This window comes from Variovorax sp. SRS16, from assembly GCF_901827165.1.
Taxonomy (GTDB): domain Bacteria; phylum Pseudomonadota; class Gammaproteobacteria; order Burkholderiales; family Burkholderiaceae_C; genus Variovorax.
Genome location: NZ_LR594666.1, coordinates 4587407 through 4699829 on the forward strand (window position 1 = coordinate 4587407; position 112423 = coordinate 4699829).

Below are 112423 nucleotides of genomic sequence, written 5' to 3' on the forward strand. Positions count from 1 at the left end.
CCCATGCCGACATGGCCGAGCACGCTGCCGCACAGCCAGGCGCCGTAGAGCGCATCGCTGCGCGCATCCGCATCGGCCGCGTCGGCGCGGATCGCGGGCAGCGCGCGCCCCAGAGCTGCGATGCCTTGCTCGGCCATCAGCACCATGATCGGATTGGCGTCGGCCGCATACAGGCCTTCGGCCGCATGGGCGATCGCGTTGATGCCGCTGGTCACGCTCAACGCCGCGGGCAGGCCGAGCGTGAGTTCGGGGTCGTAGATCACGGTGCGCGGCAGCACGCGCGGGTCCTTGCCGGTCTTCTTCAGGCCGCCTTCGGTGATGCCGTAGATCGGCGTCATCTCGGAGCCGGCGTAGGTGGTCGGCACGGCGATGATCGGCAGCCCCGAATCGAGCGCGATGGCCTTGCCCAGGCCGGTTGTCGAGCCGCCGCCGATGGCCACCGCGCAGTCGGCGCCCAGCCGCTCGGCCACCGCGCGCGCCTCGCGCGCCGACTCGATCGGCACATGCATCACCGCCTGATCGAAGATGCCCGCCATCCGGTCGCCGAGCGGGCCGGCGATGCGCTCGGCCTCTGCGCGCTGGCGCGGCGTGCACAGCACCAGCGCACGGGCGGCGCCCAGCAGATCGAGTTCGGCGGCCAGGCGCGCGGACGATCCGGCGCCGAAGACCACGCGCTGCGGATAGGTGGCATGGACGAAGGCTGGCACGGGCATGGGCGTTCCTTGTGGGCGATCAGTATCGTGAACTTGCCGCCGGCGCTCAACGGGCCGCGCGGAAATCAGTTTTCCGCGCAGGCCATTGAAAGCGGGCGGCCATACTGCGGACCATCAAGATCTTCGATGCTGAAGCCACCTGCGCCCACCTGGCCTTCGAGCGGCTGGTACCGGCGCTGCGTGCCGCCTTCCCGAGCCCCGCCAGCGTGCCCGCGCGCCATGTGCATGCTCGGCACCGGCCGCGTCGCGCGGCTGCTGCCGGCCGCGCATGCGAGCGTGCGCGCGATCGACGAGGTGGTGGTCTGGAACCACCGTCCCGAAGGCGCCGAAGCGCTGGCCGCCGAATGGCGCGCAGGGGGATGGAATGCGCGCGCGAGCACCGATCTGGCCGCCGCCGCGCGCGGCGCCGACATCGTGAGCTGCGCCACGCTGGCCGAAGCACCGCTGGTGCGCGGCGAGTGGCTCGCAGCCGGATCGCACCTGGACCTGATCGGCAGTTTCACGCCCGCGATGCGCGAGGCCGACCCGGCCTGCTTCGCCGGCGCGCGCACCTTCGTCGATACCGGGGAGGCCTTGCAGAAGGCCGGCGATCTGCTCGGCGCGATCGCGGCCGGGACGCTGCAGGCGAACGGCGTACAGGCCACGCTCGCACAGCTGTGCAGCGGCGAGCGACCGGGGTGGCGCGACGCGGCCGAGCGCACGGTCTTCAAGACGGTCGGCAGCGCGCTGGAAGACCTTGCGGCGGCGACGCTGGTGTGGCGCGCCGGCGCCGCCTGATGCCTCAGTCGGCCGTGGCGCCGGAGATCTTGACGATCTCGGCCCACTGCGCGCTTTCCTTGCGGATCAGCGCAGCGTACTCGGCGCTGCCGCCCAGGAGCGGCACCGCGCCCTCCACCTCCAGCCGCGACTGGAACGCGGGCGTGGCCGCGACCTTCAGCATCTGCGCCGACAGTTCCTTCACCACCGCATCGGGCGTGCCGCGCGGCGCGAGGATGCCGTAGGTCAGTGTGCTCTCGAATCCCGCCAGGCTCGGCACGCCGGACTCGGCGATGGTCGGCACCTGCGGCAGCGAGGGCAGCCGCCGGCTGCCGGTGACGGCCAGCGCGCGCAACCGCCCGCCCTTCACCAGCGCGAGCGCCGGCGGGATGACGCTGAACATCATCTGCACCTGGCCGCCGACGAGGTCCGTCAGGCCGGGGCCGGTGCCCTTGTACGGAATGTGATTGATCTTGCTGCCGATCTTCTGCTGGAACAGCTCGCCGGTGAGATGGCCGCCGGTGCCGCTGCCGCTCGATGCGTAGTTGAGCGTGCCGGGCCGCGCCTTCGCGAGCGCGACCAGGTCGGCCACCGTCTTCACCGGCGAGTTCTCGGGCACCACCAGCACCAGGGCCGAAGAAGCGAACATGGCGATCGGCACCAGGTCCTTCTGCGTGTCGTACTTGAGGCCGTGGTAGAGCGCCGGATTGATCGACACCGTGCCCGAGTGCCCCAGCAGCAGCGTGCTGCCGTCGGCCGCGCTGCGCACCACGAACTCGGTGCCCAGGTTGCCGCCGGCGCCGGGCCGGTTCTCGACCACCACGCTCTGGTTGCGCAGCTCGCCGAGGCTCTTGGCCATCTGGCGCGCGAAGACGTCGTTGCCGCCGCCGGGCGTGAAGGGCACGACGATCCGGATCGGCTTCGACTCCGCCTCGGCCCAGGCGGACGCAGCCACCGAGGCCACCGCGCCCAGCAACAGGGCGCGGCGCATGCGGCTTCGCATCAGACGCGCTCGAGGATGACCGCGATGCCCTGGCCCACGCCGATGCACATCGTGCACAGCGCATAGCGGCCCTTGCTCTTGTGCAGCTGGTTGACGGCCGTGGTCGCGAGCCGCGCACCGCTGGCGCCCAGCGGATGGCCGAGCGCGATCGCGCCGCCGTTGATGTTGACGCGCGCGTCGTCGTCCTTCAGCCCGAGCAGGCGCAGCACCGCGAGGCCCTGGGCGGCGAAGGCTTCGTTGAGTTCGATCACGTCGAGCTGGTCGAGCGTGAGGCCGGTCAGTGCCAGCACCTTCTGCGTGGCCGGTGCCGGGCCGATGCCCATCACGCGCGGCGCCACGCCGGCCGTGGCCATGCCGACCACGCGGGCACGCGGCGTCAGGCCGTACCTGGCGGCGCTGGCTTCGTCGGCCAGCAGCAGCGCGGCGGCACCGTCGTTGACGCCGCTCGCGTTGCCGGCCGTCACGGTGCCGTCGGGACGCACCACCCCCTTGAGCTTGGCCAGCGATTCGAGGCTGGTGTCGCGCGGATGCTCGTCCTTGGCGACGACGATCGGGTCGCCCTTCTTCTGCGCCACGCTGACGGGCACGATCTCGGCATCGAAGAAGCCGGACTTCTGCGATGCGACCGCGCGCTGCTGCGAGGCCAGCGCCATCCTGTCCTGCGCCTCGCGCTCGATCTTGTAGTCGGTGGCCACGTTCTCGGCCGTCTCGGGCATCGAATCCACGCCGTACTGCGCCTTCATGAGCTTGTTGACGAAGCGCCAGCCGATGGTGGTGTCGTAGACCGCGTTGGCGCGGCTGAAGGCGCTCTCGGCCTTGGGCATGACGAAGGGGGCGCGGCTCATGCTCTCGACGCCGCCGGCGATCATCAGGCCGGCCTCGCCCGCCTTGATGGCGCGCGCGGCGCTGCCCACCGCATCGAGGCCGGAGCCGCACAGGCGGTTGATGGTCGCGCCGCCGAGTTCGAGCGGCAGGCCCGCGAGCAGCGCCGACATGCGCGCCACGTTGCGGTTGTCCTCGCCGGCTTGGTTGGCGCAGCCATAGAGCACATCGCTCACGGCCTGCCAGTCGACGTTCTTGTTGCGTTCCATCAGCGCGCGCAGCGGCACCGCGCCGAGGTCGTCGGTGCGCACGCTGGCAAGGGCGCCGCCGTAGCGGCCGAAGGGGGTGCGGATGGCGTCGCAGATGAAGGCTTGGTGGGTCATGGTGTCGGTCTCTTTCGGTGTCGGTTTCAGGCGGCGATGGGCAGGCCCACCAGCTTTTCGAGCTCGGCATGGTCGAGGCCGTCGACCTTGTCGATCAGCTTCAGGCCCGCGGGCGTGCATGCGAGGGTGGCAAGGTCGGAGTACACGCGCTTGACGCAGCCGATGCCGGTCAGCGGATAGCTGCATTGCTGGACGATCTTGCTTTCGCCCTTCTTGGTCAGGAGGTCCATCATGACCCAGGTCTGCTTGGCGCCGATGGCCAGATCCATCGCGCCGCCGACCGCGGGAATGGCGCCCGGCTCGCCGGTGCTCCAGTTGGCGAGGTCGCCGGTGGCCGAGACCTGGAAGGCGCCGAGCACGCAGATGTCGAGATGGCCGCCGCGCATCATCGCGAAGCTGTCGGCATGGTGGAAGAAGGCGCCGCCGGGCAGCAGCGTGACGGGCTGCTTGCCGGCATTGATCAGGTCGTAGTCCTCGCTGCCCTGGGCGGGCGCGGGGCCCATGCCGAGGATGCCGTTCTCGCTGTGCAGGATCACTTCGCGGCCCGCGGGCAGATGGTTGGCGACCAGCGTCGGCTGGCCGATGCCGAGGTTGACGACGGCGCCGTCGAAGATGTCCTGTGCGACCCGCGCGGCGAGCTGGTCCTTGGTGCGGCGTTGGTAGTTGCTCATGGTCATGCTGCCTTCTTGAAACCACCCGCCTGGGTCGCGACGCGGTCGATCTTGACGATCCGGTGGACGAAGATGCCGGGGGTGACGATGGTCTCGGGGTCCATCTCGCCGAGTTCGACGATCTCGTGCACGGTCGCGATGGTGCGGTCGGAGGCCATGGCCATCACGGGGCCGAAGTTGCGCGCGGCCTTGCGGTAGATGAGGTTGCCCCAGCGGTCGCCGCGCTCGGCCTTGATGAGTGCCACGTCGCCATGGATCGGGTACTCGAGCACGTAGGGCTTGCCGTCGATCTCGCGCGTTTCGCGATCGCCCGCGAGCTGCGTGCCGTAGCCCGTGGGGCAGAAGAAGGCGCCGATGCCGGCACCGGCAGCGCGGATGCGCTCGGCCAGATTGCCCTGCGGCACCAGTTCGAGCTCGAGCTTGCCGGAGCGGTAGAGGCCGTCGAACACCTGGCTGTCGGCCTGGCGCGGAAAGCTGCAAATCACCTTGCGCACGCGGCCGGCCTTGAGCAGCGCGGCCAGGCCGACCTCTGCGTTGCCGGCGTTGTTGTTGACGACCGTGAGGTCTTTCGCGCCCTGCTCGATCAGGCCGTCGATGAGCTCGTTGGGAATGCCGGCGGTGCCGAAGCCGCCGATCAGCACGGTGGCACCGTCGGGGATGCCGGCCATGGCATCTGCGACGGAGCGTGCGATCTTGTTGATCATGGAAGTCGTCTCCGGGGTGAAGGAAGGCCGAACGATTTTGCGCCTGCAACCCGTTCGGAAGGATTTGCCGATTTGTTCGTATATCGAACACTTGTTCGTATAATGAATTCTAGGGAGAATCCTCGACCATGGCAACCCACCCGAAACAAGCCGTTGCACCGGCGCCCGGCGACAGCTACGTGCAGTCCTTCGCGCGCGGGCTGCAGGTGATCCGGTCGTTCAGTGCCGGCGCGCCGCGCCAGACCCTGAGCGAGGTGGCCGCTGCGACCGGACTGACACGTGCGGGCGCGCGCCGCATCCTCCTGACGCTGCAGACGCTGGGCTACGTCGCCAGCGACGGCAAGCTGTTCGCCCTCACGCCGCGCATCCTCGACCTCGGCTTCGCCTACCTGTCGTCGATGCCGATCTGGAACCGGGCCGAGCCGGTGATGGAGGCGCTGGTGCGCCAGGTGCAGGAATCGTGTTCGGCTGCCGTGCTCGACGCCACCGACGTCGTCTACGTGATGCGCGTGCCCACGCACAAGATCATGCGCATCAGCCTCGGCGTCGGCTCGCGCCTGCCGGCCTGGTGCACGTCGATGGGCCGGCTGCTGCTGGCCGACCTGGCCGACGAGGAGATCCGCGCGCGCATCGAGGCGACGGCGCGCGAGGCTTTCACGAAGTCGACCGTGACCGATGCCGACGCGCTGTTCGCCAAGGTGATGCAGGCGCGGCGCCAGGGCTGGTGCCTGATCAACCAGGAGCTGGAGGAAGGCCTGGTCTCGATCGCCGCGCCGATCGTCGACCGCGCGGGGCGCACGGTGGCCGCGCTCAACATCAGCGGCCAGGCCAACCGCACCGGCGCCAAGATGATGCAGGAGACGATGCTGCCCGCGCTGCTGGCATCGGCGCGGGAGATTTCCGGACTGCTCTGAGCCGGCAGCCCCGGTCGCCGGCTCAGGCCTCGGAGTGGATGCCGCGCATCAGGATCACGCCGCCCAGCTGGGTGGTGTCGCTGCGCATGCGGTAGTCCAGGTCGTGCGGCGTACCGGGCTGCGCCCGCCAGCCGGCGGTCAACAGCCGCTGCTGCACTTCGGGCGCGCGAAGCACCTCCACCAGCGCCGCATTGAGCTTGACGATCGCCGGCGATGGCAGGCTGGCCGGCGCCGCGATCGCGGTCCAGATCTCGAGGTCCGCGCCGCGCACGCTGGCCTCGCGCAAGGTCGGCAGCTCGGCGAACAGCGGGCTGCGCTCGGGCGAGGTGACGCCGATGGCCTTGAGCTTGCCCGACTTCACGTGCGGCTTGGCCAGGCCGGGCGGCAGCAGCGCCAGCTGGATCTTGCCGGCCAGCATCGCGGTGATGACCTGCGGATTGCCGGTGAACGGCACGTGCTGCACCGCAATGCTGGTGCGCGTCTTCAGCAGCTCCATGCCGAGGTGGCCCACCGTGCCGACGCCGGGCGAGCCGTATTTGCCGCGGTCGCCGAGGTTGCGTGCCCACAGCAGCAGTTCGGTGGCGTTCTTGCCGACCGCGTCGGCCGGTGCCGCCAGCACCAGCGGCGCCGTGCCGATCATGCCGACCGGCGCGAAGTCCTTCTCGGGATCGAAGGGCGTGTTGGGATTGAGCAGCCTGGCGATCGTGAGATTGCCGTTGATCAGCGCGCCGAGGGTGTGCTCGTCCTGCGACTTGGCCACCTGGTCGGCAGCGAGGTTGCCGCTGGCGCCGGGCTTGTTCTCGACCACCACCGGCTGACCCAGCAGCCTGGACAACGGTTCGGCGATGGCGCGCGCCGCGAGGTCGGGCGAGGCACCGGCCGGAAAGCCGACCAGCAGACGCACCGGCTTGCTCGGCCAGTTGCCCGGCGCGGAAGAACGCGGGGCGCGCGCACGCGCGGATGGCGAGAGCTCCTGGGCCCAGGCGGCCGGCGTGCAGAGCGAGGCGGCAAGGGTCTGGAGCAGGCGGCGTTTGGAGATCATGAGGAAGCAGTTTTGACAAAGTGGATGAACGTTACAGAACGTTACGCGACGGGCGCGCCCCACGCAAGTCAACCAAATGCTTCGTCAGCGCCCCTTCACAGCGCCGAAGCCGTCCTGCGGATCGACGAACACGGTCACGATCGGACTCGGCTCGCCGGCGCCGCGCGCATCGGCGCGGCGCTGCAGCGCCGCGATGCCGGCCATCATGGCCGCGCCATACGAGGGCATCGGACCCTCGGCCGTCTCGATGACGACGGCCTCGCCACAGCTTTCCTCGTGCTTTTGCAGGATCCAGTAGAAATGGCCGGCGGACGGTTCGTCGACCACCAGCTCGACGGTGTCGGTGCTCATGACGGTGGCGGCAGGCTACTGCGCGAACATCAGCGCCAGGCGCTGCGCATCCTGCTCGGCGTCGCCCAGTGCATCCTGCATCGAAGCCCGCAGCTCGCAGCAGACGTGGACGACGCGGTCCTGCGAGGCGTCGCGGATCTTCACCACGCCCGACCACCAGCCGAGGTGCCGCTGGCAATCGAGCAGCATGATCTGCCCATGGGCCTGCGCGAACACGGTCTGCCGCCGGCGGCGGCGCAGGCGGGTTTGCCGCACGATCCGGGCGCGACGCGCGGCCGACAGCCAGTGCAGGGCACGCGCGGACGAAGTCCTCAGGGCGGTGATCATGGCAGTCCTCGACTTGAATACCAAAGACTTCATTTAACGCGCTTCCCCTTCCGCACGGAAGCGCAGAAGTCACGTTTGGGACGGCAGCCTCAACCGATCCGCCGTTTCGTGCAAAAGGCCACGCGCCCGGCGGCCCGCCTCGCCCCCCGGCGTCGCTGAAAGCCCACATCAGCGGGTAAGGCAGTGCGTCGCTCAGGCGGCAGCGACGGCTGCGGCGGCGAAGGGCTCCATAGCGCCCACACATCGACGCCCGCGCCGGGATCCGGGCCCGCAGGGCCGCGCGCGCGCAAGGCCGGGCTACCATTTCCGCGTCAAGGGAGAGCGTCTGATCAGTCAATGCTTCGCGCAAGCGCAGCCGGTCCTGCCCAATCGGCTCACGACTGGACACACCGGGTCGCCCGCATGGAAGGCACCTCAGTGAAACGCGGCGAGGATCCAGCGGGCCGCAGGGCCATGATCATCACGTCGCTCGGCGCCTTCGCCGCGTGGCTTCCCGGCGCTGCGGCAGCGGCCTCCGCGGCCATGCCGGTCGTGCCTTTCCGCCTAGTCGCGGACCGGTGGACTCACCATTGGTTCATCTGGCTTCCAAGGCACCCGGTCTACGAAGCGGTGGAGGTGATGAGCCGGCGAGACGCGCAGGGGCGTGCCGTCCGATGGGTCTTCTTCACGGAACGCAAGCCGCCCAAGCGACAGTTCAGCTTCACCGACAGCCCCGCGCTGGCGAAGCAGAACCGATGGACCTACCAGCCAATCGAATACGCGGAAATCGGAGACCCGGCCGGCCCGCTGGGCCTTTCCTTGCATCTGCAGGCATTCGACGCTGACCTCTCGATCACCGTGGCAGCGCCGATATGCGATCCGCTTCTCCCGCGAAGGGCCCGATGCCCGGCCGGTCTACGTGGCGCCGCGGATGTCGGGAGAACGCCTCGTGCTGACCACCGACGCCCGAGGGCGCATCGACAGCTACGCGGCGACGACGGCCGAACGGAAACTGGACATCCGCTTCGATCCTGCGCTGCCCTTGACCGGCGAGGCACCCGACGGCAGTTCGCGCTTCGAGATCCGGCTGAGCGGGCTTGGCAAGATCATCGACGGCACCGTATCGGTTCGTCACGCGCCTGGCGCAACGATCCTTGATTGGCAACCCGAGACGCCCGCATGGACGCGATCGATCGGCTTTCGGTCGACGCTCACGGCAACCAGCGACGGCCAGCGGATCGCGAAGGTCCAGCCAAAATGATTCCTCTCGCAAAGGAAGCCGAATGCCCACGCCCGAAACGCTCGAACGATTCATCGCCCGCGTCGAAGAGAACGCGCATGCCGAAGCGGTCGAGGAGTTCTACACCGAGAACGCCTCGCTGCAGGAGAACCAGGAACCGCCGCGCCACGGCCGCGATACGGCCGTGGCACGCGAGCGCGCGATGCTGCCGCGCGCCGCGTCGATCAGTTCGACCTGCGTGCGCCCCGTGTTCGTGAATGGCGACAAGGTCGTGATCCGCTGGATCTTCCACTTCGAGTGGAAGGACGGCACCGTCACGCACATGGAAGAGCTTGCCTACCAGCGCTGGGAAGGCGAACGCATCGCCGAAGAGACCTTCTTCTACGACCCGGCGCAGCGCGTGCCGCGCAAGCCGCAGTCCTAGGCCGGCCCCGGGGCCCGCGCTTCCTCGGCTTGCGCCGAAGGGCGCGATCCCGTACGCTGGTTTGCCGTCAAGGCGGTGCACGCGATCCCAACCAGGCAGTCCGGTCCGCCTCCGGGCTGAAGGAGACCCGCCCATGCCAAGCCGATCGAACGGCCTCGCGGCCGAAATGGAAGCTGTGCGCACACTGGCGCTCGTCGGTGCCTCGGCCAGCGGCAAGACCACGCTGGCCGAAGCGCTGCTGCACCGCTCGGGCGCCATCGGCGCGCCGGGCAGCATCGAGCGCGGCAGCACCGTCAGCGACCACGATCCGCTCGAGCGCCGCATGCAGCATTCGCTCAATGCCTCGGTGCTGAACCTCGTGCATGCGGGCACGCGGATTCATTTCATCGACACCCCCGGCGGCCCCGATTTCCTCGGCCAGAGCCTGCCGGCGCTGGAGGCCGTGGAGACCGCGGCCATCGTCATCAATGCCGCGATCGGCATCGAACCGATGGCGCTGCGCATGATGACGTATGCGGCCTCGCGCCATCTGACCCGCATGGTCATCGTCAACAAGATCGACGCCCAGGGCGTCGATCTGGCGGGCCTGCTGGCGCAGATCCAGACCGCCTTCGGCCGCGAATGCCTGCCGCTCAACCTGCCGGACGCCGGCGGCACGCAGGTGGTGGACTGCTTCTACAACCGCGAGGGCCATTCCGACATCGGCGCCGTCGACGCGGCCCACCGCGCGCTGGTCGAGCAGGTGGTCGAGGTCGATGCCGCCTTCGTCGACCGCTACCTCGAGGACGGCGACGTCGATCCGGCCGAGCTGCACGCGCCGCTCGAACAGGCGCTGCGCGAAGGCCACCTGATCCCGGTGTGCTTCGTCTCGGCGCGCACGGGTGCCGGCGTGGCCGAGCTGCTGGACGTGATCGTCAAGCTGCTGCCCGATCCAACCGAGGCCAACCCGCCCGACTTCCTCGTCGGCGAGGGCGCCGAGGCGCAGCCGCTGCGCGCATTGCCCGATCCGTCGCTGCACGTGCTGGCGCACGTGTTCAAGGTCACGGTCGATCCGTATGTCGGCAAGCTGGGCATCTTCCGCGTCTATCAGGGCACGCTCACGCGCGACAGCCAGCTCTATGTCGGCGATGGCCGCAAGCCCTTCAAGGTCGGCCACCTGTTCATGCTGCAAGGCAAGGACCATGTCGAGGTGCAGCGCGCGCTGCCGGGCGACATCGTGGCAGTGGCCAAGGTCGACGAGATCCAGTTCGACGCGGTGCTGCACGACGCGGCCGAGGACGACCACGTGCACCTCGCGCCGCTGGACTTCCCGATCCCGGTACACGGCCTGGCGATCGAGCCCAAGCGGCACGGCGACGAGCAGCGCGCCTGGGAGATCCTCGGCAAGCTGGTCGCCGAGGACCCGTGCCTGCGGCTGGAGCACGCCAGCGTCACCAACGAGACCATCGTCTACGGCCTGGGCGAGCTGCACCTGCGCGTGCTGCTCGACCGGCTGCGCGAGGTCTACCGCTTCGAGGTCAACACGCGGCCGCCGCGCATCGCCTACCGCGAGACGGTGACGGCGCCGGCCGAAGGCCATCACCGCCACAAGAAGCAGACCGGCGGCGCCGGCCAGTTCGGCGAGGTCTACCTGCGCATCGAGCCGCTGGCACGCGGCGCCGGCTTCGAGTTCGTCGACGAGGTGCGCGGCGGCACCATCCCGGGCCAGTTTATTCCCGCGGTCGAGAAGGGTGTGCGCGAAGTGCTGGTGCATGGCGCGATCGCCGGCTATCCGGTGGTCGACGTGCGCGTGGTGGTCTACGACGGCAAGCACCACAGCGTCGACAGCAAGGACATCGCCTTCGCCACCGCCGGTCGCAAGGCCTTCATGGCGGCGATCCGCGGCGCGCGGCCGATCGTGCTGGAGCCGGTGGTCCGGATCGACATCGCCGCGCCCGACCATGCGATCGGCGACGTCACCGGCGACCTGTCGGTGCGGCGCGGCCTGGTCAGCGGCACCTCCAACGTGACGGCGGGCACGGTGCTGATCCACGGGCAGGCGCCGATGTCCGAACTGTCGGGCTACCAGTCGCGGCTCAACGCGATGACCAGCGGGCAGGGGCGCTACACCATCTCCCTGTCGCACTACGAGGCCGTGCCGCCGACCGTGCAACAGACGCTGGTCGGCCAGCATCAGGTGCACGAAGACGACTGAGCCGCGCGCGGCGGCCGCGCGTCAGACGTTGCTCGTCGCGCGCACTTCGTCGATGCTGGTCTGCCCCGCCAGCACCTTCTCGATGCCGTCCTGGCGCAGCGTGCGCATGCCTTCGCGCAGCGCGGTCTCCTGCAGCAGCTCGGCGCGCGAGCCGGTCTGTACCAGGTAGCGCAGCTCGCGCGTCATGACCATCAGCTCGTGCACGCCGACACGGCCCTTGTAGCCGGTCTTGTCGCAGGCCGGGCAACCGACGCTGGTGTAGCGCTGCAGCCGGCCCTCGCGGCCATGGCGCTCCACCCACTCGGCATGCAGCGCCTCGCGCGCGGCTGGCGTGTCGCCGGCGCCGAAGACGTGCATGTAGTCGGACATCAGCTCCTCGACTTCCTCGGGCGTCGCCGGCCGGCTCTCGATGCACTGCGAACACAGCCGCCGCACCAGGCGCTGCGCCAGCACGCCGAGCAGCGAGTCGGCGAAGTTGAACGGGTCCATGCCCATGTCGAGCAGGCGCGTCACGGTCTCGGGTGCGCTGTTGGTGTGCAGCGTCGACAGCACCAGGTGGCCCGTCAGCGATGCCTCGATCGCGGTCTTGGCAGTTTCCTCATCGCGGATCTCGCCGACCATGATCACGTCCGGGTCGGCGCGCAGGAAGGCGCGCAGCGCCTTGGCGAAGGTCCAATCGATGCGCGGGTTGACCTGCACCTGGCGCAGGCCGGCCTGGGTGATTTCGATCGGATCCTCGGCGGTCCAGATCTTGCGCTCCGGCACGTTGATCTGCATCAGCGCCGAGTGCAGCGTGGTGGTCTTGCCCGAGCCGGTCGGGCCGACGCACAGCACCATGCCGTAGGGTCGGTTGATGGCGCGCTTGAGGTGCTCCAGGTTGTAGGGCGAGAGCCCGAGCCGGTCGAGCGCGATCGGCTTGGCCGAGGCCAGGATCCGCATCACCACGTCCTCCAGGCCGTTGTTGGTCGGGATGGTCGCGACGCGCAGCTCGATGCGGTGCTGCGGCGAGAACTTGGCGAAGTTGATCTTGCCGTCCTGGGGCTTGCGCTTCTCGCTGATGTCGAGGTCGCACATGATCTTGACGCGCGCGATCATCGCGTTGCGGTAGTTCGGCGGCAGCTCGAGGTAGGTGCGCAGCCGGCCGTCCTTGCGAAAGCGGATGCGGATCTTCTCGCGGCCCGGGTAGCTCTCGATGTGGATGTCGGACACGCCTTCGCGGTGCGCCTCGAGGATCATGCGGTTGATCATGCGCACCAGCGAGTTGTCCGACTGCTCGATGGGCGCATCGTCGTCGGAAGGGTTCTGGCCTTCCTTCTCCAGCGTTTCGATCAGCTCGTTGGTGTCGGTGAGCTGGAAATCGATCGAGCCCTGTGTTTCCAACGAGCGCGAGCGGCCTTCGACCGAGCCGATCTTCTCGTAGGCCGCGCGTTGCACGCCGTCGAGGTCGGCGGTCTGGCCGAGCACCGCGACCACCTTCATCTGCGCGCTGAACTCGGCCTCGTCGATGGCCGCGTGGCGGTTGATCGGGTCGTCCATGGCCAGGATCAGCCGTCCGTCGTGGATCAGCAGCGGCATGACCTGCAGGCGCTCGGCGACTGCATGGCCGATCTTGCGCAGCGCGTCGGCCTCGGTCGGAAAGGCGTCCAGGTTCACCAGCGGATAGCCCATCTTGCGCGCCAGCGCGGTCTGCAGATCGGGCCGCGTGACGATGCCCATGCGCACCAGCACTTCGCCCAGCGGCACGCTGCGGTCGAGCTGCTGCTGCGCCAGCGCATCGCCGAGTTCGCGCTCGGTGATCATGCCGAGCGAGGTCAGTGCCTCGCCGATGCGAACGATCGGCATGCGGGCCTGCCGTTCGATGGCTTCGAGCAATTGCTCGCGCGAGCTCACCTGCGTCGACGACAGCAGTTCGCCGATGTTGTGCGCCTCGGCCTCGCCCGGGCCTTCGGCGGCCTCCGGCGCGGCCGCGCCCTTGCCGACCTCGAAGCGCTGCAGGCTGGCGCGCGGCACGAACAGGCGCCAGACCGAGCCATCGTCGCCGGCCGGCGGGAACAGGAACAGCCCGAAGCCGGTTTCGACATGGCCCAGGGTCTCGCCGGTCAGCTCGTCGCCATCGTTCAGCAGCACGCGGTAGCCGGAGACCTTGCGCGGGCCGGACACGGCAAAAGGCGCCAGCGGCGCGATCAGCGTCAGCGTGCGGAACTGGTCGAAGCGCACCGTGACCCGCGTGCGCGCCTGCGGCAGCTGCACGTGGACCACTTCGTTGACGGCCGAGAAATGCGTCATGCGGCCGGTCACGCGCTTGGCATTCAGGCCGACGACCTCGCAGGGCTGCGGCTCGAGCGGCGTCGCGGCCGCGACCTCCTTCGCATACGGAGGATTGGGCCAGGCGAATTCCGCACCCCGGCCCGCCGCGGGTGCGGCCGTCGCCTTCGGGGTTTCTGCACTGGAAGGCTGGATCGGGGTCATGTCGATTCCTGTAGGGGGTGCGCGGTTCGGACAGGGCACCATGGTAGGCCAGCCGCACCGGGCTGCCGGCAAGCCCGGGTGATCCCGCCGTGGAAAAAGGCACACGATGCGCGCGGCACCGCATCCTTTGGCGCTGCCCGTGCGTCCTTGCCATGCAAGCCCCGAAGATTCCTTCTCCCTACCGGCCATTGCCGGAGAAAGGCTGTCATCATCATGAAGCAAATGATTCGCTACCGACTCAAGGCCGACCGCGTGGCCGAGAACGAAGGCTTCGCGCGCGCGGTCTACGACGAGCTCCACCGGCTGCGGCCGCCGGGGCTGCACTATGCCACCTTCCGGCTCGACGACGGGGTGAGCTTCGTCCACATCGTCTCGCACGAGGCCGCGGACGGCAGCAATGCGCTGACCGCGCTGCCGGCCTTCAAGGCCTTCGTCGCCGGCATCCGCGACCGCTGCGAGGAGCCGCCGGTCAGCACGCAACTGCACGAGATCGGATCCTATGGATTCTTCGGCGACTGACGCCGCCGGCGTCATCTCCGCGCTGGAAGAGGGCCGGCGGCAATTCCTCGCGCTGGTGGCGCACGTGCGGCCGGACCTGCACCGCTACTGCACGCGCATGACCGGCTCGGTCGCCGACGGCGAGGACGTGGTGCAGGACACGCTGGCGCGCGCCTACTACGAGCTGTCGGAGTTCAAGGAACTGCCGCCGCTCAGGCCCTGGCTCTTTCGCATCGCGCACAACCGCGCCATCGATCACCTGCGGCGCGAGGCCTATCGCCGCAGCGAGCCGCTCGATGCCGCGCTCGAGATCGCCGACGACCGCGGCCGCGAACCCGACAGCGCACTGGCCCGCCGGCAGGCCGTGAACGCGGCGATCTCGTGCTTCCTCGAACTCGCGCCGGCGCAGCGCGGCTGCGTGATCCTCAAGGACCTGCTCGACCATTCGCTGGAAGAGATCGCGGCCGAACTCGATCTGAGCCTGCCCGCCGTGAAGGCCGCGCTGCACCGCGGACGGACCCTGCTGCGCACGCTGGCCGCGGCACCGGCCTCGACGGCCGGCCCGTCGCCGCGCGCGGTCTCGCCGGCGCTGGCGCAGTACGCGAGCCTCTTCAACGCCCACGACTGGGACGGCGTGCGCGCGATGCTCGCCGACGACGTACGGCTGGACCTGGTCTCGCGGCGCAAGGCGGCGGGGCGGCGCGAGGTCGGCGTCTATTTCGGCAACTACGACCGCACCGAGGGCTGGCGGCTGCAGCCTGCGTGGCTCGATGACCGCGAGGTGCTGGCGGTGATGAGCGATCCGCTCGCCGAAGGGCCCGCCTACTTCATCGAACTCACGTGGTCGGCCGATCGCGTGGCATCCATTCGCGACTTCCGCTACGTGGGCTACATCGTGCAGGACGCGGCGATCGAGCTCGCCCCCGCAGGCGCCTGAGCACGCGCGCTCAATGCGGCTGTGACGCGGACTCGGCCGGCCCCGCCGCCTGGTTCCGCCGCTTCCATTGCCCGGGGGTCGTGCCGAACTCGCGCTTGAAGGCGCGGTTGAATGCAGCCTCGGACTCATAGCCCACCGAGGCCGCGACACGCGCCAGATCGCCGCGTCGTTCACGCAGCTGGCCGGCCGCCACCACCATGCGCCAGCGGGTCAGGTATTGCATCGGCGGCACGCCGACGTATTTCGTGAAGCGCTCCGCGAGCGCGCTGCGCGACAGGTTGAGCACTTGCGCCAACGCATCGACCGTCCACTCGTGCCCGGGCGATTCATGCATCAAGCCGAGACAGCGGCCCACGACGGCATCCTTGAGGCCGGCAAGCCATCCCGACTGCCCGGGCGGAATCGTCTCGATGTAGGCGCGCAGGGCTTCCAGGAAGAGCACCTCGGCGGCCCTGCTGACCAGCGCATCGACGCCCGGTCCGGCAGACGCGGCTTCGGCCAACGCGAAGCGGATCGACTGCTCGATCCAGGGCCCCGCGGCGCGGTGGCGCAACCCGGTCCGGAAAATCCGCGGCAGCGCGTCGGTCAGGGGATTCGAGCCATCGCCGTCGTAGGCGAACCAACCGCAGACGACGACGCTCTTTTCGCCATCGCCGCCGTAGCGAATGCGGTTCAGCTCCGGAACCCTGGGCTGGACCACATGGTCCACCTGCACGGCCGAGTACTGGAGATCGCTGCCCACCACATGAGCGTCGGCGCGCGGGAACGTCACGACGTCGCCCGCCACCAGTTCGATCGGATCGCCATCCTCCAGCCGTATCCAGCACCGTCCCTCCAGCAGCAGATGGCAGACCGCGAGGCGATGCGCCTCGGGCCGCAACAGCCTGGCCAGCTCGGCGCCCGTGGGTATGTTCACGCACCACGGCGCATGCATGTCGGCGTTGAGGAACAGTGCGCCATTGAGTCGAATCGTGCTCAGAAGACTGGACAGCACATCCATGAAAGGCTCCGATCTCTGTAGGCCGCGGCGTTTCGGGCAACAAGTGCGGACGAAGGGGCAAGGCAGCGGCAAGGCGCCCGACCATCATAGAGCCTGCCTCTTTTTTCTTGATCGACTGGAGCAGCCATGACAGAGAACTCGCGCGAACTCGTCGTCCTCGTGACCCGCGGCACGGACCATGAGCTTTCATCGGTGGCCTTGACGATCGCCTGCGGTGCGATCACTTCGGGGCTCAAGCCCTATCTCTTCCTGACCAGCGCCGCCATCGATCTCGTGCGCAAGCGCGCGGTGGACCTGACACACGTCCCGCCGCTGGCACCGCTCAAGGCCCTGATCGATGATTTCATGGCGCGCGGCGGCACCGTCTGGGCCTGCCCGCCTTGCGTCGCATCGCGCGGCTATGTGCAGGAGGATCTGATCGAAGGTGTCGTCATCACCGGTGCCAGTGCCGTTCACGCACGGCTGATGGAAGGTGCTGCCACCCTCAGCTTCTGAGCCGGGCGATCATCACGGCCGAATGATCGGCGTGCGCGCCGCGGCATGCCGGCGCTGCGTCGGGAACAGCGACCAGCCCCAGCGCTGCTGCGCATAGCCCCACAGGCCCTGCTTGAAGAACAGCGTGACGAGGATCGCGAGCAGCCCGAGCCCGAGCAGATACCAGGTGCCATAGTCGCTCAGGAACTTGTTGAGCGCCCAGAAGATGAGCGCACCCACCAGCGGCCCTTCGATGCGACCGAGCCCGCCGATCACCACCATGAAAATCGCGAAGGCCGACCAGTTGACGCTGAAGGCCGCATCGGGGCTGATGCGCAGGTTGCCGACGAAGTAGAGCGCGCCCGCGAGGCCTGCGCCGAAGGCCGCGACCACGTACACCGCGAGCTTCATGCGCGCCACCGGCACGCCCTGCGACTCGGCCGCCACCTCGTTGTCGCGGATCGCAAGCAGCGCGAGGCCGCGCTTGCTGCGCAGGAACAGGTAGACCAGCGCGATCGCCGCGACCACGCAGGCCAGCGCCATCCAGTAGGTCACGCTCTCGCGCGTCGATTTGTCGATGCCGCGCAGCGCGGTGAGCGTGGTGCCCGAGCCGCCGCCCACGGCCGAGACATTCGCGAAGCTGAGCCGGAACACCTCGGCGATCACCCAGGTGCCGACCGCGAAGTAGCCGCCCGACAGGCGAAAGGCCGCGAAGGACACCGGCACCGCGATCAGTCCCGCAGCCAATGCGCCCAGCGGAATCGCAACGAAGGGATTGATTCCTGCGAAGTTGCCGAGCATCAGCATCACGTAGCCGCCGAAGCCGAAGAAGGCCTGCTGCCCGATGCTCACCATGCCGCCATAGCCCGCGAGCAGGTTCCACATCATCGCGAAGATGAAGTAGCACGCGATTTCGACGAACTCGCGCATCCAGCTCGACTCGCCCCAGAAGGGCAGGCTGGCGGCCAACGCGACCAGCAGCACGCCCACCACCAGCGCCGCGCGGCTTGCCGCCGTGCTGCGCACCACATCGAAAGTCGGGTTCGTGGTCGTCATGCCCGCGTCTTCGGAAAAAGCCCCTGCGGCCGCAGCACGAGCACCAGCAGGAACACGATATGGCCGAACCAGATGCCCCAGCCCGGGTCGAGCCGGAAGCCGATCTGCTGCGTGAGGCCGAGGATCATCGCACCGGCCAGCGTGCCCCAGAACGAGCCCATGCCGCCGATGATCACGGCCTCGAACGCGAACAGCAGCAACAGCGGACCGTCCGATGGCGACACCGTGGTGCGCATGCCCTGCAGCGCGCCGGCGATGGCGATCAGCACGAAGGCGATGGCGGTCGCGAGCGCATAGACCTTCTTCGCGTTCAGTCCCATCAGCTCGGCGATTTCGCGATCGTCCGAGACCGCGCGGAAGGAGCGGCCCAGCGCCGTGCCCGCGAACAGCCATTGCAGCGCCGCCGTGGCCGCGAGCGCGACCGCCAGCACGACCAGCGGCAGCACGCCGATCGACAGCGACTCGCCGATGCGCAGCCCCTGCGTGGCGAGGCCGCCGATCTCGATCGAGCGCGGGTCGGCCGAGAAGATTTCCAGCAGCAGGTTCTGGATCACGATCGAAAGGCCGAAGGTCACGACCAGCGAAGGCAGCGGGTCCTTGCCGAGCGTGCCGTTGAGCACCCAGCGCTGCAGCGCATAGCCGAAGCCGAAGGCCAGCGGCAGCACTGCGAGCGCGATCAGAAAGGGCGCATCGCCCAGCAGCCCGATGCCCGCGATGACGGCGAAGGCGGCCAGCACGATGAAGTCGCCCTGCGCGGTGTTGGTCAGGCGCATGACGCCGAACATCAGCGACTGGCCGAGCGCGAACAGCGTGTAGAGGCCGCCGAGCAGGAGGCCTTGAAGAAGTGTTTCGATCAACGCATGGCTCCCGCTCACATGCCGAAGTAGGCACGTGAGATCTGCTCGCGCGACAACGCATCCGAACGACCTTGCAGCGACACCCGCCCCTCCTGCAGGCAGTAGATGCGCCGCGAGACGCGCTGCGCCATCGTCACGTCCTGCTCGACGATCACCACCGTCATGCCCTCGCCCGTGATGGCCGGCATGGCCGCGTAGATCTCGCGGATCACGATCGGCGCCAGGCCCAGCGACAGCTCGTCGCACAGCAGCAGCTCGGGGTTGCTCATCAGCGCACGGCCCAGCGCCACCATCTGCTGCTGGCCGCCGGACAGCGAGGTCGCCGGATCCTTGCGCTTGTCGGCCAGGATCGGGAACAGCGTGTAGAGACGCCGCAGGTTCCACGGCCCGGGGCGCCGCGTGAGGCCGCCCATCAACAGGTTCTCTTCGACGCTGAGGCTCGGGAACAGCCGCCGTCCCTCGGGCACCATCGCGAGGCCGCGCCGCACGATCTCGCCGGGCGGCAGGCCGCCGATCGCTTCGCCCTTGAAGTGCACCGCCTCGCGCGGCGCGCGCACCAGGCCGGTCAGGCACTTGAGCAGCGTGGACTTGCCCGCGCCGTTGGCGCCGATGATGGCGACCAGCTCGCCGGGGTCGAGCGTGAAGTCGATGCCGAACAAGGCCTGCGCGTCGCCGTAGAACGCCCGCAAGTCCCTGGCCGCGAGCAGCCCGGTCATGCCGTCCTCTCCCCGCATGGCAAGGCGCCGCTCATGCTTCCATCCCCATGTACACGCGCCGCACCTCGGCATCGTTCATGACGGCACGCGGCTCGCCCTCGGCCAGCTTCTGGCCGAAGTTGATGACGAACAGCCGGTCGGCCAGCGACAGCAGCGCGTGCACCACGTGCTCGATCCAGATCATGGTCACGCCGCGCGACTTGATGCGCTGCAGCTCCGCCACCAATTGCCTGGCCTCGTGCTCGGTCAGGCCGCCCGCGATCTCGTCCAGCAGGAGCAGCTTCGGCCGCGTCGCCAGCGCGCGCGCAAGCTCGAGCCGCTTGCGGTCGAGCAGCGTGAGGCCGCCGGCCGGCTTGTTGGCATGCGGCATCAGGCCGGTCTGTTCCAGCACCTCGTGCGCGGTCTGCCAGGCTTCATGTTCCGGCTGGCCGGCGCCGAAGCAGGCAGCGGTCACGAGGTTCTCGAACACGCTCATGTGGCCGAAGGGCTGCGGCACCTGGTAGCTGCGGCCGATGCCCGCATGGCAGCGCTGGTGCGGCTTGAGCGCGGTCACGTCGCGTCCCTCGTATTCGACGCGGCCGGCATCGACGCGCACGTCGCCCGAGATCAGGTTGAACAGCGTGGTCTTGCCCGCGCCGTTCGGCCCGAGGATGCCCAGGGTCTCGCCCTCGGTCACCGCGAGCGTGATGTCGTCGGTGACCTTGAGCGCGCCGTAGGACTTGCTGACCGCGTGCAACGCCAGAAGGGTCATTGCTCAGGCCGGCATCGGCTTCAAGGTGCCGCCGGTCGGAATATTTTTCGCCGCTTCGTCATTGACGATCGTCAGCTCGACCTTGTACTTCTTGCCCTTGCCCCACTGCCCGAGCACCAGCGGCGTCTTGCTGACGTTCTTGAACGGCCCCTGCCCGCCCCACTTCACCGGACCGACCACGGTATCGATCGCGGTCGCGGCGACGGCATCGCGCACGTCGGCGGCCTTGGTCGACTTGGCGCGCGACAACGCGCTGGAAGCGACTTCGAACAGCGCATGCGCGAAGCCGATCGGCTGCGTCCACTGCTTCTTCGCGCCGGCCTCGTAGGCATCGGCCAGCGCCTTCGCGCTCTGCTTCGTGAGGCTGGATGTGAAGGGATGCGAAGGACTCCACCACACCTCGGTCGACAGGCCGTCGCCGAGATCGCCGAGCGCCTCGATCGCGCCGGGGAACAGCAGCGCCTTGCCGAGCGTGATGATCTTGGGCCGGAAACCCTGCTGCCGCGCCTGGGTGAGGAAGGTCTTGGCATCCGGCGGGATCACCACGCCGGTCACGATCTCCACGCCGTCGCGCTTGAAGGCCGCGATCTGCGCGCTGAAATCCTGCGTGCCGTCCTGGTAGCGGCCGGGGTCGGTGAGCGTGAAGCCCATCTGCGCGAGCGGCTTCGGAAAGCCAAGCTCCTTGTCGCCCCAGGCATTGCCGTCGCCGTCGTTGGGAAACAGGCCGCCGACCTTCTTGTAGGTGGCGAGCGTCTTCCAGCCGTTGGTGTAGTTGGCGATGACGTCCTCCAGGCCCCAGAACATGTGGTACGTCCAGTCGAAGCCCTTGGCCGGATCGCCCTTGCGGCCGAAGAACCAGGGCTGCCACGGCACCACGCTCGACACGCAGGGCACTTCGTTGAGCTCGCAGGCATCGCTGACCGGATTGGCGGTCTCGGGCGTGCCGGCGGTGAGCACGAGCGCGACCTTCTCCTTCAGGATCAGGTCGTTGGCGACCTCGCCCGCGCGATTCGGATTGGACTGGCTGTCCTTCAGCACGATCTGCACCGCGTACTTCCGGCCGCCGACGGCGATGCCGTCCTTGAAGGCGGTCTTCATCTGGTCGATGACCCATTTGTCGGCCTCGCCGAAGGGCGCGAGCGGACCGGTCTGCGGCGAGACGTAGCCGATCTTGAGCGTGTCGGCCGCAAAAACGAGCGGCATGGCGCCGCCGGCGGCGAGCGCGGCCGCGGCCTGGGTGAACTGCCTGCGATTGAATGCCATGGTGTCTCCTTCTCGTTAGTCTTCTTGCACAAACAGCTCAACGCACGAAGTGAGGCGGGACCTGCGCATCGACGTTGACCCAGACGCTCTTGACCTGCGTGTACTCGCGCATCGCATCGAAGCCCATCTCGCGGCCGTAGCCGCTCTGGCCGACGCCGCCGAAGGGCGAGCCGGGATTCACGCGCTTGTAGCTGTTGATCCAGACCATGCCCGCGTGCAGCTCGCGCGCGACCTTGTGCGCGCGCTGCAGGTCGCGCGTCCACAGGCCACTGCCCAGGCCGTAGTCGGTGCCGTTGGCGATCTGCATCGCCTCTTCGTCGTCCTTGAAGGTGAGCACGGTGACGAAGGGGCCGAACACTTCTTCCTGCGCCACGCGGTCGCGCCAGGACTTGGCGCGCACCACGGTCGGCTCGACATAGCAGCCGTGGGCCAACTCGCCGCTCGGCGACTTGCCGCCCGCGAGCAACTCGCCGCCCTCGCCCTTCGCGATCTCGACGTAGTTCAGCACGCGCTCGCGGTGCAGTGCGCTGGTGAGCGGCCCCATCTCGGTCGCATCGTCGAGCGGGTTGCCCAGGCGGATCGATTGCGCGAGCGGAATGAACTTTTCGAGGAAGGCATCGGCGATCTTCTCGTGCAGCATCAGCCGCGAGCCGGCGATGCAGGCCTGGCCCTGGTTATGGAAGATCGCGAAGGCGCTGCCGTGGACGGCGGCCGGCAGGAAGGCATCGTCGAACACGATGTTGGCGCCCTTGCCGCCGAGTTCGAGCTGCACCTTCTTCAGGTTGCCGGCGCTGGCCTGCACGATGCGCCGGCCGGTCGCGGTGCTGCCGGTGAACGCGACCTTGGCGATGCCCGGATGCTCGGCGATGTGCTGGCCCACGACATGGCCCAGGCCCGGCACCATGTTGACCACGCCGGGCGGCAGGCCGGCCTCGGCCATCAGCTCGGCGATGCGCAGCGAACTCAGCGGCGTGATCTCGGACGGCTTCATCACGATGCAGTTGCCGGCCGCGAGCGCGGGCGCCATCTTCCAGCTGGTGAACATCAGCGGGAAGTTCCACGGCACGATCTGGCCGACGACGCCGACCGGCTCGCGCAGCGTGTAGTTGAGGAAGCCGGCCTCGACCGGGATGGTCTCGCCCTGGAACTTGTCGGCCATGCCGCCGAAGTAGCGAAAGCATCCCGCGGTGCGCGGCACGTCGAGCCGGCGCGTGTCGCGGATCGGATGGCCGGTGTCGAGCGATTCGAGTTGGGCGAGCTCTTCGGTGTGGGCGTCGATCAGGTCGGCGAGCTTCAGCAGGATGCGCCCGCGGTCGGCGGCGGCCATGCGGCTCCAGGCCGGGAAGGCGCGCTGCGCGGCGGCCACCGCGCGGTCGACGTCGGCCTTGCCGGCCAATGCGACGTCGGCGAGGGTCGCGTTGTCGTGCGGGTTGAGCGTGGCGAGCGTCTCGCCGGATTCGGCGTCGACGAAACGGCCGTCGATGAAGAGCTGGTGGCGGATCGGCGTGCGCAGGCCCGCCGCGGTGGCGATGTCGTTGGGCGTCATGTCTTTGCATTCCTCCCTCTCCCCTGGGGAGAGGGTTGGGGTGAGGGGGCGGCGGTGGCATGGATACCACCCTCACCCCAGCCCTCTCCCGCGTGCGGGAGAGGGGGCCATTCAGAACTGGACGGGGATCTCGGGCGACTCGCCCTTCTGGATCTCGTACACCAGGCTCGGCGACCCGTTCTCCCACACCAGCAGCATCGAGCGCTTGGGGCTGAAGCCCTGGTGCCGGCAGTAGGCGGGCATGGCGGCCATGTCGCCGGCCTTCATGATCACGCGCGCCATCGGCTTGCCCGTGTTCTTGTCGCCGCAGTCCCAATGGATCTCGTCGGTCATCTGGAAGAACCACTCGACGCGGTCGTTGCCGTGGATGATCGGCAGGATGTGTTCCTCGGTCGTCGGGCACATGAAGCTGTGCTTCACCACCGAGGTGAAGCTCGGGTTCCACGTGACCTGCGAGCGCGACAGGAAGCCGAAGAGATTGAAGCCGTGCACCTCGTTCTCGAAGCCGGGCTCGGGATGCAGTTCGGGCTGGGCCTGCGGCACGTCGGCGAAGGCGCGGTTGATCGGCGCGCCGCTGGCGTCGCTGCGCAGGTTCAGGTCGCCCTTGAGGCCCACGCAGCGCGTGGCGAGTTCGCGCGCCCGCGTGATCTTCGCGGTGTTGTTGCCGTTCTTTCGGCCATAGGGCGAGCCGGTTTCCTGCGGCGCGCTGAAGGGGTCGAAGCTCTCGTTGGTCCAGTCGTCGAGCATGGCTTCGAAGGTGGCGCGGATCTGCGCGGTGGGAAAGTTCTCGAGCAGGTCGATCCCGGCGGCCTTCATGGTGCCGTTGAAGCTGCCGGCATAGAGATCGACCGACTGGTAGTGGTTGACGGTGCCGACCACGTCGTCGAAGTTGACCCAGCCATAGAAGAAGCCCCAGGCGACGTCGCGCATCAGCGCGCGCAGGTAGTTGCCGATGTCCAGCGTGTGGCTCATCGGCCGGCCGTCGCGCGTCTTCCAGGTGATGTGGGCGAAATATTCGTCGCGCCGGAAGCCGAAGCTGCCGAGCGAGAAGTCCTTGTAGCCGAGCGTGGCGTCGGGCTGCGACGCGATGACCTTGGCGAGTTCAGCGGGTGCGTTCATGAGGGCTCCTTCGTGCGTGCGATCGATCGGTCAGTGCGTCTGGCAGATGTCTGCCCACTTCTCTACGGAGAGATCACCTTTGCAGGTCTGCAGCACGATCACGCCGGGCGCACCCGCCGTGCGGAACTGGTAGGCGGTGTTCTTCGGCAGCAGCCCCTGGTGGCCACGCGACAGCTTCATCCAGCCCATCTTCTGGCCCTTGGGTTCGCCCTGCACGAGCACGGCGCCATTCCTGCTCTCGTCGCCGACCACCTGGCCGGCATCGAGCTTGACCAGGTGCACCTCGACCTCGCCATCCATCACCAGCGCGAACTCGTCATGCGCGCAGGTGTACCAGGGCGATACGCCCTCGGCGCGCAGCGTCTCCAGCACGTAGATCTGGTTCTGGCCGAACACGACCTTTTCGTAGGGCCGGCTCTTGTTCGCGATCTCGAAGCAATTGGAGAACGCGTAGTGGCGCACGTCGTCGTCGATCGGCTCGACGTGGCCTTTCTCGTAGTGCTGGAGGGATCCGAATCGGGTCTGGTAGGCGGTCGCTGGCATGGGTTTGTCTCCTGGGTCCGCGATGCAGCAAGGTGCTGCGATGGATGAACTGTAGGAAACGAAGGACGCCTGCGGTAGGCCTTGAATGCGGGCCGCATTGTTCGGCGGATCCGGTCAATCGACAGGGTTTACCCCTCCCCGGCGCGCTTATGACCACCCGCGTTCTGCTAATTGGACGCCGATCGACCTGCGTTTCAGCATTCGATCCATGACGAACAACACTGCCACCTTCCGGACCGACGACCGCTCGCTTTCTGCCCGCGCGTCCCTTGCCAGCACCCTCGAGAACCAAAGCTACCGCGTGCCCGAGATGGCGCGCGGGCTGGTCGGCGTTCCCAGCCATTACCCGCCCGGCAACACCCATGCGATGGCACGCGCCATCGAGGCCATCGCCCGCGACATCCCGGGCCTCGAGGTCGAGCGCCACGACACCTTGCCGCATGTCGCGAATCTGGTGCTTCGCCTGCGCGGCGCGGTAAGCAGCGGCCGCCGCCTGGTGTTCAACGGCCACATGGATACCTTTCCGCTGGTGAACCGCGCCGACTGGACGGCCGACCCGTCGGGCGAGATGCGCGACGGCAAGCTCTATGGCCTCGGCGTGTCCGACATGAAGGGCGGCATCGCCGCCATCCTGTTCGCGATGGCGCAGCTCTCGGGCGTGCGCGACGCATTCGCCGGCGAGGTGGTCGCCACGCTCGTGGGCGACGAGGAGTCCATGGGCACCGACGGCACGCAACACCTGCTGACGCATGTCGAGGCCGCGCGCGGCGACGCGATGATCAGCGCCGACACCGGATCGACCCGCGTACTGCGCTTCGGCGAAAAGGGCATGCTGTGGATGCGCCTGCGTGCGAGCGGCAAGTCGGCCCATGCGGCCCACGTGCACCACGGCGACTGCGCGATCGAGAAGCTACTCGCGGCGATGCAGGGCCTGACGGCCGTCCGGCAGATGGCGGTGGACGCGCCCGCCGAGGTGCTGCGCGCCATCGAGCGCTCCGCCGCCGTGTCGGAATCCCTGTCCGGCGCCGGCGAGAGCGCGGTGCTGCGAGGCGTCACGCTGACCTTCGGCACGATGCAGGGCGGGCGCCTCTCGAACCTGATCGCCGATGCAGCCGAAGCCACCGTCGACGTCCGCATCCCGGTAGGGCTCGATACCGCTGCGGTGGAAGCACGCATCCGCGAACTGCTCGCGCCGCATGGGGACCTGAGCCTGGAGATCCTGCGCCGCTATGAACCGAGCTGGACCGCGCCGGGCCACGAGGTCATCACCACGCTGGCCGCCAACTGCGAAGCCGTGCTGGGCCGGCAGCCGGTGGTCAACATGCGCGTCGGCGCCTCGGATGCGCGGCTGTACCGCGCCGCCGGCATTCCAACGGTGGTGTGCGGCCTGACGGCCTGCAACATGGGCGCCGCCGACGAGCACGTCTTCATCGACGAGTTGCGCGCACTGGGCAGGATCTACGCGCTGACGGCCTTCGATTTCCTCGGCGCGCACTGAGCCGGCCCGCATCGGCACGACATGCTGCACGACGCACTTCTCTGTGCGGCCGCCCTCGGCGCGGGCGTGCTCAACACGGTCGCCGGCGGCGGCACCTTCCTCACCTTGCCGGCGCTGGTGCTGCTCGGGGTTCCGCCGGTGGCTGCCAACGCGACCAGCACGGTGGCCGTGTTTCCCGGCTACCTGGGCGGCGCGCTGGGATTTCGCGGCGAACTCGCGGCCATCGACCGCCGTCTGCTGCTGCAGGCGTCGATCGTCGGGCTGGCCGGCGGGCTGGCCGGCGCGGGCTTGCTCATGGTGACCTCCAACCAGACCTTCCGCGCCATCGTGCCCTGGCTGCTGCTCTTCGCGACCCTGCTGTTCGCCGCCGGAGGCCTCGGCACCGGCGCGCGCAGCGATGCCCCAGGGCGCAGCCTGCCATGGCGCCTGCCAGCGCTCGCCGCGGTGGCTGTCTACGGCGGCTATTTCAACGGCGGCCTCGGGATTCTGCTGATGGCTGTGCTGTCGCTGGCCGGCATCGGAAACCTCAATGCCGTCAACGGCCTGAAGAACCTCATGTCCTTCCTGCTCTCGGCGATCTCGGTGCTCACCTTCGCGTGGGCCGGGCTGGTGCATTGGCGGGAGGCGATTTTGATGATGGCCTTCTCGACCGTCGGCGGCTATGTCGGCGCAGCAGCGGCCAAGGCACTGCCGCTCCGAGTCGTTCGCGCCGTGGTCATCGCCATTGGCCTGGGCATGAGCGGTGCGTTCTTCCTGACCCACAACAACTGAAGGAGACAGACATGGAATCGCGGGACCAACTGACGCCGGAGAAACGGCGCTACTTTCGCCGGGTGATCGCATCGGCCCTGGTGGGCAACATGCTGGAGTTCTACGACCTCTTCATCTACGGCTTTCTCGCCGTCTACATCGCGAAGGTCTTCTTTCCGACCGGCGACACCTACACCTCGCTGCTGGTGGCGCTGGGCACTTTCGGGGTCAGCTATTTCGTGCGCCCGCTGGGTGCGATCTGCATCGGCAGCTATTCGGACCGCCGCGGCCGCAAGGCCGGGATGATGCTCACGATCTGGGCCATGGGCCTCGGCACCGCGATGATGGCGTTCGCGCCGGGCTACGCAACGGCCGGCATCGGCGGGACGCTGATGCTGGTGGCAGGCAAGCTGCTGCAGGGCTTCTCGGCCGGCGGCGAGTTCGGCACCTCCGTGTCCTTCGTGACGGAGCATGCGCCGCGCCACCGGCGCGGCTATTTCGCGAGCTTTCAGGTGGTCGGCATCGGGCTTGCGACCGGCATGGCCAGCATCGTCAGCCTGATGCTCAATCGCTCGCTGGACCCGGTCGCCATCGTCGAATGGGGATGGCGCCTGCCCTTCGTCGTCGGGCTGCTGATCGTTCCCTTCGGCTACTGGCTGCGCAGCCAGCTCGACGAGACGCCGGAATTCGTGAAGAGCGCCAAGGTGGCCAACCCGGTCGCGACCACGCTGATGTCGTCGAAGGCACGCATCTGCGCCGCCGTCGGCGTCTATTCGCTGGCGGCCTCGACGAACTATCTGCTGGGCGTGTTCATCCCGCTCTATGCGCAGCGCGAGTTGGGCATGTCCGCGTCGGACTCGATGTGGGGCGCGATCGGCTATTCGGCGGCCCAGATCCTGCTGCCGCCGCTGTTCGGCGCGATGTCCGACCGCGTCGGGCGCTTGCAGATGATCGTGTGCGGCACCCTGCTGACCGGCGTGCTGTGCCTGCCGGCCTTCCACTGGATGGTCGCGCAGCCCAGCGTGATGGTGTATGTGACCTGCATCACCGGACTGACCGCCTGCGTGATGGTGTTCCAGGGCGCGATGCCTTCCTTCCTGGCCGAGCTGTTCCCGAACGCCGTGCGCACCACGGGGCTGGCGCTGATCCACAACCTGAACTTCACGGTGATCGGTGGCCTGTCGCTGCTGATCTGCACTTGGCTGGCACAACAGACGGGCAGCAAGTTCATTCCGGCCTACTACGTGATGGCCACCGTGGGCATCGCGCTGCTGAGCACGCTGTTCTTCAGGATCCGGGTGCGCAGCCAGTCGGCCGACCAGGCCGCGCTGGATGCGGCCTGATCGCCGCTAGCCGAGCGCCATCCCGCGCTCCGACAGCACCCGCCGACACAGCCCGATGAAGTCGTCCGCCAGCCCCGACTGGCGGTTGGTGGCGGCCCGGGCCACGCCGACGCGCAGCGTGAGTGCGGGCGTGATCTCGGCCACCTGCAGCAGCAGCCTCGGGTCGGCCGTGAAGGCCGTCAGGGCATCGACGATGGTCACACCCAGGCCGGTCGCGGCAGTCGCCAAGGCCGCCTGGTAGAGCAGCACGCTGACGCTGCTTTCGAGTGTCCAGCCATGCTCCTCACAGGCCTTGGCAAGCATGCGGCCGATCGGGTCGACCGGGTCCGGCGCGATGAACGGCATGGCCAGGACGTCGCGCAGGCCGAGCCGCGCGCCGGCGCCGAAGAACTTCGGGGATCCCACGGCGACGAGCGGAATCTCGGCCAGCGCCGTGAAGTCGATGGCGGGGTGCTGTTCGCCCTCGAAGACGAGGCCGATGTCCGCCTCGCGCAGCGCCAGGTCGGAGATCACGCTGGACGAATACTCGGCGCGCACCGACAGGCGCGCACGTGCATGCTGCTTCAGGAAGCGATCGATGATTTCCGGCATCACGGCCTGTGCCAATGCAGGCGCGCACAGCACGCGCAGCAGGCTGGCCTCGCCCGATCGCAGGTTGCTGGTCAGCTGCTGCAGCTTGACGATCTGGCGATCGAGGGTCTCCAGTTCGGGAAAGATCACGGCCGCTTCCGCCGACGGCTCCAGCCTGCCGCGCACGCGCCGGTAGAGCTGGTAGCCGAGCTGTTTCTCCGCGCTCTGCAGGATCTGCGTCACTGCCGGCTGGGTCATGTGCAGCAGCCGCGCGGCCCCGCTGAGCGTGCCTGTCACGCGGATCGCGTTGACGACTTCCAGATGACGCAGTCGCATGGTGGTTGTTGGGAAGATGCAAGACGGTGTGCTGCCTGCGCGGGCGTGATCGGCATCGCGGACTGCAGGGCCTGCCGATCATCGCAGCATCCCACGCTGGGGGGCCTAGGCATCGTGGATCAGCCCGGCGGGCAGCAGCCCGCGGTCGATCATGGCCGCGTCCCATGGCGGCACTCGCGCGAAGGCGGCCGTGATGTGCTCGATGAAGAGCCTGAGCTTGAACGCATTGCGCGAGGTCCCCGCATAGACGGCGCTCAGCGAGAAGGACGACAGCACATGCTCGGGCAGCACGACCTGCAGCTCGCCGCGCAGGATCGCGTCGCCCGCCACCAGCGTCGGCAGGCAGACGATGCCCGCATGCTCCATCGCGTACTCGCGCAGCAGGTGGACGCTGTTGGTCAAGAGCGCCGGACTCATGTACATGGTCACCTGCTCGTCGCCGTGGTGGAAGGTCCAGCGGTCGCGCGTCGGGTAGCCCGAATAGAGGCCCAGCGTGTGCTTGTGCAGCTCGCGCGGGCTCGCGGGTGCGCCGTGCGTGCGCAGGTACTCGGGCGTGGCGCAGAACACGCGCCGCACCGGAAAGAGCGGGCGCGAGACCAGCTCGGTGGATGCCGCCGGAAAGATCTGCAGCGCGCAATCCACGCCGGCCTTGACCGGATCGACCACCGCGTCGCTCACGATCAGCTCGAGATGGATGTCGGGATAGCTGGTCTGGAAGGCGCGCAGCAGCGCGGCGAAATGCCCAAGCACGAAGCCGGTCAGCGCGTGGATGCGCAGCACGCCGGTCGGGCCGGCGCGCGCGTCGCGCATCTGGTCGAGCATGTCGTTGGCCCGGCCGACGAGTTCGGTGCAATCGCGCAGGAAGGCCTGGCCGACATCGCTGAGCCGCACCACGCGCGTGCTGCGATGGAAGAGCGGCGCGCCGACGTGGTCCTCCAGCTGCTTCACGCGGCTGGTGACCACCGACTTGGCCACGCGCATCTGCCGCGCGGCCTCGGCGAAGCTCTGGGTCTGCGCGACGCGAACGAAGGTCTCGATGTTTTCCAGGCGGTCCATGGCCTTGCAATGTAGCGGCCGCGGGCCGCGGCGGATGCCCGGTGCTACCCTCGGCGCATGTTCAATCCCTCCCAAGAGGAAGTGCGCCGCTTCTTCTGCGACGTCTTCGCCAAGAGCCGGCGCGGCGAGCCGATGGAAGCGCTCGAGATCATCGCCAGCCGCTGGATCGACGAGCACCCCGAATACCACGCCGATCTCGCCGATGCCGATGCCGCCGTGGCGCGCGTCTATGACGGCAGCAACGGACGCGAGAACCCCTTCCTTCACCTGTCGATGCATCTGTCGATCAGCGAGCAATGCTCGATCGACCAGCCGCGCGGCATCCGCCAGGCCGTCGAGTTGCTCGCGGCGCGGCGCGATTCGCTGCTCGAGGCGCACCACGAGGCGATGGAGTGCCTTGGGCAGATGATGTGGGAAAGTCAGCGCGCGGGTCGCCCGCCCGATGGCGACGCCTACGTGGCCTGCGTGCAGCGTCGAGCCACGCGACGCTAACGCGCAGGCTTGCGCGCCGACTTTTGGCGGGCCGTCTCGCGCAGCAGCGCGATCAGGGTCTGGCGCGGCGGCGAGTCTTCGGCATCGGCGCGCGTCAAGAGGCCGACGGGCTCTTCGGTGCCGGCCATGTCGACGCCCAGGCGCACCAGCTGGCCGCTCGCGAGATCGTCGCGCGCAGCGCCGATGGGCGTGAACCACACCGCGTCCGACCGGAACAGCAGGCCGCGCGCGACCGAGAGGTCGAGGGTCTGGGTCACATGCGCCGGCAAGCGCAGGCCGAGGCCGGACAGGAAGCTCTCGGTGTGATGGCGCGGGATGGTGCCTTCGCCGTAGATCACCAGCGGGTGCTGCAGCACGTCCTGCACGGACGGCCTGCCCTTGGCGAGCGGATGGCTGGCCCGCGCGATCAGCGCCAGCGGCTCGTTGTAGAGGAGTTCGAAAGTCAGCCCAACCATCAATTGCGGATCGCTCATGCGGCCGGCAACGAGGTCGAACTCGCCGGCACGCAGCGTGTCCAGCAAGGGGCCATTGGCAGCGGTCTGCACCTGGATGCGCAGCGTGGGCATCCGTTCGCGCAGCGCGGCCAGGGCCGCGGGCAGCAAGGACGGCGCGACGCTGGGCAAGGCACCGATGCGCAGGCGCTGCGGCCGCGCGCCGGAGGCCGGCATCACCGCCTGCGCGCTGGCATCCAGCGCTTCCAGCACGCGCAACGCATGCGCCTGCAATTGCTCGCCGGCGACGGTCAGGCCCTGGATGCCGCGCCGGCCCGCATGGCCGCGCTGCACGAGCCGCGCGCCGGCCAGGGTCTCGAGTTCGGCCAGGGTCTTCGACACCGCGGGCTGGCTCAATGCGAGCCGCTCGGCGGCACGTGCCAGGTGGCGCTCCTGCGCGACGGCAACGAGGCAGCGCAGATGCCGCAACTGGACGCCACGCAGGAAGGCTTCGGAGCCGGAGGTCATTGAATTACCAATGGTTATGAAAAATCGCAGATTCCTCAATTTACATCAGCATTGCGCATGAATAGAGTTGGGCATCCTTCCCACGAATCCGGAGACAAGCGCCCATGTCCTCTTCCGACTCCCGCAGCGCCCCGCTGCCACGGCTCGCGCCGCGCGATTGGCCCAGCCATCCCTCGTACGTCTATCCGGGCTATCGCTCGACGGTCAAGCGCGGGCCGCAGCAGCCGCTGGTGCCGCTCAAGGCCTCGCTCGGCGAATTGCGCCAGCCGGTCTACGGCCACAGCAGCATCGGCGAACTGGACCACGACCTCACGCGCAATGCGCGGCGCAACGGCGAACCGCTGGGCGAACGCATGATCCTCACCGGCCAGGTGCTCGACGATCGCCGCCGCCCGGTACGCAACACGCTGGTCGAGCTGTGGCAGGCCAACGCCTCCGGCCGCTACGTGCACAAAGTCGACCAGCACGACGCGCCGCTCGATCCGAACTTCCTCGGCGCGGGCCGCTGCCTGACCGACAGCGAAGGCCGCTATCGCTTCCTCACCATCAAACCCGGCGCCTATCCGTGGGGCAATCATCCCAACGCATGGCGGCCGCAGCACATCCACCTGTCGCTGTTCGGCGAGCACTTCGGCAGCCGCCTGGTGACGCAGATGTATTTCCCCGGCGACCCGTTGCTGCAATACGACCCGATGATCACCGGCACGCCGGAGAAGGTGCGCAACCGGCTGATCTCCGACTTCAGCCTCGATGTCACCGAGGAAGGCTACGCGCTGGGCTACGTGTTCGACATCGTCCTGCGCGGCGCCGACGAGACACCGTTCGAAAACCGCTGAGGAGATCCCGCACCATGATGAGCGCACTCGAAACCAATTTCGGCCAGACCCCGTCGCAGACCGTCGGCCCCTATTTCGCCTACGGCCTCACCGCCACGCAGTACGGCTACGACTTCGACCAGCCCTTCGACGCCGTGGTGGCGCTCGACGGCGCGCGCGGCGAACGCATCCGGCTCGAGGGCCGTGTGATCGACGGCGACGGCAATGCGATCAACGACGCGCTGGTCGAGATCAGCCAGCCCGACGGCGCCGGCGAATACCCGCAATCGGTCGACGATGCGCGGGAGATCGGCTTTCGCGCCTTCGGCCGCTGCGGCACGGGCACCGATGCACAGAACCGCTTCGTGTTCCACACCGTGAAGCCCGGCGCCGAAAGTGCCGGCGAGGCACCCCACATCAACGTGATCGTGCTGATGCGCGGCATGCTGCTGCATGCCTTCACGCGCATCTACTTCGGCGACGAAGCGAAGGCCAATGCCAGGGACGCGGTGCTCGGCAGCGTGCCGGCCGCGCGCCGCGAGACGCTGGTCGCACAACGCAGCGAAGCAGGCGGCGCGGTGACCTACCGCTTCGACATCCACATGCAGGGTCCGTCGGAGACCGTGTTCTTCGATATCTGAAAATCGACCGCCCGGAAGCGACAAAGCCCGCGTTCAGCGGGCTTTGTTCTGGGCGGCGCGGCGCTCAGTCCTTGTCGTGGAAGCGCGACTCGGGCACCGTCTTCACGTCGCCGGGCAGCGAGCTGACGTAGCTGGCCAGTTCCTTGAGCTCGACGTTGCTGAACTGCTTGGCTTCCTTGCCCATGATGGGGTTGGAGCGGCCGACGATCGGGTGCGAGAACTTGTACGACTTCAGCGCCACGAACAGGTAGTCGGCGTGCTGCCCAGCGAGCTTGGGCACGGTGCCGTCGTTGGGCGTGTTGAAGTTCGCGCCGTGGCACTTGGTGCAGTTGTTGTCCTTGTCGCGCGTGATGAGCGCCTGCAGGCTCTCGCTCGGCGTGCCGGCGGCGGCCGGCGGCGGCGCATCTCCTTCCTTCAGGCCGAGCTGGCTGTAGAAGGCGGCGAGGTCGGCGATGTCCTGCTCGGTGAGCGAGGCCGCGACGGCGCGCATGGTGGGGTGCTTGCGGTCGCCCTGCTGGTAGGCGGTGAGCGCCGACACGATGTAGGTCGCGCTCTGGCCGGCGATCTTGGGGACCTTGTAGACCTCGGGAAAGCTCGACTGGTAGCCGATGATGCCGTGGCAGCCCATGCACATCGCGGTTTTCTTTTCGCCGTTTGCGGCATTGCCCGTCACTTTCTGGGCTTGGGCCGAGACCGTCACGCAAGCGACAGCGAGGGCAAACATCAGGGTCAACAACTTGTTCATTTTGCGCGCACAATCTCGTGGAGATACAGTTTTCAGATCAACATTTGATTATATGCGGGGGCTCTTCGCGGTCCCGTGCGCGGGGTGTTCGAAGTCCCGCGCAACGCTGATCGATGTGCCTTTCATCCACCCCTGCTCCACCTCTTCCATGAAATTCAAGGGTTCAGACAACTACGTCGCCACACAGGATCTGATGCTCGCGGTCAATGCCGCCATCACGCTCAAGCGTCCACTGCTCGTCAAGGGCGAGCCGGGCACCGGCAAGACGATGCTCGCAGAGGAAGTCGCCGAGGCGCTCGAGTTGCCGCTCCTGCAGTGGCACATCAAGTCGACCACCAAGGCGCAGCAAGGCCTCTATGAATACGACGCCGTGAGCCGCCTGCGCGATTCGCAGCTCGCGGACGTGGACGGCGGCGAGCGCGTGAAGGACATTCACAACTACATCGTCAAGGGCGTGCTGTGGCAGGCCTTCACATCGGAGCAGCCGGTGGCCCTCCTGATCGACGAGATCGACAAGGCCGACATCGAATTCCCGAACGACCTGCTGCGCGAGATCGACCGCATGGAGTTCTATTGCTACGAGACGCGCGAACTGATCCGCGCCAAGCATCGGCCGGTGGTCTTCATCACCTCGAACAACGAGAAGGAACTGCCCGACGCGTTCCTGCGCCGCTGCTTCTTCCACTACATCAAGTTCCCCGATGCCGAGACGATGAAGCGCATCGTGGCGGTGCACTTCCCCGGCCTCAAGCAGGCGCTTCTGACCGCGGCGATGAAGACCTTCTACGACGTGCGCAACCTGCCCGGCCTGAAGAAGAAGCCGTCCACCTCCGAGTTGCTCGACTGGCTCAAGCTGCTGGTGGCCGAGGACATTCCGCTCGAAGCGCTGCAGAGCAAGGACGACAAGGTCGCGGTGCCGCCGCTGGTGGGTGCGCTGCTCAAGAACGAGCAGGACGTGACCCTCTTCGAAAAGCTGGTCTTCATGCAACGGAACAATCGATGAGGCCTGCCGCGTAGCAGGAAACCAGGATGGCTTTCGTCGAACCCGTTACCTTGAAGGCGCGAGGCGTCGCGCTCGTGCCGCTCGCGCTCGAACACGAGGACGGCCTGCTCGCCGCCGCGGCCGACGGCGAGCTCTGGCAATTGCGCGTCACCTCGGTGCCCGAGCCTCAGGAAACGCGCGCCTACATCGAAACCGCGCTGAAGATGCGCGAGGCCGGCCATCGCCTTGCCTTCGCGGTCACCGACGAAGCCAGCGGCACGGTGCTCGGCTGCACGAGCTACCACGACATCGTGCCGTCGCTCAAGCGCGTCGAGATCGGCTACACGTGGTATGCGAAACGCTGCCAGCGCACGCACGTCAACACCACTTGCAAGCTGCTGATGCTCACACATGCCTTCGACACGCTGGGCTGCCACGTGGTGGGTTGGCGCACCGACAACTTCAACCATGCCTCGCAACGCGCCATCGAACGGCTCGGTGCGCACAAGGACGGCGTGATCCGCGGCCATGCGCTGCGCCGCGACGGCACGATCCGCGATACGGTGATGTACAGCCTGCGCTCCGGCGAATGGCCGGAGGTTCGGGCGCAATTGCTCTATCTGCTGGACAAGCCGCGTTCATCCCAGGAGTAGTTCGCCATGCTGATCGACTTCTTCTACACCTTGCGCTCGGCCAAGCTGCCGGTCTCGGTCAAGGAATACCTCACGCTGCTGGAAGCGCTGCAGGCCGACGTGGTCGGACCCGACTCCGACGGCGCCTACGGTCTCGACGACTTCTACTACCTCTCGCGCACCGCGCTGGTGAAGGACGAGAAGCACTACGACAAGTTCGACCGTGCCTTCGCCGCCTACTTCAAGGGCATCGAGGCGCTGACCGACTTCACCAAGGAAGTGCCGCTCGACTGGCTGCGCAAGACGCTGGAGCGCGAATTCACGGCCGAGGAGAAGGCCCAGATCGAGAAGATGGGCTGGGACGAGCTCATGGAGACGCTCAAGAAGCGCTTCGAGGAACAGAAGGAACGTCACGAGGGCGGCAGCAAGTGGATCGGCACCGGCGGCACCTCGCCCTTCGGGCACGGCGGCTACAACCCGCAGGGCATTCGCATCGGCGGCGCGGGCAAGAACAAGAGCGCGGTCAAGGTATGGGATCAGCGCGCCTACAAGGACTACGACGACAACCAGGAACTGGGCACGCGCAACATCAAGATCGCACTGCGGCGACTGCGCAAGTTCGCGCGCGAAGGCCACGAGGAAGAGCTCGATCTCGATCACACGATCCAGTCGACCGCCGCCAACGCCGGCTACCTCGACATCAAGATGCGGCCGGAGCGCCACAACAACGTGAAGGTGCTGCTGCTGATGGATGTCGGCGGCACGATGGACGAACACATCCAGCGCGTCGAGGAACTGTTCTCGGCCGTCAAGACGGAGTTCAAGCACCTGGAGTTCTACTACTTCCACAACTGCGTCTACGACTTCATGTGGAAGAACAACCGCCGGCGTTTCTCCGAGAAGTTCGCGACCTGGGACATCCTGCGCAAGTACAACAAGGACTACAAGCTGATCTTCGTCGGCGACGCCACGATGAGCCCCTACGAGATCCTGCAGCCGGGCGGCAGCGTCGAATACAACAACGAGGAGGCAGGCGCCGAGTGGATCCAGCGCCTCACGCATGCGTTCCCCAAGTTCGCGTGGATCAACCCCGAGCCGCAGGGTGTCTGGCAGTACCGCCAGAGCATTGCGGTAATGCAACAACTTGTATCACACCGGATGTACCCGCTCACCCTCAAAGGCCTCGAAGAGGCGATGCGCCTACTCTCGAAATAGGCCCCGCGGGCCTGTTGCTTTGAGCCCTCACTTTGCCGGAGATTCTGATTGCATACCCAAAAAAGGGTATGTATTCGTGAAGACGTTGCGTTACAGTTAACACTTAAGGATTCACATAAATACTCCCCTTCACACCTGAGTCCTGGAGGAGGCACCCTGCCATGTCCGCGCTGCTCTCGTTTGACGATGCTCCTGTACACGAGCAATCCCTGAGGGACGCGCCTTCGCTGGCGCTGGTCGAAGCACCCGCCGACTTCGTGAGCATCCGCGGCGTTCGCCTGCCGATGGCCGAACTGGTCAACCGCTCTTTCTTCGAAGCCCAGGAACGCGAACGCCTTCATCAGCAACTGCTCGCCGGTAAACCCTGTCCGCACCTCGTGATGGACGGCCTGTTTCATCCGGGGTTGCTCGAACTGGTGGCCGAGGAGTTCGACGCCCTTCGAAGCGACGGCTGGGTCGACGTCAAGAGCCGCTACGAAACGCTGCGCCGTTCGGCCCCCAGCGTCACGCTGGGGCCGGCCTCGCAGCTCTATTTCGACATCCTCAACTCGGGCTGGTTCACGGAGTGGCTGTCTTCCGTGTCGGGCGTTCCCTACCTGCTGCCGGATCCGAAGCTGTGCGGTGGCGGACTGCACGAAAGCCGCACCGGCGCGACCTTTGCCGTGCACCGCGATTTCAACCGGCATCGTTCGCTCGGGCTGCAGAACGAGATGGTGTTCATCACCTACCTCAACAAGGGCTGGGATCCGGAGTGGGGCTCGGCACTCGAACTGTGGGACAAGAAGGCAGGTCGCTGCGTCACCAGCGTGCAACCCGAATTCGGCCGCACCATCCTGCTGCCGCACGGGCCGGCCAGTTTCCACGGCCACACCAAGCCGCTGAAAGCGCCCGACGACCGACCGCGCCGCTCGGTCGCCGCGTATTTCTACACCAGCCCGTTCGCCGGCCAGCAGCACAGCGAAGCGCTGACGGTCTTCATGCAGCCGGCCCGGCTCGACAAGATCAAGGCCTTCGCCCGCATGGTGACGCCACCGGTGCTGTGGTCGCTGGCGCGGAAGTTCACCCAGCACTGACGATCGCGCGCACCGTGCGCGGCCCGAACACGGCCGCGCTTGCTGTCAGAATGGCCGCATGGTCAGGGCGGTACCTTCTCTTGCGCCGGCGTGGATGCCGGCGTTGCTTTTTGTAGGCGCCCTTCTTTTGCAGGGCTGCAGTCTGCTGCCGACCAGGAATTCGGCAGAGGCCGATGCCGTTCCGGCACCGGTCACCGGTACCGCCCCGAAGACCGGCGGCGATGCCTTCACCGTGGACGTGCGCGCGCCTGCTCCGGTGCACGACTATCTGGTGCGCAACCTCGAGATCCAGCGCTACCGCGCGTTGAGCGACCTGGGCGCATCGGAGCTTTCGCGCCTGATGGTCGCCGCCGAGGCGAATGCGCGCGAGCTGCTCGGCACGCTCGGCTACTTCACGCCGACGCTCACCCTCGAGCTGAAGGAAACGCCCGGCGGCAAGGCGCCGCGCGAGGTGACGATCACCGTCGAACCCGGCGAACAGACGCGCGTGAGCACTGTGCAGATCGGCTTCGGCGGCCCCATCGCCGACGACACGGCCTCCCAGGCGCAGCGCGACGCCATCCGCACCGGCTGGACGCTGCGCGCGGGCCAGCCTTTCAGCCAGCAGGCCTGGGACAACGCCAAGGCCGCCGCCCTGCGCAACCTGACCGCCAAGCGCTATCCGACCGGCAGCCTGTTGTCGAGCCGCGCCGACATCGACGCCGACCGCAGCGAGGCCAGGCTGGGCGTCACCTACGTCTCCGGCCCACCCTATCGCTTCGGCCCGCTGGAAGTGCATGGGAGCCAGCGCTATGACGCCGACGGCGCGCGCCGCATCGCGCGCGTGCCCACCGGCACCGACTACGACCAGCAGAAACTGCTCGATGCGCAGCAGCGCCTGGCCAGCAGCGGCTACTACGACTCCGTCTTCCTGACGCTCGACACCGAAGGCAACAACCCCTTGTGGGCGCCCGTCATCGCCCAGGTGCACGAGGCGCCGCTGCAGAAGGTGGTGCTCGGCGCCGGCTTCACGACCGACAGCGGACCGCGACTGTCGGTCGATCACATTCACAACCAGTTGCCGCTGCTCGGATGGCGCGCCGTGTCCAAGCTGTCGCTCGACCGCGAGACGCAGTCGCTCGGCACCGACTGGAATGCGATCCCCGACGACAAGGGCTGGCGCCCGTTCGTGTCGGGCTTGCTGAAGAGCGAAACCTCCGGCAGCTACAAGGTCGACAGCGGCCGGCTGCGCGGCGGCATCGGCAGGAGCAGCGACCACATCGACCGCAGCTACTTCCTGCAGTACGACTACGCCCAGAACCACGGCATCGACGCACCGCCGTCGGCCTCCGCGCTGAGCATCAACTGGAACTGGACCGCGCGCTATTTCGACGATGCAGCCGCGCCCACCCACGGCCATGGCCTGGCGCTGGAACTCGGCACCGGCTACACGCTGACCGGCCCACGCCTGCCGTTCACGCGCGCCTACGGACGCTGGGTCGGCATCTTTCCGTTCGGCAGTGTGCAGGGCGACGACGGCACGCAGGCCCGCCAGGGCCGCATCCAGCTGCGCGCCGAGGGCGGCGCGGTGTTCGCCAAGGACGCTGCGCAGATTCCGTCGACCCTGATGTTCCTCACGGGTGGCGACACCACGGTGCGCGGCTACAGCTACCGGCAGATCGGCACCGTGCGGGCCGACGGCCAGATCGAGGCCGGCCGCTACCTCGCAGTGGCCAGCGCCGAATGGCAGCGGCCCTTCGTGTACCACGGCAAGCTCACCGACTGGGAAAGCGTCGTGTTCATCGACGCCGGCGCCGTGGCCGACAAGCCGGCCGAACTCCAGGCCAAGGTGGGTGTCGGCATCGGCGCGCGCTGGCGCAGCCCGGTGGGACCGGTGCAGGCCGACCTGGCCTACGGCGTGGCGACGAGGCGCTTCAGGTTGCACCTGCGCCTGGGCTTTTCCTTCTGAGGCACGGCGCGATGAACGACGATGCCGTTGCCAAGCCCACGCCGCCCGCGCCTGTGCCGGATGTGCGCCGTTCGCGTGCCCGCCGCGCCTGGCTCGCCCTTGCCTGGAGTCTCGCCGGGCTGGTCGCGCTGGTGCTCGTGCTCGCGGCCGGCGCCTGGTGGTGGCTGGGCTCGAACCAGTCGCTGGCCTACGCGCTGACACAGGCCGCGCGCCATCTGCCCGCCGGCCAATCGCTGGAAAGCCGCGACGTGACGGGCTCGCTGCGGGCCGGCGGCCACATCGGCTGGCTGCGCTGGCAAGGCCCTGGCCTCGCGGTCGAAGTGCACGATGCGCGCATCGGCTGGGAGCTGGCGCCGCTGCTCCGACGCAAGGTCCAGCTCGGCGAGGTGCATGCGGCCCAGGTGGCCATCGAACGCCGCGGGCCGCCTTCGGACAAGCCCGTCGAACCGCTCGGACCGATCGTGCTGCCGGTCGAGATCGAGCTGCCGTTCCGCATCGACGAACTGCGCTGGGCCGGTCCGCCTGCGCTGCAGGCGACCGGCCTGGCCGGACACTACCGCTACGCCGACGCGCTGCACCAGCTCGACGTGACGGGCGTCGACATCGCGGACGGCCACTACGCCGCGCACGTCAAGCTGCAAGGCCCGGCACCGATGGCGCTCGACGCAGCGCTCGACGGCCGCGTGCGCGCCCCGCTGGCGGAAGACCGCAGCATCGACGTGCTGGCCGAGGCCACCCTCAAGGGCACGCTCGCCACATCCGCGGCCCGGCTCGCGGTGACGGCACAACTGAAGCCCGTCGACGAAAGCGCCGAAGCGCCGATGCAGGCGCAGTTGCAGGCGAACATCGCGCCCTGGCTGCCGCAGCCCGTGATCGATGCCAAGGCCGGCCTGCGCAACGTCGACCTCGCCCGGCTCTGGCCGCAGGCGCCCGCGACGCGGCTGAGCGGCGAGATCGAAGCCGGCCCCGACGCCGGCAGCACGCCCGGTGGCCCCCAGGCATGGCAGGCCAGCGCCGACATCCGCAATGCTCTGCCCGGCCCCTGGGACACGGCGAAGCTCCCGATCGAACAGGTCGAGGCACGCGCGAGCTTCGACGGCACGAACTGGGACATCCCCGAGGCCACCGTGCGGGCCGGCGGCGGACGCATCGAGGCCGAAGGACGGTGGAGTCCCGCGCCCGCACCGTGGCAGGCGCGCGCGACGATCGAAGGCGTGCGTCCCGGCGCGCTCCACACCGAGCTCGCAGGCGCGCCGGTGAACGGTCGCATCCGTGCCGAACAACGCGGCGAGGCCCTGCTCTTCGACCTCGCGCTCCAGGCCGAGGGCGGTGCCGGCAGCGCGGCACTGCAGGGTCTGCGGCTCGACCGCGCGGTGGCCGAGGGCCAGTGGGAGAAGCAGGTGCTCGACCTGCGCACGCTGCACATCGACGCCGCGCACGCCAGCCTCGACGGCAAGCTGCAGCTGCGCGTGGCCGAGCAGGCCGGCAGCGGCAACCTGAACCTCGTCCTTCCGGGCGGCAAGGCGCAGGTGCAGGGCCGCATCGCACCCGCCTCGGGCGGCGGCGACATCAAGGCGCAGGTCGACGATGCCGTCGCCCTGCAGCGCTGGATCGAAGGCCTGCCCGGTCTCGAGAACGCGTTCGCGGGTGCGACGGCGCAAGGCAGTGCACGGCTCGATGCCAGCTGGCAAGGCGGATGGCAGGCCGTGCAGCGGCGCCTGCAGAATGCGACGGAGCCCGTCGCGCGCCCCGCGGCCGAGCCCACGCTGCAGGCCACGCTCGAGGTGCCGCGACTCGATGTGCGGCTGCCGCCGCCAGCGTCGGGCGCCGCGACCGCGGTGCGGGTGAACGGCATGCGCGCGGAACTGTCGGGCAGCCTGGCCCAGGCCACGCTGGCGCTGAAGGGCGAAGCATCCAGCGGCACGCAGAAGATCACGCTCGACACCCGGGCCAGCGGCGGCCTCGAGCGCGCCCGGCAATGGCGCGCGGCCGTCGCCAGCCTGCGCGTGCAGGCGCAGGACAGCACGCGCCCCGGCCCCTGGACGCTGGAGCTGAGCCGCGCCCTCAGCGCCACGGTGCGCACCGTGCCCGGCAACGCACCTCGGCTGGAAGTCGAGGCCTCCGCCGCGGCCGCGACGTTGCGCGGCCCCGCGCCCGGCACCGTCCGCATCGATTGGGAACCGCTGCGTTTCAGCCGGAGCGGCGCCGCCACCAGCCACGCCTTCCGCCTGCAATCGAAAGGTCGCCTGCAGGGCTTGCCGATGGCCTGGGCCGAAGCGCTCGGCGGCAACTCGGCGCTGGCCGAGGCCGGCATCAGCGGCGACCTGCTGTTCGATGGCGATTGGGACATCGATGCCGGCGACACGCTGCGCGCCCGCGCCCGGCTCACGCGCCAGAGCGGCGACATCCGCGTGCAGGCCGGCGAAGCGGCGCTGGTCACGCGCATCACCAGCCACGGCACCGGCACGGCGAGCGAACGCAGCATGAATGCGGCGTCGGAGGGCCTCAGCACGCCGGCCGGCCTGCGCCAGGCGGAACTGACGCTCGACGCCGAAGGCGACACGGTGCGCGCCAGGCTGGCCTGGGACAGCGAACGCGCCGGCGCCATCCAGGCCGAGGCCAGCACGCACGTGCTGCAGCATGCGGGCGGCTGGCAATGGGCGCCCGATGCGCCGCTCGCCGGCCATGTCACGGCACGGCTGCCCAACCTCGGCGTGTGGTCGATCCTCGCGCCGCCCGGCTGGCGCGTCGCCGGCACGCTGCAGGCCGACGCCACGCTCTCGGGCAGCCGCGCTGCGCCGCGCTGGAACGGCACGCTGGGCGCCGACCAGTTGGCGCTGCGCGCGCTGGTCGAAGGGCTGGACCTGCGCGACGGCAAACTGCGCGCCTCGCTGTCGGGCGACCATGTCGAGATCACCGAATTCACGCTCAAGGGCGGCGCCGGCAGCCAGGTCCGCATCGCGGGCCAGAGCGGCAACCGCAGCACCGCGGCCAGCGAAGCCGCGAGCGACGGCGGCACGCTCTCGGCACGCGGCCAGCTCTCGTGGGCGTCGATGTCTTCCGCGAGCGCCGGCTCGGGCCTGCGCATGGACCTGCAGGCCCAGGTGCGCGCGTTGCGCGTGCTGGTGCGCACCGACCGCCAGGTCACGCTCTCGGGCGATCTGCAAGCCAAGTTGGAGAGCGGCCAGTTCACCGTGCGCGGCAACCTCAAGACCGACCGAGCCGTGATCATCCTGCCCGACGAGACCGCACCCAGCCTCGGCAGCGACGTCTTCGTGCACTCGGCGGCAAAGGACCGCGAAGCCGAACAGGAAGCCCGGCGCCAGACCGCGCGCGACGAAACCCAGGCGGCCAGGGCGCAGACCGCCAAGCCCTTCGACGTCGCCGTGACCTTCGATCTCGGCGACGATTTCGCGGTGCAGGGACGCGGCATCACCACGCGCCTCGAGGGCAAGCTCGACATCCGCAGCAACTCGCTCGACGCGCCGCCGCGCATCACCGGCGAAGTGAAGACCGTCAAGGGCCAGTACCGCGCCTACGGCCAGCAACTGGACGTGGAAACGGGCCTGGCGCGCTTCAACGGCCCGTTCGACAACCCGCAGCTCGACATCCTGGCGATCCGTCCCAACATCACGCAGCGCGCCGGGGTCCAGATCAGCGGCACCGCGCAATCGCCGCGCGTGCGCTTGTATTCCGAGCCTTCGCTGTCGGACGCGGAGACGCTGTCATGGGTCGTGCTGGGCCGCGCATCGGCCGCCAGCGGTGGCGAGTCGCTGCTGATGCAGCAGGCCGCGCTGGCGCTGCTCAGCGGCCTCGGCAAGGGCAGCTCCGGCGGCGGGCTCGCCAGCCGCTTCGGGCTCGACGAGGTCGGCTTCAAGGGGCCGGGCAGCGGCGGCGACCTGCGCGAATCGGCGGTCACGCTCGGCAAGCGGCTGGCGCGGGATTTCTATCTCACCTACGAACGCAGCCTGTCGGGCACGCTGGGCACGCTCTTCATCTTCTACGACCTCACCACCCGTCTGACGCTGCGCGCGCAGGCGGGCCAGCAAAGCGGCATCGACCTGATCTACACGGTCAAGTACGACTGAACTGGTAAAGTCGCGTTCGCCTTCGTCCTCGTAGTTCAATGGATAGAACGGGGTCCTCCTAAGACTCAGATACAGGTTCGATTCCTGTCGAGGGCACCACAGACGGCCCTCATCCGCCCTTCAACGCCTCGATCACCTCACGCGTGAACTGCGCGACCCGTTCCATGTCATCGCGCGGCGTCCATGCGGGCCCCAGGCGCACGATGACCAGATCCTCCGACGGAATGATCACCACGTACTGCCCGTTGCTGCCTCGCGCCATGAACGCATCGACCGGCATGCCGTGCCGGATGCGGTAGCGGGCCCCTGCGCCCGGGCCGCGGTTGGTCCAGAAGCCTGCGCCGTAGCCGAAGTCCTCCGATCCGGAGGTCGGCGCGGCCGAGTCGTCGACCCAGCCGGCCGGCAGGATGCGCTGCCCGTCGATCACGCCGTCGTGGAGATAGAGCAGACCGAAGCGCGCCCAGTCGCGCGCCGAGGCCCACATGTGGCTCGCGCCGATCGGCGTCCCGGCCGCGTCGAATTCGAGCGTCACGTGCTGCATTCCGAGTTTGTCGAACAGTTCGCGGCGGGCGAAGCCGAGCGTGGCCGCGGCCGTGCCGCCGGCCTGGTCGCGCACGATGCGCGACAGCAGTTGCGTGTTCGCGTTGGTGTAATTCCAGTGCGTGCCCGGGGGATACGCCAGCGGCGCGCGCTGCGCCACCGCGGCCGTGTCGGCGTCGACGAAGATCATCTGCGCCGAGGGGTCGAATGCGGTGAGAACACTCGCAGTGAGGGACTGCCCCATGTCCAGCCCGCTGTTCATGCGCAGCAACTGGTCGATCGTGATGGCATGGCGCGGATCCCGGGGATCGGACCAGGCCGCGATGGGCGCGCGGGCGTGGATGTCGAGCTTGCCTTGCCGCACCAGAATGCCGATCAGTGCGTTCGTCACCGACTTGGTCGCGGACCAGCCGGTCAGTGGCGTGTCCACGCCGACATCGGAAGCGTAGCGCTCCGCGACGATCCGATCCTTGTGAATCACCACCACGGCCTGGGTGAAACGGTGCGGCGCCTGCGCCGTTTCGTCGAACGCATGATCGAGCGCAGCGACCAGCGCGGGCTCGGTGGGTTGAACGGGCGCTGCGCCGGCGATGGCGCCGAGCAGCGGTGGCGTCGCCTCCGACGGCGCGGGCGGCGAGAGCTCGCCGGCCGATGCGCGACCGGTCGCGTTGACGCATCCGAACTGCGGCCGGTAGACCGCGCGGCTCTCGGCCAACCCTGCGAAGGTCGCCCGCACTTCGCCGTGCTCGCGGTCGACGGTGAAGCGCGTGAGGACCGCGACCGGCCCGGCGAGCGGCTCGATCGCATCGCGGTAGTAGCGGTCGGGATTCCTGCCGGCAACGAACACCGCCGAACAGAGCTGATGGCTGAGGTAGCCGCTGATGACCGGTGCCGCCCGGCCCGGCGAGAAATGACCGCAGGCGGTCAGCACGGCGGCGGCAAGGATCGAAACGGCGATGGGAAGACGTGGCATGGGCGGTTCAGTTCAGAAGTGGCAGCCGGGATGGGCCTCGCCACTTTCTGCGCCATCGCGCCTGCGATCTCGCCGAATCCTGCGTCCGGCTAGCCGATTTCGGATTCGGCGAGGCCCCGGGGCGATGGCGCGACCGATGCCGCAGTGCCTTGCCGCCGAAACTCGGTGGGCGTCATGCGGGTGTCGGCCTTGAACGCACGGTTGAAGGGCCCGAGCGACTGGAAGCCGGCATCCATCGCGATCGTCAGGATCGGCGTGTCGGCCTGTTCCGGGTCCGCGAGCCAGCGGCGCGCGTCGGCCAGGCGGTAGGTGTTCAGGAAGGCGCTGAAATTACGGTGGCCCAGGCCCTGGTTGATCAGGCGCCGCAACTTGTGCTCGGGCAAAGCCATGCGCTCGGCGAGTGCGCCGATCGTCAGGTTCGCTTCGCGATAGACATGGTCAACCGCCATGAGCGCCTCGAGTGCGGCGACCTGCCGAGCATCGGGCGCCGGCGCCGCGTCGGCGAGCGGAGACAACGCGGAGGCAGCGAACGCGGCCGGGTGCTCGATCGGCTCGGCGCCGCCCACGGCCGAGCCGAACAGGCCGTCGTGGCCCTCGCGCAGCAGCCGCCACGCGACGAACAGCGCCAGGCCGGCGATGCCGGCGGCGTTCGCGGTGCTCTCGACCACCGCCCTCAAGCTCAGGGCCGACAGCAGCGCCACCAGCAACTGCGCCACCGTATAGAGGGCGGTCGCCGCGACGATCAGCGAGCGCAACCGACGCCGGCCTTCGATCAGGTCTTCGCGCCAGTTCGCGACCGACTGCCCGATCGCCAGCAGCGCCCATGCGACGGGCATCAGACCCAGCGCCAGTCCCGCAGCCGGTTCCCACTGCGCGTGCGCGATGCCTTGCCCGACGCAATGCAGCATGCCGACCGCGGCCAGCATGGCCCAGACCCCTGCATGCCAGGCGCGCAAGCGGAAGTCGTCGTCGAACAGCGCCGAGGTGAAGAGCCAGAACACGAACATGCTGCCCGATGCCAGTGCGACCACGAGCAGCGCCCCGAAGTCCGGCCCGACCGTGAAGCCGGGCATCGAAGCCAGCGTGGCCGCCGCGACGGAGATCGCGAAGCCCGAACCAAGCCGCGCGGCGATCACCCGCGGATGGTCGCGCCACAACGCCACCGCAATCAGCAGCAACGCGCCCGTCGCGCCGCCGCGCAGCAGCAGGTTCAGCGTCAGCATCGTGGCCATGCTGAAAATTGTAGTGCGCGTGGCCCTACCCGAGCGCGCCCATCAGCCATCGATTGACCGCGAAGCCGCCGACCACGAGCCAGACGAAGAGCAGGCTGGCCAGTGCGAGCGGCCGCACGCCAGCGCGCCGGATCGCCGATGCATGGGTCGTCAATCCCAGACCAGCCATGGCCATCGCCAGCACGCCGGTATCGAAGGCGTTGACGAAGGCGACCCAGGACGGCGGCAGTGCGACCGCGCTGTGGAACAGCATGACCGCGACGAAGCCCAGCGCGAACCAGGGCACGACGACGCCTGAGCCGAGCGCGGCCGAGGCCGCCTGCCCCTTGCGCGAGCCGCGCGCCAGCCACGCCGACAGCATCAGCAGAAAAGGCGCCAGCATCATCACGCGGCCCATCTTGGCGACCACGGCCGTGTCGGCCGCCTGGGCACTGATGGCGCGGCCCGCCGCAACCACCTGGGCCACCTCGTGGATCGTCGATCCGGCGAACACGCCGTATTGCTGCGGCGACATCGCGAGCGCCGGCAGCGAGGCCAAGGCGTCGTAGATCAACGGATAGAGGAACAGGCCCGCGGTGCCGAACACCACCACCGTGGCCACTGCGACCGTCACCTGCTCCGCGCGCGCACGCAGCACTGGTTGCGTGGCCATCACCGCGGCCGCGCCGCAGATCGAACTGCCGGCACCGATCAGGATCGCCGTGTCGCGATCGATGCGCAAGAGGCGCACGCCGGCCAGCAGCGCGAGCGCGAAAGTGCTCGACAGCATCAACGCGTCGACCAGCACGGCCTCCAGACCGACATGTGCCATGTCCTGCACCGTGAGCCGGATGCCGTAGAGCACGATGCCCAGGCGCAGCAGCCGCTGCCGGGAGAAATCGACGCCTGCCCTGGCGGGCTCGATCGCCTGCCCGAGCCGGGTGTTGCCCACCACCATGCCGAGAACGATCGCCAGTGTCAGCGCGCTGATGCCATGCCGATCGAGCCACCCGAGCTGCGCGAATCCCATCGCCACGGCAGCCAGCGCACCGGTGAGCAGCAGCCCCGGCAGCAGTGCGCGCACCGGGCTCAGCCGGGCGCGCAGCGCGGCAGTCGGCGCCCATCGGACAGGTGGCACGGATTGGAGAATGGGCGGCATCGACGACACGGGTGGCTCCTTGCAGATACCGCACTGTGCATGCGCCGCACTCATATGTAAAACTGGTTATATTGATATCTTCAAACCATCCAATCGATAAGTCATGCGCCTCACGCTACGCCAGCTCCAGCTGTTCCATGCCATTGCCGAGACCCACAGCACCACTGCGGCGGCCGAGCGCGTTGCGCTGTCGCAGTCGGCGATCAGCTCGGCATTGGGCGAACTCGAAGGCGTGCTCGACGTGCAGCTGTTCGACCGCATCGGCAAGCGCCTGATGCTCAACGACAACGGCCGGATGCTGATGCCGATGGCGCGCGCGCTGCTCGACGCCGCCGAGGAAATCGAACAGAACTTTCAGGCCGGCGAGGCGGCGTCGATCCACCTGCGGCTGGCGGCGAGCACCACCATCGGCAACTACCTGATGCCGTCGCTGCTGGCCGGCTTCCAGCGCGCGTGGCCGCAGGCGCGCGTCGAACTGCAGATCGGCAACACGCAGGACGTGATGGCGCAGGCGGTGTCGCTGGCCGCCGACCTCGGGCTGATCGAAGGCCCCTGCCATGACGCCGATCTCATGGTCTTGCCGTGGATGGACGATGAGATGGTGGTCGTCGCCGCGCCCCGTCACCCGCTCCTGGCACAGGCGGAAGGCGGCCGGCTCGGCGTGCGGCAGCTGCGGCAGGCACGCTGGCTGCTGCGCGAACCGGGCTCCGGCACGCGCGAAACCGTGGAGCATGCGCTGCTGCCCCATCTGCATCAGTTGTCCGAAGTCATGACGCTCGGCAGTTCGGAGGCCATCAAGAACGCCGTCGCCGAAGGCCTGGGCCTGAGCTGCCTGTCGCTGTGCGTCGTGCAGGACCTGATCCGCGCAAAACGGCTGATGGTGGTGCCCTCCACCTTGCCGAGGATCACGCGGCGCTTCTCGCTCGTGCACCACCGGCGCAAGGCGCTGTCGGGCCCGCTCAGGGCTTTCGCACAGCATTGCGGGATCGCCGCCGAGCAACTGCAACGACCCTGAAAGACATGCGCTGCCTGCGCAGGCCTGGTCCAGCTGGATTCCGGATGCAACGACAAAAACCGACCCGCGCCTTCAGCCCGCCAACGGCGCCTCGCTCAGATAGCGCTCGGCCAGCCGCGTCCAGTAGGCCGCACCGATCACCACGTTGTCGTCGTTGAAGTCGTAGCTCGGGTTGTGGACCATGCAGGCGCCCGCGCTGTCGCCATCGCCGTTGCCGATCAACAGATAGCAGCCGGGGCGCTTTTCGAGCATGAAGGCGAAGTCCTCGCTGCCGGTCAATGCCGGGCCTTGCAACACGACCTGGTCGGCCCCCACCAGCTCGATGCCGATGCGCCGCGCAAACTCGGTTTCCGCGCTGCTGTTGACCAGCGCCGAGTAGCCGCGCTGATAGTCGACCTCGGCCGTCACGTTGAAGCTCTGCGCCTGCGCGTGGACCAGTTCGGTGATGCGCTTCTGGAGCAGGTCGCGCACGCTTTGCTCCAGCGCGCGCACGCTCAATGCCAGCTTCGCGCTTTGCGGGATCACGTTGTTGGCGATGCCCGACTGCAGCATGCCCACCGTGACCACCGCGGTCTGCAGCGGGTCGACGTTGCGCGACACCACGGTCTGCAAGGCCATCACCAGGCTGGCCGCCGCCACCAGCGGGTCGGCCGCGCGATGCGGCATGGCCGCGTGGCCGCCACGCCCGTTCAGGGTGATGAAGACCTTGTCCGACGAAGCCATCATCGGCCCTTCGCGAAACACCAGCTTGCCCTGCGGCCAGCCGGGCATGTTGTGCATGCCGAAGATGGCGTCGCACGGAAAGTTGTCGAACAGGCCGTCTTCCATCATGCGCATGGCGCCGCTTTCGCGCGTGCCGTATTCCTCTGCCGGCTGGAAGATCAGGTTCAGCGTGCCCGAGAAGCGGCCGCGCTCGGCCAGCGCCTTGGCGGCCCCGAGCAGCATCGCGGTGTGGCCGTCGTGGCCGCAGGCGTGCATCACGCCGCTCTGGCGGCTGGCGTACTTCAGCCCGGTTTCTTCCTTGATCGGCAGCGCGTCCATGTCGGCGCGCAGGCCCACCGCGCGCGTGCCGCTGCCGCGCCGCAACTGGCCGACGAGTCCGGTGCCGCCCAGTCCGCGCGTGACGTGGTAACCCCAGTCCTGCAGGCGCTCGGCCACCAGGTCGCTGGTGCGCTGCTCCTTGAAGGACAGCTCGGGGTTGTGGTGGATGTCGCGCCGGATGCCGATGAACTCCTCGGCGTGGGGACGCAGGGCTTGCAGCGTGTCTTCAGTGGTCATGGAACGGCTCGCGCGGGGTGAACGACATGGCATCCTAAGGCGCGGTCCCTGGCTCGTCCAACGCCATGGTCAATAGGCACCGGAAGGAAGCGGCGCCCCGTTCATAGCGATCCTCTTCCCTGCCGGCCGGGATTTGCTGCATGATTCCCCGAGACGAGCCCACCCGAAGGAGTTTCATGACTGCCACCATGACGACGCTCCCGTCCGCTGCGCGTCCCAAGGCAACGTTCACCACCATTGCGGCCATCACGGTGGGCAATGGTCTCGAGTTCTTCGACTTCACGGTCTACTCGTTCTTCGCGGTGCTGATCGGCAGCGTCTTCTTTCCCGCCAAGGACGCGATCGACAGCCTGATGCTGGCCGTGGGCAGCTACGGCATCGCCTTCCTGGCGCGGCCCATCGGCGGCGTGGTGCTCGGCCTGTACGCCGACCGGGCCGGCCGCAAGCCGGCCATGACCCTGACCCTCATCCTCATGGCGGCCGGCTCCCTCGGGGTGGCCGTGGCGCCCACCCATGCGCAGATCGGCGTGTTCGCGCCGATCTGGCTCGTTCTGGCGCGTCTCATGCAGGGCTTCGCGCTCGGCGGCGAGGTCGGGGCTTCGACCTCGCTGTTGCTGGAGTACGCCGATGACCACAGCCGCGGCTACTTCGGCAGCTGGCAATTCTTCAGCCAGGGCCTGAGTTCGCTGCTGGGTGCGGCCGTCGCGACGCTGCTGACCAACACCCTGTCGCACGACCAGCTCTATGCCTGGGGCTGGCGCATTCCGTTTGCCATCGGCGTGCTGATGGTGCCGCTCGGGGTCTACATCCGGCGCCATCTCGACGAGACGCTGGGGCCGCAGGCGCACACATCGAGCCCGATGAGCAAACTGGGAGAGGTCTTTCGAAACCATTCCGGGCTGGTCTGGTCGGGCGTGCTGATGATCCTGGGCGGCACGGTGGCGACCTATGTGGTGATCTTCTACCTCGCCACCTACGCGACCCAGTTTCTCAAGATGCCGCTGTCGCTGACGCTGTGGGCGAGCCTGACCGCCTCGCTCGTGATCGTCCTGGCATCGGCCTATGCGGGCAGGCTGTCGGACCGGGTCGGCCGCAAGCCCGTGATCGCATGGTCGCGGTCGGCGCTCGCCGTGCTGGTCTTGCCGGGCTTCATGCTGCTGGACGCCTACCGATCCATCCCCGTGCTGATCGGCGTGGTCGCGGTGCTCTCTTTCCTGGTCGTGCTGCAGGCCGTGCCGGCCATCGTGATGCTGACCGAAGTGTTCCCGCGCCCGATCCGGGCCACGTCGCTGTCGATCGTCTACAGCCTCGGGGTGGCGGTCTTCGGCGGCACGGCCCAGCTCATCGTGACATGGCTGATCCATGTCACGGGCAGCGACCTCGCCCCGGCGTGGTACCTGGTCGGCGCGACCGTGGTTTCGACGCTGCCGCTGCTTTGGCTGAAGGAGACGGCCGGCCGGCCGATCTGACCCGCTGGAGGAGTACGCTCAGGCAGAATTTTCTCAGCCGCCGACAAGAGCACCCTCCCCGCCCAGCGGCACACGGCAACCCGGGCACACGTCTCAAACCAGCCTCCATGCGCAGACTCCGCTTCCTCACCCACCGCCATCGCGCGCCCTCGACCAACCGGGCGCTCGGACTGCTGCTCGCCTTCAACGCCGGTGCGGTCAACGCGGGCGGCTTCCTCGTGCTGCACATGTACACCTCGCACATGACCGGCTTCGCGTCGCAGCTGTCGGACGGCCTGGTGATGGGCGACATGAAGATCCTGCTGAATGCACTGGGCGCGATCCTCTCGTTCCTGTCCGGCGCCGCGGTCTGCGCGATCCTCGTGAACTGGGCGCGGCAGCGCCGCCTGCACAGCGTCTATGCGGCGCCGCTGCTGCTGGAGGCGGCGCTGATGTTCCCGTTCGGGCTGATGGGCGCGATCACGCTCACCTGGGCGACACCCTTCGCCGTGCCGCTCACCGTGCTGCTGCTGTCATTCATCATGGGCCTGCAGAACGCCGTGGCGTCGAAGACTTCGGGCGGCAGCATACGAACCACCCACATGACCGGCAACATCACCGACCTGGGCATGGAGCTGGGCAAGCTGCTCTACTGGAACCGCGGCGAGGTTCCGGCGGCCTCCTGGATCCGGCACAACCGGCTGCGCATGCGGATGTCCGGCGGCCTCATCAGCATGTTCGTGCTGGGCGGCGCGATGGGCGCGCTCGGCTTCAAGTACATCGGCTTCATCTGCGTGATTCCGCTCGCCGCGCTGCTCCTCGCGCTGTCGCTGCCGCCGCTGCTGAAGGATCTGCCGCGCCGGCACGCGCTGCGGCCGCCGCAGTCAGGACGCCGCGGCGCCTGAACGCGGTCTTGCGGACCGAAGAAGCCGCGCGCTACTGGATCGGCTCGATCTTGGCCAGCCGCACCCATTCGCGCCATCGCGCGCGATCGGCCTCGGTGAACTTCGCCATCTCGGCCAACGAATAGGGCTGCACCGTCATGCCCAGCCGCTCCAGGGCCTGCCGCGTCGGCGGATCGGCGAGCGCGGCGTTCAGCAGCCGGTTCATCCGGCCGATGACGGCATCGGGCGTGCCGGCCGGCACCGCGAGGCCGATCCAGCTGCGCACCTCGAAGCCCGGCAGCGCCTCGGCCACCGTCGGCACCTCGGGCAACGACGGCGTGCGCTGCAGCGAGGTCGTCGCGATCGGGACGATGGCCTTGTTCTGCAGCGCGGGGCTCGCGGACATGATGTCCAGGAACGCGAAGTCGATCGTCCCGCCGGCGAGGTCGGTGATGATCTGCGCCAGGCTCTTGTAGGCCGCGCCCAGCACGTCGATGTCCGCGCGCGCCTTGATGATGGCCGGCGGCACCTGCGACGACGAGGTCGCGTAGCCATAGGTGAGCTTGCCGGGATGCGCCTTCGCATAGGCGATCAGGTCGGCGGTCGAATGGATCGGCAGGCCGCCGCGCGCCAGGCCGATCGCGGGGATGAAGCCCACCATCCCGATGTCGCGGAAGTCCTTCTGCGGATCGTAGGGCAGCCTGGCATAGAGGAAGGGATTGGCCGAATGCGTGGAGCTGCCCGAGATCAGCACGGTGTAGCCGTCGGCCGGCGCGTTCTTCACGTACTCGGTGCCGATGATCGCGCCGGCACCGGCTTTGGCGTCCACCACGATGGGTTGCCTGAGTTCCTTTTCGAAGTAGCGCCCGAGGATGCGGCCGACCGAGTCGGTCGCGCCGCCCGGCGCCGACGGCGCGACGAGCTTGATCGCGTGGGTGGGCCACGCGTCGGCCTGCGCGGCGGCCGGCCTCGCGTGGCAGAGCACGGTCGCGGCGCCGACGAGCGCGGCCAGCGCAAGCGAACGGCGGCGCCGGCAAAAGGTGTGCGGCATGGTGCGCCCTATTCCTTGAGTCCGAGATCGCGGACCAGCTTGCTGTACTTGGCGGTGTCGGCGCGCACCTGTGCGGCGAACGCCTGCGGCGAGGCCATCGCCACGTCGGCGCCGGTCTTGCGGATGCGGCCGCGCACCTCTTCCGATTCCATGATCTTCGCGGTCTCGGTGTAGAGCCGGTCGACGATCTCCTTGGGCGTGCCCGCCGGCGCGAACAGGCCGTACCAGGTGATGACCTCGAGGCCGGAGACGCCGAGCTGCTCGGCGACGGTCGACACCTCGGGCGCCTGCTTCGAACGCGCGGTCGCGCCGATCGCCAGGCCGCGCGCCTTGCCGGCCGTGACCTGCGGCAGCGCGCCCGTGACGGCCGGGAAGTAGAAGGACACCTGGCCGCTCAGCGTGTCGGTCATGGCCTGCCCGACGTTCTTGTACGGCACGTCGCGCACGTCGATGTGCGTCGCCTGCCGGATCAGCTCGATGCCGAGGTGACTCGGCGAGCCCTTGCCCGAGGTCGCATAGCTCAGCTTGCCCGGGTTGGCGCGTGCGTAGTCGACCAGTTCCTTGAGGTTCTCGTAGGGCGCGTTCTCGCCGGCGATCAGCATGAGCGGCAGCTCGGCGACCTTCACCACCGGCACGAAATCCTTCACCGGGTCGTACTGCGGCGCGGTCTGCATGTAGGGGCTGACGGTCATCGTGGTCGCGCCCAGCATCAGCGTGTAGCCGTCGGCCGGCGCGCGCGCCGCGAGCGCGGCGCCGATGGCACCGCCGGCGCCTTCGCGATTCTCGACCACGACGCTGGTCTTCAGTTGCTCCGACAGCCGCTCGCCGAGGATGCGCCCGATGGTGTCGGCACCGCTGCCGGGACCGAAGGTGACGATCAGCCGGATCGGCCGCTGCGGGTAGGTCTGCGCGCCGGCGGCTGATGCCAGCGCGAGGCCCAGCGCGCCAGCGCCCAGGGTCTTGAAGAAAATCGAGCGAAGGTTCATGCGTGTCTCCAGGGTTTCGGTTTCGTTCCTGCTTCGGTTCAGATGACGCCGCGCGCGCGCAGGTCGTCGAGTTCTTCCGGCGTCATGCCGAGCAGTTCGCCGTACACGAGCGCGTTCGATTCGCCCAGCAGCTGCCCCGCGTGCCGCACCGCGCCGGGCGTGCGCGAGAGCTTGGGCACGATGCCCTGCATGCGCAGCGGGCCGAGTTCCTTGTCGTCGACGGTGATCACCATCTCGCGCGCGAGCAGGTGCGGGTCGTCGATCAGGTCTGCAGCGCTCTTGACCGGCGTGCCGGGCGCGCCGCGGGCCTGGAAGGCGGCGTCGACCTCGGCCAGCGTGCGGGCCGCCATCCACGCCTTGACCGCGGCCGCGAATTCATCGCGGTGCTGCATGCAGCGCTCGAAGCTGTTGAAGCGCTCGTCCTCGGCCATGTCCATCGCGCGCAGCGCATCGAGCGCGCTGCGCTCCGTGACGGCCGAGAACGAATAGTGGCCGCCGTCGCGCGTGCGAAAGAGGCCGGTGAAAGGCACGTTGCGGTGGTTGCTGCCACTGCGCTCCAGCACGCGGCCGAGCTGGTCGAGCACCACGACCTGCTGCTCGATCTGGCGGAACAGGCCTTCGTAGAGGCCGATGTCGACCACCTGGCCCAGGCCGCCGCCGCGTGCATCGCGCCAGTACAAGGCCATCATCACGCCCATCGCCGCCCAGGTGCCGGCCACGGTGTCGCCGACCGACATCTGCGAATGCGTGGGCGGGCCATCCGGCTCGCCGGTGATGTGCGCGAAGCCGGCGAAGGCCTCGCCGATGCGGCCATAGGCGCGGCGCCCCGCGTAGGGACCGGTCTGGCCGAAGCCGGACAGGCGGCACATGATCAGGCGCTCGTTGATCTTCGACAGTTCCTCCCAGCCGAGGCCGAGCCGCTCCATCACGCCGGGGCGGAAGTTCTCCACCACCACGTCGGACTGCGCCGCGAGGCGCTCGAAGATGGCACGGCCTTCGGGGTGTTTGAGGTCGAGCGTGACGGACTTCTTGTTGCGCGCCTGCATCTTGTAGAACAGGCCGACGTCGTCCTTCGGGTAGAGCCAGCGCAGCGGGTCGCCGCGCACCGGCGGCTCGATCTTGATGACGTCGGCGCCGAAGTCGGCCATGACCGAGGCCACGAACGGACCGGCGACGACATGCCCGATGTCGAGCACCCGGATGCCGTCGAAGACGCCTTCAGTGAGCATGGGACGCTCCGTCGGCCAGACCCAGTTCCTTCAGGATCTCGTCGTTGTGTTCGCCGAGGTACGGCGCGCGCGGCACCTGCTCGGCCCTGCGCCGGTGCGCCTCGGCGATCGCCTCGGTGCTGCCGGCAGCGGATGCGGCGGTGACGGACACCGGCGCGACCGGCACGCGCACCGCGCGCTCGCGGTAGTCGTACGAAGCCATGGTGCCATTCGCCTGCGCATGCGCACTCGCCATCGACTCGCGCCAGTCGAGCACGGGCGCGACGGGCACCTGGGCCTCGCGCAGCAGCGCCACCCATTCGTCGCGCGGCTTCAGCCGCAGGCGTTCGCCGATCAGCGTCCGCTCGCCGAGCGCGATGTAGTCGCTGCCCATGTCCGAGCCGCTCGACCAGTCGCCGCGCGCGCGCACGTCGTCCGGCAGTTCGAGGACGGTGCAGAAGCTGTCCCAGAAGCGGCGTTCGATCGGACACACCAAGAGCGCCTTGGCGTCCTGCGTGCCGTACACCGCGTAGCGCGAACCGAGATCGCGGTAGGCGGTCCACGGCCGTTCGAGGTTCGCGAAGGTCGCGAGGTCGCGCCATTGCCACGCGAGCGCGGCCTCCCAGATCGAGACGTGCACGATCTGGCCGCCCTCGCCGCGGCTGCACCGGTGCAGCGCCGCATAGATGCCGGCGACCGCCTCGATGCCGGCCACCGTGGTGCCGACGGAGCGGTAGTGCTCGGGCACCTCGGGCTGCCCGTCCTGCCATTCGAGCGGGATCGCGCCGGCCAGTGCGTCCATGTTCAATCCGTGCGCCGGCAACGCGGCCCACTCGCCCGCCAGGCCGTAGCCGGTGATCATGCAGTAGACCAGCTCGGGCTTGTGGGCCAGCAGGCTCGCGGCGTCGATGCCCATGCGCTGCGCTTGCGCCGGACGGTTGCCGACGATGACCACGTCGGCCCAGCGCGCGATCGCCGCCACCGTGCGCGGCCACGAAGGCGAACGCCAGTCCAGCGCCAGGCTGCGCGTGCCGGCGTTGAGGTAGAGATGGTGGATGCCGTCCTCATGGAACATCGGCGGGAAACTGCGGTTGCCGTCGCCCAGCGTCGGATGCTCGACCTTGATCACGTCGGCACCCATCTGCGCGAGACGGCGGCTCGCCACCGGCCCCGAGAGATGGGTCGAGAAATCCGCGACGCGCGGCGACTTAGCCATGGGCCGTGACGCCGGGCACGTGGACGACGCCGGTGCCGGCGAAGCGCTCGATCTCGGCGGACGAGTAGCCCAGCTCGCCCAGCACCTCGGCGCTGTGTTCGCCGAACATCGGCGGCGGCCGGCGGATGCCGCCCGGCGTGTCCGACATGAAGATCGGCGGTGCGAGCTGCGGGATCGTGCCGAGCTTCGGATGATTCACCGACTGCACGAGGCCGAGCGCTTTCATCTGCGGATGCTCGAGCACCTGCGGCACCGTCAGCACCGGCCCGAACAGCGCCGTGGCCTCGTGGAACACATGTTCCCACTCGGCCACCGTGCGCTGCAGGAAGGCCGCATCGAGGATCTGGTTGAGCGCCGCACGGTTCTTCATGCGCGCGATGTTGTCGGCGAAGCGTGGATCGTCGACCAGCTCGCGCAGCCCGACCGCGGTACAGAAGCGCGGCCAGCTGTCGAGCGTCCAGGCGCCGGCCACAATGTCGCCGTCCTTCGCGCGGTAGCGCTGGTAGGGCGCCACGGCGCTGTGGCTGCTGCCTTCGCGCTGCGGTTCCTTGCCGCTGCCCCAGTAGGTCGCGAGCCGTGTCGTCAGCCCGAAGGCGAGCGCGGCCAGCATCGGCACGTCGACGCGCTGGCCGCGGCCGGTGCGCTCGCGCGCCAGCAGGCCGAGCAGCGCACCCTGCACCGCCACCATGGCCGACGTGAAGTCGGCCACCGGAATGCCGACCAGCACCGCGTCGCGGCCGGCCTCGCCGGTGAGCGACATCACGCCCGACATCGCCTGCACCACGGGATCGGTGCCGGGGGCGCGCGCATAGGGACCGGTCTGGCCGAAGGCGGTGATCGACAGGTAGATCAGCCGGGCATTGAGGGCCGACATGGCCTCGTAGCCGAGCCCCATCGACTCGGCGACGCCGGGACGGAAATTCTCGGCCAGGATGTCGGCGCCTTCGACCAGCCGCCGCACGATCCCGGCCGACTCGGGTTTGCGCATGTCGAGCGCCATGCTGCGCTTGCTGCGGTTCCAGATCAGGAACAGGCCGGACTCGCCGTCGACGAAGGCCGTGCCCATGGTGCGCGTCGGATCGCCATGCGGCATCGACTCGACCTTGACCACGTCGGCGCCGAAGTCGCCGAGCAGCAAGGTCCCATAGGGGCCCGACATGTGGCGCGTGAAGTCCACCACGCGAATGCCTTCCAGCGCCTCGTGCATCGGTTCTCGTCTCCGGTCGTTCGCCGGTGCCGGGGGTCGGCATCGTCGGCGTCTTCATGAATAATATTATCGATAATCTACGAAGCCCGCAACCGGGGACAACCACCGGCCGGCGCTCCGGTCAAAATGCGACTGACCATGCGAGCCGAATCCGCCTCCCTTCCCGCACGCGAGCGCTCCGACTGGAAGCGCATCGCCGAAGCTCTCGAACTCGACGTCATCGTCGGCCGGCTGCATCTGCGCGAGCGCCTGGTCGAGGACGAGGTGATGAAGCGCTTCGACGCCTCGCGCTACTCGGTGCGGCGCGCCTTCGACGAGATGCAGGCGCTCGGCCTCGTGGTGCGCAGCGAGAACCGCGGCGTGAGCATCCGCGGCTTCACGACCAAGGAGGTGGCGGATCTGTTCGGGCTGCGCGAGATCCTCGAATCGGCAGCGGCGCTGCAGATCCCGATGCCGGTGGCCGCCGAGATCGTCGACCGGCTCGCAGCGATCCAGAAGAAGCACGACGCGGCGACGAAGAAGGGCGACTTCCACAAGCTGTTCCTGCTCAACAACGAGTTCCATCAGACGCTCTACAGCAGCTGCGGCAACGAGGCGCTGACCCAGGCCATTGCGCGCTACTCGCTGCAGGTGCAGCCGATCCGCATGCGCTTCGTGCACGACGAGGTGCGGCGCCGCCAGACCGCGGACGAGCACTGGGCCATGATCGAGGCCATCCGCTCGCAGGACAACGCGGCGCTGGCGCGCATCTGCGCCAGGCACCTGTCGGTCACCAAGACCATGTTCCTGCGCAGCGAGGGCGAACCGGTGCGGGCCGCGAAGACATCGGCCAGGGCATCGGCGCACGCACGCTGAACCCCGGCCGGCGAGCCTCGCCCGCCGCGCTGCATTTTTCCCCTAAACTCCAAGGCTTGCGCCCCCAAGGCGCGAGTTCGGAATGACGCGGCTTACCCGCTGCGTCGTTCTACCCATGACCCAACGAGCGACACAATCGCTCGCACAAGGAATGCGATGAGCGAGCACCAAGCCCTGCGCTTGCACGTGCCGGAGCCCACAGGGCGTCCGGGCTGCGAGACCGACTTCTCCTATCTGCGTCTATCGCCTGCCGGCGCCTTGCGGCGGCCGCCGATCGACGCCCGACCCGCCGACACCAGCGACCTCGCCGATGGCCTGGTGCGCGTGCTCGACGAGAACGACAAGGCCGTCGGCCCCTGGGCGCCCGACATCGAGCCGGCGCGATTGCGCAAAGGCCTGCGCGCGATGATGAAGACGCGCGTCTTCGATGCCCGCATGCTGATCGCGCAGCGCCAGAAGAAGCTCTCCTTCTACATGCAGAGCCTCGGCGAGGAAGCCATCGGCACCGCGCATTCGTTCTCGCTCGAAGCCGGCGACATGTGCTTCCCGACCTACCGCCAGCAGAGCCTGCTGCTCGCGCGCGACGACGTGCCGATGGTCGAGCTGATCTGCCAGTTGATGAGCAACGAGGCCGATCCGCTCAAGGGCCGCCAGCTGCCGGTGATGTACTCGTACAAGCGCGCCGGCTTCTTCACCGTCTCGGGCAACCTCGCGACGCAGTTCATCCAGGCGGTGGGCTGGGCCATGGCCTCGGCGATCAAGGGCGACACGAAGATCGCGTCGGCCTGGATCGGCGACGGCGCCACGGCCGAGGCCGACTTCCACACCGCGCTGACCTTCGCCCACGTGTACCGCGCGCCGTGCATCCTCAACGTGGTCAACAACCAGTGGGCGATCTCGACCTTCCAGGCCATCGCCGGCGGCGAGGCGACCACCTTCGCGCAGCGCGGCGTCGGCTGCGGCATCGCGTCGCTGCGGGTGGACGGCAACGACTTCCTCGCGGTGCACGCGGCATCGAACTGGGCCGCAGAGCGCGCGCGCCGCAACGTCGGCCCGACGCTGATCGAATGGGTGACCTACCGCGCCGGCCCGCATTCCACGTCGGACGATCCGTCCAAGTACCGGCCCGCGGACGACTGGCAGCGCTTTCCGCTCGGCGATCCGATCCATCGACTGAAGCGGCACCTGATCGGCCTGGGCGAATGGTCCGAAGCGCAGCACGTGCAGGTGCAGCAGGAACTCGAAGCCGAGGTGGCCGCGGCACAGAAGGAAGCCGAGAGCCACGGCACGCTGCTCGACGGCCGCATCCCGAGCGCCGCGGGCATGTTCGAGGACGTCTACGAAACCATGCCGGAGCATCTGCGCCGGCAGCGCCAGGCGCTGGGAGTCTGAGCATGACCGACAGCACTCTGATGAAATCCGAAGCGCCGAGCGAGCCCGGCACGACCGGCCCGATGACCATGATCCAGGCGCTGCGCTCGGCGATGGACGTGATGATGGCGCGCAACGACGACGTGGTCGTGTTCGGCCAGGACGTGGGCTACTTCGGCGGCGTGTTCCGCGTCACCGAAGGCCTGCAGGCCAAGTACGGCAAGTCGCGCTGCTTCGATGCGCCGATCTCCGAAGGCGGCATCGTCGGCACGGCCGTCGGCATGGGCGCCTACGGCCTGCGTCCGGTGGTCGAGATCCAGTTCGCCGACTACTTCTATCCGGCCTCGGACCAGATCGTGTCCGAGGCGGCGCGGCTGCGCTACCGCTCGGCCGGCGACTTCACCGCGCCGATCACGATCCGCATGCCCTGCGGCGGCGGCATCTACGGCGGCCAGACGCACAGCCAGAGTCCCGAGGCGCTGTTCACCCACGTGTGCGGACTGCGCACCGTGATGCCGAGCAATCCGTACGATGCCAAGGGCCTGCTGATCGCGTCGATCGAGAACAACGACCCGGTGATCTTCCTCGAGCCCAAGCGCCTGTACAACGGGCCTTTCGACGGCCACCACGAGCGCCCGGTGGAGTCGTGGTCCAAGCATCCGATGGGCCAGGTGCCTTCGGGCTACTACACGGTGCCGCTCGAGTCGGCCGCCATCGTGCGGCCGGGCAAGGAACTCACGGTGCTGACCTACGGCACCATGGTCTGGGTGTCGGAATGCGCGGCCAGCGAGACCGGCATCGATGCCGAGATCATCGACCTGCGCTCGCTCTGGCCGCTCGACCTGGAGACGATCGTCGCCTCGGTGAAGAAGACGCGGCGCTGCGTGGTGGTGCACGAAGCCACGCGCACCTGCGGCTTCGGCGCCGAGCTGGTGTCGCTGGTGCAGGAGCATTGCTTCTATCACCTCGAAGCGCCGATCGAGCGCGTCGCGGGCTTCGACACGCCCTACCCGCATGCCCAGGAATGGGCCTACTTCCCGGGCCCCGAGCGTGTCGGCGCGGCCTTCCAACGCGCGATGGGAGGCTGACATGGGCATGCATGTGATCAAGATGCCCGACATCGGCGAAGGCATCGCGGAAGTCGAACTGGTGGCCTGGCGCGTGCAGCCCGGCGATGCGGTGCAGGAGGACCAGATCCTGGCCGACGTGATGACCGACAAGGCGACGGTGGAGATTCCGTCGCCGGTGGTCGGCACCGTCGTGTCGCTGGGCGGCAAGGTGGGCGAACAGATGGCGGTGGGCGCGGAGCTGATCCGCATCGAGGTCGAGGGCGCGGGCAATGTGCGGGATGGCGCAGCAGCACAGCCGCCCACGGCCCGCACCGCACCCGCGGCGAAGCCCGAACCCCCCGCCGCGCCGCCTGCGCCGGCCGTCGAGGCCGCAGCATCGCGCGCTCGCACCGAGCCGCGCGCAGCGCCGGCGCCCGCGCAAGTCCCGCGCCGCGCGCCGGACGAGAAGCCGATCGCCTCGCCCGCCGTGCGGCGGCGCGCCTGGGAGCTCGGCGTCGAGCTGCGCTTCGTGCACGGCAGCGGTCCGGCCGGCCGCATCCTGCATGAAGACCTCGACGCCTACCTCGCATCACGCGGGCAGCCGGCGCCGGGCCGCGGCGGCGGCGGCACGTCCTATGCCGAGCGCCACGACGAAGAAGCGATCCCCGTGATCGGCCTGCGCCGCAAGATCGCGCAGAAGATGCAGGAGGCCAAGCGCCGCATCCCGCACTTCAGCTACGTCGAGGAGATCGACGTCACCGAGCTCGAGGCCCTGCGCATCAAGCTCAATGCCAGGTACGCGGCCGAACGCGGCAAGCTCACGCTGCTGCCTTTGCTGGCACGTGCGATCGTGCTCGCGGTGCGCGAGTTTCCGCAGCTCAATGCGCGCTACGACGACGATGCCGACGTGGTGACGCGCTACGGCGCGGTGCACCTCGGCATTGCGGCGCAGACCGAGGCCGGCCTGATGGTGCCGGTGGTGCGCCATGCCGAGGCACGCGACCTCTGGGCCTGCGGCGCCGAGATCGCGCGCCTGGCCGAGGCCGCGCGCAGCGGCAAGGCGACGCGCGAGGAGCTGTCGGGCTCGACCATCACGATCTCCAGCCTCGGCCCGCTCGGCGGCATCGTGACGACACCGGTGATCAACCATCCGGAGGTCGCCATCGTCGGCGTCAACCGCATGGTCGAGCGGCCGATGATCCGCGGCGGCGCAGTGGTTGCGCGCCAGATGATGAACCTCTCGTCCTCGTTCGATCACCGCGTGGTCGACGGCCTGCATGCGGCGGAGTTCGTGCAGGCCGTGCGCGCGCTGCTCGAAGCGCCGGCGATGCTGCTGGTGGAGTAAAGACATGAAGACCCAATCCACCAAGCTGCTCGTGATCGGCGGCGGCCCCGGCGGCTACGTGGCCGCGATCCGCGCCGGCCAGCTCGGCCTGCCCACCGTGCTGGTCGAAGGCGGCGCGCTCGGCGGCACCTGCCTGAACATCGGCTGCATTCCGTCCAAGGCATTGATCCATGCGGCCGAAGCCTTCGAGAACGCGCGCCACTGGGCCGGTGATTCGGCGCTCGGCATCCGCGTGCAATCACCCACGATCGACCTGGCACGCACGGTGCAATGGAAGGACGGCATCGTCGCCCGCCTGACGGGCGGCGTCGGCACGCTGCTGAAGAAGAACGGCGTGCAGGTCCTCAAGGGCTGGGCCGAGATCGTGGACGGCAAGACCGTCGACATACGCACGGCCGACGGTGAATCCCTTCGCGTGCACTGCGAGCACCTCCTGCTGGCCACCGGCTCGGAGCCGGTCGAGTTGCCGTCGATGCCTTTCGGCGGCGCCGTGATCTCCTCCACCGAGGCGCTGGCGCCGCAGACGCTGCCGCGCCGGCTGGTCGTGGTCGGCGCGGGCTACATCGGGCTCGAATTGGGCATCGCCTACCGCAAGCTCGGCGCCGAAGTGGCGGTGGTCGAGGCGGCCGACCATGTGCTGCCGAGCTACGACGAGACGCTGACGCGGCCTGTCGTCGCCGCGCTCAAGCGCCTGGGCGTGGTGCTGCATCTGGGCTGCAGCGTGCAGGGACTGGTTGATGGCGGCGGCGATGCCGGCGTGCGCGTGCGCAGCGCGCAGGCCGACGAGTTCGCGCTGCCGGCCGACCGGATCCTCGTCGCCGTGGGCCGGCGTCCGCGCACCGAAGGCTTCGGCCTGGCCTCGCTGCGGCTGGACATGGCGGGCCGCGCGATCAAGGTCGACGAGCAATGCCGCAGCTCGATGCGCAACGTCTGGGCCATCGGCGACGTGACGGGAGAGCCGATGCTCGCGCACCGCGCGATGGCGCAGGGCGAGATGGTGGCCGAGATCGTCGCCGGCAAGGCGCGGCGCTTCGAGCCGGCGGCCATCGCCGCGGTGTGCTTCACCGACCCCGAGATCGTGACGGCCGGCCGCACGCCGGAGGACGCGCAGCGCAGCGGCATCGACTGCATCGACGCTTCGTTCCCGCTCGCGGCCAACGGCCGCGCGATGACGCTGGAAGCCACCGACGGCTTCGTGCGCGTGGTCGCGCGGCGCGACAACCATCTGATCGTGGGCTGGCAGGCGGTGGGCCGCGGCGTGTCCGAACTCGCTGCCGCCTTCTCGCAATCGCTGGAGATGGGCGCCCGCCTCGAGGACGTGGCCGGCACCATCCACGCGCATCCGACGCTGGGCGAAGCGGTGCAGGAAGCGGCGATGCGCGCGCTCGGGCACGCGCTGCACATCTGAGCGCGGGCCGCGAAACGGCCGCGCCCTTCACTCGCTCCTGGGCCTGGGCGAGCGTCGATGCGGCAGCGGCCAGCGTGCGGTTGCCCGCCAGCGCAGGCTGCACGACGGCATCGAGCGCGTGCGATCCGAACAGGCGCCACCTGTCGGCGGCGTATCGCGCGCGGCTGCTTCGAGGGCATCCATGGTCGTCATTTCGTTCCGGTGCGCGGCGCGCGGGCCGGGACGACGCGCTTCGTTGCCGGCGCGCTCGCCGACGGCGTGCCGGCCGTCTCGATGGGCCGGTCGTCGAGTGCGGACGCATTGGCATGCACCCGCTCCAGCACGCTCATGAAGGCTTCGCGTTCCTGCTTGCTGATACCGGCGAACATCTCGGCCCGCGTCAGCTCGACCAGGCGCCAGATCTCCTCGAGCAGGGGCCTGGCCTTGTCGGTGAGATAGAGGCGGCGCGCGCGCCGGTCGGCGGGATCGAGCCGGCGCTCCAGCAGGCTGTCGGCTTCCATGCGGTCGAGGATGCGCACCATCGTCATCGGCTCGATGTCGGTGAGCTCGGCGAGCCGGGCCTGGCTCGCGCCCTCGTGGTGCTCGAGATGGGCGAGCGCCTTGCACTGCATCAGCGTGAGTGAGATCTCGCTGGCCCGCTGCTCGAAGCGCAGCACGTACCTGCGGCTCAGATCCTTGACGAGAAAACCGAAATTGCGCAGGCGGTCCATGGGGATGTCGGCATCGGCGGGCGTCGGCCCGGACAGCGGTCATTGATATCGCGAGAGATAATATCAAAGGGGCCGTTCGGCCGTGCATGTCTGCACGGCGCGGCCCATCGACCCGCGGCTCAACGCAGGTCGGCGCCCTCTTCGCGGTCCAGCCGCACGAAGAAGGCCAGCGAGATCAGCGTGATCGCGCCGACCACGACGAAGGCGGGCGAGAAATCGCGCGCCGCGAGGTGCGTCGAATCGGAGCCGTGCCACCAGGCGGCGGCACTCACCAGCGACGCGCCGAGCACCACGCCCACGCTCAGCGACAGCTGCTGCGCCATGCTCGACAGCGCGGTCGCATGGCTCATCAGCGGCTTCGGAATCTCCGAGAAGCCCAGCGTCTGCAGCGCCACCATGCCCATCGAATTGAAGAGGCCGCCGAGCATCATGGTGCAGAACATCAGCAGGTGCGGCGTCGAGGGCCGGAAGAAGCCGTAGCTCGCATAGAACAGGCTCGTCAGCGCGGTGGCACCGATCAGCAGCGAGCGAAAGCCGATGAGCCGTATCGCGCGCGCCATGACGGTCCGTGTGGCCAGCGACCCGATGGCCGTCGCCACCGTCAGCAGGCCCGAATCCAGCGCCGACAGGCCGAAGCCCAGCTGCAGCATCAGCGGCAACAGGAAGGGCGAGGCGCCGATCGCGATGCGCAGCGGCGTGCCGCCGATGATCGAGGCGAAGTAGGTCGGATAACGCAGCGTGCCGAGATCGATCAGCGGATTGGCTCGGCGGTGGCTGCGCAGGTGATACACGCACAGCGCCAGCGCGCCCGCACCGGCCACGGTCCACGTCACCCACACCGCGACCAGCGACTTGCCCACCGTCTCCAGCCCGCCGAGCACGCCGGTCAATCCCAGCGCCAGCAGCACGAAGCCGGCGATGTCGAAGGGCTGCGGCGTCTCGTCCTCGCTCAGCTCGTCGATGAACAGCAGCGCCAGCACGATGCCGAGCAGCCCGAAAGGCACGTTGACCAGGAAGATCCAGCGCCACGAGGTCCAGGTGACGATGGCGCCGCCGAACAGCGGTCCGACCATGCGGCCGATGGCCGGCGGCACGGTGAACCAGATCATGGCCGCGACCATGCGCGAAGCCGGCACGCTGCGCAGCAGGATCAGCCGCCCCACCGGGACCATCAAGGCGCCGCCCATGCCCTGGATGATGCGAAACAGCACCAGCGCGGGCAGCGACTGTGCGGCACCGCACAGCGCCGAGCCGATCGAGAAGAAGGCGATGGCGCAGCAGAAGACGCGCCGGGCGCCGAATCGCTCCGCGAACCATCCGCTCGCCGGCAGGAAGACCGCCAGACTCAGCAGATAGGAGGTGATCGCGAGGTTGAGGTGCAGCGGCTGCACGTCGAGCGAGCGCGCGATGCTGGGCAGCGCGGTCGCCATGACCGAGGTGTCCAGGTTCTGCAGGAAGAGTGGGCAGGCCACGATGATGGGAACGATCCGGTCGCGGGTGGCCATGCGGGGATTCTAGGGACTCGCTCCTTCGGCCGTACGGCGGGGGCTGCGATGCCGAGTGCCGGGCTTGGTTGTAGGCTGCGGCCCACGCGCTCGCATTGACTTATCCGGCAAGGATGACGCATGCAGGGTGCCTAAGCTGGGCACGTGCACGATTCCTCCTCCCGGCGTCATTCGGCGCCGTTGCACAGCGTCCTTCGGGGCGCTGTTTTTTTGGCTGGAGAAAGCCGGCCCTATTTCGTCTCGCGCCGCAGCACCTGCACGTCCTCGTGCAGCGTCCTCGCCCAGGCGCGGCGCTCGCGGCCCAGCGAGGGCTGCGGTTCGCCGAAGCGCACGATCGCGAGCAGCGGCGGCGCCTTCAGCGTGTTCCACAGCGAGCTGAAAAGATTGTCGTCATCGATGTAGCGCGGCGCATGGCTGGTTTCACCGGTGGCCGCATCCGCAAAGCGCAGCGCGGCCGGCTGCACCGGCGCGCCGGCCGAGATCGCGGCCTGCAGCAGGTTGGCATGGAAGGGCAGCAGGCCTTGGCCGTCGGTGGTCGTGCCCTCGGGAAACACGGCGATCAGGTCGCCGTTGCGCAGCGCCTCGGTCATGTGATGGACCACGCGCATCGCGTCGCGGCGGCGTTCGCGCTCGATGTAGAGCGAGCCGGCGCCGGTGGACAAGGTGCCGATCAGCGGCCAGTGCCGCACGCCCGCCTTGGAGACGAAGCGCACGTGGCGTGCCGCATGGATGGCGAGGATGTCGAGCCACGACAGGTGGTTGCACACCACCAGCACCGGCCCGCACTCGGGCGGCTCTCCCTGCACCGCGAGCCGAATGCCCATCAGGCCCAGCATGCGCTCGGCCCATTGCTGCACGCGCGCGTTCCGCTCGGCCGGCGTCAGGTGCGGAAACGTGAAGCGGATGGTCCACCAGCCGCCGAATGCATGCGCGATCGCGCGCAACAGCTTCAGGCATGCGGACAGGGCCTGCATCGTGCGCCGTGCCTCGACGGCTAGCCGTGGACCACGCGGCCACCGACGAGCGTGAAGCGCGCGCGTCCGCTCAGTGCATAGTCGCGGAAAGGCGTGTGCTTGCCCTGGCTTCGCAACGCGTCGGGCAAGACCTGCCATTCGATCGCGGGATCGACCACGCAGAGGTCGGCGACGCCGCCCTTCGCCAGCCGGCCGATGCCTTCGGCACCCAGCAGCCTGGCCGGCGCCGCGCTCACCACCTCGATCGCGCGCGCCAGGCCTGCGCCGCTGCGCTCGCCCCATTGCAGCGCGAGCGGCAACAGCAGTTCGAGCCCGGTGGCGCCGGGCTCGCTCTCGGCAAAGGGCAGTGTCTTGGCATCGGCTTCCACCGGCGTGTGGTCGGAGACCAGCGCATCGATGGTGCCGTCGGCCAGTCCGGCCGACAGCGCATCGCGGTCGCGCTGCTGGCGCAGCGGCGGGTTGAGCCGCGCCCGGCTGTCGAAGTAGCCGATGTCGGTATCGGCCAGATGCAGCGAGTTGATGCTGACGTCGCAGCTCAGCGGCAGGCCCTCGGCCTTGGCGGCGCGCACCAGGGCCACGCCGCCCGCGCTCGACAGCCGGCACAGGTGCACGCGCGCGCCGGTGCTGCGCATGAGTTCGACGATGGTGAAGATCGCGATCGTCTCGGCCGCCGCCGGAATGCCGGTGAGGCCGAGCCGCGTGGCGAGCGGCCCGCTGGCCGCGACGCCCTTGCCCAGGTCGCGGTCCTGCGGACGCAGCCACACGGTGTAGCCGAAGGTGCTGGCGTACAACAGGGCGCGCTGCAGGACCTGTGTGTCGCCCAGCGGCACATCGGCCTGGCCGAAGCCGATGCAGCCGGCTTCGGTGAGCTCGGCCATCTCGGTCAGCACCTCGCCGGCCAGCCCGCGCGTCAGCGCACCGAGCGGGAACAGGCGTGCGCGCTGCAGCTTCTCGGCGCGGAACTTGAGCATCTCGACCAGGCCGGGCTCATCGAGCACCGGGTCGGTGTCAGGCGGGCAGACCACGCTGGTCACGCCGCCGGCGACCGCGGCCGCCATCTCGCTTTCGAGCATGCCCTCGTGCTCGTAGCCGGGCTCGCGCAGGCGCGCGGCCAGATCGACGAGGCCGGGCACGACGAGACAGCCCGCGGCATCGATCGTCTGCGTGGCCTCGAAATCTGCGGGCGTGTTGCCGATCGAGAGGATCCTGCCGTCGGCAATGGCCACGTCGCCGGTTTGGTCGAGGCCGGAGGCCGGATCCAGCACACGGCCGTCGGAAATGAGAATGTTCATGCGTCAGATCTCTCCTCGAAAAACACCGCGGATCCGGCTCCGCCGGTCCGCCGGTGTTGCCCCCGGCAGGGGGTTGGCGAAGCGACACGAAGTGCGCGAAGACTGGGGGCGAGCAACATCTCTATGCTTCATTGCCTGCGACGATGCTCATCACCGCCATGCGCACGGCGATGCCGAAGGTGACCTGCGGCAGGATCACGCTCTGCCGCCCGTCGACCACGGCCGAGTCGATCTCCACGCCGCGGTTGATCGGCCCCGGATGCATCACGATCGCATCCGGCTTGGCCAGCTGCAGCTTCTCTGGCGTGAGGCCGTAGGTTTTGAAGAATTCCTGCGACGAAGGCAGCAGCGCGCCGCTCATGCGCTCGTTCTGCAGCCGCAGCATGATGACCACGTCGCAGTCGCGGATGCCTTCCTCCAGCGTGTGGCAGACGCGCACGCCCATCTGCGCCATGTCCGCCGGCACCAGCGTCTTCGGACCGACCACGCGCACCTCGGCGCAGCCGAGCGTGGTGAGCCCGTGGATGTCGGAGCGCGCCACGCGCGAATGCAGCACGTCGCCGACGATCGCGACCGTGAGGTTCGCGAAGTCCTTCTTGTAGTGGCGGATCGTGTACATGTCGAGCAGGCCCTGCGTCGGATGCGAATGCCGCCCGTCGCCTGCGTTCACCACGTGCACGTGCGGCGCCACGTGCTGCGCGATCAGGTAGGGCGCGCCCGATTCGCTGTGGCGCACCACGAACAGGTCGGCCGCCATCGCGCTCAGGTTGGCGATGGTGTCGAGCAGCGACTCGCCCTTGGTCGCCGACGAGCGCGCGATGTCGAGGTTGATGACATCGGCCGACAGGCGCTTGGCCGCGATCTCGAAGGTGGTGCGCGTACGGGTCGAGTTCTCGAAGAACAGGTTGAACACGCTCTTGCCGCGCAGGAGCGGCACCTTCTTGACCTCGCGGTCGCTCACGCTGGTGAAGTTGGCGGCGGTGTCGAGAATGTGGCTGACGATGTCCTTGGGCAGGCCCTCGATCGACAGCAGGTGGATCAGCTCGCCGTTCTTGTTGAGCTGCGGGTTGCGTTTGTAGAGCATCAGGCCTCCCGCCGGGCCGCCCCAAGGGCGGCCTGCGCCCCCTCGGGGGGCAGCGAATACACGAAGTGATGAGCGTGGGGGTGCATCAGATGTTGTCCTCCACTTTGAAGCTGAAGGCGCCGCTCTCGCTGCGGGCCAGCGCAAGCAGTTGCGTATCGGGCAAGGCCAGCTTCGTGGCCGCGAAGTCGGCCGCCACCGGCAGCTCGCGGCCGCCGCGATCGACCAGCACCGCCAGCCGCACGCAGGCCGGCCGGCCGAAGTCGAACAGCTCGTTGAGCACCGCGCGGATCGTGCGGCCGGTGTAGAGCACGTCGTCGAGCAGCAGCACGTCGGCGCCGTTGACGTCGAAGGGCAGCGTGGTCTGCGCGCTGGCGGACAGGCCGCGGCGCGCGAAGTCGTCGCGGTGCATGGCCGAGGAGATCACGCCGGGCGGGCCGTCGAGGCCGAGCTGCTTTTGCAGCCGTTCGACCAGCCAGGCACCGCCGGAGGTGATGCCGACCAGCCGCGTGTCACGGCGCATCAGGGGTTTCACGCCGCGCAGCAACTCGATGTACAGCGCTTCGGCGTCGGGGATGGATGTCACGGCAGGCTCCTCAAGAACTGCTCCAGGATGATGCAGGCCGATGCGGCATCGGCATCGCGCGCGCCCGCGGCGAGTGCCTCGGTCGTGCTGTAGCGCTCGTCGACCTCGTAGACCGGAAGACGAAAGCGCCCTTTCAGCTGCCGCGCGAAGCGCTGCGCCGCACGGGTGTTGTCGTGCGGCGCGCCGTCGGGATGGAAGGGAACGCCGACCACCAGCGCATCGGGCTGCCATTCGCGGATGCGCGCCTCGACCTGCGCGAAGCGCGCGTCGCCTTCGGCCCGGATGGTGGCCTGCGGCGTCGCAGTCCCGAGCAGCCGGTTGCCGCTGGCGACGCCGGTGCGCTTCTGGCCGTAGTCGAAGGCCAGGAAGCTTTGGAAATGGGATGGAACGGGAACGGAAGGGTCGGCGCGGTCTGGCATTGCCAAAGCACTCATGCGTGCCCCGCGTCCGGGGAAAGCTTCCATGCTTCCAAGCCCAGCAAAGACAGCGCCTTGTCGTAGCGCTGCTCGATCGGCGTGTCGAAGATCACCGCCAGATCGGCCGCCACCGTGAGCCAGCTGTTCTCGGCGAGTTCGGATTCGAGCTGCCCCTCGCCCCAGGCCGAGTAGCCGAGAGACACCAGCACCTTGCGCGGCCCGGCGCCGGTGGCCAGGGCTTCCAGCACGTCCTTGGAGGTGGTCATCTCGAGGCCGCCGGGAATGGTCATGGTCGAGGCGTACACGGATTCGTTCGGCTTGTCGCCGTCCGCGAACACGGGCTCGTGCAGCACGAAGCCGCGCTCGGTCTGAACCGGGCCACCCTGGAACACGGGCGCGCTGCCCAGTTCGGGGCGCGAGAGGTGCAGCTCGATCTTCTCGAACAGCACCTTGAGGTTGATGTCGCTGGGCTTGTTGATCACCAGGCCGAGCGCGCCGCGCTCGCTGTGCTCGCAGAGGTAGACCACGCTGCGGCTGAAGGCTGCGTCCTCCATCCCCGGCATCGCGATCAGGAAGTGATGCGTGAGGTTCATCGGGGCAGAATCGGAAGCCATGCCACCGATTTTACTGGCCGTCGACAAAACCTATCCCAAGGGGCTGATGTGGTTTCGCCGCGACCTGCGCGTGGACGACAACGCAGCGCTCTACCACGCGCTGCGCAAGTGCCGGCAGGTGGTCTGCGTTTTCGTGTTCGACCGCGCCATCCTCGATCCGCTGCCGCGGGTGGACCGCCGGGTCGAATTCATCCGCGAATCGCTGGTGGAACTCGACGCCGAGCTGCAAGCGCTGGGCAGCGGGCTGCTGGTGCGCCACGCGGTGGCGCAGGACGAGATCGCCGAGCTGGCGCATGCGCTCGAGGTGCAGGCGGTGTTCGCCAACCGCGACGACGAGCCGGAGGCGATCGCGCGCGATGCCCAGGTGTTCGGCGCGCTTGCGAATGCAGGCATCGCCTTCCATGCGTACAAGGACCAGGCCATCTTCGAGCGCGACGAGGTGCTGACCCAGACCGGTCAGCCGTACACCGTCTTCACGCCCTACAAGCGGGCCTGGCTGGCCAAGGTGGACGATTTCTACCTGAAGCCCTATCCCGTGCGCGGCCATGCCGATGCGCTGGGCCCGGTGCCCGAGAAATTCCACGCACCGGTGCCGACGCTCGCGGACCTCGGCTTCGAGAAGAGCAATCTGGCCGAGCTCGACATCCCGACCGGCAGCCAGGGTGGCGCGGCGCTGTTCGACGACTTCCTGCAGCGCATCGAGCGCTACCGGGCGGCGCGCGATTTCCCCGCGGTGCGCGGTCCGAGCTACCTGAGCGTGCACCTGCGCTTCGGCACCGTCTCGATTCGCCAGCTCGCGGGCGCCGCGCACCGGCTGGCGCAGCGCGGCGACGAAGGCGCTGCCAGCTGGCTCGGCGAGCTGATCTGGCGCGATTTCTACTTTCAGATCCTGGCCCACCGTCCGCACGTCGCGTCCAAAGATGGGTCGCACAGCTTCCGCCCCGAGTACGACAAGATCCAGTGGCACCACGGCAAGCACGCGGACCTGCTGTTCGAGGCCTGGTGCAAGGGCGAGACCGGCTACCCGCTGGTCGACGCCGCGATGGCGCAGATCAACCAGAGCGGCTACATGCACAACCGGCTGCGCATGGTGGTCGCGAGCTTTCTCTGCAAGGACCTGGGTCTCGACTGGCGGCGCGGCGAGCGCTATTTCGCCCAGCACCTCAACGACTTCGAGCTGTCGTCCAACAACGGCGGCTGGCAATGGGCCAGCTCGAGCGGCTGCGATGCCCAGCCCTATTTCAGGATCTTCAATCCTGTCACGCAAAGCCAGCGCTTCGACCCGGAGGGTAAGTTCATCCGCCGCTACCTGCCGCAGCTGGCGAAGCTGTCCGATGCGGTGATCCATGCGCCGTGGACGGCCAGCCCGGTCGAACTGCAGGCGGCCGGCGTGATTTTGGGCGAGAACTATCCAAACCCCATCGTCGACCACGCCGAAGCGCGCGAGCGCACCCTGCAGCGCTACGCTGTGGTCAGGAAGTGAGCCTCGAAGTGGCGTCGGCCTGTTCGGGAGCGGCCGCGGAACCGGCTTCGCCGGGCCGCAGGCAGCGCCCCCTGAAAGGGGGTGGACGGCCACACGAAGTGGGCAAGCCTGGGGGTCAGCTGAGCATCGCCGGCGCCTCGGCTTTTGCATAGCTGCGCACGAGGCGCAGCAATTCCTCTTCCGAGTAGGGCTTGCCGAGGTAGTGGTTGACGCCCAGGGTGCGCGCATGGTCGCGGTGCTTCTCGGCGATGCGCGAGGTGATCATGATGATCGGCAGGTCGGCCAGCGACGCGTCGGCGCGGATGTTGCGCGCCAGATCGAAGCCGTCCATGCGCGGCATCTCGATGTCGGACAGGACGACGGCCGGACGCTCCTGCTGCAGGCGTTCGAGTGCCTGCAGGCCATCGACCGCCAGCGACACGCGATAGCCCTCGCGCTGCAGCAGGCGTTGCGTGACGCGCCGCACCGTGATCGAGTCGTCCACCACCAGCACCAGCGGAACCTGTGGCGCCAATGGCGCCGCCTTCGGCACATGGCTGGCCGGCGTGCCGTGCGCCGCCCTGTCCTGCGGTCCGCTCGCCGCCTGGAGCGCGAGCGCCCGATCGCCGTGCACCGCTGCCAGCGCCACCGGGTTGTAGATCAGCGCGACCGCACCCGAGGCCAGCACCGAGATGCCCGCCATGCCCGGCAGCCGGGACAGCTGCGGCCCGAGGTTCTTGACCACGACTTCCTGGTTGCCCAGCACTTCGTCCACATGCAGCGCCACGCGCTGCGCGGCACTTCGCACGATGACGACCGTGTTGGCCTTGCCGGTCGGACGCTCGCTGCGCGACGAGGTCTGCAGCAGCGCGCCGGCCCAGTAGAACGGAACCTGCTCGCCGGCGAAGGCATAGCGCCGATGGAGGTAGGCCGATTCGAGATCGGACGCACTCGCGCGCTGGACCAGTTCGACCAGGTTGGACGGCACGCCGATGGAGGTGTCGCCCGTGCGCAGCATGACCACGTGCGTCACCGCCGTGGTCAAGGGCAGCACGAGCTTGAAGATGGTGCCTTGACCGTCGCGGCTGTGGGTCTCGATACGGCCGCCGAGCGCCGCCACGTCGGCGCGCACGACGTCCATGCCGATGCCGCGGCCGGCCAGTTCGGACACCTGTGTTGCGGTCGAGAAGCCGGGCTGGAAGATCAGTTCGGCCGCTTCCTCGGGCGAAAGCTTGCGCCCTTCGGTGACCAGGCCGAGCGACAGCGCCCGCGCCGCAATGCGTTCGTAGTTGAGCCCGGCGCCGTCGTCGCGGAAGCTGACCGAGACGTCGTTGCCCTCGTGGTGCAGCTCGATCACGATCAGGCCGTTCGGATCCTTGCCGGCCTTCTCGCGCACCGCCGCGTCCTCGATGCCATGGGCGACGCCATTGCGCAGCAGATGTTCGAAGGCGGGCGTCATGCGGTCCAGCACGCCGCGGTCCATTTCGATCGAGCCGCCGGTGATGTCGAGGCGCACCTGCTTGCCGGTGTCCTTCGAGGCCTGGCGCACCACGCGGTAGAGCCGTTCCGAGATGCCCTCGAATTCGACCATGCGCGTGCGCAGCAGCCCACGCTGGAGTTCGCGCGTCTGGCGCGCCTGCGCGCTCAGGTCGTCTTCCGTCGCCTGCACCGTCTTCTGCAGCGTGCGCTGCACGGTCGCCACGTCGTTGACCGACTCGGCCATCATGCGCGTGAGTTCCTGCACGCGCGTGAAGCGGTCGAACTCGAGCGGGTCGAAGCCCTGCTGCGAATCCTTGGCCTGCGCGAGGCGCGATTGCATCTGGCTTTCGGCCTGGACCTCGATGTCGCGCAGTTGCTGGCGCAGACGGTCCAGGTTGCCGGTCAGATCGCCGAGCGAGGCGCGCAGCTGGCCCAGTTCGGCCTCGAGCCGCGAGCGCGTGATGATCACCTCGCCGACCTGCGTCACGAGGCGGTCGAGCAAGTGGGTGCGGATGCGCACCGCCTGGCTCGACATCGCGCGCAACGGCGCCAGCGCGGAAGGCGAAGGCATCGCGATCGCGGCGCGCGCGACGGCCGATGCCTCGTCGGGGGTGGCGGGCTCTTCGGCGCCGGCCATCGATGCGACGGCATCAGGCGTCGGTGCGGCCACCTCGGGCAACGGCGGCGCCGCAGCGGCGGCGCGCTGCGCCTGTTCCGCCTGGGCCGCGCCGTCCGCCTCGCGCAGGGCATCGAACGTTGCCTGCAAGGCATCGAAACGACCCAGCAGATGTTCGATCGATGCCCGGTCGACGTTGTCGGCGCCCAGGGCCTCGATCTCGGACTCCATGCGGTGCGCGCGCTCGCCCAGGCGCATCGCGCCGGCCAGACGGGCGCTGCCCTTGAGCGTGTGCAGCGTGCGCAGCGTCGCGGCGCGCGGCGCGCTGCCTTCGGGATGCTGCGACCATTCGCGCAAGGCGGCACCGAGCCGGGGCAGCAGTTCGGCGGCCTCTTCCTCGAAGATCGGAAACAGGTCGACGTCGACCGCATCGGCCAGGTCGATCGCGTCCTCGGAGTCGTCGAGGGCCACGTCGGCCATCGCGTCGCGCGACAGCGGCGGCGGTGCGGATGCCGCGCCGAAGCGCTCGACGGGCATCGGCGAGGCCGCCACATCGCGCAGCGCCTGCAGCGTCTCTTCGGCCGGCTCCTTGAGGAAGCCGGCGGCAAACTGATGCAGCAGGCGCCGCAATTCGCCGGCCGCCGCGACCAGCACCGCGCCCTGTTCGGGCGTGCCGCGGCCTTGCATGTGCAGATGCTGCAGCGCCGCCTCGAACAGGCGCGCCATGCCCGACAGCCCCTGGAAGCCGACGGTGGCGGAACTGCCGGCCAGCGAATGGGCCAGGCCGACGGTCGAGTCGGACACGCGCTGGTGCGACTCGAGCGCCCATTCGCCGACCTCGCTGGCCAGTTGGCGCGACCACTCGTCGGCTTCGTTGAGGTAGACGTTGTAGAGCGCGATGCCGATGCGCAAGGGCCCGATCACCTTGACCTGCTCTTCGGCACTCGGCGCGGCCGGGCGCTCGGCGATCTCTTCGTGCTGCGATGCGACGGCAGCGGGTTCGGGTGCCGGGTGCGCGTCGGCGACGAGGGGTTCGATCACCGGCGCAGCGGCCGCGGGCGCGGGTTGCGGCGTCAGCTCCGGCTCCGGCACGACCTCGGGAAGCGGAGCGTGTTCGAGCACGACCGCCGGCGCCGGCGCGATCTCGGGTTCCGGCTCGTGCTCCGGCGTCGTCGCCGGCTCTTCGGCGGTGAATATGACCGGCCGGCTCGGCGCGGCAGGCGCCAACGCCGGCTCGATCGATGAATGGGCGGTCTCGAGGAAATCGATCTCTTCGAGGAAAGCCGGCGGCAGCGGCTCTTCCGGCCGCGGCACCGGCTTGCCGTCGAAGTCGAGGAAATCGCTAGACGCGAAATCATTGTCGGACTCGGGGGCCGTGCCCTGGCTGGGCGTCGGCGCGGACTCGGCGTGGACGGGTTCGTGCAGGTCCGGCCAATCCGAGGGCTCTTCGGCGGGCACAGGCGCCGGCGCGGGCGACCGGGCTTCGACCGGCGCTTCGGAGACGGCAGGCGTCAGCTCGAGATCGGGCAGCTCCGGCAGCAGAGGCACCGCAGGCATTTCGAGCGGCGCCGGCTCGCTGGCCCTGGCCTCGGCAGCAATGTGGCGCGCGGCCGCAACCAGTGCATCGGCATCGGCGACGCGCGCGGGCGCGGCGATCGGCTCGCCTGCGCGCAGGGCTTCCGCCATGCTGCAAAAGGGCGCGGACTGCCAGCCGTGCGGCTCGTTGGAAGCCACGGCTTCGACCCACTTCGCAAAATCCACCAGCGCCTTGCGCGTGCCCGCCAGCAGCTCCGGCGTGGCGGGGCGCTGGTCGGCGAGCCAGATGTTGAGCACCTGCTCGAAGGACCAGGCCGCTTCGCCGAAATCCATCAGCCCGACCATGCGCGAGCTGCCCTTGAGCGTGTGGAACGCGCGGCGCAGCACGGTCAGCTCGCCGTTGTCGTCCGGCCGCGTGCCGAGCGCCGCCACCGCGGCCAGGCCGTTGTGCAGCACTTCGCGCGCCTCGTCGAGGAAGATGTTCTGCAGGTCGTCTTCTTCGAGCTCCGTGACCTCGGTGTAGGGCAGCGGCTCCAGCGGCGCGGGGCCGGTGATCTTCGCGGTCCAGCTGGCGGTCGCGCGGCTGAATTCCTCGATCGGCGAGACGGGCGCCTTGCGGCTCGGCGCGGCGAGCGCCGCCAGCTTGGCCGCGATCTGCGCATCGACCTCCTCGACGCTCAGCACGGTATCGCTCGCCGCCACGGTGCCGGAGCCCGATGCGAACGCAACGGCCGCGCCGGCTTCGGGCGCGCCGCTCTCGCCGCCCTGGCGGCCCATCAGCGGCTTGAGCTCGCCGGTGTCGGCATCGAACACGAACAGGCGCTTGGCCAGTGCGGGCTGATAGCTCAGCATGTCGATCAGGAAACCGAGCGCGCCGAGGTTGTTGCCGAGCGAGTCGAAGGCAGCGGTTTCATCGGCCGGGGCCTCTTCGGCCTGCAGGCGGTCGATGTCGTCGCGCATGTGCTGCACGGTCTGCGCCGCCTGGTCGAGGCCGAGCACCGAGAACACGCCGCGCATCTGCAGCAACTGGCTCGGCACGGCCTGCAGCAGGTTCTTCTGCGTCGGCCGGCGAAAGAACTGGTCGAGCGATTTCTCGAGTTCGCTCAGGTGGCTGCGCAATTCGCCGACCACGGTGCCCATCGTCTGGCGATCGCTCACGCGGCGGTAGAGCTCTTCCATCCAGGGCTCGAGCGGCTCGGAATGGCCGCCTCCGCGTGCGCGCTCGATGCGGCCGGCGAGCTGCACGGTGCGGGCCGTCAACTGGCGGTCGTGGGGGTCGAGATCCTCGAAGGCAGCCTCGAGATAGAGCACCGAGGTCGCGACTTCCATCGCGAGTTCGGTCGCCGGCGGCTGGCCGGAGCGCAGCGACGCATCGACGGCCTTGTTCAGCGCCTGCACCATCGGCGCACTCGCCGGATGCAGCTTCTGCAGCGATTCGCCGAGCTGGGCGAAAGTGTCGGCGACCTGCCGCGTGCGCGCCACGTCGCCGCCCGACAGCGCGGACCACATTTCCTTCGCGGACTCGATGCGCTTGCGCGCCTGTGCGAGCACCAGCGGATCGAAGCGGCCGAACTGCTCGATCGTGTAGTCGACGCTCTGCTCGTTGGCCACGCCCCAGGCGACGCGCACCGCGCGCAGGGTGGCGGCCTCGTCGCGCGGACCCGGCACGGCCTGCGCGCAGAAGAACAGCAGATCCTGGCCCAGGCGGTCCGAGACGGTGTTGTCGCCGCGCGCCAGCGTGGCGTACTGCAGCAGCACGCGCGATCCCGCGCGCTTCACGTGCGCGTCGGCGGGAATGAGCGCCAGCGCCAGGGCTTCGAAGAAGCCTGCCGCCAGGGTCCAGAAGCTGGCGACCCGCGGCGCCGAGGCGCCGCGGCCGAGGCCCAGGCACAGCGCATGCAGCCGCCGGGCCGCATGATCGTCGCCGCTCTTGACGACCTTGAGCACCTCGCGGTCCAGCTTGGAGCGGACCGCCGGATCGTAGACCAGTGCCGTTTGCGTCGGCGCCGGTTTGATCTCGACCCAGCGCCACGGCATGCTCCAGAGATCGGCCGGGTGGACGCGCTCGTTGCCGACCAGTTCGAGGACCTCGCGGTACTGCGGGAACAGGGCGACGGACGATACGACCTTGCCGGCCAGCAGCGCGTTCAGGAAGTCGGTGACGGCGAAGCCGGCCCGATCGATCTTCTGGACGGCGGCCTCGGTGCAGCGAAGCGGTTCGGTGATGAAGTTCTGGACCGCGAACTCCATCGCGCCCAGCACCATCGCGGGTGCCGCGTGGCCCACCATCTGCAGCGCGCCGACGGCCTGGTGCAACTGCTGCCGCGCCATGCGCAGCGGCGTGAGATCGACCTCCGCAGCGCTGCTGCCTTCGCGGGCGAAGCGCCGCAGCGATTTGCCGACCCCGTCGAGCGACTTCTGGATTTCTCCGAGAACCCAGGCCAGCGGGCCGAGATCTTCGGTCGGCGGTGAGTGGCCGGCGGCGGGAGCGGTGGCGGGGCTTTGGATCGACACGTTCGGCGCTCGGCGTTCAGGCGATCTTGAAGCGCGACACCGATTGGCGCAGTTCCTCGGCCATGTGCGAGAGCTCGCGCACCTGCTGCGCGGTGGTGCGCGTGCCGTCGCCGGTCTGCTCGGTGACGGCGAAGATGTGCTGGATGTTGGCCGCCACCACGTTGGCCGAGTCGGCTTCGCGCGACGCGGATTGGGAGATCTGCTCGATCAGCTCGGCCAGCCGGCGCGACACGCGGTCGATCTCGGACAGCGCCGTGCCCGCGTTGTCGGACAGCTTGGCCCCTTCGACCACACCCTGGGTGGAGCGCTCCATGGCACCGACCGCATCCTGCGTGTCGGTCTGAATGGCCTTCACGAGCGCCGAGATCTGGCGCGTGGCATCGGCCGACCGTTCGGCCAGCCGCTGCACTTCTTCCGCCACCACCGAGAAGCCCCGGCCGGCTTCACCGGCGGAGGCGGCCTGGATGGCGGCGTTGAGCGCCAGCACGTTGGTCTGTTCGGTGATGTCCGAGATCAGCTCGGTGATTTCACCGATCTCCTGCGACGATTCGCCCAGGCGCTTGATGCGCTTGGAGGTTTCCTGGATCTGGTCGCGGATCGAGTTCATGCCGCCGATCGCGTTCTGCACCGCCTGCAAACCGGACGAAGCAGCCTGCAGCGACTGACGCGCCACCGTGGCCGATTCCTGCGCCTGCGAGGACACGCCGTTGATTCGCTCGGCCATCGTCAGCACCGACTGGCCCGTCTCGCGGATTTCGCGCAGCTGTTCGGTCGACGCGGCCAGCAGTTCGGTGGAGGTGCTTTCGACCTGCGAGGTGGTCTGCGCCACCCGGGTCGCCGTGTTCTGCACGTTGCCCACCAGGAGGCGCAGTTCTTCCACCGTGTAGTTCACCGAGTCGGCGATGGCGCCGGTGATGTCCTCGGTCACCGTGGCTTCCTGGGTCAGGTCGCCTTCGGCCACGGTCTGCAGTTCGTTCATGAGCCGCAGAATCGCGGCCTGGTTGGCCGCGTTGATGCGGCTGGCGTCGTCGCTCGCGCGCTCGGCCTCGATCCGCTCGTGTTCGGCCGCGAGCGCGCGTTCGCGGCCTTCGCGGACCTGCACGTAGCCGATGGCGCCGGCCAGCGCCAGCGCGGCCAGCGACAGCACGAACAGCATCACCACCGTGCCGGCGCCGAGACCGGTGCGCGCCGAGAGCTTGTCCTGCAGGTCGCCCAGCGCCAGGCGCAGCGGCTCGCTGTCGGCCAGGATCGCTGCCTGCGCTTCGCGCGCCGCCACGAGGCCCTGCAGATTGCCCAGAATCGCGCCGGCCTGCGTGCGCGTCTGTTCGTAGGTCTTGAGGATGGCTTCGAGCTGCTGGCGCGTTTGCGGATCGCGCGAGCCGGGCAGCCGCTGCTGGGTGCTGCCATCGAGCAGGCCGCGGGTGACTTCCTGGAAGGTGTTGAGGTCCTTGCCGAGCAGGAACACCGCATCGGGGCTCACGCCTTCGACCGTGAGGAACTCGTTGGCCGATTTGCCGATGCGCTGCGTCAGCATCACCAACTGGCCTGCCGCGGAGATTTCCGGCAGGGTGGCGTTCTGCTGCATCTTCAACGAGGCCACGGTCTGGGTCATTTCGAGCAGGTCGGAGGACTGGCGATTGATGTCGCGCAGCGCGCTGCCGACCTGCGTCAGGATCTGCTGCTGCGCGAGCACCGCCTTGGCGCTCTTGTCGGCACGTTCGACCAGCGGCGTGATCTTGCTCATCTCGGCGTCGTAGTCGCCTAGGCGTTCGAGCTTGAGCGACTCGTCGCCGTTCGCCAGGCCCTGCACGCGCCGCGTCAGGTCGCTGGCACTGTCCTTGACCTCGGCGAACGCGGGCACATTGCCCACCAATGCCTGCGACACCGACTTGGCCAGACGCTGCGACTGCATGAGCGACTGGCCGGTCGCGGCCACCTGCTGCGCAAGGCGTTCGGCACGCAGGATCGCGGAACCGGCGACGAGCAACAGCAGCAGCACGACGGCAGCCAGCACCAGTGCGAGCACGCGCTGCTGGCGCGCCGGATTCGAGCGCGGCGCGGGCGCCGTGCTGGCGGCATTCGGCGGCACGGCACCATGCGCCTGCGCCATCGGCGGCTCGGCAGCGACCGGATCCGCAGCAGGTTCGGCCGCGACCGTTTCGGCGTTCAGCACGGTGGACACGGGCGCCGGGTCTCTCGGGATGTGCACAGTTTTTTCCTCCGCCGATTGCACGGTTTCGACATTGTCCAGCGAGAGCGCTCCGGTGCTGTCGACGCGCAGGGTTGCGCTGTCGTCGCCCAGGGGCAGGAATTTCTTGAACTTGTCGGCGATCGAGCTCACGGTCGGTCCTTCAGGTAATGGTCGGTGTCCAGCGATCCGCTCAGGCGCCGATACTCAGGAACTGGGATTGCTGCGAAAGTGCCTGCAGGTTGATTTCCTGCCAGCGCGCTCCCGCCGCATCGGTGTACGAATGCCCGAGCCAGACCGGCGCGTCGGCGTCCGGGGCGTGCGAAGCGATGAAGGCCTCCACGCTGCGCAAACCGACCAGCCGATCGATCAGCAATGCGCAGTTGACTTCGAGCAGTTCGTTGAGCGCGACCAGCCGTGACTGCGAGCGTGCGGCCTCGCTCGCCGCCGTGGCCGATGCCGCGCCGGAAGCGAAGGTCGACAGCTCGACCACGCCGTACAGCCCGCCGCGCAGATTGGCGACGCCGAGGAACCATGGCTCGGTGTAGGGCACGGTCTGGGGCGGCGTCCAGGGAAAGATCTCGCCCGCATGCCCGAGCGGGAACAGGTACTTCGCATCGCCCGCCTCGACGGCGAGCCACGATGCGGCGACCCCGGACGTGCGCGCCGCCTGCAGGCGGCTGGCAAGCCGGGACTGGAAAGCGCGGAGGGCGTCGCGGTTGGCCATGGACGGCGCGCCCTCAGGCGAGCGCTTTGATCTTCGCCATCAGCTCGGTCGCATTGACCGGTTTGACGATGTAGTCGCGCGCACCCTGCCGCATGCCCCAGACCCGATCGGTCTCCTGGTTCTTGCTGGTGCACATGATGATCGGCACCGCCGCGTACTGCGGATTGCGTGCGATCGAGCGCGTGAGCTGGAAGCCGTTCTGTCCCGGCATCACGACATCCATCAGGATGAGGTCGGGCTGCTCTTCCTCGAGGCGACGCATCGCATCGTCGGCGTTCTCGGCGGTCTTGACCGAGAAACCGTTCTTCTGGAGCAGATCGGTGAGGAAAACCAGTTCCGTCTTGGAATCGTCGACCACGAGCACTTTATGAATCGGCATTACTGCGCTTTCTGCTGAACGATGCCGAACTGCTGCACGGCATTCAGCAGTTGGTCTTTGGTGAAGGGTTTGGTGAGATAGTCCTGCGAGCCGACCATGCGGCCGCGCGCCTTGTCGAACACGCCGTCCTTGGACGACAGCATAACGACAGGGACATTGGAAAAATGGGAATTGCGCTTGATGATCGCGCAGGTCTGGTAGCCGTCGAGGCGCGGCATCAGGATGTCACAGAAAATGAGGTGCGGCTTGTGGTCGTTGACCTTGGACAAGGCGTCGAAGCCGTCCTCGGCCAGCAGGACTTCATGGCCACCTTGCTTGAGGAAGATTTCGGCGCTGCGCCGAATCGTGTTGCTGTCGTCGATGACCAGCACCTTGTATCCGGATCCATTCGCGCTCATTCGCACCGCTCCTCGTGTGACACCTTGTCGACCGCTGTGCCCTTTCAAGGACGCAGGAAGCGCGGCCCTATGCCATGCTTCAGATCTCTACCATTTCGAAGTCTTCTTTGCGCGCCCCGCATTCGGGACACGTCCAGTTCATCGGAACGTCCGCCCACGCCGTGCCCGGCGCAATACCATCTTCCGGTACCCCGACCGCCTCGTCATAGATCCACCCGCAAATCAGGCACATCCAGGTTTTCGTATTCATCGCAGCTTAAAGTCCCTGTTCATAGAATGCAACGATCGTATCCAGACGTATCACCCAAACCCGTGACAAGCGTCTCAGATATGCCACCATCGGCTGAGCTCTGAAGTCATATGACAACTTATCCATTACCACCAGAGCACAACCGCAAAGTGAGCGATCTTACCGACCCCCCGAACGACGAAGTCGAGGCCGAGAGCGATTCGAATCCGCCCTGCGTGCTCGTCTTCAATGCGAGCGACCCGAGCGGTGCCGGCGGCCTTGGCGGCGACGCTCTGGCGATGGCCTCCGTGGGCGCGCACATGCTGCCGGTCGTGACCGGCGCGTATGCGCGCGACACGGCGGAGATCTTCGACCACTTCGCCTTCGACGAAGAGGCCGTCGCCGAGCAGGCGCGCACGATTCTCGAGGACGTGGAGGTGCAGCTCATCAAGGTCGGCTTCGTGGGCTCGCCGGAAAATCTCAGCACGGTGGCCGAGACCGCCACCGACTATCCGGAAGTGCCCGTCGTCGCCTACATGCCCAACCTCTCGTGGTGGGAAGACAACCAGATCGAGGCGTACCTCGACGCCTTCCGCGAGCTGGTGCTGCCGCAGACCACGGTGCTGGTGGGCAATCACAGCACGCTGTGGCGCTGGCTGCTGCCCGACTGGAGCGGCGAGCGCCCGCCGGGTGCGCGCGACATCGCCAAGGCGGCCGGCGAGTTCGGCGTGCCCTACACCCTCGTCACCGGGCTGATGCTGCCCGACCAGTTCATCGACAACGTGCTCGCATCGCCGCAATCGGTGCTCGCGAGCGAAAAGTACGAGCGACTCGACGCCATCTTCGCCGGCGCGGGCGACACGCTGTCGGGCGCGCTCGCGGCACTGCTGGCCAGCGGCACCGATCTCGTCGCGGCCACGAGCGAAGCGTTGAGCTACATGGACCGCTGCCTGGATGCCGGCTTCCGGCCGGGCATGGGCCATGTGCTGCCCGACCGCCTGTTCTGGGCCCAGCCGGAGGACGACGAAGACGACGACGAACCCGCATCTCCGACCGACTTCGCGCTGCCGCCGCACGACACGAGGCATTGACTCGCCCCCAGGCTTCGCGCACTTCGTGTCGCTTCGCCTTCCCCCTGACCGGGGGCAACACCGGCGGCTCGGCCGAGCCGGTTCCGCGGTGTTTCACGAACAGGCCTTGTTTCGCCGGCCGCTGTAATCTCACACCATGATGTCGAACACTGATCCCAATTCCATTCTCTTCGAGCGCGCGCGCGCGGTGATTCCCGGTGGCGTGAACTCGCCGGTGCGCGCCTTCAAGGCCGTTGGCGGCACGCCGCGTTTCGTGAAGCGGGCACAGGGCGCGTACTTCTGGGACGCCGGCGATCGGCGCTACATCGACTACATCGGCTCGTGGGGTCCGATGATCCTGGGCCACGGGCATCCCGCGGTGGTCGAGGCGGTGCAGCGTGCCGTGACCGACGGCTTCTCCTTCGGCGCGCCGACCGAGCGCGAGATCGAACTCGCCGAGGCCATCCTCGCACTGATGCCGTCGATGGAGATGGTGCGGCTCGTGAGCTCCGGCACGGAGGCCGCGATGAGCGCCCTGCGCCTGGCGCGCGGCGCCACCGGCCGCAAGTACATCATCAAGTTCGAAGGCTGCTACCACGGCCATGCGGACGCGCTGCTGGTCAAGGCCGGCTCGGGCCTCGCGACCTTCGGCCATCCGACCTCGGCCGGCGTGCCGCCGGAAGTCGTGCAGCACACGCTCGTGCTCGAGTACAACAACATCGCACAGCTGGAAGAAGCCTTCGCGCTGCATGGCCACGAGATCGCCTGCCTGATGATCGAGGCCATCGCCGGCAACATGAACTTCGTGCGGGCAAGCGCCGCCTTCGCCAGGCGCTGCCGCGAGCTCTGCACGCAGCATGGCGCGCTGCTGGTGTTCGACGAAGTCATGACCGGCTTTCGCGTCGGGCTGCAAGGTGCCCAGGGCGTGCTCGGCATCACGCCCGATCTCACGGTGCTCGGCAAGGTGATCGGCGGCGGCATGCCGCTGGCCGCCTTCGGCGGACCGCGCGCGATCATGGAACAGCTGGCGCCGCTGGGTCCGGTCTATCAGGCCGGCACGCTGTCCGGCAATCCGGTGGCCACGGCCTGCGGCCTCGCGACGCTGAAGGAAGTGGCCCGCCCGGGTTTCTTCGATGCACTGTCACGAAAGACGCGTACGCTGGTCGACGGACTGAAGTCGGCCGCTGCCGCCGAAGGCCAGCCGTTTTGCGCCGACAGCGAGGGCGGCATGTTCGGCTTCTTCCTGCTCGACACGCTGCCGCAGAACTACACCACCGTCATGACCACCGACAACGCGAAGTTCAACCAGCTCTTCCACGGCCTGCTGGACCGTGGCATCTACATCGCACCGGCCCTCTACGAAGCCGGCTTCGTGAGCGCGGCACACAGCGACGAGGACATCGCCGCCACGATCGAAGCCGCGCGCCAGATCTTCGCGCTGCGCTGACTGACCGGTCATGAAGCTTCGACAGCTGCTGCCATGGTTCGGCCTGCTGCCCGGCCTGGCCTTCGCGCAGTTCGATCCCGGTCAGGCCTGGATCAATGCCGGCCTCTATTCCTACCACTTCGACCGCCACCAGGGCCTGGAGGACAGCAACCCCGGCATCGGCATCGAATGGCCGCTCGACTCGACCTATTCGCTGACCGCCGGCGTGTTCCGCAACAGCGACAGGCAGCGATCTCACTACGTCGGGCTCTATGTCATGCCCTTCGAGTTCCACGGCGTGAAGCTGGGCGCGGCGGTCGGCGCCTTCGACGGTTATCCGAAGGCCTTCAACGGCGGCTGGTTCCCGGCGCTGATTCCCACCGCCGCCATCGAAGGCAAGCACTGGGGGCTCAACATCGCCTTCGTGCCCACCATCAAGAACCGCCTCTACGGCGCGCTCAGCTTCCAGCTCAAGTACCGCTTCTCGGCCGGCGAGTGAAGGGCGGCCGCACAGGCTCAGTGCCTGAAGTGCCGCACGCCCGTGAGCACCATCACCACGCCGTGCTCGTCGGCGGCGTCGATCACCTCCTGATCGCGCATCGAACCGCCGGGCTGGATCACGCAGCGCGCGCCGGCTTCGACCAGCACGTCGAGCCCGTCGCGAAACGGGAAGAAGGCATCGCTCGCCGCTGCGCTGTCCTGCAGCGGCAGCCCCGCGTTCTTCGCCTTGATGCTGGCGATGCGTGCCGAATCGACGCGGCTCATCTGCCCCGCGCCGACACCCATCGTCATGCCGTCGGCGCAGAACACGATCGCGTTGCTTTTGACGAACTTCGCGACCTTCCAGGCGAAGAGCAGATCCTCGAGCTGCTGCGGCGTCGGCTGCTTCTTGCTGACCACCTTGAGTTCGCTGCGCGACAGCACGTGGTTGTCGGCGGTCTGCATCAACAGGCCCGAGCCGATGCGCTTCACGTCGACAGCGTTGCGGCCGTTGTCCCAGTCGGTGGCGCCGCCCGGCGGCAATGCGATCTCGAGGATGCGCACATTGGCCTTCTTGCCTTCCTGGAAGACTTCCAGCGCGCCCGGTGCGAATCCCGGCGCCATGAGGACTTCGACGAACTGCTTGCGGACTGCCTCGGCGGTCGCGCGATCCACCGTCCGGTTGAAGGCGATGATGCCGCCGAAGGCCGAGGTCGGATCGGTCTTCAGGGCCTTGCCGTAGGCCTCGGACACATCCTTGCCGATCGCGACGCCGCACGGGTTGGCGTGCTTGACGATCACGCAGGCCGCGGTGTCGAAGCTCTTCACGCATTCCCACGCCGCGTCGGCATCGGCGATGTTGTTGTAGCTGAGTTCCTTGCCTTGCAGTTGCCTGGCCGTCACCAGCGAACCCGGCGCGGGATACAGGTCGCGGTAGAACGCGGCCTGCTGGTGCGGGTTCTCGCCATAGCGCAGATCCTGCAGCTTGACGAAGCGGCCGTTGGCCTGCGCGGGAAACAGCGCATGGCTGCCGTCTTCCTGGATGCGCGAGAGGTAGTCGCTGATCGCGCCGTCGTACTGGCTGATGCGATTGAAGGCCGCGACGGAAAAAGCGAACTTGGTTTTCTGGCTCAGCGCGCCGTCGGCCTGGAGCTCGGCCAGCGCCTGCGGGTACTGCGCCGCATCGGTCAGCACGCCGACATCCTTCCAGTTCTTCGCGGCGCTGCGCACCATGGCCGGGCCGCCGATGTCGATGTTCTCGATCGCGTCCTCGAGCGTGCAGCCGGCCTTGGCCACCGTGGCTTCGAACGGATAGAGATTGACCACCAGCAGATCGATGGTGTCGATGCCATGCGTCTTCAGCGCCGCCATGTGCGCGGGCAGATCGCGCCGCGCCAGCAGGCCGCCGTGCACCTTGGGATGCAGGGTCTTCACGCGGCCGTCGAGCATCTCGGGAAAGCCGGTGTGCTCGGCCACCTCGGTCACCGGCAGGCCGGCGTCGGCCAAGAGCTTCGCGGTGCCGCCGGTCGACAGCAGCCGGATGCCGAGCGCATGCAGCGCCTGGGCGAATTCGAGGATGCCGGTCTTGTCGGAAACGGAGATCAGTGCAGTCAGTGCCATGAGGGTTACTTCAATAATTTATGTTCGACCAGCTTCTTGCGCAGCGTGTTGCGGTTCAAGCCGAGCCATTGCGCGGCCTTGGATTGGTTGCCCTCCGCGCGCGTCATCACGACGTCGAGCAGCGGCTTCTCGACCACCCGCACCAGCATGTCGTACATGCCGTCGGGTTCGGTGCCGCGCAGATCGCGGAAGTAGCTGTCCAGGCTGCTGCGCACGCAGTCCTCGATGTGTTTCTTGCTCATGGCCTTCTTCTTTTTCCTCTTGTCTTTCTTGTCACGCCAGCGCGTCGGCCGCGAAGAGATCGCTCGATTCGGGCACATCGCCGGTGCCGGCCGGCGGGATGCGATCCATGCGCGCCGCGAGCGTATCGAAGAAATCGCCGACCGCGCGCAGTTGCGCATCGCAGTCCTCGATGGCGTTCATCGCGGCGCGGAACGCCTCGCCGCCGGGCAGTGCGCGCACATACCAGCCGATGTGCTTTCGTGCGGTCCGCACGCCGCTGTAGTCGCCATACAGGGCATAGTGCTGCTGCAGGTGATCGAGCATGAGCCGGCGCACTTCCGCCACCAGCGGCGGCGCGAGTTGCGCGCCCGTGGCGAGAAAGTGCGCGATCTCGCGGAAGATCCAGGGCCGCCCCTGCGCGGCGCGGCCGACCATCAGCGCATCGGCGCCGGTCAGGGCGAGCACCTCGCGTGCCTTTTCGGGCGAGCCGATGTCGCCGTTGGCCACCACCGGAATGCGTACCGCGGACTTGACCGCAGCGATGGTGTCGTATTCGGCCTGGCCCTTGTAGCCCTGCTCGCGGGTGCGGCCGTGCACGGTGAGCATCTGCACGCCGGCCTGCTCGAAGCGGCGCGCCAGCGTCACGGCGTTGCGGTGGTCCTCGCTCCAGCCGGTGCGCATCTTGAGCGTGACCGGCACCGCGTGCGGTGCCGCGGCCTGCACCACCGCCTCGACGATCTCGAGCGCCAGCGGCTCGTCGCGCATCAGCGCCGATCCGGCCCACTTGTTGCAGACTTTCTTGGCCGGGCAGCCCATGTTGATGTCGATGATCTGCGCGCCGCGGTCGATGTTGTACTGCGCGGCCTCGGCCATCATGGCCGCATCGGTGCCGGCGATCTGCACCGCGATGGGGCCCGGCTCGCCGTCGTGGTTGGCGCGGCGCGACGTCTTGAGCGTGCCCCAGAGCTCCTTCTTCGACGTGACCATCTCGCTGACCGCGTAGCCCGCGCCGAGTTCGCGGCACAGCATGCGGAAGGGCCGGTCCGTGACGCCCGCCATGGGCGCGACGAACAGGCGGTTCTCCAGCGCGATGGTGCCGATGTGCAGGGTCATGGAGGGAGAGGTGCGCGCGCCGGGCTGCTGAAAAATGAGGCACGATTGTAGCGGTGCCGCGCGCCGGCCGCTGAAACCATTTGCACTTGTGCGGTGGCTTGACAGCCCGCATGCGCGCAGCACCTTCGCCGACGCCGATGGCGCGTGCGCGTTTCCTATACTGGCGCGCACATGCAGGCCTGGTTCGACTCCCTCCTGGCGCTTCTGGCGCTGCCGCAATACGGACTCAGCACGCTGTTCGTGGCCGCTTTCGTCTCCGCCACCCTGGTGCCGATCGGCTCCGAGCCGGCGCTGTTCGGCCTGCTCAAGCTCAACCCGGACCTGTTCTGGCCGGCCCTCGGCGTGGCCACGCTCGGCAACACCCTGGGCGGCGTGGTCGACTGGTGGATGGGCTATGCCGCCCACAAGGTCGCCGACAAGTACGCGCATTCGAAACATCACCTGCGCGTGCTCGGATGGCTGGAGCGGCTCGGCCCGAAGGCCTGCCTGCTGAGCTGGCTGCCGGTCGTCGGCGATCCGCTGTGTGCCGTTGCGGGCTGGCTCAAGCTGGCGTTCTGGCCTTGCGTGATCTACATGGCGATCGGCAAGTTCGCGCGCTACCTCACGATGACGTTGGCGCTGCTCTACCTGTGGCCGCAGTGAAGCGCGCGCGCACTCAGGTCAGCAGGCCGTAGGGCCCGCCGCGTTCGAGCGCCTTCTGGTAGGCGGGCCGGGCATGGATGCGCTCCAGCCACGCCATCAGCTTCGGGCGCTTCGCATCGAGGCCGCCGCGCGCCACGCCGGCCTCGACCGGAAAGCTCATCTGGATGTCCGCGCCGGTGAAGCCATCGCCCGCGAACCATTCGTTCTTGCCCAGTTCGCCTTCCATGAAGTTCAGGTGCTGTCTGATCTGCGGCAGGATGAACGCGCTCTTGGCCTTGCCCGCGATGGCCCTGGCGATCGGCTTGGCGAAGAAGGGCATGCGGGCTTTCTCGATCCGATCGAACATCAGCTTGAGCAGCAGCGGCGGCATGGCCGAGCCTTCGGCGTAGTGCAGCCAGTAGCGATACCGCACGGCATCCGGCGTGCCCGCGATCGGCGCGAGGCGGCCATTGCCGTAGCGCTCGATCAGCGTCTCGACGATGGCACCCGACTCGGCCAGCGCCTGGCCGTCGTCCGTCACCACCACCGGCGACTTGCCCAGCGGGTGCACGGCGCGCAGCGTGGCCGGCGCGAGCATCGTCTTCGGATCGCGCTGGTAGCGAACGATCTCATAAGGCAGCGCCAACTCTTCAAGCAGCCAGAGCACGCGTTGCGAGCGCGAATTGTTGAGATGGTGGACGGTGATCATGGTCGCAGTGGGGATGGTGCGCCGCATCGCGCGGCGGAGTCGACTTGCGTTTCTACACCGTTATGCGTGCCCGATACGCGATCATGCACATCGGCCTACAGTACGACGGCGCACGCACGCAACTGCGCCCTTGCACATTCCTAGCATGACCGGCGGCGGGCGTTCCGGCAGCCGCCATCTCCTGGAATGCGGTCTACAACGCGTGCGGGATGCGGATACGCGACTTTCCGTTGACCTTGGACAAGGTGCTGGCGGGGTTGGACCGGGCGTAGGTCCAGCGCCGTGGGGCACGGCTAACGCAATTCGTACCAGACACCGCGCCCGCTCCCGCGGCGACTCAGGTGACCTTGCCGCACCAACGCCCGGAAATGCTGCTTGAGCGTATGTCGGCTGCCACCGGTCAGCCGAATTGCATCCGCCATCGTCACGCGGCCGTTCTCACGGGCGAACTCGACGGTTCGCAGTGAGAGCTCCGGCAAGGTCGCCAGCACCAGCTTCTCCCGCTCCACCTTGCGTTCGAGGCGCTGCACCTGCTGCGCCAGTGCGCGAAGAAAGAAGACAAGCCACGGTTGCCAGTCGGCGGTGTCGGTCCGAAGCGATCCCTGGGTCTGCCGCAGGGCGAGGTAGTAAGCCTCCTTGCTTTGCTCGATCACGCTCTCCAGCGAGCTGTAAGGCACATAGGCGTAGCCGGCGCGCAGCAGCATCAGGGTCGTGAGCACGCGGCTCAGACGGCCGTTGCCGTCCTGGAAAGGGTGGATCTCGAGGAACACCACCACGCACACGCCGATGACGATCAGCGGATGGAACCGTCCCGTGCCCATCTCTGCGTGGGCCCCATGGAACCATGCGACCAGTTCCTCCATCCGCCTGGGCGTCTCGAAAGGACTCGCCGTCTCGAAAACCACGCCGAGCTGCCGGCCATCCTCGTCGAACGACACTAGGTGGTTGGTGGTCGTCTTGTAGCGGCCGCGATGCCACGCGTCCTTGTCGCTGTAGATCAGCAGGTCGCGATGAAGCTGCTTGATCTGGTTCTCGGTCAAGCCGATGTCCTGCCATGCGGAGAACACCAGTTCCATGACTTCGGCATAGCCGGCCACCTCCTGCTCGTCCCGGGAGGTAAGGGTCTTGAGCTCCAGGTTGGCGAGCAGACCTTCGACCTCGCGATCGCTGAGGCGGCTGCCTTCGATGCGGGTGGACGATCCGATGCTCTCGATGGTTGCAACGCGGCGCAGCGCCGCCAGACGATCCGGTGCCAGCGTGCCGAGCGCACGCCACGCGCCCTTGAATTCATCGATGCCGGCGACGAGCGTGAGGATCTCGGACGTGATGTGGACGGTGCTGGACTTGGCCATCGATGCCAATCGTACGCCCAATTACACCCATTTCCGTGTGGCCCGCAAGCGGCCGCCGAGGCTCAGGAACTGAACAGGAAATTCATCACATCGCCATCCTTGACGACGTACTCCTTGCCCTCGGCCCGCATCTTCCCCGCATCCTTCGCACCCTGCTCGCCCTTGAACGCGACGAAGTCGTTGAAGGCGATGGTCTGCGCGCGGATGTAGCCCTTCTCGAAGTCGGTGTGGATCACGCCCGCGGCCTGCGGGCCGGTGTCGCCGATGTGGATGGTCCAGGCGCGCACTTCCTTCACGCCGGCGGTGAAGTAGGTCTGCAGGCCGAGCAGCGAATAGGCGGCGCGGATCAGGCGGTTGAGGCCGGGCTCGTCCTGCCCGATCTCGGCCAGGAACATCGTGCGGTCCTCGTCGTCCATGTCGGCCAGTTCGGCCTCGATCTTGGCGCAGATGGCGACCACGGGTGCGTTCTGCGCCGCGGCGTATTCGCGCAGGCGGTCGAGGAAGAGGTTGTTCTCGAAGCCGTCTTCCGCGACGTTGCCGACGAACATCGCGGGCTTGGCGGTGATCAGCGAGAACTGCTTGATCAGCGGCCGGTCTTCCTTGCTGAATTCGATCGCGCGCACCGGCTTGTTCTCGTTCAGCGCGGCCTGGCATTTCTCGAGCAGGGCCACCAGCTTGATCGCTTCCTTGTCGCCCGAACGCGCAGTCTTGGTGTGGCGGTGCAGCGCCTTCTCGACCGTCGACAGGTCGGCCAGGCAGAGCTCGGTCTGGATCACCTCGATGTCGGAGATCGGGTCGACCTTGCCGGCCACGTGGATCACGTTGTCGTCCTCGAAGCAGCGCACCACGTTCACGATCGCGTCGGTCTCGCGGATGTGCGCGAGGAACTGGTTGCCCAGGCCTTCGCCCTGGCTGGCGCCGGCCACCAGGCCCGCGATGTCGACGAACTCGACGATGGCCGGCACGATGCGCTCGGGCTTCACGATGTCGGCCAGCTGCGCGAGCCGCGGATCGGGCACCTCGACCACGCCGACATTGGGCTCGATGGTGCAGAACGGATAGTTCTCGGCCGCGATGCCTGCCTTGGTCAACGCGTTGAAGAGGGTGGACTTGCCGACGTTGGGCAGGCCGACGATGCCGCACTGGAGACTCATGGCGGGTGCTTTCAGGGATGCTGGGGGGAACCGGGCATTTTAGGCGTGTGGCTCATGCTCACTCAAAGCGGAGGTTGGCGCCGACGGGCTGGCCCACGCGCAGCGCATGCTCCACGCCCTGCAGCACGATCGCATTCATGCCGAAGGTGATCGCACCGTCCACGCGCGGATCGGCGCGGTAGGTGCGCAGCATGTCGCCGACCTCGGGCGTACTCAGTGCGGTGGCCGGGTCGATGTCGGGCATCGGGCAGCGCGCGCAGGGCTTGACCGGACGCAGCGTGGCCTCGCCTTCCGCGGTGCTGATGTGCAGCGTCTCGACGCGGTCCTCGTCGTGCGCCTCGATGCCCGCGAGCACCACGTTGGGCCGGAAGCGCTCGATGCCGACCGCGCCGTGGCCGGCCGCAGCCAGTTTCGCGTTGAGTTCGGCCATCGATCCTTCGCTGGCCACCAGGATCGGGAAACCGTCGGCGAACTGGTTCGGCGCCTCGACCTCGCCGGTCCATTGGCGGCTCGACAGGCGCTGCTGCTCGGGATCGAAGCGCACCATGCGCAGCTGGCGCGGGCGGCCGGGCTCCGAGAGAAAGTCGCTGAACCATTGCGCCGCGATGTCGCCCATGTCGTAGGCCTTCACATGGTCCTTCCACACGCGCACGCGCACCGGCTTCTCGACGCGGTCGAAAGCCACGTGCAGCGCCAGCATGCCCGGCGCGCGCAGCACCATCTCGTAGTGCTTGAGCTGCGGCCGGATCAGCACCATGCGCGGCAGCTCGCGCTGGGTGACGAATTCGCCGTCGGCATCGACCACCATCCAGGCGCGGTCGAACTCCAGGCCGGTTTCGATCAGGAGCGCCTCGTCCAGCTCGACGCCGGCACAGGACTTGACCGGGTAGACGAACAGGCGCGCGATGGTGGCTTGGAGGTCGAAGGCGGGAGCATTCACGGGGAGTTCCTTTGGCTGGAACAGGGATTCTCCCGCACCCGGCCGGCGCGCGAGGCAACTCCTACAATGCCGCGATGGCCCTTCCCCCCGAGGTTTGCATTCGCGGCGCCGGCATCGTCGGCCGCGCACTGGCGCTCTTGCTGGCGCGCGAAAGAGTGCGCGTGGCGCTGGTCGCGCCGGCCGCCGCGCCCGCCGCGCAGGACGTGCGTGCCTACGCCCTCAACGCGGCATCGAAGAACCTGCTCGAATCGCTGCGCGCATGGCCCGACGCCACCCATGCCACGCCGGTGCGCGAAATGCAGGTGCATGGCGACGAAGGCGGCCGCGTGCAGTTCAGCGCAGCGCGCCAGAAGGTCGAGGCACTGGCCTGGATCGTCGACGTGCCGGCGCTCGAGCAGCAGTTGAGCGATGCGGTGCGCTTCCAGCCGCGCATCGAGGTCGTCGCCGACCCCGTGCCCGCGGCGCTGACCGTGGTCTGCGAAGGCCGCGCGAGCGCCACCCGCGAGGGGCTCGGCGTGCGCTACGAGATCACCCGCTATCCGCAGCACGCGATCGCGGCGCGGCTCGAGGCCGAGCGGCCGCACGACGGCATCGCGCGCCAATGGTTCGACGAGCGCGGCGAGGTGCTGGCGCTGCTGCCGCTGGGCGATGCGGGCGGCGTGTCGGACCGGCACGGTGCCTTCGACCGTTCGCTGGCGCTGGTCTGGTCGGTCGACCAGCTGCGCGCGCCAGAGCTGCTGGCCCAGAGCGCCGACGAATTCGGCGCCAGCCTGCGCGCCGCCAGCCACGATGCGCTGGGCGCGCTCACGCTGACCAGCGAACGCGCCGCGTGGCCCCTGCAACGCGCGATCGCCGAGCGCTGGACCGGCCAGTTCGCCGACGGCCGCAGCTGGGCGCTGGCCGGCGACGCGGCGCACACGGTGCATCCGCTGGCGGGCCAGGGCCTCAACCTCGGGCTGGCCGACGTGGCCGCGCTGTCGAACATCATCAAGGACCGGGACTACTGGCGCAGCGTGGGCGACGCCCGGCTGCTGCGCCGCTACGAACGCGCTCGCCGCACCGACGTGCTGTCGATGAGCCTGGCCACCGACGGCCTGCAGCAGCTCTTCGCCCACAGCGCCGACCCGCTGCCGGCGCTGCGCAACTGGGGCATGCGCGGCTTCGACCGGACACGGCTCGTCAAGCACTGGATCGCGCGCCAGGCCATGGGCCTGCAATGACTTCCGGCAACAGGAACCTCCTCATGAAAAAACTCGTCCGCCCTCTTTTCGCCGCCGTGGCCTTCGGCTGCGTCCTCGCGAGCGCCATGGCCGGCGAAGCCGAGATCCGCAAGAACCTGGCGGCGCGCATTCCGCAGTTCGCCAAGATCGACGAGGTCACCAAGGCACCGATGCCCGGCCTCTACGAGGTGCGCCTCAACGGCTTCGAGATCTACTACACCGACGAGCAGGGCAACTACCTGCTGCAGGGCAACCTGATCGACGTCAAGGCGCGCAAGAACCTGACCGAGGAGCGGGTCGAGAAGCTCAGCGAGGTCGCCTTCGACAAGCTGCCGATGCAGGACGCCTTCAAGATCGTGCGCGGCAACGGCAAGCGCCGCCTGGCCGTGTTCGAGGATCCCAACTGCGGCTACTGCAAGCAGTTCGAGCGCGAGATGAAGAGCGTCGACAACGTCACGGTCTACCTCTTCCTGTACCCGGTGCTCGGTCCCGATTCGACGGTCAAGGCGCGCGACATCTGGTGCAGCAAGGACAAGGCCAAGACCTGGAACGACTGGATGGCGACCCAGGTCAAGCCCGCGAGCGCGGGCCCCGGCTGCGACGTGGCGGCACTGCAGCGCAATCTCGAATTCGGCCGCAAGTACAACATCAGCGGCACGCCGACGCTGATCTTCAGCGACGGCACCCGCGCGCCGGGGGCGATTCCCGCCGCCGAAGTCGAAAAGCAACTCGCCGCGCTCAACTGATGGCGGCGCCGGCCATCCGCTTTCGCGTCGAATGCGCGGACCGCCACGCGCACCTGTTCGCCGTCACCCTCACCATCGATGCGCCCGCGGCGCTGCAACGGGTCTCGCTGCCGGTGTGGATTCCGGGCAGCTACATGGTGCGCGAGTTCGCGAAGAACCTGCAGCAGCTGCAGGCGGCGCAAGGCCGGCGCAAGCTGGCCGCGCGGCAGATCGACAAGCACAGCTGGCAGATCGACTGCGCGCCGGGCAAGCCGCTGGTCCTGCGCTACCGGGTCTGCGCCTACGACAACTCGGTGCGCACCGCGTGGCTGGACGCCCATCGCGGATTCTTCAACGGCACCAGCCTGTGCCTGCGTGTCGAAGGCCAGACGGACGCACCGCATGCGCTCGAACTCCCGGCGCCGCCTTCGGCCGCCGGCGACGGTGCGCGCTGGTCCTGTGCCACCGCGCTGCGGCCGTCGAAGGTCGATCGCCATGGCTTCGGCAGCTACGTTGCCGCCGACTACGACGAGCTGGCCGACAGCCCGGTCGAGATGGGCACGTTCTGGAGCGCGAGCTTCGAGGCCTGCGGCGTGCCGCACCGCTTCGTGGTCGCCGGCGCGCCCGCTTCCTTCGACGGCGACAAGCTGATCGCCGACACGCGCGCGATCTGCGAGGCACAGATGCGCTTCTGGCATGGCGACAAGGTCGGCAAGCGCGGCGGGCCGCGGCCGCCGCATGACCGCTACGTGTTCATGCTCAACGCCGTGGACGACGGCTACGGCGGACTCGAGCACCGGCACTCGACGGCGCTCATCTGCACCCGGCGCGACCTGCCGCAACGTGGCGCCATGAAGCAGCCCGAGGGCTACACCACGCTGATGGGATTGATCAGCCACGAGTACTTCCACACCTGGAACGTGAAGCGGCTGCGGCCTGCAGAGTTCGCGCGCTACGACTATGCCGAAGAGAACTACACGCAGCTGCTGTGGCTGTTCGAGGGCTTCACCAGCTACTACGACGACCTGCTGCTGCGCCGTGCCGGCCGCATCGACGACGCGGCCTACCTGCGGCTCGTCAACAAGACCATCAACCAGGTGATGCAGACGCCGGGCCGGCGCGTGCAATCGGTGGCCGAGGCGAGCTTCGACGCCTGGGTCAAGTACTACCGCCAGGACGAGCAGACCGCCAACGGCACGGTGAGCTACTACACCAAGGGCGCGCTGGTGGCGATGTGCTTCGACCTCACGCTGCGCAGCGAAGGCAAGGGCACGCTCGACGACGTGATGCGGCTGCTCTGGAAGAAGAGCGGCGGCGGGCCCGTCGCCGAAGCCGATTTCGCCGAAGCGATCGAAGCGGTCGGCGGCCGGTCGTTCACCAGGGAAATCGCCGACTGGGTGCACTCGACCGCCGAGCTGCCGCTGTCCGAGCTGCTGCGTGCGCACGGCGTCGTGCCGCTCGACGATCCGGCGCAGCGCGCGCAGGAACTCGGCCTGCGCGTGACCGAGACCGGCGGCAGCGTGCAGGTCAAGGTCGTGTTGCGCGGCGGCGCGGCCGAACAGGCCGGCTTCTCGGCCCACGACGAATGGCTCGGCATCGAGCTGCCGGCGGCCAAGGGCCATCCCGCGCAGGGCTGGCGGATCGCCAAGCTCGACGACCTCGCGCTCTACCTCGGCCCGCAGAAGAAGATGACCGCGATCGTCGCGCGCGACCGGCGGCTGCTGCGCCTGCCGCTCGTGTTGCCCACCGGCGTGACCACCTGGCGCCTGATGGCGCAGGATGCAGCCAGACTGGCCGCCTGGCTCAGCCCGTCCTGACCGGCCCCTCACACTGTTTGTTCGTTTCAAGGAGACCCGCATGAGCTACGAAAACATCGAAGTCCGCACCGAGGCCGGCAAGGTCGGCATCGTGACGCTGAACCGGCCCAAGGCGCTCAATGCGCTCAACGACGCGCTGATGACCGAACTCGGCCAGGCACTCAAGGCCTTCGATGCCGACAGCAGCATCGGCTGCATCATCGTCACCGGCAGCGAGCGCGCCTTCGCGGCCGGTGCCGACATCGGCGCGATGGCCAGGTACAGCTTCGCCGACGTCTACAAGGGCGACTACATCACGCGCAACTGGGAGACCATCCGCAGCGTGCGCAAGCCGGTGATCGCGGCCGTGAGCGGCTTCGCGCTCGGCGGCGGCTGCGAACTCGCGATGATGTGCGACTTCATCATTGCCGCAGACAACGCCAGGTTCGGCCAGCCCGAGATCAAGCTCGGCGTGATCCCCGGCGCCGGCGGTACGCAGCGCCTGCCGCGCGCGGTCGGCAAGTCCAAGGCGATGGACATGGCCTTGACCGGTCGCATGATGGACGCGACCGAGGCCGAGCGCTCGGGGCTGGTGAGCCGCGTCGTGCCCTACGACAAGTTGATGGACGAGGCATTGGGCGCCGCCTTGGTGATCGCCGACTTCTCGCAGGTCGCGGTGATGGCCGCCAAGGAATCGGTCAACCGCGCCTTCGAAGGCGGTCTGTCCGACGGCGTGATGTTCGAGCGCCGGCTGTTCCACGCGCTGTTCGCCACCGCCGATCAGAAGGAAGGCATGGACGCCTTCATGAACAAGCGCAAGGCCGAGTTCAAGCACGAGTGAGGCCGCGCTAGGGTGCGCGCGGCGGCGCCGTGGGCGGCGGGTCTTGCGGCGGCGGGGCCGGCTCCGGTTTTGCGGCCTCGGGCCGGGATGCGTCCGGCGGCGGCTGCACCGCTTCGCCCAGTGCGCTGCGCAGCGCGTCGAGCGCCGGTGCCGATGGCGCACCGGTGGCCGGCGGTGAGCGGCCTTCGCGCCAGCGCACCTGGTTGCGCCCGAGCTCGAACACGGCCAGCACGTCCTTGCCGCGTTCGAGCGTGATGCGCCATTCCGGCGCGCTAGCCAGCGGCTGCGCGCCCGCGGCCGTGATCGCCGCCGACCCCATCAGCGCATCCAGCGAACCGGCTTCGGCGCGCGTGAGGCTGCGGGTCGCACCACCGCGTTGCGCGATCGTGATCCGCGTCCATTGCGAGAGCGCCTCGAAGGTCGGCGGCTCGGTTGCGTCGGTGCGCGCCGAGGGCGGCGCGGCACGTGCAGCACCGGCGGCGCTGCCACCCGGCGCCACGAGGCCGGCGGCCGGCGCAGCCGGGGGCACGGCCGGCGGCGCGCCCGCAAAGCGCGGCAGCATCGAAGCCTCCTGGTCCTTGCGCGCACGCTCCGCTCGCGACGGCGCAGGCGCGTTGGGCGTCGGCGAAGCGGCCTTGGCACGGCTCTGCTTCGCTGTACCCGACAGGTCCGGGCCGAACAGCGCAATGTTGTTCGTGGCATCGGAAGCATCGGGCGACGGCGGCAGCGGCGGCGGCGGGCTGACCGGCTCCAGCTCGGGCAGCAGCGACGGTGGCCCGGCCGGGATGGCCTGGGAGGCCGCCGACATGGCCGGCGCCGGCGATGCGCTGGCCGGCACGGCAGGGCTCGGCGCAACCGCTCGCGGCGCCGCCGCGGAGACCTGCCTTTCGCTGTCGGGCCGTGCGTCGGGCACGGACTCGCGCTGCCAGAGGACGGTCACGAGCGTGGCGACCAGCACGGTGGCGAAGGCCGCGTTCCAGGGCATGCGCGAGCCGCTGCCGCCGGTCCATCCGCCCGCGCGCCACCACGGCCTCTTCTCCTCGCGTTCGAGCAGCACGGCGTCGGAAACCGCGACCGCTTCATGCGCCTTCTGCAGGATCGTCTTGCGCAGGCGCCAGTCGGGCACGGCCGCGTGATCGGGAGCGTGCAGCAATGCGCGGCGCAGCGCGTCGTCCTGCAGCGGCCCGTCTTCTTCGGGGGTTGGCGCGGCATCGATCATGCGCGGTGCTCCAGCACGGACAGGTAGCGCTCCATGCAGCCGCGCAATTTCTTCAGGCCGTAGCGCAACCGGCTGCGCACCGTCTCGAAGCCGACATCGAGCGTGACGGCCAGCGCTTCCACCGTGAAGCCGTCTTCGTTGTGCAGCAGGAAGGCCGAGCGCTGATCGTCCGGCAGTTCGTCGAGGCAGGCCAGCAGCCGGCGGCCGGCGGCGCGCCAGAAGGCGGTCTCCTCGGCCGAGGGATGCGCGGCATCGCGGGCCGCGCCGCCGTCGCGCAGCAGGCCGCGGCTGAAGAGCCGCGCGGCCTCGAGGCCGTCGCCGTCCTCGTCGTGCGCATAGAACGCGACCTCGCGCCCGCTCATGCGCAGCCGGTCCATGGCGAGGTTGTGCGCGATGGTGAAGGCCCAGGTCCGCCAGGTCGCACCCTGCGGGGAAAAACTCTCGCGCGCGGCGACGATCCGCAGCCAGGTGTCCTGGAACACCTCGTCGACCTCCGACGCGAGGCGCATGCCCATGAGACGCCGCACGAAGCGGAACAGCGCGCTCTCGTGCCGCGCGTAGAGCGCATCGAAGGCGGTGGTGTCGCCGCCGGCGTAGGCGAGCATCAGCTGGTCGTCCGGCATGGCGTCGTGCAGGGAAGGGGTAGCGGCGGTGGGCGCAAGCATCGGCAGATTTTCACCTCACGTTCTACGGACAACGCGGTCGCTCGGGGTTGGCACCGGCAAAAATATATCGCGCGAGCGCTGACCCGCCTGGCATCGGTGCGCCGTATCAGGCTGCATCCACAACCCGGAGCCATCGATGACCCCTCGCCCTTTCTTCCTGCAACGACCGCTCGCCGCGCTGCTGTGCGCGCAGCTGCTGCTCGGCGCATGCAGTGCCACCGAGCCCGCGGCCTTTGCGCCGCCGCAGTGGCCGGCGCAGATCGTGGCACGCACGGAGCCGAATTTCGAAGCCCCGTCGGCCGCCCATTGCGCGCGTCCGATGCAGACGCACGAGACACCCGGCCGCGATCCGGGCCAGGGCGGCCGGCGCATGCCGCGCGAGGACGCGATCTACGGCGATGCAGGCGCGACGCACAGCCGAAAGGACGAGGCGAAAGGCACGGCACCGGGCGCAGCCGCCACGGACGACGCAGCGGCCGGCGCCATGGCGGCGCCTTCGACCGCGGCACGCGCCGCCGGCCCGGACATCGCGCGCGAAGCGGAGGCTCCGCGTTTCGCACCGCCCTCGCCCCTTTCGCCGCCACCGATGCAACAACTTCGGCCGCGCAGCGAGGCGGTCACCGCCGGCATGGTGGACGACAACGTCCGACTTCTCGGCCTACCTGCAGTTCCGCCAGCGCACACAGGTCGCGCATCGCGAGCGCGACATCCGCGAACACTACCTGCTGCAGGTGCGCGATGCGCGCGGCGCCGGCGTGCCCGACGCGGAGGTGGCCGTGCAAGGCGCGAATGGCGCCGCCATGTGGGCGCGCACCGATGCGGCCGGCCGCGTGTGGCTGCATCCGAACGCCTTCGATCCCTTCGGCAGCCCGGTGTACGAAGTCGCCGTGCGCAAGGACGGCCGGCAAGGCACGACCTTCCTGCGCCGCGGACAGAAAAGCGCGGTCGAGCTGGTGCTGGATGCGCGCCCGGCGGCGCAGCGCGCAAGGCTGGACCTGGTCTTCCTGGTCGATGCCACCGGATCGATGGGCGACGAGATCGGCAAGCTGAAGACAGCACTGCATTCGATCGCCAACGAGGTCGCTCGCTTGCCCAGCCATCCCGACACCTGCTTCGGGCTGGTGGCCTACCGCGACCGCGGCGATGCCTTCCTGGTGCGCCGCCACGACCTCACCAACGACCTCGGCGCCTTCCAGTCGGTGCTGAATGCGCTGCAGGCGAATGGCGGCGGCGACTATCCGGAAGCGATGAACGAGGCGCTGCACGAGACGGTGCACGACCTGAGCTGGCGCGGCAGCGGTGCGACCCGCATGGTCGTGCTGCTGGCCGATGCGCCGCCGCATCTCGACTACGGCGGCCCGCAGTACGACGACGACATGATGGCCGCGCTCGGCAAGGGCATCAAGGTGTTCAGCGTCGGCGCGAGCGGGCTCGACAAGCAAGGCGAATACGTGCAGCGGCAGATCGCGCAGTACACCGGCGGGCGCTTCGTGTTCCTCACCTACCGGGACGCCGCCGACCCGGCGAGCGGGCCGGGCCGCGAGACGGTGCACGACGTCAGCAACTATTCGGTGCAGACGCTGGACCGGCTGATCGTGCGGCTGGTGGCGGACGAACTCGCGAAACTTCCGCCGGCCGGCTGAGGCCGCGCGGAGACGGCTATAATCTTGGGCTCGGCTCTTTAGCTCAGTCGGTTAGAGCGATGGAATCATAATCCACAGGTCCGCGGTTCGAGTCCGTGAAGAGCCACCAGGTACAGCAAGAAAAGCCCGCCATCAGATCGATGGCGGGCTTTTTCTTTGGCACGCAGGCCCCATCACCTGGCCGCGGCCGCCGGCTTCAGCGTCTTCGCAAGCTCGCCCCATTGCGCAAGCTCCGCGGCCTGCGTCGCACCCAGCTGCGCGGCGGTCCCTGTCATGGCCTCATAGCCATAGGTCGCGGCCAGGTGCTGGAACTCGACGGACTTCTGGATCTTTGCGATCTCCGCGTTCAGGCGGTTCACGATGTCGGGTGGCATCCTGGCGGGCCCGTACAGCGCGTACCAGCCGGACGTGTCGAAGCCCGGGTAGGTCTCGGCCACTGTCGGCACGTTCGGCGTGAGGGGATGCCTTCGGGTCTGCGTGGTGGCGATGGCCTTGACCTTGCCGGCCTTGATCAAGGGCATGGCCGCGCCCAGGGAGTCGAAGAAGATGTCGAGGCGACCGCCCATCAAGTCGGTATAGACGCCGGCGGCGCCCTTGTAGAAGACGTCGGTGAACTGCACGCCGGCGCGGCGGCTGAACAGAATCGAAGCGAGGTACGAGGCGCCCGTCGACGAGGCCGAGCCATGGTTCAGGTGCTGCGGGCTCGCCTTGGCGAGCGCCACCAGTTCGGGAATCGTGTTCGCCGGCAGATCGGGCCTGGCCAGGATCACATGGGACACCGACACCAGGCCGGCGATCGGGCTGAAGTCCTTGACCGTGTCGTAGGGCAGCGGAATCTCCGACAGGAACGGACTGATGGTCTGAAAACTGTTCGCGCTGACGACGAGGGTATGGCCGTCGGGCACGGCCCGGGCAGCCCGCGCCAGCCCGATCGTGCCGTCGCCGCCGGGCACGTTCTCCACGACGAACTGCTCGCCCAGTGCCTTGCTCAGTTCGACCGCGAAGAATCGGGCGCTCTGGTCGACGCTGCCTCCCGGCAGCAACGGCACGATGACGCGCACCGGTTTCGCAGGCCAGGTCTGCGCGAGCGACACCGGGGGCAGCAGGGTGAGTGCCAGGACGGCACGGCGTGTCAACTTCATGGACTTGCTCCTTCTTCCTTCATGGGGCCAGGACGCTGCCGTCCGCCAGCATGGCGGCGATCTCATCCTCCGGATAGTCGAGGCCACGGAGCACCTCGATGCTGTGTTCGCCGAAGCCGGGGGCATGGCGGCGTATGGAAGCGGGCGATCTGGAGAATCGGATCGGCGAGCGCACGAGCGTCGTCGCACCTTCGGTCGGATGGTGGTGCGCCTCGAACATGCCGACCGCCTGCAGGTGCTCGTCCTGCGGCAGATCCTCGATATCGACGACGGGCATGCACGGGATCTCGCCGGCCTCGCAGATCGCCACCCATTGCGCGGTCGTGCGGCTCGGCGTCAGATCGCGGATCAGGCCGTAGAACGCGTCCGGGTGCCGGACACGCGCCGCGTAGCTGCAAAAGCGCGCGTCGTCCGCCACCTCCGGCCGGCCGACCGCCGAGAAGAAACTCCGGCACTGCCGGTCGTCGTACGGCAGGATGCAGACGAAGCCATCCTGGGTCGGGAAGGGTCGCCGCGATGGTGAACTGGCCCGCGCGTAGCCGATCTTTCCCGGCGGCTGCGCGTAAGCGCCCGCGCCCAGATGATCGATCAGGTTGAAAGCCACCAGCGTCTCGAGCATGGGCACTTCGACGAATTGACCTTCCTGGGTTCGCGACCGGTGAAGCAGCGCCGCCAGCACGGCCTGACTCACCGTGAGACCCACGATCTTGTCGGCGATGGCGCTCGGCACATAGCGCGGTTGGCCGTCCTGGCGAACGAACAGGCTGGCGAGGCCCGACGCCGCCTGGATCGCGTCGTCCAATGCCGGCTTGGCCCGGTACGGGCCATCCTGGCCGAAACCGTAGGCGCCCACGTACACGATGCCCGGATTGAGCGCTGCCACGGCCTCATAGCCGAACCCCAGCCGTTCGATGGCCTGCGGCCGCATGTTGTGAATGAAGACATCGGCCGTTGCCGCCAGCCTGCGCAGCACTTCCTTTGCACCGGCCTGCTTCAGGTCGATGGCGACCGACCGCTTGTTGCGGTTCATGTTGAGGAAGCTGCCGCTCATGCCGGGCGTGCGCGCGGCGCCCAGATTGCGCGCGATATCTCCCGCCGGCGGCGCTTCGATCTTGATCACGTCGGCGCCCATGTCGCCCAGTGTCTGGGTGGCGTACGGGCCCAGCATCACCGTCGTCACGTCCACGACGCGGATGCCTTGCAGCGGGCCGTGCATGTCGCGATCCATGAGGCTCAGAGTGCGCGCACGACGCCGCCGTCGACGATGACGCTGGCGCCGGTCATGTAGCTGGCGCGATCGGAACAGAGGAAGGCGATGACGTCGGCCATTTCCTCGGGCTTGCCCCAGCGGCGACCGGGCAACAGCACGTCCCTGGACCAGCGCTGCATCTCCTGCGCGTACTTGTCCGCATCGCCGCCGGTCAGATCGCGCAGCTTGCGGTCGAAGCGCGGCGTCATGGTGAGGCCGGGCATCAGGTAGTTCACGCGAATGTTGTCGCGTCCGAACTCCTGCGCCAGCGCCTTGGTGAAGTTGAACATCGCGGCCTTGGCCGGTCCGGACACGGTCGAAGGCCCCTTGGGCGCCTGCTTGGCCGTGATGCCGCCGAGATTGAGGATGACGCCGCCGCCCTGGCGCACCATGTGCGGAACGACCTGCTGCGACACGACGTAGGTCGAGAAGAAGTTCAGCCGGAAATTTTCTTCGAGGTCCTTCACGGTGACCGCCAGGAAGCCCTTCGACATTCCCGTGCCCGCGTTGTTCACCAGCACGTCGATGCGGCCCCAGCGCGCAATGACCGCTTCGACCAATGCAGGCAATGATTCGAGCTCCGTCATGTCCCCCGGCAGGGCGAGCACCTCTGCGCCTGTCGAGGACGCGATTTCGTCGGCCGTCGCCTGCAACACCGGCGCCCGGCGCGCATTGATGGCGACGCGCGCGCCTTCGCGTGCGAAGGCCAGCGCGGTCGCCTTGCCGATGCCTTCACTCGCGCCCGTCACCAAGACGACCTTGTGTTTCAGTCCCAGATCCATGCTGTCTCCTCGAGACCGCGACGACGAGGAACGGACACCCCGAGATCGCCGCGGCTGGCATCCCGGTTTTGTCACCGGTCCACGCGAGTGACAATCGAAATGTTTTGAGTTGGCTTGAGAAAAAGATCAGGCGGCAGCGGCCGCCGCGGCACCGCACATCGTCTCAGCCCTCGCGCTTCGTGCGTATCGCCTTCGACGCCCGCGAGTTGGGTTCGCGGCCGAGCGCTTCGCTGATGTACACGCCCGCATCGATCAACCGGTCCAGGTCGATGCCGGTCTCGATGCCCATGCCGTGCAGCATGTAGACCACGTCCTCGGTGGCCACATTGCCGGTCGCGCCTTTCGCGTACGGGCAGCCGCCGAGCCCGGCCGACGAGGTGTCGAACTGCCACACGCCCATCGCCAGGCTCGCGAGCGTGTTGCCCAGCGCCTGACCGTAGGTGTCGTGGTAGTGGCCCGAGATGTCGTCGATGCCGAAGTGCTTCAAGGTCACCTCCAGCGCGCGCTGCACCTTGACCGGGGTGCCCACGCCGATGGTGTCGGCCACGCCCACGTGCTGCACACCGATGTCTTTCATGAGGCCGGCCAGCATGTCGACGCGCGCGGGCGCGACTTCGCCTTCGTAGGGACAGCCCACGGCGCAGGACATCGCGCCGCGCACGTAGATGCCCTGGTCACGCGCTGCCGCCACCACCGGCCGGAAGCGCTCGATGCTTTCGGCGATCGAGCAGTTGATGTTGCGCTGGCTGAAGGCCTCGCTGGCGGCGGCGAACACCACGATCTCGTCGGGCCATTCCTCGCGCGGCGCGGCGATGGCGGCCTCGAAGCCTTTCATGTTGGGCGTCAGCACCGAGTAGCGCACGCCGGCCTTGCGGTGGATGCCGTGCATGACCTCGGCGTTGTCGGCCATCTGCGGCACCCACTTGGGCGAGACGAAGCTCGTCACCTCGATCTCGCGCACCCCCGCATCCTGCAGCCGGTGCACGAGGCCGATCTTGATCTCGGCCGACACCGGCTGCTTTTCGTTCTGCAAGCCATCGCGTGGGCCCACGTCGACGATCTTGACTTCGGAGGGGAGTCGCACGGGCCGCCTCGTCAGAGCGCCTTGACCAGTTCCGGCACCGCCGTGAACAGGTCCGCCACCAGCCCGTAGTCGGCGACGCTGAAGATCGGCGCCTCCTCGTCCTTGTTGATCGCCACGATCACCTTCGAATCCTTCATCCCGGCCAGATGCTGGATCGCCCCCGAGATGCCACAGGCGATGTACAGCTGCGGTGCGACGATCTTGCCCGTCTGGCCCACCTGCCAGTCGTTCGGTGCGTAGCCCGCGTCCACTGCGGCGCGGCTGGCGCCCAGGCCCGCATTGAGCTTGTCGGCCAGCGGGGTCATCACTTCCTGGAACTTCTCGGCACTGCCCAAGGCCCGGCCACCCGAGACGATGATCTTGGCCGAGGTCAGCTCGGGCCGGTCGTTCTTGGCGATCTCGCTGCCCACGAAGCTGCTCTTGCCCGAGTCGGCCACGCCTTCGGCGTTCTCGACGCTCGCGCTGCCGCCGGTGGCGGGTGCGGGATCGAAGCCGGTGGTGCGCACGGTCACTACCTTGATCGCATCGCCGCTCTGCACGGTGGCGATGGCATTGCCCGCATAGATGGGGCGCTCGAAGGTGTCGGGTGCATCGACCTTGGTGATGTCGCTGATCTGCGCGACATCGAGCCTGGCGGCCACGCGCGGGGCGACGTTCTTGCCGTTGGCGGTGGCGGGGAACAGGATGTGGCTGTAGTTCTGGGCGATGGCCAGCACCTGCGCGGCAACGTTCTCGGCGAGGTTGTCCTTCAGGCTGGCGCTGTCGGCCACGATGACCTTGGCGACGCCGGCGACCTGGGCGGCGGCCTTGCCGGCTTCGGCGGCGTTGGCACCGGCGATCAGCACATGGACGTCGCCGCTGGCGCAAGCCAGCGCTGCGGTGACGGTGTTGAGGGTCGCCGGCTTGAGCGTGGCGTGGTCGTGTTCTGCGATGACGAGGACGGTCATATCCAATTTCTCCAAAGGGCCTTGTTCCAGGAACACCGCGGAACCGGCTTTGCCGGGCCGCTGGTGTTGCCCCCTGCAAGGGGGTTGGCGAAGCGACACGAAGTGCGCGAAGCCTGGGGGTCAGATCGCTTTTGCTTCGTTCTTGAGCTTGTCGACGAGGGTCGCCACATCGGGCACCTTGATGCCGGCGCCGCGCTTGGGCGGCTCCGCGACCTTGAGGGTCTTCAGGCGTGGCTTGGCGTCGACACCGAGGTCCTCGGGCTTGAAGACATCGAGCGTCTTCTTCTTGGCCTTCATGATGTTGGGCAGCGTCACGTAGCGCGGCTCGTTCAGGCGCAGGTCGGTGGTGATGACGGCGGGCAAGCTCAGCTGCAGGGTCTCCAGGCCACCGTCGACTTCGCGGGTGACGTTGACTTTGTCGCCGTTGACTTCGACCTTGCTGGCGAAGGTGGCCTGCGGCAGGTCGGCCAGTGCGGCGAGCATCTGGCCGGTCTGGTTGGCATCGTCGTCGATGGCCTGCTTGCCGAGGATGATGAGGCCGGGCTGTTCCTTGTCGACCAGGGCCTTCAGGAGCTTGGCGACGGCCAGGGGCTGCAGTTCCTCGCTGGTCTCGACCAGGATGCCGCGGTCGGCGCCGATGGCCATGGCGGTGCGCAGGGTTTCCTGGCACTTGGCATCGCCGCACGAGACGGCGATGACTTCGGTGACGACGCCTTTCTCTTTCAAACGCACGGCTTCTTCGACGGCGATCTCGTCGAAGGGGTTCATGCTCATCTTGACGTTGGCGATATCCACGCCGGTGCCGTCACTCTTGACGCGTACCTTGACGTTGTAATCGACGACCCGCTTGACGGGGACCAGGACCTTCATCACTCTCCTTTGAACGACGGTTTTCGTTTCTCGTTGAACGCCTTGACGCCTTCCACCCGATCCTTCGTGGGCACGAGATGGTTGTAGGCTTCGATCTCGACCACCAGGGCGTCTTTCAGTGCCATGCCCAGGCCGCGCGAGACCGAATGCTTGATCTGCCGTGTCGACAGCGGCGCGCTGCCGGCAATGAGGCGCGCGGTTTCCAGCGCGCGCGCAAGCAACGCGTCGAGCGGCATCACTTCGTTCACCAGGCCCCATTGCTGCGCCTGCATCGCAGTGAAGGGCTTGCCGGTCAGGATGTATTCCTTGGCGAGGCGCTCGCCGATGGCACGGGGCAACGTCTGCGTGCCGCCCGCGCCGGGCATGATGCCCAGCCTGGCTTCGGGCAGCGCGAACCTGGCATGGTCCGCGGCATAGAGAAAATCGCAGCAGCCGGCGATCTCGCAGCCGCCGCCGAAGGCTGCGCCGTTGATCGCACCGATCACGGGCAGCGGGCAATCGAGCAGCGCGCGCGCCATGCGCTCGAAGATCAGATGCTGGGTCGTCCAGGCCTCGCTGCTCATGCCGTCGCGCTGCTTCAGGTCGCCGCCCGCGCAGAAGCCCTTGGCGCCGGCACCGGTGAGCACGACGCAGCGCAGCGCGCCGGGACGCTGCGCGATCGACTCGAACAGGTCCACCAGGTCCAGGCCCATCTGGGTATTGAGCGCATTGAGCAACTCGGGACGGTTCAGCGTCACCAGCAGCACGTGCTCGTCCTGCGGCGCCGCCAGAAGCGTCTCGTACGCGCGCATCACGAAGCCTCCGCCGGGCCGAACATCGGCACCCTGACGCCGCCATCGGCCTCGACGAAACAGACCTTCACGCGCGTGCCGACGGGCGGCGTCGAATCGCCGAAGCCCGAGAGGTCGCTCATCAGCGTGACGCCTTCGTCCAGGGTCACGTAGGCCACGCAATACGGAACGGGCACGCCCTTGCGCAGCAGGCTGGCGCTGTACACCGACCCCAGGCCGGCGGAAGATTTCCACGCCGTGCGGTCCGAATGGCAGTGCGGGCAGATCCCGCGCGGCGGATGGTGCGCCCGGCCGCAGGCGTCGCAGTGCTTGTAGACGAGACGGCCTTCGGCCGCCGCATCGAAAAAGGGCTGGGCCTCCGGATTGACCAGCGGCGCCGGAATCTTTCGGACAGGGGTCTCGGTGCTCATGCTCGCTCCAGGATGAGGGTGGCCGAGGCGTGGCGGCTGCCCAGCATGCCGCCGGTTCCCTGGGCCAGGGCCAGCGCGCAGTCCTTGACCTGCACGGCAGGGTGCGCTTCGCCGCGCAACTGGCGCACGGCCTCGATGATCTTGGTCATGCCGCCGCGGTTGGCCGGATGGTTGTTGCACAGCCCGCCGCCATCGGTATTGATGGCGAGGCGGCCCTGGCCGGCGATCAATCGGCCGTCGGCAACGAAACGGCCGCCCTGGCCCTTCTCGCAGAAACCCAGGTCCTCGAGCTGAATCAGCACCGTGATGGTGAAGCTGTCGTAGATCGAGGCATAGCGGATGTCACCCGGCTTCACACCGGCTTCGGCGAAGGCTGCGGCGCCGGATGGCCGGGCGGCCGATGTCGTGATGTCCGGGCGCGCGCTGTTCACGTAGCCCACGGCCTCGCCGCCGCCCACGAGGCGCACCAGCGGTCGCTTCAGGCCGCGCGCGATCTCGGGCCGGGCGACGATCACCGCGCCGCCGCCGTCGGTCACCACACAGCACTCCATGCGATGCAGCGGATCGGCGATGAGGGGCGACGCGAGCACGTCCTGCACCGTCACCACGTCGCGCAGCATGGCGTGGGGGTTGTGCTGCGCATGGTGCGAGGCCGTGACCTTGATCCATGCCAGTTGCTCGGCGGTCGTTCCGAACGCGTGCATGTGGCGCTGGGCCGCCATCGCATAGCTGTTGATCGGCACCAGCCCGTAGGGCGATTCGAACGGTGCCTCGGGCGCCAGCAGGTTGTACGCGCGCGCCTGCGTGCCGCTGGAGCCTTCCGAACGCGGGCGTCCGGCCAGCGTGACCAGCGCGACATTGCAATGCCCGGCCTCGATGGCCTGCGCCGCATGCCGCACGTGAATCAGGTAGGAGGAGCCGCCGGTGTCGGTCGACTCCACGTAGCGCGGCCTCAGCCCGAGGTAGTCGACCATCGACAGCGGGCCGAGCCCGGGCGCATCGCCCGCGCAGAAGTAGCCGTCGATATCGCTGGCCTGCAGCCCTGCGTCATGCAGGGCGCCGCGCGCCACTTCGGCATGCAGCTGGGCCACGCTCTTGTCGGGTGCATGGCGCGTGGGATGCTCGTAGGCGCCGACGATGCAGGCGCGTTCGCTCTTGTTCATGATGGCAGCCTCAGAATCTCGCGGGCCAGCACGTTGCGCTGGATCTCGTTGGTGCCGCCGTAGATGGTCGAAGGCAGCGCGCGGAAGAACGGTCCCAGCACGTCGATCTCGGCGTCGCCCACCTGCACCGTGCCGCGCAGCTGGGCCAGGGGTCCGGCGGCGCGGATCACCTGGTCGGCGATGGCCTGGAAGCTCTCGGTGGAGATCACCTTCAGCATCGAGATGTCCGGCGGGATCGGATCGCCGCGCTTGACGATCTCGATGAAGCGTTCGTAGCAGGCGGTGTGGTCTTCGACCTGCATGCGCAGTTTCGCGAAGGCCAGCGCGAAGGCCGGATCCGCATGCAGCCCGCGCGCCTCGGCGACCCGCGACAGCACGCCGAGCGCGTAGTTCGGGTACTTGGGGCTGCCGAGGAAGATGCGCTCGAAGCCCAGCAGCGCCTTGGCAATGCCCCAGCCCTCGTTGGCGCCGCCCACCAGGTTCGCGACGGGCACGCGCACGTTCTCGAGAAACACCTCGCACAGCTCGCTGTGGCCGGCCACGTCCTTGATGGGCCGCACGCGGATCCCGGGCTGCTTCATGTCCGCCAGCAGGAAGCTGATGCCGGCCTGCTTCTTGGCCTGCTTGTCGGTGCGCGCGAGCACGAAGATATGGGTCGCATCGGTGGCCAGCGTGGTCCAGATCTTCTGCCCGTTGAGGACGTATTCATCCCCATCGAGGACGGCCTCGGTGCGCAGGCCGGCGAGGTCGGACCCGGCATTCGGCTCCGAGTAGCCCTGGCACCAGAGATGCTCGCAGGCGATGATCTTCGGCAGCCACTGCTTCTGCTGCTCGGGCGTGCCGTGGCGGATCAGCAGCGGCCCCACCATCAGGATGCCCATGTCGGCGAAGCGCGACACGCCCCAGCGCTCGTGCTCTTCGTAGAAGATCAGCAGCTTGCCCGGATCGAGGCCCATGCCGCCATGCTCGCGCGGCCAGTTGGGCGCGATCCAACCGATCTCGGACATCCTGCGATACCAGAAGCCGATCTCGTGCCAGAACAGGCGGCGCGAGGGGTAGCGCAATTCATTCGGATAGTTCGCTTCGAGGAAGGATCGAACGCGCTGGCGGAAGTCGTCGTCCGCGAGCGCGTTCCAGTCGGTCGTTGCGGGATCGTTCATGCGTTGGCGGCCTCGAAAGGTGCGGCATGTGCAGCGTAGCGGCGCACGTGTTCGTCCGCATTGCCCAGCCATGCGGAAAAGGTCAATGCACGATTCAGATGCAGGCTCAGGTCGTACTCGTCGGTGAAGCCGACGGCGCCGTGGAGCTGCACGGCCGTGCGCGCGATGCGGTCCAGGGCATCGCCGGCCCGCGCCTTCGCGCGGCTGGCCAGGCAGGCGCGTTCATCGGGCGTGCAGCCAGCATCGACCTTGGCGCAGGCGTGCTGCGCCACGTCGCGGGCCATCTGTTCGGCAATGTGCATGTCGACGGCCTTGTGCTGCAGGGCCTGGAACGCGCCGATCGGCTTGCCGAACTGCGTGCGGGTGCGCAGATACTCCTGCGTCAGCGCGTTCATGCTTCGCATCGTGCCCGCCATCGAGACGGCCGCCATGATGAGCGCGAAGTCGAGCGCCTTGCGCGCCGCGGCCGCCGCCCTGGCCGGATACGCCACGACGCAAGCCTCGGGCACCGCAGCGCCATCGAACTTCAGCCAGGCCGCAGCAGTCCCATCGGCGCGCGCTTCGCGCCGCACACTCAGGCCTGCTGCATCGGCGGACACGCACAGTGCGGGCTGGCCTTCGCCATCGGCGAACACCAGAAGAAAATCGGTGGCATCGCACGGCGTGACGAGGCGGGCGCTTCCGCTCACCCGCCATCGACCCGCCTGCAGCGTGCAGGTGGAACCCGGGTCCATCCAGGCCAGCGCCGGGACGACAGCGCCCTGGAGGGTGGATGCGAGCAAGGCGGAACGCGCAGGCCCGTCGGCGTCGACCAGCATCGTCAGCGCGAGCACGCCGCTCGCCACCAGCGGCTCCGGCCCCCCGGCGGCGCCCCATTCGTACACCAGCTGACCCATTTCCGCGAGCCCGTTGCCCAGGCCGCCATCGGCCTCCGGCACGAGCACCGAGAGCCAGCCGAGTTCGGCCATCTCGCGCCAGACGTCGCGATCGAAGTCGGGGGTGCGGTCGCGGCAGGCGCGAATGCGCGCGGCATCGCCTCGGCCGGCAGCGAACTGGCGTGCCGCATCCGCGAGCATGCGTTGGGGGTCGTTGTGCGGTCGCATGGGTCCTGCTGAGTTGATCACTGTCTCCTGCCTCGAAGCATCCCGCATGCGGTCGCCTCTGACAATTGACCTTTATTGTCCGGTGGTGCAACGCAGTTCAA

Annotated in this window: 103 protein-coding genes and 2 tRNA genes (1 of these 105 only partly in view); 40 read left to right on the forward strand and 65 right to left on the reverse strand. The window is 68.4% G+C overall.

The features are described 5' to 3' along the window. A protein-coding gene (locus E5P2_RS22225) for a maleylacetate reductase (protein WP_162569317.1) crosses the window boundary here: on the reverse strand, positions 1-713 show its 5' portion. It extends 358 nt beyond the left edge of the window; the window shows 713 of its 1071 coding nt (coding positions 1-713); the start codon lies at positions 711-713; its stop codon lies beyond the left edge, outside the window. A 126-nt stretch (positions 714-839) separates the two neighbouring features. On the opposite strand from E5P2_RS22225, the gene E5P2_RS22230 reads away from it, so the two are divergent. Beyond that, a complete protein-coding gene (locus E5P2_RS22230; protein ID WP_232080803.1) occupies positions 840-1490 on the forward strand; it encodes a hypothetical protein in 651 nt (216 codons plus the stop codon). Positions 1491-1494: 4 nt separating this feature from the next. Here the strand turns inward: E5P2_RS22230 and E5P2_RS22235 are convergent, their stop codons facing one another. Genes E5P2_RS22235 through E5P2_RS22250 form a run of 4 tightly spaced genes read right to left on the reverse strand, consistent with a single transcriptional unit; the run spans position 1495 to position 5052 of the window. After that, positions 1495-2472, reverse strand: coding sequence for a Bug family tripartite tricarboxylate transporter substrate binding protein (locus tag E5P2_RS22235; RefSeq protein ID WP_162569318.1), 978 nt, complete (start codon positions 2470-2472; stop codon positions 1495-1497). Next, entirely contained in the window at positions 2472-3677 is a 1206-nt protein-coding gene (gene pcaF, locus E5P2_RS22240; RefSeq protein WP_162569319.1) for a 3-oxoadipyl-CoA thiolase, read from the reverse strand. The genes E5P2_RS22235 and pcaF overlap by 1 nt, the downstream gene beginning before the upstream one ends. Positions 3678-3703: 26 nt before the next feature. Then, the gene (locus tag E5P2_RS22245) at positions 3704-4348 is read right to left on the reverse strand and encodes a 3-oxoacid CoA-transferase subunit B (protein ID WP_174262688.1); all 645 of its coding nucleotides are present in this window, start codon (positions 4346-4348) and stop codon (positions 3704-3706) included. Between the two features lie 2 nt (positions 4349-4350). Further along, positions 4351-5052 carry a 3-oxoacid CoA-transferase subunit A gene (locus E5P2_RS22250; RefSeq protein ID WP_162569321.1) on the reverse strand — a complete coding sequence of 234 codons (702 nt, stop codon included), beginning with the start codon at positions 5050-5052 and terminating at the stop codon, positions 4351-4353. 128 nt (positions 5053-5180) lie between these two features. Between E5P2_RS22250 and E5P2_RS22255 the strand changes: the two genes are divergently transcribed. Further along, the gene (locus E5P2_RS22255) at positions 5181-5966 is read left to right on the forward strand and encodes an IclR family transcriptional regulator domain-containing protein (protein WP_162569322.1); all 786 of its coding nucleotides are present in this window, start codon (positions 5181-5183) and stop codon (positions 5964-5966) included. A 22-nt stretch (positions 5967-5988) separates the two neighbouring features. Here the strand turns inward: E5P2_RS22255 and E5P2_RS22260 are convergent, their stop codons facing one another. From E5P2_RS22260 to E5P2_RS22270, 3 genes are all read right to left on the reverse strand, one after another. After that, complete coding sequence (locus tag E5P2_RS22260) at positions 5989-7008, reverse strand: Bug family tripartite tricarboxylate transporter substrate binding protein (RefSeq protein ID WP_162569323.1); 1020 nt, start codon at positions 7006-7008, stop codon at positions 5989-5991. A gap of 84 nt (positions 7009-7092) precedes the next feature. Next, entirely contained in the window at positions 7093-7359 is a 267-nt protein-coding gene (locus E5P2_RS22265; RefSeq protein WP_162569324.1) for a hypothetical protein, read from the reverse strand. A gap of 15 nt (positions 7360-7374) precedes the next feature. After that, entirely contained in the window at positions 7375-7686 is a 312-nt protein-coding gene (locus tag E5P2_RS22270; RefSeq protein WP_162569325.1) for a hypothetical protein, read from the reverse strand. 928 nt (positions 7687-8614) lie between these two features. On the opposite strand from E5P2_RS22270, the gene E5P2_RS22275 reads away from it, so the two are divergent. From E5P2_RS22275 to fusA, 3 genes are all read left to right on the forward strand, one after another. Continuing rightward, positions 8615-8926: a hypothetical protein gene (locus E5P2_RS22275; RefSeq protein ID WP_162569326.1), complete on the forward strand. Its 312-nt coding sequence runs from the start codon at positions 8615-8617 to the stop codon at positions 8924-8926. A gap of 22 nt (positions 8927-8948) precedes the next feature. After that, positions 8949-9329: a nuclear transport factor 2 family protein gene (locus E5P2_RS22280; RefSeq protein ID WP_162569327.1), complete on the forward strand. Its 381-nt coding sequence runs from the start codon at positions 8949-8951 to the stop codon at positions 9327-9329. Positions 9330-9462: 133 nt separating this feature from the next. Then, a complete protein-coding gene (gene fusA / locus E5P2_RS22285) occupies positions 9463-11523 on the forward strand; it encodes an elongation factor G (protein WP_162569328.1) in 2061 nt (686 codons plus the stop codon). 21 nt (positions 11524-11544) lie between these two features. Here the strand turns inward: fusA and E5P2_RS22290 are convergent, their stop codons facing one another. Then, positions 11545-13992: a GspE/PulE family protein gene (locus tag E5P2_RS22290; RefSeq protein WP_443083524.1), complete on the reverse strand. Its 2448-nt coding sequence runs from the start codon at positions 13990-13992 to the stop codon at positions 11545-11547. A gap of 213 nt (positions 13993-14205) precedes the next feature. Between E5P2_RS22290 and E5P2_RS22295 the strand changes: the two genes are divergently transcribed. After that, positions 14206-14511, forward strand: coding sequence for a hypothetical protein (locus E5P2_RS22295; protein WP_162569329.1), 306 nt, complete (start codon positions 14206-14208; stop codon positions 14509-14511). Next, positions 14492-15427, forward strand: a complete 936-nt coding sequence (locus E5P2_RS22300; RefSeq protein ID WP_162569330.1) for an RNA polymerase sigma factor — start codon at positions 14492-14494, stop codon at positions 15425-15427. The genes E5P2_RS22295 and E5P2_RS22300 overlap by 20 nt, the downstream gene beginning before the upstream one ends. A 10-nt stretch (positions 15428-15437) precedes the next feature. On the opposite strand, the gene E5P2_RS22305 is transcribed toward E5P2_RS22300, so the two are convergent. Further along, a complete protein-coding gene (locus tag E5P2_RS22305) occupies positions 15438-16427 on the reverse strand; it encodes an AraC family transcriptional regulator (RefSeq protein ID WP_162569331.1) in 990 nt (329 codons plus the stop codon). Positions 16428-16553: 126 nt separating this feature from the next. Here E5P2_RS22305 and E5P2_RS22310 point away from each other — a divergent pair, with 126 nt between their 5' ends. Continuing rightward, positions 16554-16922: a DsrE family protein gene (locus tag E5P2_RS22310; RefSeq protein ID WP_162569332.1), complete on the forward strand. Its 369-nt coding sequence runs from the start codon at positions 16554-16556 to the stop codon at positions 16920-16922. A gap of 12 nt (positions 16923-16934) precedes the next feature. On the opposite strand, the gene E5P2_RS22315 is transcribed toward E5P2_RS22310, so the two are convergent. The 8 genes from E5P2_RS22315 to E5P2_RS22350 all read right to left on the reverse strand — a co-directional run bounded on the left by E5P2_RS22315 (position 16935) and on the right by E5P2_RS22350 (position 24752). Beyond that, positions 16935-17957, reverse strand: a complete 1023-nt coding sequence (locus tag E5P2_RS22315; RefSeq protein WP_162569333.1) for a branched-chain amino acid ABC transporter permease — start codon at positions 17955-17957, stop codon at positions 16935-16937. Then, entirely contained in the window at positions 17954-18814 is an 861-nt protein-coding gene (locus E5P2_RS22320; protein ID WP_162569334.1) for a branched-chain amino acid ABC transporter permease, read from the reverse strand. Before E5P2_RS22320 ends, E5P2_RS22315 begins: the two co-directional genes overlap by 4 nt. A 14-nt stretch (positions 18815-18828) precedes the next feature. Next, positions 18829-19530, reverse strand: a complete 702-nt coding sequence (locus E5P2_RS22325) for an ABC transporter ATP-binding protein (protein WP_162569335.1) — start codon at positions 19528-19530, stop codon at positions 18829-18831. Between the two features lie 31 nt (positions 19531-19561). Then, a complete protein-coding gene (locus E5P2_RS22330) occupies positions 19562-20281 on the reverse strand; it encodes an ABC transporter ATP-binding protein (protein WP_162569336.1) in 720 nt (239 codons plus the stop codon). Between the two features lie 3 nt (positions 20282-20284). Beyond that, on the reverse strand, positions 20285-21544 hold the full coding sequence (locus tag E5P2_RS22335; RefSeq protein ID WP_162569337.1) for an ABC transporter substrate-binding protein: 1260 nt from the start codon (positions 21542-21544) through the stop codon (positions 20285-20287). A gap of 37 nt (positions 21545-21581) precedes the next feature. Next, positions 21582-23045, reverse strand: coding sequence for an aldehyde dehydrogenase family protein (locus E5P2_RS22340; RefSeq protein ID WP_162570612.1), 1464 nt, complete (start codon positions 23043-23045; stop codon positions 21582-21584). 156 nt (positions 23046-23201) lie between these two features. Next, positions 23202-24209, reverse strand: a complete 1008-nt coding sequence (locus tag E5P2_RS22345; RefSeq protein WP_162569338.1) for a hydroxyquinol 1,2-dioxygenase — start codon at positions 24207-24209, stop codon at positions 23202-23204. A 30-nt stretch (positions 24210-24239) separates the two neighbouring features. After that, a complete protein-coding gene (locus E5P2_RS22350) occupies positions 24240-24752 on the reverse strand; it encodes a hydroxyquinol 1,2-dioxygenase (protein ID WP_162569339.1) in 513 nt (170 codons plus the stop codon). Positions 24753-24960: 208 nt separating this feature from the next. On the opposite strand from E5P2_RS22350, the gene E5P2_RS22355 reads away from it, so the two are divergent. Genes E5P2_RS22355 through E5P2_RS22365 form a run of 3 tightly spaced genes read left to right on the forward strand, consistent with a single transcriptional unit; the run spans position 24961 to position 28343 of the window. After that, on the forward strand, positions 24961-26250 hold the full coding sequence (locus tag E5P2_RS22355) for a M20/M25/M40 family metallo-hydrolase (RefSeq protein WP_162569340.1): 1290 nt from the start codon (positions 24961-24963) through the stop codon (positions 26248-26250). A 21-nt stretch (positions 26251-26271) separates the two neighbouring features. Further along, complete coding sequence (locus tag E5P2_RS22360) at positions 26272-27021, forward strand: sulfite exporter TauE/SafE family protein (protein ID WP_162569341.1); 750 nt, start codon at positions 26272-26274, stop codon at positions 27019-27021. A gap of 11 nt (positions 27022-27032) precedes the next feature. Beyond that, complete coding sequence (locus E5P2_RS22365; protein ID WP_162569342.1) at positions 27033-28343, forward strand: MFS transporter; 1311 nt, start codon at positions 27033-27035, stop codon at positions 28341-28343. Positions 28344-28349: 6 nt separating this feature from the next. Here the strand turns inward: E5P2_RS22365 and E5P2_RS22370 are convergent, their stop codons facing one another. Both E5P2_RS22370 and E5P2_RS22375 read right to left on the reverse strand, forming a co-directional pair. Further along, on the reverse strand, positions 28350-29249 hold the full coding sequence (locus E5P2_RS22370; protein WP_162569343.1) for a LysR family transcriptional regulator: 900 nt from the start codon (positions 29247-29249) through the stop codon (positions 28350-28352). Positions 29250-29354: 105 nt separating this feature from the next. After that, positions 29355-30305, reverse strand: coding sequence for a LysR family transcriptional regulator (locus tag E5P2_RS22375; RefSeq protein WP_162569344.1), 951 nt, complete (start codon positions 30303-30305; stop codon positions 29355-29357). Between the two features lie 57 nt (positions 30306-30362). On the opposite strand from E5P2_RS22375, the gene E5P2_RS22380 reads away from it, so the two are divergent. Beyond that, positions 30363-30797, forward strand: coding sequence for a DUF1841 family protein (locus E5P2_RS22380; RefSeq protein ID WP_162569345.1), 435 nt, complete (start codon positions 30363-30365; stop codon positions 30795-30797). Here the strand turns inward: E5P2_RS22380 and E5P2_RS22385 are convergent. Continuing rightward, on the reverse strand, positions 30794-31756 hold the full coding sequence (locus E5P2_RS22385; RefSeq protein WP_162569346.1) for a LysR substrate-binding domain-containing protein: 963 nt from the start codon (positions 31754-31756) through the stop codon (positions 30794-30796). The two genes, E5P2_RS22380 and E5P2_RS22385, sit on opposite strands and share 4 nt — an antisense overlap. A gap of 104 nt (positions 31757-31860) precedes the next feature. On the opposite strand from E5P2_RS22385, the gene pcaH reads away from it, so the two are divergent. Together pcaH and pcaG are read left to right on the forward strand one after the other, a co-directional pair. Then, positions 31861-32592 carry a protocatechuate 3,4-dioxygenase subunit beta gene (gene pcaH, locus E5P2_RS22390; protein WP_162569347.1) on the forward strand — a complete coding sequence of 244 codons (732 nt, stop codon included), beginning with the start codon at positions 31861-31863 and terminating at the stop codon, positions 32590-32592. A gap of 14 nt (positions 32593-32606) precedes the next feature. After that, positions 32607-33212, forward strand: coding sequence for a protocatechuate 3,4-dioxygenase subunit alpha (gene pcaG, locus E5P2_RS22395; RefSeq protein ID WP_162569348.1), 606 nt, complete (start codon positions 32607-32609; stop codon positions 33210-33212). Positions 33213-33276: 64 nt separating this feature from the next. Here the strand turns inward: pcaG and E5P2_RS22400 are convergent, their stop codons facing one another. Next, complete coding sequence (locus E5P2_RS22400; protein ID WP_162569349.1) at positions 33277-33957, reverse strand: c-type cytochrome; 681 nt, start codon at positions 33955-33957, stop codon at positions 33277-33279. 148 nt (positions 33958-34105) lie between these two features. Between E5P2_RS22400 and E5P2_RS22405 the strand changes: the two genes are divergently transcribed. From E5P2_RS22405 to E5P2_RS22435, 7 genes are all read left to right on the forward strand, one after another. After that, positions 34106-34960: an AAA family ATPase gene (locus E5P2_RS22405; RefSeq protein ID WP_162569350.1), complete on the forward strand. Its 855-nt coding sequence runs from the start codon at positions 34106-34108 to the stop codon at positions 34958-34960. Between the two features lie 26 nt (positions 34961-34986). Next, a complete protein-coding gene (locus E5P2_RS22410; protein ID WP_162569351.1) occupies positions 34987-35592 on the forward strand; it encodes a GNAT family N-acetyltransferase in 606 nt (201 codons plus the stop codon). 6 nt (positions 35593-35598) lie between these two features. Then, entirely contained in the window at positions 35599-36786 is a 1188-nt protein-coding gene (locus tag E5P2_RS22415) for a vWA domain-containing protein (RefSeq protein WP_162569352.1), read from the forward strand. A gap of 161 nt (positions 36787-36947) precedes the next feature. Then, positions 36948-37859: a 2OG-Fe(II) oxygenase gene (locus E5P2_RS22420; protein ID WP_162569353.1), complete on the forward strand. Its 912-nt coding sequence runs from the start codon at positions 36948-36950 to the stop codon at positions 37857-37859. Positions 37860-37917: 58 nt separating this feature from the next. Further along, a complete protein-coding gene (locus tag E5P2_RS22425; protein WP_162569354.1) occupies positions 37918-39807 on the forward strand; it encodes an autotransporter assembly complex protein TamA in 1890 nt (629 codons plus the stop codon). Between the two features lie 11 nt (positions 39808-39818). Continuing rightward, a complete protein-coding gene (locus tag E5P2_RS22430; protein ID WP_162569355.1) occupies positions 39819-43895 on the forward strand; it encodes a translocation/assembly module TamB domain-containing protein in 4077 nt (1358 codons plus the stop codon). A 24-nt stretch (positions 43896-43919) separates the two neighbouring features. After that, positions 43920-43994: transfer RNA gene (locus E5P2_RS22435), tRNA-Arg, on the forward strand. 10 nt (positions 43995-44004) lie between these two features. Here the strand turns inward: E5P2_RS22435 and E5P2_RS22440 are convergent. From E5P2_RS22440 to E5P2_RS22450, 3 genes are all read right to left on the reverse strand, one after another. Then, on the reverse strand, positions 44005-45408 hold the full coding sequence (locus tag E5P2_RS22440) for a serine hydrolase domain-containing protein (RefSeq protein ID WP_162569356.1): 1404 nt from the start codon (positions 45406-45408) through the stop codon (positions 44005-44007). An 89-nt stretch (positions 45409-45497) separates the two neighbouring features. Then, positions 45498-46640, reverse strand: coding sequence for an AraC family transcriptional regulator (locus E5P2_RS22445; protein ID WP_162569357.1), 1143 nt, complete (start codon positions 46638-46640; stop codon positions 45498-45500). A gap of 25 nt (positions 46641-46665) precedes the next feature. Beyond that, on the reverse strand, positions 46666-47778 hold the full coding sequence (locus E5P2_RS22450; protein ID WP_162570613.1) for a YeiH family protein: 1113 nt from the start codon (positions 47776-47778) through the stop codon (positions 46666-46668). A gap of 103 nt (positions 47779-47881) precedes the next feature. Between E5P2_RS22450 and E5P2_RS22455 the strand changes: the two genes are divergently transcribed. Further along, positions 47882-48793, forward strand: a complete 912-nt coding sequence (locus E5P2_RS22455) for a LysR family transcriptional regulator (RefSeq protein ID WP_162569358.1) — start codon at positions 47882-47884, stop codon at positions 48791-48793. Positions 48794-48865: 72 nt separating this feature from the next. Here E5P2_RS22455 and E5P2_RS22460 read toward each other — a convergent pair whose 3' ends face one another. Next, a complete protein-coding gene (locus tag E5P2_RS22460) occupies positions 48866-50071 on the reverse strand; it encodes a M20 aminoacylase family protein (protein WP_162569359.1) in 1206 nt (401 codons plus the stop codon). Positions 50072-50247: 176 nt separating this feature from the next. On the opposite strand from E5P2_RS22460, the gene E5P2_RS22465 reads away from it, so the two are divergent. Together E5P2_RS22465 and E5P2_RS22470 are read left to right on the forward strand one after the other, a co-directional pair. Next, positions 50248-51540: an MFS transporter gene (locus tag E5P2_RS22465; protein WP_162569360.1), complete on the forward strand. Its 1293-nt coding sequence runs from the start codon at positions 50248-50250 to the stop codon at positions 51538-51540. Between the two features lie 107 nt (positions 51541-51647). After that, a complete protein-coding gene (locus tag E5P2_RS22470) occupies positions 51648-52424 on the forward strand; it encodes a YoaK family protein (protein ID WP_162569361.1) in 777 nt (258 codons plus the stop codon). Positions 52425-52455: 31 nt separating this feature from the next. Here E5P2_RS22470 and E5P2_RS22475 read toward each other — a convergent pair whose 3' ends face one another. The 5 genes from E5P2_RS22475 to E5P2_RS22495 are packed head-to-tail and all read right to left on the reverse strand — an operon-like array spanning position 52456 to position 58071. Further along, on the reverse strand, positions 52456-53454 hold the full coding sequence (locus tag E5P2_RS22475; RefSeq protein WP_162569362.1) for a Bug family tripartite tricarboxylate transporter substrate binding protein: 999 nt from the start codon (positions 53452-53454) through the stop codon (positions 52456-52458). A gap of 8 nt (positions 53455-53462) precedes the next feature. After that, on the reverse strand, positions 53463-54440 hold the full coding sequence (locus E5P2_RS22480; protein WP_162569363.1) for a Bug family tripartite tricarboxylate transporter substrate binding protein: 978 nt from the start codon (positions 54438-54440) through the stop codon (positions 53463-53465). A 38-nt stretch (positions 54441-54478) separates the two neighbouring features. Continuing rightward, positions 54479-55669, reverse strand: a complete 1191-nt coding sequence (locus E5P2_RS22485; RefSeq protein WP_162569364.1) for a CaiB/BaiF CoA transferase family protein — start codon at positions 55667-55669, stop codon at positions 54479-54481. Further along, positions 55659-56864 (reverse strand): CaiB/BaiF CoA transferase family protein, encoded by a 1206-nt coding sequence (locus tag E5P2_RS22490; protein ID WP_162569365.1) that lies wholly within the window; start codon positions 56862-56864, stop codon positions 55659-55661. Before E5P2_RS22490 ends, E5P2_RS22485 begins: the two co-directional genes overlap by 11 nt. Beyond that, a complete protein-coding gene (locus E5P2_RS22495; protein WP_162569366.1) occupies positions 56857-58071 on the reverse strand; it encodes a CaiB/BaiF CoA transferase family protein in 1215 nt (404 codons plus the stop codon). Before E5P2_RS22495 ends, E5P2_RS22490 begins: the two co-directional genes overlap by 8 nt. 138 nt (positions 58072-58209) lie before the next feature. On the opposite strand from E5P2_RS22495, the gene E5P2_RS22500 reads away from it, so the two are divergent. The 5 genes from E5P2_RS22500 (at position 58210) to lpdA (ending at position 64099) form a co-directional block, all read left to right on the forward strand. Then, the gene (locus tag E5P2_RS22500; RefSeq protein WP_162569367.1) at positions 58210-58926 is read left to right on the forward strand and encodes a GntR family transcriptional regulator; all 717 of its coding nucleotides are present in this window, start codon (positions 58210-58212) and stop codon (positions 58924-58926) included. Between the two features lie 156 nt (positions 58927-59082). After that, on the forward strand, positions 59083-60318 hold the full coding sequence (locus tag E5P2_RS22505) for a 3-methyl-2-oxobutanoate dehydrogenase (2-methylpropanoyl-transferring) subunit alpha (protein ID WP_162569368.1): 1236 nt from the start codon (positions 59083-59085) through the stop codon (positions 60316-60318). A 2-nt stretch (positions 60319-60320) separates the two neighbouring features. Next, positions 60321-61385, forward strand: coding sequence for an alpha-ketoacid dehydrogenase subunit beta (locus E5P2_RS22510; protein ID WP_232080804.1), 1065 nt, complete (start codon positions 60321-60323; stop codon positions 61383-61385). A gap of 1 nt (position 61386) precedes the next feature. After that, positions 61387-62691: a dihydrolipoamide acetyltransferase family protein gene (locus E5P2_RS22515; RefSeq protein ID WP_162569369.1), complete on the forward strand. Its 1305-nt coding sequence runs from the start codon at positions 61387-61389 to the stop codon at positions 62689-62691. A 4-nt stretch (positions 62692-62695) separates the two neighbouring features. Beyond that, entirely contained in the window at positions 62696-64099 is a 1404-nt protein-coding gene (lpdA, locus tag E5P2_RS22520; RefSeq protein WP_162569370.1) for a dihydrolipoyl dehydrogenase, read from the forward strand. A 188-nt stretch (positions 64100-64287) separates the two neighbouring features. On the opposite strand, the gene E5P2_RS22525 is transcribed toward lpdA, so the two are convergent. The 8 genes from E5P2_RS22525 to E5P2_RS22560 form a co-directional block, all read right to left on the reverse strand. Continuing rightward, positions 64288-64809 carry a MarR family winged helix-turn-helix transcriptional regulator gene (locus E5P2_RS22525; RefSeq protein WP_162569371.1) on the reverse strand — a complete coding sequence of 174 codons (522 nt, stop codon included), beginning with the start codon at positions 64807-64809 and terminating at the stop codon, positions 64288-64290. A 119-nt stretch (positions 64810-64928) separates the two neighbouring features. Continuing rightward, positions 64929-66314, reverse strand: a complete 1386-nt coding sequence (locus E5P2_RS22530; protein WP_162569372.1) for an MDR family MFS transporter — start codon at positions 66312-66314, stop codon at positions 64929-64931. Between the two features lie 230 nt (positions 66315-66544). Next, a complete protein-coding gene (locus tag E5P2_RS22535) occupies positions 66545-67288 on the reverse strand; it encodes a lysophospholipid acyltransferase family protein (RefSeq protein WP_162569373.1) in 744 nt (247 codons plus the stop codon). A 20-nt stretch (positions 67289-67308) separates the two neighbouring features. Then, on the reverse strand, positions 67309-68580 hold the full coding sequence (locus tag E5P2_RS22540; protein WP_162569374.1) for a dihydroorotase: 1272 nt from the start codon (positions 68578-68580) through the stop codon (positions 67309-67311). Positions 68581-68701: 121 nt separating this feature from the next. Then, positions 68702-69664, reverse strand: a complete 963-nt coding sequence (locus E5P2_RS22545) for an aspartate carbamoyltransferase catalytic subunit (RefSeq protein WP_162569375.1) — start codon at positions 69662-69664, stop codon at positions 68702-68704. Positions 69665-69749: 85 nt separating this feature from the next. After that, on the reverse strand, positions 69750-70247 hold the full coding sequence (gene pyrR, locus E5P2_RS22550) for a bifunctional pyr operon transcriptional regulator/uracil phosphoribosyltransferase PyrR (protein WP_162569376.1): 498 nt from the start codon (positions 70245-70247) through the stop codon (positions 69750-69752). Then, complete coding sequence (ruvX, locus tag E5P2_RS22555; RefSeq protein WP_162569377.1) at positions 70244-70666, reverse strand: Holliday junction resolvase RuvX; 423 nt, start codon at positions 70664-70666, stop codon at positions 70244-70246. Before ruvX ends, pyrR begins: the two co-directional genes overlap by 4 nt. 11 nt (positions 70667-70677) lie before the next feature. Then, complete coding sequence (locus tag E5P2_RS22560; protein ID WP_162569378.1) at positions 70678-71277, reverse strand: YqgE/AlgH family protein; 600 nt, start codon at positions 71275-71277, stop codon at positions 70678-70680. Here E5P2_RS22560 and E5P2_RS22565 point away from each other — a divergent pair. Next, a complete protein-coding gene (locus tag E5P2_RS22565; protein WP_162569379.1) occupies positions 71276-72760 on the forward strand; it encodes a cryptochrome/photolyase family protein in 1485 nt (494 codons plus the stop codon). The two genes, E5P2_RS22560 and E5P2_RS22565, sit on opposite strands and share 2 nt — an antisense overlap. A 115-nt stretch (positions 72761-72875) precedes the next feature. Here E5P2_RS22565 and E5P2_RS22570 read toward each other — a convergent pair whose 3' ends face one another. From E5P2_RS22570 to E5P2_RS22595, 6 genes are all read right to left on the reverse strand, one after another. Next, positions 72876-78884 (reverse strand): Hpt domain-containing protein, encoded by a 6009-nt coding sequence (locus tag E5P2_RS22570; RefSeq protein ID WP_162569380.1) that lies wholly within the window; start codon positions 78882-78884, stop codon positions 72876-72878. A 16-nt stretch (positions 78885-78900) separates the two neighbouring features. After that, a complete protein-coding gene (locus tag E5P2_RS22575; RefSeq protein WP_443083561.1) occupies positions 78901-80994 on the reverse strand; it encodes a methyl-accepting chemotaxis protein in 2094 nt (697 codons plus the stop codon). Between the two features lie 271 nt (positions 80995-81265). After that, complete coding sequence (locus E5P2_RS22580) at positions 81266-81799, reverse strand: chemotaxis protein CheW (RefSeq protein ID WP_162569382.1); 534 nt, start codon at positions 81797-81799, stop codon at positions 81266-81268. A gap of 13 nt (positions 81800-81812) precedes the next feature. Next, positions 81813-82178: a response regulator transcription factor gene (locus E5P2_RS22585; RefSeq protein ID WP_162569383.1), complete on the reverse strand. Its 366-nt coding sequence runs from the start codon at positions 82176-82178 to the stop codon at positions 81813-81815. Beyond that, entirely contained in the window at positions 82178-82576 is a 399-nt protein-coding gene (locus E5P2_RS22590; RefSeq protein ID WP_162569384.1) for a response regulator, read from the reverse strand. The genes E5P2_RS22585 and E5P2_RS22590 overlap by 1 nt, the downstream gene beginning before the upstream one ends. Positions 82577-82655: 79 nt before the next feature. Continuing rightward, entirely contained in the window at positions 82656-82826 is a 171-nt protein-coding gene (locus E5P2_RS22595; RefSeq protein ID WP_093109554.1) for a rubredoxin, read from the reverse strand. Between the two features lie 110 nt (positions 82827-82936). Between E5P2_RS22595 and thiD the strand changes: the two genes are divergently transcribed. From thiD to E5P2_RS22610, 3 genes are all read left to right on the forward strand, one after another. Further along, a complete protein-coding gene (gene thiD / locus E5P2_RS22600) occupies positions 82937-83896 on the forward strand; it encodes a bifunctional hydroxymethylpyrimidine kinase/phosphomethylpyrimidine kinase (RefSeq protein ID WP_162569385.1) in 960 nt (319 codons plus the stop codon). A gap of 136 nt (positions 83897-84032) precedes the next feature. Next, positions 84033-85322, forward strand: coding sequence for a glutamate-1-semialdehyde 2,1-aminomutase (hemL, locus tag E5P2_RS22605; protein ID WP_174262690.1), 1290 nt, complete (start codon positions 84033-84035; stop codon positions 85320-85322). Between the two features lie 10 nt (positions 85323-85332). Continuing rightward, positions 85333-85800, forward strand: a complete 468-nt coding sequence (locus E5P2_RS22610) for a hypothetical protein (protein ID WP_162569386.1) — start codon at positions 85333-85335, stop codon at positions 85798-85800. A 17-nt stretch (positions 85801-85817) separates the two neighbouring features. On the opposite strand, the gene purH is transcribed toward E5P2_RS22610, so the two are convergent. Genes purH through dusB form a run of 3 tightly spaced genes read right to left on the reverse strand, consistent with a single transcriptional unit; the run spans position 85818 to position 88736 of the window. After that, positions 85818-87401: a bifunctional phosphoribosylaminoimidazolecarboxamide formyltransferase/IMP cyclohydrolase gene (gene purH / locus E5P2_RS22615; RefSeq protein ID WP_162569387.1), complete on the reverse strand. Its 1584-nt coding sequence runs from the start codon at positions 87399-87401 to the stop codon at positions 85818-85820. Positions 87402-87406: 5 nt separating this feature from the next. Then, the gene (locus tag E5P2_RS22620; RefSeq protein WP_068683508.1) at positions 87407-87643 is read right to left on the reverse strand and encodes a Fis family transcriptional regulator; all 237 of its coding nucleotides are present in this window, start codon (positions 87641-87643) and stop codon (positions 87407-87409) included. Between the two features lie 31 nt (positions 87644-87674). Next, positions 87675-88736, reverse strand: coding sequence for a tRNA dihydrouridine synthase DusB (dusB, locus tag E5P2_RS22625; protein WP_162569388.1), 1062 nt, complete (start codon positions 88734-88736; stop codon positions 87675-87677). A gap of 171 nt (positions 88737-88907) precedes the next feature. Here dusB and E5P2_RS22630 point away from each other — a divergent pair, with 171 nt between their 5' ends. Continuing rightward, entirely contained in the window at positions 88908-89378 is a 471-nt protein-coding gene (locus tag E5P2_RS22630) for a YqaA family protein (protein WP_162569389.1), read from the forward strand. Between the two features lie 13 nt (positions 89379-89391). On the opposite strand, the gene E5P2_RS22635 is transcribed toward E5P2_RS22630, so the two are convergent. The 4 genes from E5P2_RS22635 to E5P2_RS22650 form a co-directional block, all read right to left on the reverse strand. After that, positions 89392-90066 carry a glutathione S-transferase gene (locus E5P2_RS22635; RefSeq protein ID WP_162569390.1) on the reverse strand — a complete coding sequence of 225 codons (675 nt, stop codon included), beginning with the start codon at positions 90064-90066 and terminating at the stop codon, positions 89392-89394. Between the two features lie 293 nt (positions 90067-90359). Further along, entirely contained in the window at positions 90360-91418 is a 1059-nt protein-coding gene (locus E5P2_RS22640; protein WP_162569391.1) for a Fic family protein, read from the reverse strand. Between the two features lie 62 nt (positions 91419-91480). Next, complete coding sequence (gene ychF, locus E5P2_RS22645; protein ID WP_162569392.1) at positions 91481-92572, reverse strand: redox-regulated ATPase YchF; 1092 nt, start codon at positions 92570-92572, stop codon at positions 91481-91483. 58 nt (positions 92573-92630) lie between these two features. Beyond that, complete coding sequence (locus E5P2_RS22650; protein ID WP_162569393.1) at positions 92631-93512, reverse strand: MOSC domain-containing protein; 882 nt, start codon at positions 93510-93512, stop codon at positions 92631-92633. A 74-nt stretch (positions 93513-93586) separates the two neighbouring features. Between E5P2_RS22650 and E5P2_RS22655 the strand changes: the two genes are divergently transcribed. The 4 genes from E5P2_RS22655 to E5P2_RS22670 are packed head-to-tail and all read left to right on the forward strand — an operon-like array spanning position 93587 to position 98094. Beyond that, on the forward strand, positions 93587-94732 hold the full coding sequence (locus E5P2_RS22655; RefSeq protein WP_162569394.1) for an FAD-dependent monooxygenase: 1146 nt from the start codon (positions 93587-93589) through the stop codon (positions 94730-94732). 23 nt (positions 94733-94755) lie between these two features. Continuing rightward, a complete protein-coding gene (locus E5P2_RS22660) occupies positions 94756-95478 on the forward strand; it encodes a DsbC family protein (protein ID WP_162569395.1) in 723 nt (240 codons plus the stop codon). Further along, positions 95478-97274: a M61 family metallopeptidase gene (locus E5P2_RS22665; protein ID WP_162569396.1), complete on the forward strand. Its 1797-nt coding sequence runs from the start codon at positions 95478-95480 to the stop codon at positions 97272-97274. The genes E5P2_RS22660 and E5P2_RS22665 overlap by 1 nt, the downstream gene beginning before the upstream one ends. A gap of 40 nt (positions 97275-97314) precedes the next feature. Beyond that, complete coding sequence (locus E5P2_RS22670) at positions 97315-98094, forward strand: enoyl-CoA hydratase (protein ID WP_162569397.1); 780 nt, start codon at positions 97315-97317, stop codon at positions 98092-98094. Positions 98095-98101: 7 nt separating this feature from the next. Here the strand turns inward: E5P2_RS22670 and E5P2_RS22675 are convergent, their stop codons facing one another. After that, on the reverse strand, positions 98102-99313 hold the full coding sequence (locus E5P2_RS22675) for a hypothetical protein (protein WP_162569398.1): 1212 nt from the start codon (positions 99311-99313) through the stop codon (positions 98102-98104). Further along, positions 99310-99978: a sigma-70 family RNA polymerase sigma factor gene (locus E5P2_RS22680; RefSeq protein ID WP_232080805.1), complete on the reverse strand. Its 669-nt coding sequence runs from the start codon at positions 99976-99978 to the stop codon at positions 99310-99312. Before E5P2_RS22680 ends, E5P2_RS22675 begins: the two co-directional genes overlap by 4 nt. Before the next feature lie 776 nt (positions 99979-100754). Between E5P2_RS22680 and E5P2_RS22685 the strand changes: the two genes are divergently transcribed. Both E5P2_RS22685 and E5P2_RS22690 read left to right on the forward strand, forming a co-directional pair. Next, on the forward strand, positions 100755-101621 hold the full coding sequence (locus E5P2_RS22685) for a vWA domain-containing protein (protein WP_232080806.1): 867 nt from the start codon (positions 100755-100757) through the stop codon (positions 101619-101621). A 32-nt stretch (positions 101622-101653) separates the two neighbouring features. Continuing rightward, positions 101654-101730, forward strand: a tRNA-Met gene (locus E5P2_RS22690). A 64-nt stretch (positions 101731-101794) separates the two neighbouring features. Here the strand turns inward: E5P2_RS22690 and E5P2_RS22695 are convergent. From E5P2_RS22695 to E5P2_RS22745, 11 genes are all read right to left on the reverse strand, one after another. Further along, positions 101795-102763, reverse strand: a complete 969-nt coding sequence (locus tag E5P2_RS22695) for a Bug family tripartite tricarboxylate transporter substrate binding protein (RefSeq protein ID WP_162569400.1) — start codon at positions 102761-102763, stop codon at positions 101795-101797. A gap of 19 nt (positions 102764-102782) precedes the next feature. Then, positions 102783-103979: a CaiB/BaiF CoA transferase family protein gene (locus tag E5P2_RS22700; RefSeq protein ID WP_162570617.1), complete on the reverse strand. Its 1197-nt coding sequence runs from the start codon at positions 103977-103979 to the stop codon at positions 102783-102785. Positions 103980-103996: 17 nt separating this feature from the next. Next, on the reverse strand, positions 103997-104794 hold the full coding sequence (locus E5P2_RS22705; RefSeq protein ID WP_162569401.1) for an SDR family NAD(P)-dependent oxidoreductase: 798 nt from the start codon (positions 104792-104794) through the stop codon (positions 103997-103999). A 163-nt stretch (positions 104795-104957) separates the two neighbouring features. Beyond that, positions 104958-105878, reverse strand: a complete 921-nt coding sequence (locus tag E5P2_RS22710; RefSeq protein ID WP_162569402.1) for a hydroxymethylglutaryl-CoA lyase — start codon at positions 105876-105878, stop codon at positions 104958-104960. 11 nt (positions 105879-105889) lie between these two features. Beyond that, positions 105890-106825, reverse strand: a complete 936-nt coding sequence (locus E5P2_RS22715) for an electron transfer flavoprotein subunit alpha/FixB family protein (protein ID WP_162569403.1) — start codon at positions 106823-106825, stop codon at positions 105890-105892. A gap of 120 nt (positions 106826-106945) precedes the next feature. Then, entirely contained in the window at positions 106946-107695 is a 750-nt protein-coding gene (locus E5P2_RS22720; protein ID WP_162569404.1) for an electron transfer flavoprotein subunit beta/FixA family protein, read from the reverse strand. Then, a complete protein-coding gene (locus E5P2_RS22725) occupies positions 107695-108486 on the reverse strand; it encodes an enoyl-CoA hydratase/isomerase family protein (RefSeq protein WP_162569405.1) in 792 nt (263 codons plus the stop codon). The genes E5P2_RS22720 and E5P2_RS22725 overlap by 1 nt, the downstream gene beginning before the upstream one ends. Further along, positions 108486-108896: a Zn-ribbon domain-containing OB-fold protein gene (locus E5P2_RS22730; protein WP_162569406.1), complete on the reverse strand. Its 411-nt coding sequence runs from the start codon at positions 108894-108896 to the stop codon at positions 108486-108488. Before E5P2_RS22730 ends, E5P2_RS22725 begins: the two co-directional genes overlap by 1 nt. Then, the gene (locus E5P2_RS22735; RefSeq protein ID WP_162569407.1) at positions 108893-110059 is read right to left on the reverse strand and encodes a thiolase domain-containing protein; all 1167 of its coding nucleotides are present in this window, start codon (positions 110057-110059) and stop codon (positions 108893-108895) included. Before E5P2_RS22735 ends, E5P2_RS22730 begins: the two co-directional genes overlap by 4 nt. Further along, positions 110056-111219 (reverse strand): acyl-CoA dehydrogenase family protein, encoded by a 1164-nt coding sequence (locus E5P2_RS22740; protein ID WP_162569408.1) that lies wholly within the window; start codon positions 111217-111219, stop codon positions 110056-110058. Before E5P2_RS22740 ends, E5P2_RS22735 begins: the two co-directional genes overlap by 4 nt. Continuing rightward, entirely contained in the window at positions 111216-112322 is a 1107-nt protein-coding gene (locus E5P2_RS22745; RefSeq protein ID WP_162569409.1) for an acyl-CoA dehydrogenase family protein, read from the reverse strand. The genes E5P2_RS22740 and E5P2_RS22745 overlap by 4 nt, the downstream gene beginning before the upstream one ends. Positions 112323-112423: the final 101 nt, after the last annotated feature.

Coding starts and splice junctions, on each gene's coding strand:
- E5P2_RS22230 (WP_232080803.1), top strand. CDS start 840: ATGCTGAAGCCACCTGCGCCCACCTGGCCTTCGAGCGGCTGGTACCGG.
- E5P2_RS22235 (WP_162569318.1), bottom strand. CDS start 2,472: ATGCGAAGCCGCATGCGCCGCGCCCTGTTGCTGGGCGCGGTGGCCTCG.
- pcaF (WP_162569319.1), bottom strand. CDS start 3,677: ATGACCCACCAAGCCTTCATCTGCGACGCCATCCGCACCCCCTTCGGC.
- E5P2_RS22245 (WP_174262688.1), bottom strand. CDS start 4,348: ATGAGCAACTACCAACGCCGCACCAAGGACCAGCTCGCCGCGCGGGTC.
- E5P2_RS22250 (WP_162569321.1), bottom strand. CDS start 5,052: ATGATCAACAAGATCGCACGCTCCGTCGCAGATGCCATGGCCGGCATC.
- E5P2_RS22255 (WP_162569322.1), top strand. CDS start 5,181: ATGGCAACCCACCCGAAACAAGCCGTTGCACCGGCGCCCGGCGACAGC.
- E5P2_RS22260 (WP_162569323.1), bottom strand. CDS start 7,008: ATGATCTCCAAACGCCGCCTGCTCCAGACCCTTGCCGCCTCGCTCTGC.
- E5P2_RS22265 (WP_162569324.1), bottom strand. CDS start 7,359: ATGAGCACCGACACCGTCGAGCTGGTGGTCGACGAACCGTCCGCCGGC.
- E5P2_RS22270 (WP_162569325.1), bottom strand. CDS start 7,686: ATGATCACCGCCCTGAGGACTTCGTCCGCGCGTGCCCTGCACTGGCTG.
- E5P2_RS22280 (WP_162569327.1), top strand. CDS start 8,949: ATGCCCACGCCCGAAACGCTCGAACGATTCATCGCCCGCGTCGAAGAG.
- fusA (WP_162569328.1), top strand. CDS start 9,463: ATGCCAAGCCGATCGAACGGCCTCGCGGCCGAAATGGAAGCTGTGCGC.
- E5P2_RS22290 (WP_443083524.1), bottom strand. CDS start 13,992: ATGACCCCGATCCAGCCTTCCAGTGCAGAAACCCCGAAGGCGACGGCC.
- E5P2_RS22295 (WP_162569329.1), top strand. CDS start 14,206: ATGAAGCAAATGATTCGCTACCGACTCAAGGCCGACCGCGTGGCCGAG.
- E5P2_RS22300 (WP_162569330.1), top strand. CDS start 14,492: ATGGATTCTTCGGCGACTGACGCCGCCGGCGTCATCTCCGCGCTGGAA.
- E5P2_RS22305 (WP_162569331.1), bottom strand. CDS start 16,427: ATGGATGTGCTGTCCAGTCTTCTGAGCACGATTCGACTCAATGGCGCA.
- E5P2_RS22310 (WP_162569332.1), top strand. CDS start 16,554: ATGACAGAGAACTCGCGCGAACTCGTCGTCCTCGTGACCCGCGGCACG.
- E5P2_RS22315 (WP_162569333.1), bottom strand. CDS start 17,957: ATGACGACCACGAACCCGACTTTCGATGTGGTGCGCAGCACGGCGGCA.
- E5P2_RS22325 (WP_162569335.1), bottom strand. CDS start 19,530: ATGACCGGGCTGCTCGCGGCCAGGGACTTGCGGGCGTTCTACGGCGAC.
- E5P2_RS22330 (WP_162569336.1), bottom strand. CDS start 20,281: ATGACCCTTCTGGCGTTGCACGCGGTCAGCAAGTCCTACGGCGCGCTC.
- E5P2_RS22335 (WP_162569337.1), bottom strand. CDS start 21,544: ATGGCATTCAATCGCAGGCAGTTCACCCAGGCCGCGGCCGCGCTCGCC.
- E5P2_RS22345 (WP_162569338.1), bottom strand. CDS start 24,209: ATGAACGCACCCGCTGAACTCGCCAAGGTCATCGCGTCGCAGCCCGAC.
- E5P2_RS22350 (WP_162569339.1), bottom strand. CDS start 24,752: ATGCCAGCGACCGCCTACCAGACCCGATTCGGATCCCTCCAGCACTAC.
- E5P2_RS22355 (WP_162569340.1), top strand. CDS start 24,961: ATGACGAACAACACTGCCACCTTCCGGACCGACGACCGCTCGCTTTCT.
- E5P2_RS22360 (WP_162569341.1), top strand. CDS start 26,272: ATGCTGCACGACGCACTTCTCTGTGCGGCCGCCCTCGGCGCGGGCGTG.
- E5P2_RS22365 (WP_162569342.1), top strand. CDS start 27,033: ATGGAATCGCGGGACCAACTGACGCCGGAGAAACGGCGCTACTTTCGC.
- E5P2_RS22370 (WP_162569343.1), bottom strand. CDS start 29,249: ATGCGACTGCGTCATCTGGAAGTCGTCAACGCGATCCGCGTGACAGGC.
- E5P2_RS22375 (WP_162569344.1), bottom strand. CDS start 30,305: ATGGACCGCCTGGAAAACATCGAGACCTTCGTTCGCGTCGCGCAGACC.
- E5P2_RS22380 (WP_162569345.1), top strand. CDS start 30,363: ATGTTCAATCCCTCCCAAGAGGAAGTGCGCCGCTTCTTCTGCGACGTC.
- E5P2_RS22385 (WP_162569346.1), bottom strand. CDS start 31,756: ATGACCTCCGGCTCCGAAGCCTTCCTGCGTGGCGTCCAGTTGCGGCAT.
- pcaH (WP_162569347.1), top strand. CDS start 31,861: ATGTCCTCTTCCGACTCCCGCAGCGCCCCGCTGCCACGGCTCGCGCCG.
- pcaG (WP_162569348.1), top strand. CDS start 32,607: ATGATGAGCGCACTCGAAACCAATTTCGGCCAGACCCCGTCGCAGACC.
- E5P2_RS22400 (WP_162569349.1), bottom strand. CDS start 33,957: ATGAACAAGTTGTTGACCCTGATGTTTGCCCTCGCTGTCGCTTGCGTG.
- E5P2_RS22405 (WP_162569350.1), top strand. CDS start 34,106: ATGAAATTCAAGGGTTCAGACAACTACGTCGCCACACAGGATCTGATG.
- E5P2_RS22410 (WP_162569351.1), top strand. CDS start 34,987: ATGGCTTTCGTCGAACCCGTTACCTTGAAGGCGCGAGGCGTCGCGCTC.
- E5P2_RS22415 (WP_162569352.1), top strand. CDS start 35,599: ATGCTGATCGACTTCTTCTACACCTTGCGCTCGGCCAAGCTGCCGGTC.
- E5P2_RS22420 (WP_162569353.1), top strand. CDS start 36,948: ATGTCCGCGCTGCTCTCGTTTGACGATGCTCCTGTACACGAGCAATCC.
- E5P2_RS22425 (WP_162569354.1), top strand. CDS start 37,918: ATGGTCAGGGCGGTACCTTCTCTTGCGCCGGCGTGGATGCCGGCGTTG.
- E5P2_RS22430 (WP_162569355.1), top strand. CDS start 39,819: ATGAACGACGATGCCGTTGCCAAGCCCACGCCGCCCGCGCCTGTGCCG.
- E5P2_RS22440 (WP_162569356.1), bottom strand. CDS start 45,408: ATGCCACGTCTTCCCATCGCCGTTTCGATCCTTGCCGCCGCCGTGCTG.
- E5P2_RS22445 (WP_162569357.1), bottom strand. CDS start 46,640: ATGGCCACGATGCTGACGCTGAACCTGCTGCTGCGCGGCGGCGCGACG.
- E5P2_RS22450 (WP_162570613.1), bottom strand. CDS start 47,778: ATGCCGCCCATTCTCCAATCCGTGCCACCTGTCCGATGGGCGCCGACT.
- E5P2_RS22455 (WP_162569358.1), top strand. CDS start 47,882: ATGCGCCTCACGCTACGCCAGCTCCAGCTGTTCCATGCCATTGCCGAG.
- E5P2_RS22460 (WP_162569359.1), bottom strand. CDS start 50,071: ATGACCACTGAAGACACGCTGCAAGCCCTGCGTCCCCACGCCGAGGAG.
- E5P2_RS22465 (WP_162569360.1), top strand. CDS start 50,248: ATGACTGCCACCATGACGACGCTCCCGTCCGCTGCGCGTCCCAAGGCA.
- E5P2_RS22470 (WP_162569361.1), top strand. CDS start 51,648: ATGCGCAGACTCCGCTTCCTCACCCACCGCCATCGCGCGCCCTCGACC.
- E5P2_RS22475 (WP_162569362.1), bottom strand. CDS start 53,454: ATGCCGCACACCTTTTGCCGGCGCCGCCGTTCGCTTGCGCTGGCCGCG.
- E5P2_RS22480 (WP_162569363.1), bottom strand. CDS start 54,440: ATGAACCTTCGCTCGATTTTCTTCAAGACCCTGGGCGCTGGCGCGCTG.
- E5P2_RS22485 (WP_162569364.1), bottom strand. CDS start 55,669: ATGCTCACTGAAGGCGTCTTCGACGGCATCCGGGTGCTCGACATCGGG.
- E5P2_RS22490 (WP_162569365.1), bottom strand. CDS start 56,864: ATGGCTAAGTCGCCGCGCGTCGCGGATTTCTCGACCCATCTCTCGGGG.
- E5P2_RS22495 (WP_162569366.1), bottom strand. CDS start 58,071: ATGCACGAGGCGCTGGAAGGCATTCGCGTGGTGGACTTCACGCGCCAC.
- E5P2_RS22500 (WP_162569367.1), top strand. CDS start 58,210: ATGCGAGCCGAATCCGCCTCCCTTCCCGCACGCGAGCGCTCCGACTGG.
- E5P2_RS22505 (WP_162569368.1), top strand. CDS start 59,083: ATGAGCGAGCACCAAGCCCTGCGCTTGCACGTGCCGGAGCCCACAGGG.
- E5P2_RS22510 (WP_232080804.1), top strand. CDS start 60,321: ATGACCGACAGCACTCTGATGAAATCCGAAGCGCCGAGCGAGCCCGGC.
- E5P2_RS22515 (WP_162569369.1), top strand. CDS start 61,387: ATGGGCATGCATGTGATCAAGATGCCCGACATCGGCGAAGGCATCGCG.
- lpdA (WP_162569370.1), top strand. CDS start 62,696: ATGAAGACCCAATCCACCAAGCTGCTCGTGATCGGCGGCGGCCCCGGC.
- E5P2_RS22525 (WP_162569371.1), bottom strand. CDS start 64,809: ATGGACCGCCTGCGCAATTTCGGTTTTCTCGTCAAGGATCTGAGCCGC.
- E5P2_RS22530 (WP_162569372.1), bottom strand. CDS start 66,314: ATGGCCACCCGCGACCGGATCGTTCCCATCATCGTGGCCTGCCCACTC.
- E5P2_RS22535 (WP_162569373.1), bottom strand. CDS start 67,288: ATGCAGGCCCTGTCCGCATGCCTGAAGCTGTTGCGCGCGATCGCGCAT.
- E5P2_RS22540 (WP_162569374.1), bottom strand. CDS start 68,580: ATGAACATTCTCATTTCCGACGGCCGTGTGCTGGATCCGGCCTCCGGC.
- E5P2_RS22545 (WP_162569375.1), bottom strand. CDS start 69,664: ATGCTCTACAAACGCAACCCGCAGCTCAACAAGAACGGCGAGCTGATC.
- ruvX (WP_162569377.1), bottom strand. CDS start 70,666: ATGCCAGACCGCGCCGACCCTTCCGTTCCCGTTCCATCCCATTTCCAA.
- E5P2_RS22565 (WP_162569379.1), top strand. CDS start 71,276: ATGCCACCGATTTTACTGGCCGTCGACAAAACCTATCCCAAGGGGCTG.
- E5P2_RS22560 (WP_162569378.1), bottom strand. CDS start 71,277: ATGGCTTCCGATTCTGCCCCGATGAACCTCACGCATCACTTCCTGATC.
- E5P2_RS22575 (WP_443083561.1), bottom strand. CDS start 80,994: ATGGCGCAGGCGCATGGTGCCGTGCCGCCGAATGCCGCCAGCACGGCG.
- E5P2_RS22580 (WP_162569382.1), bottom strand. CDS start 81,799: ATGGCCAACCGCGACGCCCTCCGCGCTTTCCAGTCCCGGCTTGCCAGC.
- E5P2_RS22585 (WP_162569383.1), bottom strand. CDS start 82,178: ATGCCGATTCATAAAGTGCTCGTGGTCGACGATTCCAAGACGGAACTG.
- E5P2_RS22590 (WP_162569384.1), bottom strand. CDS start 82,576: ATGAGCGCGAATGGATCCGGATACAAGGTGCTGGTCATCGACGACAGC.
- E5P2_RS22595 (WP_093109554.1), bottom strand. CDS start 82,826: ATGAATACGAAAACCTGGATGTGCCTGATTTGCGGGTGGATCTATGAC.
- thiD (WP_162569385.1), top strand. CDS start 82,937: ATGACAACTTATCCATTACCACCAGAGCACAACCGCAAAGTGAGCGAT.
- hemL (WP_174262690.1), top strand. CDS start 84,033: ATGATGTCGAACACTGATCCCAATTCCATTCTCTTCGAGCGCGCGCGC.
- E5P2_RS22610 (WP_162569386.1), top strand. CDS start 85,333: ATGAAGCTTCGACAGCTGCTGCCATGGTTCGGCCTGCTGCCCGGCCTG.
- purH (WP_162569387.1), bottom strand. CDS start 87,401: ATGGCACTGACTGCACTGATCTCCGTTTCCGACAAGACCGGCATCCTC.
- E5P2_RS22620 (WP_068683508.1), bottom strand. CDS start 87,643: ATGAGCAAGAAACACATCGAGGACTGCGTGCGCAGCAGCCTGGACAGC.
- dusB (WP_162569388.1), bottom strand. CDS start 88,736: ATGACCCTGCACATCGGCACCATCGCGCTGGAGAACCGCCTGTTCGTC.
- E5P2_RS22630 (WP_162569389.1), top strand. CDS start 88,908: ATGCAGGCCTGGTTCGACTCCCTCCTGGCGCTTCTGGCGCTGCCGCAA.
- E5P2_RS22635 (WP_162569390.1), bottom strand. CDS start 90,066: ATGATCACCGTCCACCATCTCAACAATTCGCGCTCGCAACGCGTGCTC.
- E5P2_RS22640 (WP_162569391.1), bottom strand. CDS start 91,418: ATGGCCAAGTCCAGCACCGTCCACATCACGTCCGAGATCCTCACGCTC.
- ychF (WP_162569392.1), bottom strand. CDS start 92,572: ATGAGTCTCCAGTGCGGCATCGTCGGCCTGCCCAACGTCGGCAAGTCC.
- E5P2_RS22655 (WP_162569394.1), top strand. CDS start 93,587: ATGGCCCTTCCCCCCGAGGTTTGCATTCGCGGCGCCGGCATCGTCGGC.
- E5P2_RS22660 (WP_162569395.1), top strand. CDS start 94,756: ATGAAAAAACTCGTCCGCCCTCTTTTCGCCGCCGTGGCCTTCGGCTGC.
- E5P2_RS22665 (WP_162569396.1), top strand. CDS start 95,478: ATGGCGGCGCCGGCCATCCGCTTTCGCGTCGAATGCGCGGACCGCCAC.
- E5P2_RS22670 (WP_162569397.1), top strand. CDS start 97,315: ATGAGCTACGAAAACATCGAAGTCCGCACCGAGGCCGGCAAGGTCGGC.
- E5P2_RS22675 (WP_162569398.1), bottom strand. CDS start 99,313: ATGATCGATGCCGCGCCAACCCCCGAAGAAGACGGGCCGCTGCAGGAC.
- E5P2_RS22680 (WP_232080805.1), bottom strand. CDS start 99,978: ATGCTTGCGCCCACCGCCGCTACCCCTTCCCTGCACGACGCCATGCCG.
- E5P2_RS22695 (WP_162569400.1), bottom strand. CDS start 102,763: ATGAAGTTGACACGCCGTGCCGTCCTGGCACTCACCCTGCTGCCCCCG.
- E5P2_RS22700 (WP_162570617.1), bottom strand. CDS start 103,979: ATGCACGGCCCGCTGCAAGGCATCCGCGTCGTGGACGTGACGACGGTG.
- E5P2_RS22705 (WP_162569401.1), bottom strand. CDS start 104,794: ATGGATCTGGGACTGAAACACAAGGTCGTCTTGGTGACGGGCGCGAGT.
- E5P2_RS22715 (WP_162569403.1), bottom strand. CDS start 106,825: ATGACCGTCCTCGTCATCGCAGAACACGACCACGCCACGCTCAAGCCG.
- E5P2_RS22720 (WP_162569404.1), bottom strand. CDS start 107,695: ATGAAGGTCCTGGTCCCCGTCAAGCGGGTCGTCGATTACAACGTCAAG.
- E5P2_RS22725 (WP_162569405.1), bottom strand. CDS start 108,486: ATGCGCGCGTACGAGACGCTTCTGGCGGCGCCGCAGGACGAGCACGTG.
- E5P2_RS22730 (WP_162569406.1), bottom strand. CDS start 108,896: ATGAGCACCGAGACCCCTGTCCGAAAGATTCCGGCGCCGCTGGTCAAT.
- E5P2_RS22735 (WP_162569407.1), bottom strand. CDS start 110,059: ATGAACAAGAGCGAACGCGCCTGCATCGTCGGCGCCTACGAGCATCCC.
- E5P2_RS22740 (WP_162569408.1), bottom strand. CDS start 111,219: ATGAACGATCCCGCAACGACCGACTGGAACGCGCTCGCGGACGACGAC.
- E5P2_RS22745 (WP_162569409.1), bottom strand. CDS start 112,322: ATGCGACCGCACAACGACCCCCAACGCATGCTCGCGGATGCGGCACGC.